We start from the raw sequence: 115,343 nt of genomic DNA on the forward strand, positions 1-115,343 counted from the left end.
GAAATGAACTCTTTTTTATGCTTTAATTTTATCATTTTTCTAACTGTTATTTTACGTTTCTACCTTACTTCTTTTATGCTTTTTTTTCATCATTATTATTTTTGATTATATAGTTTTGCTTACTCATAATTTGGAAGGGTTATGATTAGTAATTTAGATTAATGTAGAGCTCCTTCGGGGGCTTTACTTTTCTACTCTTTTTTCAACAGGTTAATTAATGTTTGTTTAACTTTCATTTTACTCCAAAACATTTTTTCATTTCTAATTTTGTCAAGCATTTAATAATCATCAAAAGAGATTTGAATTAGTTTTTAATTAGCCATGCTTGTAGTGTAGTATGGCTTTTTTGTTCTTTATAACTACAGGTTTTGTTATACATTGTTTTAATCATCAATTGAAACATCAGTTGGAATCCCACTGGAAATTTCGATAAACTCCCAATCTTTCCAATAAATCTCTTTGCCTGGTAATTCACATTTTATTTCTACAATTACTTTTAATTTGCAATCGTCAGAAACTAATTTATTTTCCATTTCAGTTCCATACCATCTGGCGTCTTCTTTGTCATACCAACCAATACTTGTGTTTTCATAAGAAACATCAACAGTATAGTTAACAGGAATTGTAAGTTCTACCTTAGCAACATTGTCAAATATTTGCAATACAGAGTGTGAATCTATAAATCCTTCAAATTTTTCAATGCCATTTGATTCGTATTCAAAACCTTGGCTATCATCAAACCCACTGTAAGGAAAGTCATATGCAAACTTATCCTCAATAGTTGAGATTATCTCAGCTTCCTTACTTTCAAGAATTTCATCTATTTTGGTAGAAATATTTTCGTCACTAAAAGTAAAACTTATTTGGTCTAAAAGTTTGTCGTATTCTTTTATTGGGATTAAATAATCTGATTCATAAGAATTCAAATCTTCATCTTCAGCTACAACATATATTTTTTCACTATTTTCTCTACACCAAGTTTCTAAGGAATTTAAAACAATTGCATCAGGAAATTCATTTTTCTTTTTTCCGTCTTTAAAGGGGGGGTTGAAGTCAAAATAATCTGCGACTATTTTTAATGTTTTACTAGGGTCAATATCAACTTCTTTAAAGTGGTCTGATTTTATCTTTTCAAATTTCTTATGTAATACATCTTTTTCTTTTTCGAATTCAAAAGAATTATGAAGATTAAATATTTCGTTTAAGGAGACAATATTCTTAAATGTTTTAGCCTTATTACTTAATTCTTTAAGTGTTTTCTTAAAAGTAGCATTTGAATTTATTAAAAACTTATTCAAATTTGAATGACATTCTTTTTTAGTGATTTCAGTAGTTAGTAATTCTATTTCAGACTCTTTTTCGTGTTTCAGAAAAGCTTTTAACTTATTTCCTGCGAAGAAATTCTCTTTAATAAATATGGAAGTATCTAAAAATATATAGTGTGTTTTTATTTCTTCTTTCATTTTCGTCTAATAATGTATAACAACGGAATATATGTACTGGTACATATATTTCCATTATATTTTTTTAACAAATTAAGTATTTTTTTATTGATTTAAAGCTTTTAAACACTTTAAATTTGTACAACTACTTTTGTCGTTACTTACGTACAAAAAAAAAGGTAAAACCGTAATTATGTTACGGTTTTTTGATTCTATTTTTATTTTTGATTAGCTACTTTTGGTTTAGGAAAAATGAAAAATAAAAGAAAATTATAATATATAAAAAATGCTAACAAATGAAGAAGTAAAATATCTTTTAAAATTAGACAAAACATTATCTGACCCAACGAAAGTGATTGATTTAAAAGATAAAAAAAACAGACTTGAATTAATTTCAAATCAAGATAATCAACACAAATTTTGGGTCGAAATAACTTCAAATAAAAAGATTTTACTAAAAACATCAGTTCATCATTTAGAAACTGGTTCTCATATAGGTTTATTAAGAATTGATTACCGAGGAGGTCATCATAATCCTGTAGATATTAAAGACACCTTACCTGATTATTTAAAAAAATATGCAGATAAATGGTTTAAAACCGATGAACCACATATGCATATATATGTAGAAGGGTACAAGCCTTTATCTTGGGCTATTCCTTTGACTGACACAAAATTCCCGATACAAGATATTACGGAAAGTGCAGACATTTCAGATTTAATAATTAACTTTGCAAAAGAGATAAATTTAAATTCTAAGTTGAACATACAATTATCAATAGATTGAGTTGGGTAAATACATATGTGGATGATTATTATAAATGGTTAAGAGAAAAAACTTCTATCCAAAAAGATAAACATACAGAATGGTTTGCTATCTCTACTCCTTTTATTGGTGCATTTAATGATACTATTGAAATTTATGCTCAAAAAAAAGACTCTAACTTAACTTTAAGTGATAATGGAGATACTTTATCTAATTTAGAATTACAAGGCTTACATATACAAGGTTCTAAAAAAAGGAAATACATATTAGAAACAATTTTACTTAATTATGGAGTAAAACTCATAAATAACGAATTATTTATTGAAACAGATATTAGTCGTTTTTCTCAGTCTAAACATAATATTTTATCTGCAATAATTGAAATAAATGATTTATATGTTCTTTCTCAACAAAATATATCTTCGATCTTCAAAGAAGATGTTAGGCTTTTCTTAGATGAAAAAGGATTAATATATACTCCTGATTTTATATCTAAAGGAATGACTGGTTTAGAATTTAACTTTGATTTTCAAATTGCAGGTAGAAATAAGGAAATTGTTTTAAAATCGTTTAACACAATTAACAGATCAAATATATCTTCATTTTTGTTTTCTTGGGAAGATATTAAACCTGTTAGAGAAAAAAGTACAAAGAAAGAAGTTAGTGCTGTTGCAATAATTAATGATATAGATAAAGAAATTAAAAATGAATTTCTAGAAGCTTTAAAAACTAAAAAAGCCGATTATATTATATGGTCAGACAGAAAATCTGAAGTAAATAATAATTTACTTGTCGCTTAAAAATCACTATTTTTTCTTATATTTTTTTTGTCCTATTATTTTTTTCATTAAATAAATACGTTTGTATCTAATTTAAAAACGTAAAATATGAATAGTATTAAAGAAAAATTAGTTTACAGCAGCATTGAGTCTAAATATTTGCATAACAGTGTTTATATGGGGATTGAAAAAGCTCTAAAAATAGAAAAGCTTTCAAAAAAAACTAAGGTACTTTCTAAAATTAACCTATTAAAGAAAGAACTAAAAGAAATCAAAGACCCAAGTGTATATTATGGTACACCGCCTCCTTTAGACTTTTTAAAACAAAATCAAATACATTTAATAGGTTTAGAAGTATTTGGTTTAATTGAGGATTATTTACCAAATTAAATATATATGTTTTCCCATTCCTAAAAAAAACGAGAAGATTTTTAAAAGAAAAAACCAACATATTAATGTTGGTTTTTTCTTTTACTCGTTACTTATATTAAGAACCGTATCAATAACCATTCTATGATAATTGTCTATTTTTTCCTGTGGGAATACATCTAAATAAATGTCGGTTGTAGATTTAGTTTTATGACCTAATAATTCTTGTAAATAAAGAAATGGCACTTCATTTAATTTTGCTAAATTTATAAAGGTGTACCTAGCAGACATGGAGGTTAAATTAAAATCAACATTTAAATCTTTTTTCCCTATGTTTCGTAAATTACTATTTATTACTGTAAGCTTATGTTTATAGGCTTTATAATCATTAATACTAGTATCTTTATTGTATCCGTTTTCAAGTAATGGAAAAATGTAATCGTTTCCTTTAACAAAATATTTTTTTATAATTTCTCTAGCTTCAGGGTAAATTTTAATTTTCTGTTTCGTAGAAATTTTTGTTTTCAATTTTTCTCTAGTAAAACTAAAATACTCTCCTTCTATATCTTTGGGTTTAATTAGTGCCATTTCAATAAAATTTATTCCTCTCATTAAAAAACAAAATTTCCAAAAGTCTAACGACATATCTTTATAAGACTTTCCCCAACCAGTGCCATAATTAAGTTTAAATAGTTCTTTTGTCTTAATTAAGTTTAAGTTTCTATTTATAGTTGTTGTAGTTATTTTTTTACTAAAGAGTGACGATTTAAACGGGTTTTTCTTAGGTACAAAATCATCTTGTTCTATAGCGTAGTTATATACTTGCCTAAGTATTGACAAATATCTAGTAGCACTTTTTAAACCTTCATCTTCTAAAAACTTCTTATATTTAGATAGTAATTGAAAATCTAGTTCGTTAAACGAAATATCTTTACCTCCTATAAAGTTTTTAAACTTTTTAAGTTTAGACGCATCTAGTAATTTTGTAGAAATACCAATTTTATTTTCAAAATTAATTTCAGTAGAATATTTAAAAAACATTATTTCTTTAGTATCCTTTCCAGCAAATATGCTTGCAATTTTTTTTGCTGACCAACCTTTATCAATTCCTTCAAACAGCAACTCTTCGCATTCTAAAAGTTTTTTTTGACATATTAATGAAAGCCTTCTATTTTTAGGAAGATTCGTTTTTATATCCCACTCTTCAATATGGCAATTAATATTTAGCGTTGTTATTGCTTTTTTTTTATCTTTAAGTATTTGAATTATTATAGGATGAGAACAATCTTTTAAAGTTTGTGAAGTTTTTAATTTTAATTTAGCTGAAGCCATAAAAGTGAAGTCGTAAAATATTTTAGGTGAACTATAAGTGAAATTAATTACGCTAAATATACATAAATATATTAAAAACTTCACTTTTAAAGTTCCTTAAAAACTAAACAAATACGACTACATAGCCTATACCCCTTATAAAACCAACATATTAAGTCCCTTTAATTGACTGCTCAAAAGGAATTCTATTAACAATACTCCTACCCAATGTAACCTCATCAGCATACTCTAGCTCATCACCAACCGAAATTCCACGAGCAATAGTAGATGTTGTAATATTAAACTTCTCTATTTGTTTATATATATAAAAGTTTGTAGTATCCCCCTCCATTGTAGAACTTAAAGCAAAAATTAATTCTTTCACTTCACCTTCTTTAACTTTGGTAACTAAAGAATCTATTTGTAAATTCTGTGGACCAATACCTTCAATAGGCGATATTTTCCCCCCTAACACATGATATACTCCTCTAAATTGTGCAGTATTTTCAATTGCCATTACATCACGAATATCTTCAACAACACAAACTATTTCGGTTTTCCTATTCGGATTATTACATATTTCACACAAAACAGTATCTGAAATATTATGGCATTTACTACACGAATTTACATCATTTCGTAAATGCGTTAACGCTTCAGTTAAAAACTTTGTATTCTCATTTGGTTGCTTTAACAAATGTAATACCAAACGAAGCGCAGTTCTTTTACCAATACCAGGTAATCTACTCACTTCATCTACTGCTCTTTCTAGTAATTTTGACGAAAAATCCATGGCGCGAATTTACAATTTTTCAATTAGCAAACAGCAATATACACCATATGAATTACCCTATAAAAAGCATCAGCTAATTAATCACTTTTTTGGCTATCGCCCTGCCATTAAAAAAAGTATCTTCGTACTTTAAATTTAAACAAACATTTTACAATGAATTCAGATATTAAAAACTTAGAACCGAAAGCTGTTTGGAAGAATTTTGCTGATTTGAACGCAGTACCTCGTCCTTCAAAAAAAGAAGAAAGAGTCATTCAATTTATGGTTGATTTTGGAAAAAAATTAAACCTTGAAACAATAGTTGATAAAGTTGGTAACGTTATTATTCGTAAACCAGCCTCTTCAGGAATGGAAGATCGTAAAATGATTGTAATGCAAAGTCATTTAGATATGGTGCACCAAAAAAACTCTGATACTGTTTTTGACTTTGATACAGAAGGAATTAAAATGTTTATTGATGGTGACTGGGTTAAAGCTGAAGGAACTACTTTAGGTGCCGATAATGGTTTAGGAGTAGCATCTATAATGGCTGTTTTAGAATCTACCGAAATTGTTCATCCTGCTATTGAAGCATTATTTACCATTGATGAAGAAACTGGTATGACTGGTGCAATGGGATTAGAAGGCGGTGTTTTGCAAGGTGAAATATTATTAAACCTAGATACTGAAGAAGATGATGAAATTGGTATGGGGTGTGCTGGTGGTGTAGATGTAACTGCTACTAGAACTTATAATGAAGAAAATACTCCCGAAAACACAACTGCTTTTTCTATTTCTATTACAGGTTTAAGCGGAGGACACTCTGGAATGGACATTATTAAAGGATTAGGAAATGCTAACAAAATAATGAATCGTTTATTATTTGACGGTTTTACAAACTTTGGATTACGTGTTTCTGAAATAAACGGAGGTAGTTTACGAAATGCAATACCACGTGAAAGTTTTTCATCAGTAGTTATTGATACAGTTTCTAAAGAGCCTTTCTTATTTGAAATTCACGAATTAATTAATAGCATTAAAGCTGAATTTTTATCACTAGAACCAAATTTATCTATTGAATTGAAAGAAATTGAATCTCCTAAAAAAGTAATGGATTTAGGAATTCAAGAAGGATTAATAAAAGCTACATATACTGCTTTGAACGGAGTATACCGTATGAGTCCAGACATTGAAGGATTGGTTGAAACTTCAAACAACATAGCTCGTGTTATTGTAAAAGAAGGAAAAATAAAAATAGGGTGCTTAACACGTTCTTCTTCTGAAACTAACAAATGGGATTTAGCTAATTCATTACGTGCTGCTTTTGAATTAGCAGGTTTTGATGTTGAATTTTCAGGGTCATATCCAGGTTGGTTACCTAACTTAGATTCTGAAATATTAAAAATAGTTGCAAAACTATATGAAGATTTACATCATGAAAAGCCAAATGTTGCGGCTTGTCATGCAGGTCTAGAATGCGGACTTTTAGGTCAGAATTACCCTGAGATGGATATGGTTTCTTTTGGACCTAATATTAGAGGCCCACACTCTCCTGATGAACGTGCTCAAATTTCATCTACACAAAAATATTGGAATTTTTTATTAGAAATTTTAAAGAGCATCCCTAGTAAAAACTAATATTAATATGTGACAGCATTAAATAGCGTTACAAAATTAATAATTTAAAGGTAGTAATTTTATATTACTACCTTTTATAGTTTTATATAATCCTCTTTTGATTTTATTTCATTTACGCATTTGATTAGGAATGAGCATATAATTAGATAAATGAGAGCTAATATTATTGTAAATTTCTACAGCATTTTTAACTAATTTTGTTTTAATTTTAAGATTAATATAATACTTATAAATATCAAATTATTTTTAATAGTCTTTGATATTCATTAGAACAATACTGCAAGCCTCTATCTGAATGATGAATTATTGGTTTATTTCAATAAGCTTTCTTTTTTAGCACCATTTATAAAGCGGTGGATTCAATTGATAAAAGAACCCTTTACATTTAAACAACTATTACTAACATTATAACCTATAACTTTTTTAGAATACACATCAGTAATTTTTCTTGTTCTAATTTGAGGCATTAAAAGGCATTTTGACTCTACTAAATTCATCACCCTAAAACTTAATTTTAACTTCTCTTTTATTGATATAATATTTCGATAACACATCTATCTATCAACCCTTAGTAATTACATGTAACTTTTACACTTTGTTTTTATTACTTAGGTTCTTACTTTTTTCTAATAGGAATATTAAACTCTTTTTCTGCAATATCAATCATCATATCAAATAAAATAACTTTTGATCTGCTCTATCCGCTAAACCTCCTTCCCTTTTCCCTCTACTTTTCAAGTAATTTACTCTACTGCTCTAACTATAGAATAGATTGCACTGGAGTTTTAGCCATATCTTAATTAATTGTATATTCAGAATCAAAAGTCATCATATTTTTCAATCCAATTAACAACGATTTTCCTACATTGAATACCACAAGTAGACAAACTCCCTAATTTAATATATTCAACAATCTGTAGTTTTAAATTTAAACTATAATCCTTTTATGTTCGAGTTTTGTAATTTGAACCTTGTTTTTCCCATAAATAAATAGAACTTAGTTTAACACTATTTCAGTACGAAATATGACAACAACTTAAAAACCACAACTAATCAATTGTAGTTTTTTTAATATCGAAAAAAACAGAAATAACACATATTAACATCTAACTTTTTTCATTTTAAAAAAAATGTAAAAAAATTAACATATATCCTAAAAAAAAAAATGTAGCTTTACATTGAAAAAGTTTTTAATTTAAATTGCTCTCTAAAATGAAAACACTGCTAATAGTATTACTCTTTTTGGTCACCCCTATTCTTTTCTCTCAAGAGAGTGAAATTTCTAAATCTTTTTATTCTTCATTTGACAAAACTATTGGTCTACAAAATACAGATTTAAGTTATGGTGTGATTTTTAAAGAAAATTACAGAAAATTAAAAGGTAATCATAATTTTTTTTTAAATGATCATTTTGAATCAGGAAACATTACATATAGTGGAGACTCTTATTTTAATGTAAAAATGAAATACGACCTAGTTGATGATGTTATTATACTAAACATAGCTAACAAAGACCAAAATATATCTTTGATCCCTGAAAAAGAGCTAATATCTAAATTTTCCTTTTATAATTTAAAATTTGTATACACAAAAGAACATGGATTTCTTGAAGAAAAAACTTCAAATGAAAACTTTTCTATATATACTAAGCATATTAAAAAAGCAAAAGAGAATAGAGATCGAAAGTATATATACTATACTTTTAAAGAACAGTATAAGAAATTATTGTTTTATAAAGATCAATATTATTTTATAAAATCTAAAAAAGATTTTATAACTATTTTTCCAAAAAATAAAAAAACTATTACAAAATTCTATAAAAAAAATAAATTTTTGTTGAAAAATAATTTTGATCATTTTATTGTAAAACTAATAAATGAACTTTTAATTGAATTGAAAAAGTAATAGAATCTCTCCCATGAAAAAAATTATAATTATCTCATTGCTACTTCATTTTTCTACTCTTTTATCTCAAAATAAATCTAATAAAATTTCTGTAACTTTTAAAGACCTTAATAAGAAAGGGATCATTAAATTAATAGAAAAAAAAACTGATTATCGTTTTTTTTACATTGATGAATGGATTGATAATAAAAAAATCACTAATACTCTTAATAACTTAAACATCCATGAAGTTTTAGATATCATTTTTAATGATACTTCTATCAACTATTTTGTTCTAAAAAAAAAAATAATACTTACCAATCGTAATTTAATAAAAAAAAGTTTTTATGATAATTATAATGAAGTTGATGATAACATTCCTTTTTTAATCAACACTAAAAAAAATGGACAAAAAATACTTAAAATAGGTAAGGAAAATAAAATCATAAAAAAGACATATTTACTTACCGGTTTCATTAAAAATAACAAAACAAAAAAACCTATTGAAGGTGTTACTATATTTGAAAGAAAAAAAAACATCCATACAACTACTGACAAAAATGGGTATTACTCATTAAATCTTCCTTATGGCAAGAATAATATTGAGACATTTTTTATTGATTTCAATAGTAAAAGTAAAGACCTTGTCATATATGATGATGGTTCTTTTAATATGTTTCTTGTTGAAGAGTCAGAGCAATTAGATGAAGTTATTATTAATGCCAATAGAAATAAAAATGTAAAACAAACTATAGCGGGTATTACACAAATTAAAGCTCAAGAAATAAAAAAAATACCTTTAGTTTTAGGAGAAAGAGATATTTTAAAAGTAGCTACAACATTACCTGGTATTACATCTGCCGGAGAAGGTTCTGAGGGTATAAATGTAAGAGGTGGTAAAATAGATCAAAATTTATTCTTATTAGAAAATGGTGCCATATATAACCCTACACATTTTTTAGGATTATTCTCCGCAATTAATCCATTTACTACAAATGATCTAAAAATATACAAAGGAAACATACCTGCTGAATATGGAGGTAGATTGTCCTCTGTTTTTGATATTAGTATTAAAAATCCTAGTACCAATAAGTTTCAAGGGGAAGCATCTATAGGACCTGTTACAGGAAATCTTAATATAGAAACACCTATAATAAAAGGTAAATCTGGAGTTATGCTTGGTCTTAGAAGTACTTATTCTGATTGGCTATTAAACTTAATAGATAATAAAAAATTAAAAAACAGTAGTGTGTCTTTTTTTGATGCAATAACTAAATATAAACACAAATTTAACGAAAATAATGATATTAGTTTTACTGCTTATTACAGTAAAGATCAATATCAAATTGCTTCTGACACTATTAATAAATATAGCAATAAAGTTACTTCTCTTAATTGGCATCATAAGTTTGATGATAAAAATAGTGGTAACTTAATTTTATCTAATAGTAACTATTCTTTTGATATAGGCTATGAAAAAAAAGATAATAATAAGGGATTTAACCTTAAGTACAGAATTAATGAAACTGATTTAAAACTTAAATTTAAATACATTCGTTCACAAAAACATAATATTGACTACGGTCTCGAATCTAAATTTTATAGCATATCCCCAGGAAATAAAACTCCTCAAGGAGATCTCTCTTCGGTAACACCACTTTCAATCCCTAATGAAAAAGCTCTTGAAAATAGCTTGTTTATTTCAGATGAAATTACCTTTAATAAAAAGGTTACTATAAATTTTGGACTCCGTTTATCTCAATATCTCGCTTTAGGTTCTTCTTCTCAAAGAATCTATCAAGAAGGATCCCCAATAAACTCTTCAACTTTAATTAACACAAAAGAATATAAGAATAATGAAATTTTTAAAACGTATGAAGGATTGAGTTATAGATTATCAGGAAGATATTCATTAACAAATGACTTTTCATTAAAAGCTAGTTTTAATAAATCTTTTCAATACATACATCGACTAAATAATAATACCACTGCTACCCCCGTAGATACCTGGAGACTTTCTAATACAAATATCAAGCCTCAAGAAGGCATACAAACATCTTTTGGTATTTTTAAAAATATAAACGGAAATAATTATGAAATTAGTTTAGAGGGATATTATAAGAAGTATAAAAACCTTTTAGATTATAAAGTAGGTGCTAATTTATTATTAAACGAGAATATAGAAACTGAGGTTTTACAAGGAGAAGGAAAATCTTATGGTGTTGAATTTTTAATAAAAAAAAATAAAGGAAAACTAAATGGATGGTTAGGATACAGCTATTCTAAATCTCAGATTCAACTAAACAGTAAATTCAATGAAGAAACTGTAAATGACGGGGAATTTTTTCCTACTAATTACGACAAGCCTCATGATTTTAGCGCTGTTTTAAATTATAAGCTAACTGAAAGATATAGCTTCTCTACTAATTTCACTTATCAAACAGGTAGGCCTATAACATACCCTACAGGTAAATACATATCTCAAGGTATCGAGTTTTTAACTTATAGCAATAGAAACCAATTCAGAATTCCTGATTATTACAGATTAGATATTGGGTTTAACATAGAAGGTAACCATAAAATTAAAAAATTTGCTCATAGTTTTTGGAGTATTTCTATTTATAATGTTTTAGGAAGAAACAACCCTTATTCAGTATATTTTGAAAATATAAACGGTAATGTAAATGGATATAAAAGCTCTATTTTTTCTACTCCCATACCAACAATTACTTATAATTTTAAATTTTAGATTATGCTATCAAATAAAAACTACTTTTATATAATAATGATATTTATGTCTTTCTCAAGTTGCATAGAACCACTTAAACTTGAAGACATTACATTTGAAAGCCACATCGTTATTAATACTACAATTACTGATGAGTTTAAAAATCATACAATAAACATTTCAAAAACTATTAGAATTGATTCTACTGGTATAGACCCCGAAGAAAATGCTTTGGTTTCAATAACCGATAGTAATAATGTAATCTACACTTTCAAAGATACAGGAAATGGTATTTATGAATCTATTAATAAATTCAAAGCAGAACCTAACAAAACTTATACTTTAGAAATTGAAACAAATAATGGCATAAAATACATTTCTACACCTGAAGAATTACCTTTAACTTCTGGAATAAAAGATATTTATATTGATGTTGAAAAAAGTGAATTAAATGAAATTAAAGCAGTAGTAAAAACAAATAGTATTGGTAACTCTAATATTGAAGGTAAATTCTACCGCTATGAATATGAGGAAACATTTAAAGTTAAAACTTCAGTATGGAATGATGAAAAAATAATTATTATTTCTGACACCCCTCCTTACAAATTTGAATTAGCACCTAAGACTATAGAAGATGGAATTGGTTTTTGTTATGGAACTAGAAAACCTAAAAGTATAATTTTAACAGAAACTAAAACATTATCACAAGACAAAGTATTAGGATTTCCTGTAAGATCGATTCCTTTAAATAATTACTTAATTGGTATTAGATATAGCATACTTTTAAAACAATATGTATTAAATAAAAAAACTTTTGATTATTATGAATTATTAAATAAATTTTCAAACCCTGACAATATCTTTTCACAAGTTCAGGTTGGTGAAATACTAAGTAATATTAGCTCGTTATCTGGAGATAAAGTTATTGGCTTCTTTGAAGTATCAACCGTTTCTAAAAAGAGAGTATTCTTTAACAGAAATGAAATAACTTCGAACAAATCATTTGTTAACTACAATAATACAAGTGGAAGTGTTTGCTCTAATTCTTTAATCCAGCCATTAATAACAGATACCTCTGGAAAATCTCCTATGTTAAATAGTTTACAAAACTATATCTTTCAGGGCCACCCAAATTTCCCCCCTATCCCTCCCCCAAACAAACCGTATATATTAATTTCAAAAATATGTGGCGATTGCACTCATATTGGACCTGCTACAAAACCTACTTTTTGGATCGATTAAAAAATAAACATGAAAAATAAAATATTCTCTATAATTACAATATTCTCTTGTATTTTAATTATAGCACAAGAGAAAAAGTCATCTCTTTTTAATAATTTAAATGATTTACCTAAAGAAAAAATTTTTGTTCATTCAAATTCTAACTTCTTACTTACCGGAGAAACTTTATATTATAAAATTTATTGTTTAGACCAAATTAAAAACTCTTTATCTACATATAGTAAAGTTGCATATATAGAATTAATAAACTCTGATAATAAAAGCATTGTAAAACAAAAAATTAATCTTATTAAAAGTTCTGGTTACGGTGATTTTTTTTTAAACACAACTATTAAAACTGGGGCGTATAAATTAATTTCTTATACTCAATGGATGAGAAATAAACAGTTGTTTTATGAAGAAGATATATTCATTGTAAATCCATTTTCACAAAAAATAAGAGAAGATAATAATATACATAAAACTTTTAAAAGTTTTAAAAAATTAGACTCCATTTCTTCTAAAAATAGTAAGACATATTCAAAAAGAGAAAAAGTATTATTAGACCTTCCTCTTGTTATTCAAAAAAATGTAAAAAACTTTTCTATTTCAATCAAAAAAAAGGAAAAATTAAATTTGCAAAGGAAAAATAACTATAGCTCAATCTTAACTAGCTTTGAGAAAGAACACAAGAGTAATTATTTTTATCTACCCGAATTAAGAGGATCACTTATAAAAGGAAAGATAGTTTCAAAAAACTTTAAAAACAATAAAGTTTCTAATATTAGATTAAGTTTATCTATAAAAAATGATAATAGCCTCCCAAAAACAGCTATAACAAATAAACTAGGTGAATTTTACTTTAATATTAAAAATATTAGAAATAGCACAATTGCAATTCAAATCTTAGATGATAATTTTGATGATTACCATCTCAATCTAGGTTTTAATAATTCTCTCGAAAAAAAATTCGTAAATTTTAAAGAAATATACTTAAACGATACTATTTCTAAAATTATTAGAGATAGAAGTTTAAATTTACAAATAGAGAACGCATATTATAGCATTAAAAAAGATTCTATTTATGGTGCTACAAGAAAAAAATCTATTTTTGATTATAATAAAATAGTATACAAATTAGATGAATATAAAAGGTTTAATTCAGTAAAAAAGACTTTTATCGAAATCATTAAAAAAGTTAATATTTCAAAAAAGAATAATAATTACCAAATACATGTATTTGGTATTTCTGATGATAAAAATTTAAGTTCTTTACCTTCATTACTTATCATAGATGGAAATATTATATATAATCATAATGATTTTATGGATTTTAATCCAAAAAGAATAAATACCATATCCATTATTAATAACAAATATTTTTATGGTAGTGGTATATATCAAGGAATTGTTATAATAGATACATATCAAAGAAGTTATTTACCTAACCAAAAACAATTAAAGGAATTTAACATACTAAAACCACAACCTAAAAAAAAATATTTCTTCCAAAAACATAAAAGAGAGAACGAAAGAATTCCTGATTATAGAACCCAATTATATTGGAACCCCAACATTGATTTATCTACGAAAGAAATTACTTTTTACACATCAGATGTTTCAGGAGAATTCGAAATAGAAATAGAAGGTTTTACTCAAAAAGGAAAGCCAATATCATTAAGAAAAACTTTTTTTGTAGATTAATAAAAACCACAACATATCAGTTGTGGTTTTTTGTTTACATTTATAAAATGAATTTTTTAGCACATTTATATCTTTCTGGTAATAATACAGATTTAATGATTGGTAATTTTATTGCTGACCATATACGAGGTAATAAGTTTTCTCATTACAAAGAAGAAATACAAAAAGGTATTTTTTTACACCGAGAAATAGATACTTTTACAGATACTCATGATATTGTTAGAAAAAGCAAACGTAGATTACATGAACGTTATGGCCATTATGACGGAGTAATAATCGATATTTTTTATGATCATTTTTTAGCCAGAAACTGGAATACCTACTCACAAATACCGTTAAACACTTACGTTAAATCTGTTTATAAGTTATTACAAGACAACTACAACATTCTTCCTGAAAAAACACAAGAAATACTTCCTTTTTTAACAAAATACAACTGGCTCTATAATTATCAATTTGCTAATGGAATTCAAGAAGTATTAAACGGAATGAATAAACGCACTAAAGGAAAATCACAAATGAATTTAGCTTCTGAAGACCTATTAGTTCACTATCAATTACTTGAAAATGATTTCACACTTTTTTTTGAGGACTTACGTAAATTTTGTGACTCTAAAATAAATCTAACAACTTAAAACCATGAAAAAAGGCTTTTTTTTTACTTTTCTACTTATTAATTTATTAAGCTGTAAAACAGCTATAAAAAAAGAAAAAACAACTGGATTAATTACAAGTAAAGCCATGGTTGTTTCTGCTCGTAAAGAAGCTTCTAAGATAGGAAATGATATTCTTAAAAAAGGAGGAAATGCTTTTGACGCAATGGCTGCTACAGAACTTGCGCTTGCTGTAGCCTACCCGTATGCAGGCAATATTGGCGGAGGGGGCTTTATGGTATACAGAAATAAAAACGGAGAAATTGGCGCTTTAGACTATCGTGAAAAAGCACCTATTGCCGCTACAAAAAAAATGTATTTAGACACTAATGGCAATGTTATAAAACACAAAAGTACACTTGGTGCAATGGCCGTAGGTGTACCAGGAACAATTGCTGGAGTTTTTGCCACTCATAAAAAATTTGGATCACTACCTATTTCTGATATTTTAACACCTGTAATTGCATTAGCAAAAAAAGGTGTTATTGTAACAAAAAAACAAGCCTACAAAATAAAAAAACATCAACCATCTTTTCTTAAAGCAAATAAAGACTCTATCCTTTTTTCTAAAAATTGGAAAGAAAATGATACTATAAAATACAATGCTTTAGCTAATACCTTAACTCGTATTTTAGAAAATGGACGTGATGAGTTTTACAAAGGAGATACGGCAAAACGTCTTGTAAAATTTATGCAAGAAAATGGGGGGATAATAACCGAAGAAGATTTAGCTAAATATGAAGTAAAATGGAGAACACCTATTACTTTTAAATATGATGACTTACGTATTATATCTATGTCACCTCCTTCTAGTGGAGGTATTTGTTTAGCTCAAATTATGAATGCTATTGAACCTTACAACTTAGATAAATTCGGACACAACACAACAAAAACAATACAAGTTGTTACAGAAGCTGAAAGACGTGCTTATGCAGATAGAAGTCATTTTTTAGGAGATCCTGATTTTGTAAAAATTCCTTTAAAAACTTTAACAAGTAAAGAATACATAAAAGAAAGAATGAATAACTTTTCTTTTAATAAAGCAACCTCTTCTAAAGATGTTTCTTATGGAAGTGTAGAAATGGTTGAAAGTAACGAAACCACTCACTACTCTATTGTAGATCAATTCGGTAATGCTGTATCAGCAACAACTACTATAAACGCGGCATTTGGCTCAAAATTATACTGTGAAGATTTAGGCTTCTTTTTAAATAATGAAATGGATGATTTTAGTAGTAAAGCTGGTACACCTAATATGTTTGGTTTAATTGGAGCTAAAGCAAACGAAATTGCACCTGAAAAACGAATGTTAAGCTCAATGACTCCTACTATTGTCGAAAAAAACGGAAAATTATGGATGGTTGTAGGAACACCTGGTGGCTCAACAATTATCACTTCTGTTTTACAAACCATTTTAAACGTACATGAATTTAAAATGGGAATGCAAGAAGCTGTTAACCAACCACGATTTCACCACCAATGGTTACCTGATGTTATTATGATGGAACCTAATAAATTTAACAACACGGTTAAACAAAACTTACAAAAAACTGGTTATATTTTAAACGAAGAAGACTCACCTGTAATCGGAAAGGTTGCAGCCATTTTAATATTACCTAATGGAAAACTAGAAGGTGGAGCCGATCCTAGAGGAGATGACAAAGCACTTGGTTTCTAATTATTAAAAAAAACACTAAAACAGTTTGATTTTTATCAAGATTACAAAAAATAAAACTGTCTTTAAACCAAAAATAATATGTAAAAGTTATTTTTATTTGATACTGCTATTTTTAATAAATATTTTAAATTCTTCTAAACTACCATTAAACATGTCTAAATCATCAGTTACACCATCAAGCTTATAGCTATCAGACCTCTGCCATATTAACCATCCTTTTTCTTTCCAAGTATTAGGTAAATCAGGAGATTTTTCTCCATTATAATTAGCTATCCATAATTTATAATTTGCAAAAAAAGAATCATTCAAGTACTTATTTCCTGTAAAAACACTTGTATATATTATAGGTTTACGATCTAGTGTTTTCTCTAATTGGTTAATAAATATTTTTAATGTATGTTGAACTTCTTCTACAGATTGTGATACATCAATTCCCCCTGCTTCAAAATCTATTATTGGAGGAATATCTGATTTTTTAATACTTCCAATAGTATTTGTAAAATGATTGGCCTGAGCTATAGGATCATCATCACTTCTATAAAAATGATAAACTCCTCTTATAAATGATTTTTCTTTAATCATTTTCCAATTATAACTAAACTTCGGATCAGTATACGTAATTCCTTCAGTAGCTTTACAAATGATAAAACTTAAACTATCTTTTTGTTTACTTAACTCAGTAATTTCATCACCTTGATACTTAGAAATATCAATACCATAAACAAATAACGGAACATCACTTGTTACTTTTACTTCTTTTTTTGGCTGACTATAACTAAAGAATGAGATTGTTAAAAGAATAAATATTGATATCTGTTTTTTCATTATTAACGATATTTGGTTCGTTTTTATAAAATAGTTTTTCTTGATTTAAAAATACATTTTTTATCTTCACTATAATCCAACTTTATACCTATTAATTTTTCGTAATTATCTACAAAATAATTTTTGGTCGGTACAGAAGCGTCTTTAAAACTAATAAAAGAACCATTAGTTTCATTTATTATATAATCACGACACTCTTCCATCCAATCTAAAGCCCTGTTAGAATAAAATCGTGTTGGAATTACTTTATCGATTGTATTTTCATCCATTTTACATTTACAATCACTTTCAGTCTGAGTAGGCATATCCCACCATGTTTGGTATTGAATTGTAAAGGCTCTCTCCTGAAACGGAAAAGCACATTTTAAAGCAGATTTTTCTCTAGCATTTTTAGTAGCATAAAAGTCTCCCTGAATAGCTCCTAAAGTAATATATGATGAGATATTCGTTTCTTCAATTCCTTTTAATAACGTTGATTGTAACGAACAAACTAACTGTTCCCTACTTTTGTCATCCCAACTATTTGTTGGCATTCTCGATGTAATTTTATGAGGAGCAGGACAATCAGTTTCTAAACTCAACCCATTTTCTTTTGCAGTAACAGAATACCTATCCCACGACTCAAAAGTATATGGATATCCATTAGTAGCTCCTTTAGTAAAAGTTGAAATATGTGTATCATTAGTTAATTCATCAAACTTAATTTTTAATCCTTCAATAACAGCAGTTATCATCTCTGCCTTTTCTTCTTTATTAAAATCAGGATCATTTTCTATCAATTTAACCAAATAACTACCCCATTCAATCATCATCGTTTTCAACTCTTCACGAGTTCCTCCAAAATGTCCATTTAGTGTCCAGTCTAAAACGGCATTTTCAGACACTTCCTTTTTACTGGCTACCTGTTTTGCTACAACTTTTAAGTTAGTTCCTATAAGTTGATTATTTTTTCCTGGTGCTGTTATACTTTCCCATGCTTCAATAACTGCTGTCGCTTTTATTTTTTTGAATACAGGAAGCATATTATAAGAAATATGAAAACTAGAAGCTATCTCTGGCAATTCAAAAGGTTCATAGAAAAACTCAGTTACAATACCATAACTTAATCCTCCTCCTCCACGGATTGCCCATAATAATTTACTTTCAGCACCTTCAATATTCCCATTATTAGCTTTTTCTTTATTATAAAAAGCACTAGACCCTAAGTATTTTACCGTTCCATTTCCTAAAACTATGGTTGCCCCCATTAATCGTTCGCAGCCCATTCCATACTTACGAGTCCAAGGCCCCCAGCCTCCTCCCATCGTATATCCTGCGATGGCAACACTTTGACATGTTCCGTGTGGAATACCTAAATGTTCTTTATCTAATACTTCTTTTATACTTTTAAATTTTGCACCAGGTTGAATACTTATTTGTTTAACCTCTCCTCTATCTATAGGGTATTTTTTTAAAGAAGCATCAGTTTTATTCATTAGAGCAAAGTCAATCAATACTTTTCCTGTAGCTACACATTCTCCTTCATGGTCATGGCCTCCAGATTTTACAGTAATTTGTATATTATTGTCCGTTGCATATTGAGTTGCTATAGCCACATGCTCTGTGTTATGCGGCTGTATAATTAAAGAAGGCATGAAGTCGAATCTTCTATTAAAAACTTTTCTTAATTCATTATATGAATCATCTCCTGAGGGTTGCCAAAAATTTGGTTTTATTATACAATCGCAAAAAGCTTTTTTAAAATTATCAATCGCTTCTTGGTCAATTTTAACTTTATACATATCGTTTTTCATAATTATAGGGGGAATAAATTTTATTCTGTATTATTAATTAATATTTATTTTTTTAAAGCAGCAAGGATTTTATCTTTCTCTTCTCCTTCAATTTTTTCTAAGAAATTAAAAAGCTTACTATGCTCTTCTTTTTTTATAGTCTCTTCTGTAACTTTAAGCAATTCACTTTCTACATCTTCTTTTAAAGTACCCAAACCGACTTTAAAAGGTGTTCCATCATAATATCTTGCTATTGTTCCTGGACCTTCTGGAGAACCATGGTCGGCATCAATAGATTCTCTCCACTTTCTTGCATGGCTTGCCCATTCGTCTTGATCAACTAACGCTGGTTGAGTAAACCAAACATTCCATGTGAGTATATTGTCTTTCTGCAACATATTACCAGACCCTAAATTAAAAACATCCATAATGAATTTGTTAAATTCATCTACTACTGGATATCCTGTTTTTTTAATAGCTCCAATTTGTACATTTAAATTACCTACAGTCCAGGCTTCTTCTTCATGTTTTGCAAAATCAGGGATAGGAAAACCACTACTCTGCCCTTTTTTTAAAGGAAATACTGGTTGTTCAGGATCTCCAACTAAACTTGTAAAAACAACTATTGCTTGTGATTTTTTTGAAGGAAAAGGCAAGTAACTTTTTTCAAAATGATCCCACAATTGCTTTACTATAAAATTTTGTTTTGCTCCTGGGCTAAACCATATTTTACCAACAACTCCCATATCGGCAGCCAATTCTTTATTATCTTCATTTACCCAACCTCTTGTACCTGTAACTGTAACCTCTACATTTAAGGTTCCCAAAGAAGGAGAACTAATACCTTGCTGTGGGCAAATAATAGAATATACCTTTCCTGTATCAGTATATCCAATTCTTGAAATATCTGGAGCAAACATTTGATAACATCTCCTTGGGTTTGGTTTTCCCATTTGTGTTTCCCAACTAAATTCCGGCCATTTCACCGCTTGTTGTCGTTGAAGTTTATCAATATTCAACATATTATCTGGCATTGGTAATGAACTAAGATCTGGATTTGGATATGCAAATTCAGGGTTTGACGTTGCAAATCCACCAATCCAACCTGCTGGTATTGCTGTTTCTAGTTTCGTTTTCATTTTATGTTTAGATTAGTTTAGTTTATTTCAGTTTTTTTTAAGCATCATTTTTAATAGACAACTATTTTTAAAAGCTTACGGGAGTTCCATTTACTTCTAATGCCGCACGAATTCCAGATTCTATAGCACCTTCTATCCAAGCATGTTTTAAAGAGGCATGTTCTCCTGCAAAATGCACTTTTCCATTCCACTCTGGTTTTTCAATGTCAGCCTGTAATAAATTCAATTGACCTGGTGAAAAGATAGCTGCCTCACCAAAAGCATATGGATTTTGCATCCAAGCCACAGTAGCTGCTCCTTTTATTTTATCTACATATCCTATTGCTTCTGGTGCTTCTGGATCAAACACTGATAGGTTTTTAATACGTTGCTGTTCCTTTAAATCATCTGGCGCATGCGCGACAGCGATATTATCTAATGCATAAATATATCGGTCCATATGACTCATAGAATCCCATTTTCTAGCGTCATCAGCCCAACAGTAACAAGCCAACATTAATCCATGACCTTTTCCATTTATATCCTGACTTGGATAGTATATAAAACGATTTGCTAAATCTGTAATAGTTCCTCCTCCAACAATATCATATGGAGCTTTTTCCCACCATCTTTCTTTGAATTCAATTAAAACCTTTGTTGCAGCATCATAATGAAGTTCTCGGATTGCTTTTCTTTTTCCCTGTGAAAACTCAGGCCAAATATGTACCATTCTTAATGCTGAAAAAGGGACGGTAACAATTGCTTCGTCAAATTCCATGTCAGAAACTGATACTTCTTGTTTCTTATATCCCCTTTTTTCATAATACGATGCTTCTCGTTTAATTTCAATTTCAGTAGAAATTTTCACTTTTCCATCTCTCAAATAAATATCAGTCATTCTAGTATCCAAATGAGTAATTTTTGCTAATTCATGCTTTGCGTAGAACTTTTCTGTAATTACATCTGTACCTCCAATTACCTGCCAAAAAACAGTATCGTTTTTAATAATATTAGATTCAATAAAACTTTGAATAAAATCATATGACATACGCGATTCTAAATTCTGAAGCACTCCTATCATTTCAATGGCATTCTCTGAGTAATTTGTGAATTCCTTTAAAAACCTACGCATCGAATATTCCCCTAGCTTCTCTATTAATTTTGGCCAATTCTCTATAGGATTAATCGCTATAAAATCTATAAGAGGCTGCATTGCATTGGTTAGCAAGTCACCCGCATTTTGATTTTCTCCTAAAACTGCTGGATCGACACTTTCTTGTAAATTATAATTTAATAACTCATTTATATTAGTACTTTTATTATAAACGTTTTGTCGTACCTGTTTATAATTAACAAATAAAAACGAGTTAAATGTTTTCTTAGGAAATGTTAAACTGAATTTTTTATAATTTTCATAAGCTTCTTCCTTGTTTTTAAGAGCTTCCTTTTTATCTACAGAAACATAATAAAACGGTTCTAAATCAACATCAAGCTGCTTACAATATTCCATTAACATATAATGAAAATCAGGTAAACGCATTGCTCCAGCTTCAGCATATAATGATGGATCTTCCCAATATTTTTTCTCTTCCGTATTTCTAAATGTTTTTATTCTTCCTCCAATTCGAGTATTCGCTTCTACTATGGTAACATTATGTCCTGATTTTTTTAAGATTGAAGCAGTTACCATACCTGCCATTCCAGCACCAACAACTAAAATATCTTTTTTATCTCCTTTTCTTTCTGGAAATCCGTTTTGAATATATTCTAAGTATTTTTTATCAATTGGATCTTCTTCTTCTTTTAATAGACTATGTAAATATGTTTTCATTATGTATTTTTTTAATATTTATTACTAATTTTCATATAGTATTAATGTATTTCACATCCTAAATTATTAATTAACTTCTTAAAATTTAAATAATTTTCTTTAAACGTATGTATAACAATCAAGAGTGTTTTATTTTTAATGATAAAGCTATTTTATCATTAAAAAACTAGAGACTAATTAAAACGGTTTGTTTAATTTTGACAGAGTAAACCATTCTTCATTTAAATTTTATTTTTTGAAAATTTCTGAATCACATAAAGTTCCTTTATTAGATAAAGCAATTCGACTACAAGAATATGGAGTTGGTATATTTAAAACTACGCCAACAAAATCAGGAATTAAAAAAGCTATTAAAAAAGATTTAGTTTATGTTAATGGTAAAATTGCAACTACTGCCCTGTTTATAAAAGGAGGTGAGAGTATACAATTATATAAAACAGAAGAAAGTGCTACTTTTAAACAATTTAATTTTCCTCTAGAAATACTTTTTGAGGATGATTATTTGGCTATAGTTTATAAACCTTCTGGAATTTTAGTTAGTGGTAATTCTTTTGCAACTATAGATAATGCTTTATTACAAAACTTAAGTAAAAGTAACTTACCTGATGCTGTACGCCCAAGACCTGTACATCGATTAGATTATCCAACAAGTGGACTTTTATTAATAGGAAAAACAAGTGCAAGCATTATTGCTTTAAATAAGTTGTTTGAAGATAAACAAATTGAAAAAACATATCACGCAATTACCATAGGTAAAATGAAAGATAACGGAGAAGTTAATTCTCCTATTGATTTTAAAAATGCGTTTACTTCTTATAAAGTTATAAAAACCGTATTCTCTGAACGTTTTAATTGTTTAAACTTAGTTAAACTAAAGCCTCTAACAGGTAGAAAACATCAACTAAGAAAACACATTCTTTATATAGGAAATGCCATACTAGGTGATAAAGAACATTATATTGATGGATTAATTTTAAAAGGAAAAGGCTTGTATTTACATGCAAGTACTTTAAAATTCACACATCCTTTTACAAAAGAGCAAGTTATCGCTACAAAGGAACTTCCTAGTAAATTCAAAAAAATATTTACATCTTAATATCCCATTAAAAAATATATCTTTGCGCACATGCGAATAGATATTATTACCCTAGCACCAGATTTATTAAAAAGCCCGTTTGAACACTCTATGATGAAACGTGCTATAGACAAAGGTTTAGCAGAAATTCATTTTCATAATTTACGTGATTACGGAATTGGTTCTTATAAAAAATTAGATGACACTCAATTTGGCGGTGGAGCTGGTATGGTTTTAATGATAGAACCTATTGATAAATGTATTTCTAAACTCCAAGCAGAAAGATCATACGATGAAATTATTTATATGACGCCTGATGCAAAGACTTTAAATCAATCTATTGCTAATACCCTTTCTCTGAAGGAAAACATAATTATTTTAACAGGACATTATAAAGGTGTTGACCAACGTGTTCGTGATAAATTTATTACAAGAGAAATTTCTATAGGTGATTATGTTTTAACAGGTGGTGAATTAGCAGCAGCCATTTTATGTGATGCGGTTGTTCGTTTAATTCCCGGTGTTTTAGGTGATGAACAATCTGCTTTAACAGACTCTTTTCAAGATAATTTATTATCTCCTCCTGTTTATACAAGACCCGCAGAATACGATGGCTTAAAAGTTCCTGATATACTACTTTCTGGTAACTTCCCTAAAATTGATGAATGGAGAAGTGAAAAAGCATATCAACATACTAAAAATATAAGACCTGATTTGTTAGATGACTAAACATAACATTTATTAAAAATAACAGCCTAAATAAAAACTATTACACTTTTCTTTAAATATTAAGAAACATGCAAGTTTTAAGTTTAGTACTGTACTAATTATCAGTATAAAAAATAAACAACTTTAATTTTTCATTCAAAAAAATAATCCTTAATTTTGCAGCCACAAATCAACCTCTGACGAAAATCGTGAATGTTGCTTTAAACAATCATATAAATATCATTACAATGGATTTAGTAAAATTTGTTCAAGACGAATTTGTAACAAGAAACGAATTACCAGAATTTGCAGCTGGAGACACTCTAACTGTGTATTATGAAATTAAAGAAGGTAGCAAAACTCGTACTCAGTTCTTTAGAGGAGTTGTAATCCAAAAAAGAGGTGTTGGTGCTTCTGAAACTTTTACTATTAGAAAAATGTCTGGTACTGTAGGTGTTGAACGTATCTTCCCTATTAATTTACCTGCTATTCAAAAAATAGAAGTAAACAAAAAAGGTAGTGTTCGTAGAGCTCGTATTTACTACTTTAGAGGTCTTACTGGTAAAAAAGCAAGAATTAAAGAAAAAAGAAACTAATATCTTTCTTCTTACTCAAGAAATTAAAAGCATCATAATTATTTATGATGCTTTTTTTTGTTACTATCAATAACTATTTACTACAATAACATTAACTATTTTAAATAAATACATAGTATCATCAATACTTACCACACATTGAAATCACAACAATTCTTATGTTTAAAACTCTATTTTAATACGATTACACCTTTAAATACTCTCTTTAAAAAGGCATTTAAACATTACAACACACAACAAACCTTCTACATACAATAACAAAAACTTAAAAAACGATTGTTTTTTTATCAAATCCTTAGTAAAACACATGAATTAATAACATTTTAGCATCAAAAAACTCATCCGTAATTCTTAAATTTGCAGTACTTCAATTTAATGATTACTGTGCGTATTTTAATTAATACCACTTTAAAACAACTAATAATATGAGCAAAACTGCTAAAATCATGTACACTAAAACGGATGAAGCTCCAGCGTTAGCTACTCGTTCGTTTTTACCTATTGTAAAAGCTTTTACAAAATCATCTAACATAGAAATTGTAACTAAAGATATCTCCCTTGCAGGACGAATTCTAGCTAATTTTTCAGATTTTTTAACTAAAGAACAACAAGTCGAAGATGCTTTAGCTTTTTTAGGCGATTTAGCTAAAAAACCAGATGCTAATATTATTAAATTACCTAATATTTCTGCTTCAGTTCCCCAATTAAAAGCTGCTATTAAAGAATTACAAACTTTAGGATATGCTTTGCCTAATTTTCCTGAAGAAGCAAATACTGAAGAAGAAAAAGCTATTTTAGCTCGTTATAATAAAATTAAAGGTTCAGCTGTAAACCCTGTTTTACGTGAAGGTAATTCAGATCGTAGAGCTCCAAAAGCAGTAAAAAATTACGCAAAAAAGAATCCACACTCAATGGGTGATTGGAGTTCTGATTCTAAAACTCATGTTTCAACTATGAGTGATGGTGATTTTGCACATACCGAAAAATCTACCACAATAAGCAACGCTACTGATGTAAAAATTGTACATATTGATACTAACGGTAATTCAACGACTTTAAAAGAAAAAGTTTCTTTATTAGCTGGTGAAGTAATTGACGGTTCTGTTATGAATAAAAAAGCTTTATTAGCTTTCTTAGCAGAACAAATAACTGATACAAAAGAAAAAGATTTGTTACTTTCATTACACATGAAAGCAACAATGATGAAAGTTTCTGATCCAATTATTTTTGGTCATGCTGTTCGTGTTTTCTTTAAAGACTTATTTACTAAACACAATGCTACTTTCGAAGAAATTGGTGTTGATGTAAACAACGGTTTTGGAAACTTACTAAACAATCTTGATGAGTTAGCTGCTGATAAAAAAGCAGAAATACTAGCTGATATCGAAGCTATTTATGCTAATAACCCTGATGTTGCTATGGTTAATTCTGATAAAGGGATTACCAATTTACACGTTCCTTCAGATGTTATTATTGATGCTTCTATGCCTGCAATGATTCGTACTTCTGGACAGATGTGGAACAAAGAAGGAAAACAACAAGATACGAAAGCTATAATTCCTGATAGTTCTTATGCAGGTTTATATCAAGAAACAATCGATTTTTGTAAAAAGAATGGCGCTTTCGACCCAACAACAATGGGAACTGTTCCTAATGTTGGTTTAATGGCTCAAAAAGCTGAAGAATATGGTTCTCACGATAAAACTTTTGAAGTAGCCTCTAATGGTACTGTGAATGTTATCGATTCTAACGGAACTACTTTAATTTCTCACGAAGTTGAAGAAGGTGATATTTGGAGAATGTGTCAAACAAAAGATGCTCCTGTTCAAGACTGGGTAAAACTAGCCGTAACAAGAGCAAGAGCTTCTAAAACTCCAGCTATTTTCTGGTTAGGAAAAGAAAGAGCACACGATGCTGAAATCATCAAAAAAGTAGAAAAATATTTACTAGATCATGATACTACAGGTTTAGATATTCAAATTTTATCTCAAGTTGATGCTACTAAATACACATTAGAAAGAGTTAAAGAAGGAAAAGATACTATTTCTGTTACAGGTAATGTTTTACGTGATTATTTAACTGATTTATTTCCTATTTTAGAATTAGGTACTTCTGCAAAAATGTTATCTATCGTTCCTTTAATGAATGGTGGTGGATTATTTGAAACAGGTGCTGGTGGTTCTGCTCCAAAACATGTACAACAATTAACCGAAGAAAATCACTTACGTTGGGATTCTTTAGGTGAATTTTTAGCATTAGCAGTTTCTTTAGAGCATTTAGGAGAAACAAATAACAATAACAAAGCTAAAGTATTAGCAGAAGCCTTAGATGATGCAACTGATAAATTATTAGACAACAAAAAAGGACCATCAAGAAGAACTGGTGAACTAGATAATAGAGGTTCTCATTTCTATTTAGCAATGTATTGGGCGCAAGCTTTAGCTTCACAAGATAAAGAAGCTGACTTAAAAACTCAATTTGCTCCTATTGCTGAAAAACTGAAGGCTGATGAAACTTTAATTGTTTCTGAGTTAAACAAAGTTCAAGGACAAGAAGCTAAAATTGGAGGATACTATGAACCTACTGATAATTTAGCTGATTTAATAATGAAACCAAGTACTACTTTAAATGCTATTTTAGAACGTATTTAATAGTAGACTACACTTATTATAAAAGCAGGTGATAAATCACCTGCTTTTTTTATGCTATGCTATATTATATTTATTAAATTTGATACATGAGCTTTATAAAAACTACAGAACAATCTTCAAAATACAATCATTTAGAAAAAATGAGTATTTCTGAATTATTATTAAATATAAATAACGAAGATAAAACAGTACCTATCGCTGTAGAAAAAGCGTTACCGCAAATAAATAAATTAACTGAAGAAATAGTTTTTAAACTAAAAGAAGGTGGTCGATTATTTTATATTGGTGCTGGTACTAGTGGTCGATTAGGAATTTTAGATGCTAGTGAATGCCCCCCTACTTTTGGTGTTCCTCATGAATTAGTAATCGGACTCATTGCCGGTGGAGATATAGCCATAAGAAAAGCTGTAGAAAATGCAGAAGATTCAATAGAACAAGGTTGGTTAGATTTACAAAAGCATAACATTTCAAATAAAGATGTTGTTATTGGTATTGCAGCATCAGGCACAACCCCATATGTAATTACAGCGTTAGAAAAGTGCAACCAGAATAACATTGTTACTGGCTGTATTACTTGTAACAAAAACAGCCCTTTAAGTTTAACAGCTAAATTCCCTATAGAAGTTGTAGTTGGCCCTGAATTTGTAACGGGTAGTTCTCGTATGAAAGCAGGAACAGCTCAAAAACTAGTATTGAACATGCTTTCAACAGCTACAATGATTCAATTAGGTAAAATAAAAGGCAATAAAATGGTTGATATGCAACTTTCGAACAGTAAACTTGTAGATAGAGGTGAAAAAATGTTAGTTTCAGAATTAAATATCGACAAAGAGACTGCGAGTCAATTATTAAGGCAATACGGAAGCGTACGAAAAGTAATTAAAAACTATAATAATGGGTAAATCAGATACTTTTGATAAAGTTGTAAAAAAGTTCTTAATACTATTAGGACTTTTAATTGCTTCACCAATTATATTAAGTTTTGGCTTTAAAGCTTTAAAAATATATACACAAAGCCCTAAAATTTATATAGCCTATACTTTTTTAACGATAGGTATACTTTTAATTTTATTTACGGTATACTTCGGATTTAAAACAATAAAAGCTTTTTTAGACAACTTATTTCAACAATAATTTGAGAAAAAACAATACCATAGAAAAACTTACAAATTGGGAGCATTGGCCAACAGCTATGTTTTACGTTCCAAATTTGCCTTATGCTTTTTACTTAGCATTTAAAGCAAAACACCTTGCTTTTTTTAGTGCAGCAAATCCATGTATAAAAAGCTCTGGAAATGGTACAGAAAGTAAATACGAAACGATTATGTTGGTTCCTAAAGAATACAGACCCAAATCAATACTCGTAAAACCTAATACTGATTTTCATAATGTTCTAATTAATATTCAAGAACAAAAAATTACATTCCCTTTAATCGCTAAACCAGATATTGGATTCAGAGGTTTATTGGTAAAGAAAATAAACTCTGAAATAGCTTTAAAGAATTACCTAAAAAAATACCCTATTGATATTATCGTACAAGAGTTTCTTGATTATGAGAATGAATGTGGTATTTTTTATCATCGTAATCCTGAAAATGAAACAGGAAAAATCACCTCCATAACTCTAAAACGTTTTTTATTCGTTATCGGAAATGGAAAAGATACTTTAAAAGAATTAATATTAAAAGACAATAGAGCTCGTTTATATCTTGAATTGTTTTCTGAAATTCATCAAAAACAATTAAATAACATTCCTAAAGAAAACGAAAAAGTAAAACTTACAGCAATAGGAAATCACTCAAAAGGAACTCAATTCATTAATGGTAATCACTTAATTAGTGACACTTTAATTAAAACTTTTGATAAACTTAATAAAGCTATTCCAGGATGGTTTTACGGTAGGATTGATTTAAAATACAATTCATTCTCTACTTTAGAAAATGGCCTTGATTTCAAAATCCTTGAAATTAATGGTATCTTAGCAGAACCCACACACATATACGACTCTGAAAACTATACCTATTTTAAAGCGCTAAAATCGATAAGAAATCATTGGCGAAATGTGTATGAAATAGCCATTGTAAATAATAAAAAATTTAAAACACCATATAAAAGCCCTAAATTATTCACTTCTGAAATGATAGAATTGAAAAGACATGTTAAAAACATAAAAAAAATATGTTAAAATAGTATATGTGACTTTTAATAAAAACATGTGTCACATTAATGTAAATAAAATTACTATTATTTTTTTTATAACAAAAAAAAAGTTATTATTGTAGTTAATATACAGCCCCAAGTATGAAAATAAAATATCTATTCTTCTTTTTTATTTTATTGAACACTTCTCTTTACGCTCAAGTAAAGATAGGAGATAATCCTTCTGCGATACATTCAAACTCTATATTAGAACTAGAAAGTATTGACAAAGCTTTAGTTATAAGTCGTATGTCTGATCTTCAGATGAATGCCATTATCCCTTTAAGAGGAGCTTTAATCTTTAATACTGATCAAAATTGTGTTTTTATATATGATGGAACTTCTTGGAGAAGTTTATGTAATACAGGTGCAGGTATAAACGTTACTACTTCATCAACAGCTCCAACATCTAATAATTTAGGCGATTTTTGGATTAACGATACATTAAACAACTCTACAAGTATTTGGGACGGTGCTAGTTGGATATCAATAGATAACAACCCAAGAAGAGGTAATGGAATACCTGACGCAACAACAGCTCCAAATGCAATTGCTGGTGATGTATATATAGATAGTACCACAGGGATTATTTACGCATATGATGGTATTGGTTGGGTTAGTTCTAATGCAACTCCATCTGCCAACAATGGACTTTTAGTTGATGTTACAAATACCATTCAACTAGGTGGTGTCTTAATTAAGCCTACAACAATAGAAACAGATGTTACAAATACACTTGCCATTACCGGTTTACAAAATGGTGATGTTACGCAAGATGATATCGTAACAGTAAATAGAACCACAGGTCAATTACGAAAAATAAGTGCTTCTAATTTATTTAGAGAAGAAGTAGCTGAAATAATTGCCACGAATGGTCAAGTACAATTTACACCTCCATTAGTTATTACAGACTCTAAGAAAGTAAATATCTATAGAAATGGTGTACGAGTAGATTTTACTGTAGTTAATACAACTACAATAGAAATAGAACCTGAAGCAGTTTGCTATTCAGGTGATCAAATAAGAATAGTTCAATTTTACTAAATAAACCCCAATTATAAACTTTAAAACAATCATTTTTTATGAGAACAATTACAAACAAATTTAAAATAGCACTAGTTGCCGTTGGTCTTTTAACTATCGGAACTGTTAGTGCACAGACAACAACTGGTGATCTTACAGTACAAACAGCTACTACTTTAGGTAATGCTGGTGGTGTTGTAAAATTAGTAGATAACAAAGGTACAATTAAGTACTTACAAGCTGAAAATGGTTTAACTTCTTTTACAAATACAACTCCATCTGGTGGTGTAGTTACTACTTGGCAATTAGGTGGTACTTTAACAGAGAATACTTATATTACAGCTGTTGGAGAATCTGCTCCTGCCGCTGGAGATCAAAAAGAATTTGCTTTAGATGGTTTAGAATTAGTAACTGCTGGTACAGCATCTATAAATGCTGTTGACCGTGAAGCTCATGGTAATGTAGGTACAGGGTTCACTGTATTAATTAGAGATGAAGCAACTGGTGCTGTTCAAAAAATACAACTTTCTGATTTATTTGAAGTTACAGCTATCAGAAGAGAAGCTACTCCTGCAACTAACACTACTCCAGGTGTACAAAACATCGTTATCGCTGGTTTACCAGTTATTAATGCTGCAAACGAAGCTAAGTTGTTTGTGTTCAGAAATGGTGTGAAATTACGTTGGACTACTGATTTTACAGGAGCTACTGCTGGATCTATTGACATAAACATATCTGCTGATTTACCTCTATACGCAGGTGATGTAATTGAAATACACTATATAAACTAATCATTTTTGATTAATTTAATAGTCAAATTATTATAAACTTCTACATTGGTTCTACCAATAAATAGAACCAATGTAGATATTAACACACAAAAGAACTCTATTAGAACTGTTAATAACATTAAATTAGATGATCCTAGTATATTAAAAACTTCACTTATAGCTTTACTTATTCACTAATTATTAGTGTTTTAAAGTTATAAATAAAAAATTACATACTAAATAAAGACAGAAGAACTACTTCTCGAATTACAAGTTTAGTTTTATAGTAAAAAATGAAAAAAAACAATAAACATATAGTTATATTAGTTTTAATATTGATATTTATCTCTTTAAATATCAATGCACAAGAAGTTAATGTTGTTGATAAGAAAGGAACTATTGTATCTGTAAACAATAATCAGGTAACTTCCAGTAATACGCAGCCAACTACTCCTCTACAAAGTGATATTTGGTTTGATACTTTAAATAGTGAAGTTAAAATTTACGATGATGCACCAATACCAACTGGTACTTGGAGAAGTCTTTCTGATTATTATAGCGACAATATTTACAATACTAATGGTACATTAACATCAAATAGAACTGTAAATGGTGGAGGAAATGAATTTTATTTTTCTAACCTCACTTGGTTTCAAATAAGTAACACTAACTTTATACGTATACAATCTGATGGTTTTTTAGATCTTGTAGCAGCATCTGCTATAAATCTTCAGACTAGTGATACACAACTTACAGGTAATATTTCTGTAGCTGGTGGATATAGAGATAGTACTCCTAGTTACGGTACTGCTGGTCAAATATTATCATCAACAGTTACTGGTACTGATTGGGTTGATAATCCTGCTGTAACTTCAGGTGATATTAAAAATGGAGTTCAAGCTGCTGATCATGCTGGCTGGTATATTTTAGATGGTAGAGCTACTAGTAGTTTATCTGCAACTGCACAAGCTGCTGCAAACGCTCTAGGTTTCCCAACAAATTTACCTGATGCAGCCAATCGTGTATTAAAGCACCCTAATGGAGGAGAAACTATTGGAGCAACCGGAGGTCAAGTAAATACTACATTAGTTCAAGCAAATTTACCTAACATCAATTTTCCAACAGCAACAACAACTACTAATGGAAATCATAACCATACAATTCCTAGAACAGCTGCTGCTCGACCGGTAAGACATAATTTTGATGGAAATTTAACTTTTTATGCTGGTGGTGGTAATACCAACACTTCTACTACTGGGAATCATAATCATACTGTAACTGTTAGTAGTGGTGGTAGTGATCAATCTTTTGAACGTTACCAACCTTATTTAGTAGTAAATACCTTTATTTATTTAGGCTTATGAGAAACTTAGCCTTTATATTATTTTCATCTTATTTATCTGCACAAACAGCCTTTTTTAATTCAGGAAATGTGCAATTACATGATGGAGCCAAAATTGGCTTCCACACAGATGTTGTAAATAACGGTGTCTTAAATAATTATATTGGTTTTGCTGGATTTTATGCCAATACTGAAACTAGAATTATTTCTGGTAGTAATAGAGTAGCATTTTTTGATGTTGAGATTGATGCTTCAAATAACCTAGAACTTCAAAATTCTTTGGGTGTAAGAAATCAATTAGACTTTATAAATGGTACTGTGGTTACGCCAAGAAATAATCCAAACATTTCTCTTGATTTTATTAATTACGATAGCTATGCAGGAGAAGATGATGTAAGACATGTTGATGGTTACTCTTCAATAAGAGGTGGTGATCCTAGTTTTACTTTTCCAATTGGTGATGGTACTTTGCTACGACCAATGAGAATACCAAATAAAAATCAATACGATTTATTTAAAGGAGCTTATTTTTATGAAGATCCTAACTCACCTATTACTTTTTCTACAAACTTTTTAACAGATCAAAAACAAGTAATGCTTGAGAATATTAGTAATCTTGAGTTCTGGGATTTAGATGGAAGTAAAGAAACTAGAATTACATTAACTTGGGATGCTAGAAGTGATATTTCAGCTATTTCTGATCAGGTTTCATTACTAACCGTAGTTGGTTGGAGTATTGCCGAAAACAGATGGGAAAACTTAAATGTTTTAAATGTTACTGGTGATTTAACTAGTGGTGAAATTACATCTGCTGTATTTGTGCCCGATAATTATGAAGTAATTACAATTGGTTCAATTGTAAAAGATGTTATTGAAACAGATAGTAATAATATATTAATATCACCAAATGGTGACAATCTTAATGATTTTTTAGTTTTTGATGAAGTAGCCCAATATTCAAACAATAACCTTGTTATTTTTAATCGTTGGGGTAACATAGTGTACCAAACTGATGAATATAAAAATAATTGGAATGGTATTTCATCAGGTAGAGCTACCTTTAAAAAAACAGATAAGTTGCCAGATGGAACGTATTTTTATGTTTTAAAATTAGGAGATACACCTGCTTCTTTAATTACAGAAAAAAAAGGATGGGTTTATATTCATAGATAATAAACTTCGTATTTTAAACAATACATTTATAATTTTCACAATCTCTTTTATTAGTTAATTTTATATAAACAATAAAAAGACAACTTACCTCCTACTTCTTCAACTCAATTCCACCTCTTCCAATAAGATAACTTTTATTTTTTCTTCTTATAGCATATCATATTTGTTATACTTTAAGTAATTACTCCCATTTCTATCTCCTAGTACCAATCACTTTTAAAATTTAAAGAATAAACGCTACACCTTATATCTAACTTAACATTTTATAACAATTAGAAAAATCTAATTAACGTATATTGCACTCCTATTAAACGGTTAAAAATATAAGTAAATAAAATGCAAAATTATATTAAAGAAGTATTAAAAAATATGCCAGCTGGTTGGCTGAGTACAACAACTCATCGGTTAGATATTTATGATGAAAAATTAGCTAAAACTCAATTTTTAGAACAGTTTGAAAACTTATTTAATAGTAATAATTTTGAAGCATCAGTATTAAACCAACTGCCTACTGCTTATGACTATATTCGATTAGGTCATCCATTATCTTGTGTACTAGAATGGAGTATTGCTAATTTAAATGCTATAAATGCGGCAAACGTAATTAGTTTTTCTTCTAAGACCATTCCTGTTTTATCAATTCTTAGAAAAAATTTATTAGAAAATAAAAATACCCAAATTATTTATAGAGATAAATTACCTAAAACTCTAAATACAGAAATACTACGTAATGTTTATGGTTATAATTTTGAATTAAAAAAAATTCAGAAAACAGAAGATATTACTACTTTTAATGGCAGTGTAATTTTTATTTCACAACAAGAAGAGATTTGTAATTTTAATTTAACCTCAAAAGTTGATTTTTTTATAAATACTCATAATGATTTAGGTAGTATTTTAGTTATAAATGGTGATAAAAACAAAAATTACATTTCAGACATACAACATGTTAGGAGAAGAGAAACTATCGCTATGACTCCCATTAATAGCTTTACTGCTTTAAAAACAATATTAAAAGAGTCTTCTTTTAATATTAACAAGAATAATGTTGAAACAGATAAAACAACTGTTGTAGATTCAATTCAAAAAGTTACTGGTACAAATACAAAACCATTAGTAGCTTCTAGTGGCCTATCTATTCAATATGCTATTTTAATGGGCCTAATACATGATGCCCTTGAAAATCATAAAGGAAAAGCTATTAAAATAGTTGTTCCTCCGAATTGCTATGGTGGAACAAACGATCAGGCAAGACGTATTGCTGCTTGTATTGATAATGTTGATGTTGTTGATTTACCTGTTGATGGAGGAAATGACATGAATAAGAGTATTGATCTTGTTTTAGCAAAAATAGCAACCGAAGATGCTGTTCCGTACATAATTGCTGAAATTCCTACAAACCCAAGAGTTGAAGTTCCAGATCTTATTATTTTAAAAGAAGTTTTAGGAAAAGAACGTAAAACAGCTACAGGAAAAATAGCTATTGATCCTGTTTTTATTTTAGATCAAACATTTTGTCCTAATGTTCACTTTTTAGGTGAAGGTGAAATACTATCAACAGTTCGTACTATTTCTTTTGCTAGTGGTTCTAAATTTCCAAGCGGAGGTAAATGTACTGCCGGTTACTGTATAGGTAATAAGAAAACAGATAGTTTAATTGAAAAAATTGAATTGCATCTTACTCTTTGTGACAATGAAGCTACATCTCATCAATATGAAATATTAGCACAGCAATTGCCATCAATGAATCAAAGAATTGATGCTGCTTACAAAAACACTCGTGAGTTTGTAAATTATATTAATGATATTTTACCAGAAGCTAAAATAAATTTTGTTTCAGAAGAGTTAGCTGAAAAGGGGTTTACTCCTTCTGTATTTTCTTTAGATCTTCCTACAAAAGGAAATACTGATGAAGAGAGAGAAACTTATAAAAGAGCATTAAATTTAAAATTAATTAATTTAATGATTAATCAAATTCCGAACGAAAGTAAGTATTGCGTTAGTTACGGTCAATTAAAAGGATGTTACTGGACAATACCTGCTACATCTACTCAAGGAACAACGAAAGAAGGTGATAAAGACTATATTGCTCGTGTAGCCCTTTCTGCAAATATGAACATTGAACTTCATAAAAAAATATTTTTGGACTTTGTAAAAAGTATTTAATAAATTAGGGAGGTAATAACATTACCTCCCTAATTATTTTTACACAACTAATATTACCTCTTTACTAAAACAGCCTACTTACTTGTTATCAAAAAACTTGATAAACTTCTCTTCTTTCTTTTAAAATTATACCAAAAACAATTACAATTCTCCTAAAAAGGTTTGATTAAAATATAAATTAAACCCTATAAAATACTATCTAAATAATGTTAATTCAACATTCAATTATTTTATAATAAAATATATTACATCTATTATTTAGTCATCCCCCTTAAAAACAAAAAACTGCAATTTTGTTAAATAATTAAATTTTTAGTATTTTTTTTATTAATTTTTAGAGAAAACAATACTTAATACCTATATTCGCCAATAATTTAATCAACCATAACATTCATAACCCTTCCAAAAATGAAAAAAATTATTAAATTAATGACGTTAGCTATTTTAGTTTCGTTACAAAGTTGTGACAAACAAGAAATAGAAAAAGATTTAGACTTAAACGCTAATTCACCAGAAACAGGTCTTTTGCCTAGTGAAATAAATAATCACAATGCAATGCACAACTGTGCTACTGTATCTCAATTTGGGCCTAATTCTTATTGGGCTAATACTATAGTAAATGCTAGTGAAACAAATTTCTTAAAGCAACAAAATAACAAAGCATCAAGTCTTTTTGGTATATCTAATGTACCTCTTTATTTTGCAGGAGGAGACGGTACATTTAATGCATTATCTTATTCAGCAGGTTATATTATCTGGGGAGAACAAATGTTGAGTGGAGCTTTAAACTACGGAAGATCTGCTGTAGCATATATTGTAGCACACGAAGTTGCGCATCAAATACAATTTAGACAAGGATATCCTTCAGTAACTGGAGCATCTAATACAGAATTAGAAGCAGATGGATTTGCTGGATATTTCTTAAGAAGAAGTTATACTACTAACTGGTCTGATGTAATTCCTGCATACAACTTTGCACAATCTATAGCTGGTTCTAATGGATCATCTCACGGAACTGCTGCACAAAGACGTTCTTCTGTAAGATTAGGATGGTTATTAGCAAATAACGGTGCTTTATCTAACGCAGACCTTGATTACAACTTTTTTTACTACTATAATAGCTATATTCTTCCTGGTAAATTAAAATCAAGTAATCTTGAAAAGCCTAAAAAGATAAATGACGAGTTACATAAATTTATGTTAACTAAAATAGAAGAGTTAAACGATATTCATACAGGAAAAATTTCTGAAGAAGAATACGCTAACTTAGGTAATAACTAAAAATAATATTAAATAACGGTTGATTATTTTATAAAGAGAGAGATTTAAAAATCTCTCTCTTTTATTATTTATATACTTCATCTTTTCAATTACATTATCAACTCCTTTTTATATACTATATTTTCAATTCTTTAATTTTCTTTTATTATAACAATATTTAAATCATGATTTTTATCATACTTTAAAGATATATATATACAGAAATTTGCTAATAAATTCTAAAATAGAAGATTATGAAAATAAATAAAATTTTTAGTATAATATTAATTCTAATGACATCATTAGCATATTCTCAATTTAAAATTGATGCAGAAATACGACCACGTGCAGAATATAGACATGGTTTTAAAACTTTATTTCCTGATAACGCTAGTGCTGCCTTATTTACCTCACAAAGAACTCGATTAAACTTTACACAATCAATTAATAAATTAAACTTCTATGTAAGTGTACAAGATGTTAGAGTTTGGGGAGACGTACCTCAATTAAATAGTGCCGATAATAATGGTTTAAGTTTACACCAAGCTTGGGCTGAAGTACTTTTAGATACTAATTTTTCTTTAAAATTAGGTCGTCAAGAAGTTGTTTATGATGATAGTAGAATTTTTGGTAATGTAGGTTGGGCACAACAAGCACGTAGTCATGATATGGCATTAATCAAGTACAAAAAAGGTAGCTTTAAATTAGATGTTGGTTTAGCTTTTAACCAATCTAAAGAAAACTTAATAGGAACAAATTTAACTACTCCAAGAACATATAAATCCTTACAATATGCTTGGCTACATAAAGATTGGAATAATTTCTCTGGTAGTTTTTTATTCTTAAATAATGGATTACAGTCTTCTGATGGCATTAAATACAGCCAAACAGTAGGTACTCATTTAAAAGCAAAAAAGAATAATTTAAATCTAGCAGCAAATTTATATTATCAATTTGGAAACGATATTGCTAATAATGATTTAAGTGCTTATTTATTAGGATTAGAAGCTAATTATAAGCTAACGGATAAAACAAAAATTGGTTTAGGTGTTGAGTTACAAAGTGGTAATGATTATAATAATACGACTAGTAAAAACAATGCTTTTACCCCTTTTTATGGTACAAACCACAAATTTAATGGTTTCATGGATTATTTCTATGTAGGCAACCATGCTAATAATGTTGGTTTATTAGATATCTATGCTAAAGCTAATTTTAAATTAAATTCAAAATCTAGTTTAACTGCATTTGTGCATAGTTTTTCTGCAGCAGCTGATATTAATGCTTCTGTTTCTAAACAATTGGGTACAGAAATAGATTTAGTTTATGGATATAAGTTTACCAAGGAAATAGGAGTTAAAGCAGGATATTCTCAAATGTTAGCTTCAAAAGGAATGGAAGCTTTAAAAATGAATACTGATAATAACACAAATAACTGGGGATGGGTAATGGTTACCATTAAACCAACTTTATTTTCATCAAAAAAATAAACAGATGAAAATAAAAGAAAAAACTGTAGCAGATTATGTTACCGAAAATATTAAAACTGCACATATATTTAAAAAACATGGTATCGATTTTTGTTGTGGAGGAGCTATTTCGGTAAAAGAAGCCTGCGCTAAAAATAATGTTGATTCAAAAGTTTTAGAAAATGAACTTTTAAAAGTAGATGCTGTTAAAGATGTTATAGAAGACTACAATAAATGGGAATTAGATTTCTTAATGATTTATATTGAAAATGTACATCATACTTACGTAAAAGAAAGCTTACCCTTAATTTCTGAGTACGCTAACAAAGTTGCCAAAGTTCATGGTAATCATTATACAGAAGTTGTAAAAGTAAATGAACTTTTTCATACAGTTGCAAATGAATTAATTTCTCACATGCAAAAGGAAGAGCAAATATTATTTCCTTTTATTAAGAAATTAGTAGATGCAAAAAAAACTGAGAAAAAAAATGTTATTGCACCATTTGGGACAGTGAAAAACCCTATACAAATGATGGAGCATGAGCATGAAAATGCTGGTGATCTTTTTAAAAACATCGCAGAATTAACAAATAACTATACTCCTCCTAAAGAAGCATGTAATACATTTAAAGCTTTATATGCTAAATTAGATGAGTTTGAAAAAGACTTACATCAACACATTCATTTAGAAAACAATATACTTCACCCGAAAGCTATTGCTTTAGAAAAAAAATTAATGTAATTTATTTTTTAAACGGTAAAGAGAAGATTCTAAAATATTTTTTTAATTTAACCTTAAAAGCAATTAAGCGTAACACACTACCCTTAATTGCTTTTAAGGTTTTTTGTATTAAGTATTTTAAAATATAAACTAAATAACCTTAAATATCCCCCTCTTCTCCCCTGTAATATTACATTAACTTTCTAAAAAATATAATAGTACTATGAGTATGTTTATTAACTTAAAACTATAATTTTCTTATTTAACACTTTTTTATTTTTTTTTTGAGGGTAAACAAAAACTAAGCTGTTATATTTATTGTAATTAATTCTATCTTTTAGAAAACCTTCAAGTAATTACACTAAGATTGCTTCTTCGGAAGCTTTCTTTTTTTTTGCTTTATAAATTGGCACAACTATTGCAATAATATATTTTTTTTATATTGATTATGTCGGGGGACTTAATTTCAAGAAAGGAACCATAATGGTTCCTTTCTTTTCTTTTATGAATATATTATTTAATGATATCGTATTTTTAAAAAATTAACTTACCAATATCTAAAACATCATCAGCCTTTACTAACCTAACAAGTTGTGTACTTTTTTGTTCATTCTTATATCCGTAGTTTTTAAATGTAGTTATTTTTAAAAATGTAGGCCCTGATATTTTTTGCTGACCACTTGCATAATACTTAACATTAATTTTATAAGAACCTTTAATTGTTTTCTTTAAAACAAATTGCTCTGGACCAAAACCTTGGGTCATATCATTAGACATTAAACCTCCTATTTTAGTTTTTTTGTGACTATAATAGCATTTTTCTCCATTTGGATCAGTAACCCATAAATCTATATCAGTATCGTTATGATTCCAATCTATTAAAACTCTAATGCTCGTTTTCGTATCATTTATGTAACTTTTATCTATATGAGAAATTGTTAATTGGTTATTATAAAGAGAAATAATTCTATTTAATTCATTTAATGCAATTACCTCAATACCTGAAAATCTTCTATTTTCATCTTTCTCTAATAATTCTCCATTAACAATTTTATATAATAAATCTACAGATTCTTGATATTTACCTACATATTCATAAACCAATGCTAAATCTCTATAAGATTGTATGTCTTCTGGTCTTAACTTTAAAATTTCTTTATAAATATATACAGCATATTTATATAATTTATACTCTTCAAACTTATAAGCCAATGCTTTTAACAATTCGTAATTATCTAAATCTATTTCTGCAACATTTGTTAAAATTTGAATTGCTAATTCTTCTGCTTTTCTACTTTTAAAAAAGTCGGCTACATCAACATAAAAAGACGGAGATTTACCATATTTCTCTCTTAATTCTATATATTTTAAATAAGCTAACTTATTGTCTTTAATTTCTTTTAATACTTTTAAATAAGGAGTATCAGGGTTCCAACCTTTTAATTCTACCTTTTCTTTTATCAAATTTTCAAAATCTTTAATTTCCTTTAAATCATTATCAAATCCGTTTTTAGTTACAATAACTACAATGCCATTTTTAGCTTTACTACCATAAATACTTTCCCCTTGTTTTTTTGTTAAAGTATAAATAGATTGAATCTCATTTGGTTTTAAATTAGGGTTTTTACTTACTACGCTACCATCAACTACAAATAAAGGATTAGAAGCTGAAACTGAACTTGCCCCTCTTATTTTAACCCCTGCTACTTTTTTTTGTAAAGTACTAGAAATATTTTCTGAACTAACAACAGATACTGCAGCATTTAAAGTTCTAACTTCTTTAGCAACCCCGAATGCTGTAACAACTATTTCGTCCAAAATGTTGTCATTTTCCATTAACACATTAACATTTGTATTATCATTCATTACCTTCTCTACTGTTCTCATCCCTACAAATGAAAAGGTTAACACATCAGTCTTTTTTACTTTTATTTTATATTTCCCATCAAAATCTGTTTCAACTCCATTTGTAGTACCTTTTACCGTTATTGTAACACCTGGCAAAGCACCACTATCATCTGCTACTATTCCTGAAATAAAAAACTCATTATTATCTATGATTGTATCAGGTATAACTTCTGATACTTCTCTTTGAATATTTCTTACAATTGAATCTTTTTTTAATCTTTTACTTTTATCAATATCAATGCCTGTATAATCTTTATTATACCAGCCAAAAAAATCTTTATAATTATCAAACAAGTTCTTTCTTAATCTTTCAAGTCTTTCTTTTTTATTATTAATTTTCTTCGCAATTAATTCATCATACTTACTTCTTAATTCTTTTGGGGGCTCAATATTATGAGTTACATAATCTTCAACACGATCTAAAATTAACATTGAAGTAAATGGGCTTATTATTTGATATTTTTTACTTAGTTTAATAATTTCATCTTTATTTTCTGTAGAATTTATTATTAAGTTTTCTAATTTTTTTTGAGCCCATATTTTTGTAACAATAGGAATATCTATTTTATTTCTCTTAACAAAAAATGAAACTGTTTTAATGGTATCATTTCCAAATCCGAAGTAAAGTTTAATTTTCTTTTTTACATAATTTCCTTTTCCTGTAATTGAAAAATTAGTTGTTACTACACTTCCCTTTTTCGGGTAAACCTCTAGCTCTTCTTCTAAAAAATTAGTTCCTAAAAATTGAAGTTGCTTTTTTGAAATTTTATCAACAGCATTCGTTATTGATATTTGTTGAAGATTAATATATTTTCCACCTGAAGCAGTTGCTGTATTTTTTAAAATAACATGATTTGCAGATACTGAACTATTAATTATATGTGTTTTATTATTTAAATATATACTAGAATTACTTAATGTATTTAACCCATCTGTAAATAACAAACCTAATTTAGAGCTGTCTTTATATTTCTTAAAAAAAGCAAATGAAGAAGCTCCGTCATAAATAATAGTTTCTATTTTATCTTTTAAAAGAGCCCAATTTCCATTTTTTACATGGTATTCCTTTTTAGATTTAATTTTTGTGCTAAAAAGCACCAAGTTTACTTTACAATTTTTTACTTTATTAAAATAAGCATTCAAGAAAGCTATTTCTGTGTCTCTCTTTTTATTTTTTTGTGATAATGATATATCCCAAAAAATAGTAATATCCCTTTTTAAAGTAACCTTTCTTTCTTTTATATTTAATTGTTTATTAAAATAAAAGCAGTTTTCATTTACTAAGACTTTCTCCTTATTAACATTTAAGGGTATTTTAATTAAAACTGGTTTTATAACGCTTGTTTTTCTTTTATTTATTCTAGCATAATACCTTTCATTTTTACTATCATATAAAAATTCTTTTATCATACCTTTAGTAAAAACAGGTTTGTTGTTTTGATTAAAAATATCAAATGAAAGTGAAAATTCTTCTAATTTATTTTTAAAATTAAAAGGCAATTTATAATAATAAGACTCATTATTTAATACTAGTTTTTGTTTAAAAGCTACCACTACTCTTTTATATCCTCTTGCTGGTATTGGATAAATTCTTGCTTTATAATTATTTCCTTTTGTTTGCTCTAATAAAGCAGGATCAATTCTTTTTCTAACCGTACTTTCAAAAGCAACTCTAGCTTTTTCTTTTTCAACAACAACAGCCTCTCTTAAATTACCATTTATATCTAATGCAAAACGAGTTACTGATTGATTTTCTCCTAAAGGAAAAGAAAGTTCACCTTCTAAAATTCTATTTTTAGGATTGTAGAATTCCATGTCATAAGTTGTAATTGCAATATCTCCAACTACAGAAACCTTAACTTTTAATTTTTTTATTGAAATTGTTTTTTTTCCAACATTTATAATAGGTATTTCTTGTGAAAAAGAACTTAACGCAAATAATAATAGTAGGTAAATTAGTTTAGTTTTCATAATTATTGATTTTACTATAAAAGTAAGCGCTATTAACAGCTAATAAAATAGTAAATGAGTAAACACTACTTTTAAACACGTAAACCAACTTATCTAATTAGTATAAGTTTTATTGGATTTCCTTTTCTAATAATATTTAATATATTTACTTAAATTAAAAAAGTTAACTATGATTATTTACGGGACAAAAGGTTCACACTTAAAAAGTAAAAATATAAATGCTATTAAATGTGATAGATGCCAACAATCAGAAACACATACTATGAGTATTTATGGTAAATATGCCTATATATATTGGATACCCGTTTTTCCTTTATCTAAAAAGGGTTTTTCTGAATGTCAAAATTGTAAATCTACTCTAGAACCTCAAGAAATGAACCCTCAATTACGCAATAGATTTAATGAGTTTCATGAAAGTGTTAAAACACCTGTTACTTATTGGTCTGGTTTAATAATTATTGGTTTGTTTATGCTTTATGTATTTTCAATTGGTTTATTTAGATAAACATCACTAATTTTTAAAGTACATATTCAGTACCAACATATATCTTATTAAATCCAATGTAAAAACATTGGATTTTTTGTTTCAATCTCTATAAACTCAGACGAAAGATAAATTTTATTGGTACTTAAAATTTAGATAGTGATAGTTTTTCTTCTATTTCTACCAAAAGTACAAGCTAATTATAATAGTTTATACTTCATCACCCCTTTTACTAACGCTACTTCTAATAAAACTTAAAAACTAATAATCAATACATTAAAATTAAACACCGTTTCACATTACAAATCAAGACACCTTTTTTAGTCTGATATTATAGGGAAATACCGTTTTGCTTTTTTACTAACATAAGTTTGCTTTAGAATTTTGAATGAGGATTCAATTTTTAAATAAACAATTAGAATTATTAAAAATGAAAAAAAGTAAAAACAGTTTAAAACAAAGAACTATGAATTTATTAAAAAAAGGAGTCTTAGTATTATCACTACTATTTATAGGAAATACTACGATTAATGCGCAATCAGATAATACTACTATTTTTGGGATAAAAGGTGGAGTAAATTTATCAAAAATTAATAATGGTAAAAATAAACTTGGAATGGCTATAGGCGTTTTTGCTGAGTTTAAAATGTCAGATAAATTTTCTATTCAACCAGAATTACTTTACTCTAAACAAGGCGCTAAATTTGGCTCAAACAAGTTAAAATTAAATTATATAAATATGCCTGTTTTAGCAAAGTTCTCTCTAATTAACAAAATTAGTATTGAAGCTGGTCCGCAAGTAGGTTATTTATTAAGTAAATCTGGAGGAACTCTAGCTAAGAGTAATTACAAAAAACTAGATTTATCAGCAGTAATCGGACTTAACTATCAAATAAGTAAAACTATTGGTATTGGAGCGCGTTATAACTTAGGTTTAAAAGATATCACAAAAGCACCAGGTAAGCATAAAAATAAAGTATTTCAATTTTTGTTATCTTATAGATTTTAATAATTAATTAGAATCACATCTAAGGATTTACAGGGGGAAAAGTAACGTATTTAAGGTTGCTTTTTTTCCTGATTTATTATTATCAAAATACTATTTTTGTTAGATGAATGTATTAGACATCACACCTTTATTAAGCCAAATAATAGGCTTTTTATTATTGATTTTTATTTTATTTAAAAAATCAGGTTTAGGAAAAAATAAAAAGATTAGAATCGTTTTAGCAATGATTGTTTTAATCTATACATTTACTGCATTCGATTACTACATTATAATAAATAATAAAGGCAATACATCTTATTTTGGTGTCTCATATTTATTTACTCACTTATTAGGTTTTCTTCTCTATTATTTCGTTGTTTTATTTACAAACACAACAGTCAATCAAAAAAAGGGAATCTTAATTGTTGTTGGGTATACCATTTTTCGTTGGGCTTTCTTTTTTCCCCTTTTTGAATATAATTCATTACAAGAATTCATGGAGTTTGTATCTAAATCTAATTATAATGAATGGTTAGAATTAGAATATATTACAACAAGCTTTATTAATATTTTGTTATTTGCACTAGCGTTTTTAAGGCTATACAAATCACCTTTTATTGTAGATTTAAATGAAAGTGAGGTATTTAAATATAAATGGATAAAATTAGTACTAATTGCATTTGTATTATTGCAATTAGGCACTTTTATAAGTGAAATTGTAGGAAGCTTTAGAATAAACAATCCAAAAGTATTTGAAAGCTATGTTGCTTATATGAAATTTGAAACATTGCTTATTTCTATTTTCTTTTTCGTTTTTACTTTTTCTATTATGCACTTTCCTGTATTTGCTTTTACTGGTAATTTTGAAGATTTACCAAAAGCTACTAAAAATAAATATACCAAATCATCATTAATAGATTCTTCAGAGCTTTTTAATGAAATTAATTATTTAGTGAAAAATGAAAAATTGTATTTAGAGTTTGATCTAAAACTGAATATATTATCAGAAAAAACAGGAAAATCAATTCATCATATTTCTCAAGCTATAAATCAAAACGCTCAAATGAGTTTTCCTGATTTTATTAATAGTTTTAGAATTGAAGAAGCGAAAAAAAAGCTGCTTCAACCAAAACCAGATACCATTTTTGCAATTTCTTTAGATGTAGGTTTTAATAGTAAAGCTGCATTTTATTCAGCATTTAAAAAAAACACTTCACTAACCCCCACAGCGTTTAAAAAGGCACATAATTCTATCTAAAATTTGTCTTTTGCCGTTATAATAAGACTTTCTTTTATGTTTGGTATTATAGGGAAACGCACTTTTTAAAAATCCTCCCAATACTTTTGTGTTGTTAAATTAACAACAATTTAAAATGAACACAATAAAAAAAACAGTAACAATTTTAGTACTACTAATAGCAACAACAGTACTTAAAGCTCAAACTAATGACGTACTAACAGGTAAATGGGAAACTAATTATAAAGATAATAATGAGAACGTTTATATTACATATCAATTTAAATATGTGAAAGAAAAACTAAAATGTTATTCCGTATTTATTAAAGATGATAACGGAAAAAAAGGTAAATATGAATCTTTAGTTATGAAAAATATAACTTTAAATAACGGAAATGGAAAAGCAATCTATATATATAATGATAATGGTTTAGATTATGAATTTAAAGCCAATCTACTTCTTAAAAACGAAAACACTTTAAATGTTAGTTATTCCGTTTTGGGGTATTCAGATACAGAAATATGGAAACGTTTAAAATAAATTATTCATATTAAATATATACCCATTATGAGTTTCTCAAAACTAATATCTCTTTTCGAAGCCTCTGAAATAATGACATTTGTAGTTTACTTTTTTTTATTTAATCTAGGATTGATAATTTTGGAAGTTTTACTTGATTTTTTTTCATCTAAAGAACGACGATGGAAAGATTCTGGAGCAAACTTTATTATTTTTTTAATAAACCAACTACTAGAAAAAACAATTATAGGTTCGGTAGGTGTTATTTGTTTAATGTTATTTCATTGGATAACTCCACTAAACATCCCTATGAATGTTTTTACATGGATAATTGCATTTTTTGTAGCTGATTTTACTTATTATTGGATGCATCGTTTAGAACACGAACATCGTATTTTGTGGGCAAGCCATAGTGTACATCATTCATCAGAAGATTATAATTTAACAGTATCTTTTAGGCTTAGTATTGTTGAAGGCCTTTTTGAATGGATTTTCTTAATTCCAATGATATTAATTGGTTTTTCTCCTTTTCAGGCTATTGTAAGTTTAATTTTAGTAGCACAATTTCAAACATGGATTCATACCGAACGTATTGGTAAATTGGGTTGGTTAGATGAAATATTTAATACTCCTTCTGTACACCGTGTGCATCATGGTTCTAATAATAAATATCTAGATAAAAATTATGGTGGGTTTTTAATTATTTGGGATAAATTATTTGGAACTTTTCAAAGAGAGGAAGAAAAAGTTGTGTATGGACTTACGAAGAATATCAAAACAAATAATCCAATAATGATAAATTTTATTGAGTACAAAAATATTTGGAAAGATGTTAAAATCTGTAGAACTAAAAAAGATAAATTAAAAATTATTTTTGGAAATCTGATTTGGAAGCCTGATTATTTTAAAGACAAAACTTAATATTTTTAAGTTTTAACCTCCTATAATTTAGTAAAAAACAGAATATCTAATTATGTGCGTTGCAAATAGACTCCCCCGCTTCAAAGGTGCGGGGATTTTAAAATATAGATAAAAGTTTTAATGTTTTTTTTCGTTGTATTTTTTTTGTTGCTGTTTCTATAAATTTATCTAAAAAATAAATCTTTTTTGGAATTTCATATTTAGTTAAATTACTAAGTAAGCTATAATCAATTGTTCCCTTTGTTCCTTCTACAATTAAAATTAATTTTTCTCCTAAAATAGTATCAGGAACACCGATAACAAAAAAACGCTTTGTTATTATTTGTGATAATTTTTCTTCTATTTTTTCAGGATGCAGTTTCACTCCTCCAGAGTTTATTACGTTATCATAACGACCTAACCATTCAAATTTAGTCTCAGAAATTATTTTAACTACATCATTCGTACTAATTATTTCTGATGATACTTTTGGTGCTTCAATAATTAAACAACTTCTAGCATCTACATCAATTTTCACATTAGGTAAGGTTTCATAAAAAGATTGCTGTTTCGTTTCTCCTTTTAATGACGTAAAATTATTTAATTTTTTTACAGCGATATGAGTAATGGTCTCAGTCATACCATAAGTTGCAAATACTTTTGTTGAAATATTTTGAATAGCATCAATTAAATCGTTAGACACTACGCCTCCACCAACAATCAATTTATTTACTCTATGTAATTCGTTTAGTGAGTTTCGTAATTGTAACGGAACCATTGCCGAAAAATCATATTGCTTCTTTACTTCTTTTAAAGGGCTTGCTTCTGTTGTTATAATATCTAACTGCCAACCTAAAGTTAATGCACGAACTAACATCATTTTACCTGCAATATAATCGGTAGATAAGCACAACAACGCTGTTGTATTTTCTTTTAAATTAAAAAATGCTCCAGTAGCTAAAGCAGAGTTTTTCATAAACTCTTTTTTTAAAGCAATTGGTTTGGGTTTTCCGGTAGATCCTGAGGTTTGCACAATTACAAAATCATTATCATTAAACCAATCAGTTAAAAAAGTAACTACAGAGTTTGAAATAGTTTTAGAAAAATCAATTAACTCATCTTCTGATAAAAATGATTTTCCGTTTAAGTTAAAATTTTTATGAATCTGATTTTTCATTCTCCGATTTTAAATAAAATAAAGTAATTAACTAATTAAAAACCACTTCATTCTTAGATCTCATAATAACCCTTAGGCTGGTTTTTCTATGCTGCCAAATAACTTTTCTTTCCAGTTTTTCCAGCCATATTTTTTAGAAAATAAAAACAACATTAGTGGATAAATTACAAATACTAAAGAAAACATTTCTACTTCTACCGATGGTTCTGAAATATCTATAAACAATGCATCTGTTTGAAAAACAGTCCAATTTGTAGTTACTAAAAATGCCGCTATAATGTTATTTACTGCATGTAAGCCTAAAGCTAACTCTGTTCCTTCATCCATTAAAGTTGCAATACCAAAAAAGAATCCTGTTCCTATATAAAATACCATAGAAATATATCCTAATTTTTCAACTTCTGGATTTGCTCCATGCAATAAACCAAATGCTACTGATGTTATAATTAATGGTACCCACCTGTTTTTAAACCAAGTTCCTAACCCTTGCATAAAATATCCTCTAAACAGTAATTCTTCGAAACTTGTTTGCAATGGTAAAAATAAAAATGAAATTGCTACTAAGGTAAAAAACGGAACGGGTTTAAAATTCCACGTATAATTTTCTGGTGATAAGAATATACCTAAAAATGTTACTATTAAGGCTACGATTCCGAAAGTTATAAACCCAAACCAAAATCGTTTCCAATCAATAACAGCTCTACTTGTTATCAATGTTTTTATAGCTCTTTTATGAATATATTTTATTGTTAAAAATAAAAAAAGTAATCCAACAGCAAACATTAGTATCATTACGAACAAGAATAAGTTTTTATTTATTCCTAACCCCATAAAGCTATCATTAGCTGCACGAGTAAACTCTCCAATATCTGATGAGTGTAATGCTGCTGTAACTGTTAAAGGAATTATTCCTACAAATTGCCAACCGAATATGACTACCAAAATACCTCCCAAATAATACGGCCAACTATTTCTTCCTTTATATGCTTGTTGTATAAAATTCATATGTTATTTATAATGTATGATAAGATTCTTAAAGAAATTCAAAATCATGTTAATCTAAATTAAACTCCCACTCTTTTTGTTTATTATAGCCCAAACTACCATTTGAGACTTCTAACGGACTACTAAAATTATTAGTAAATAAACCTCCTGTTCCTAACCCTTGCGGCAAAGGATTATTTAATATGTGTGTAAATTGTGCTATTGCATTTAATCCTACATTGCTTTCTAATGCTGATGTTATCCAATTATCTGCTTTGTAATTTTTTGCTATTGAAATCCACTCTTTACTCCCTTTAAAACCACCAACTAAGCTTGGTTTTAAAATAATATACTGGGGTTTAATTGTTTGAATACACTTTTCTTTTTCTTCGGATGTAAAAACACCTATCAACTCTTCATCTAAAGCTATTGGTAGTGGTGTTTTTTCACACAAACTTGCCATTTCTTGCCATTGCCCTTGTTTTATAGGTTGTTCGATTGAGTGTATTTCTAATTCAGACAATCGTTTTAACTTTTCTAAGGCATCGTTTGGTGTAAATCCTCCGTTTGCATCTACTCGTAAGGTTATTTCTTCTGCGGAAAACTGATTTCTAATAGATTTTAATAGATTTATTTCTGTATCAAAATCTATTGCTCCAATTTTCATTTTAATCGTTGAAAAACCTTGTGCTAGCTTATCTTTTATTTGCTGCTGCATAAAAGACTTATCTCCCATCCAAATTAATCCGTTAATCGGAATATTTTGTTTTCCCTTTGTAAAGTCTGAAGGAAATAGCTCGAACGGATTATCTGCTTGTAAAGATAAAAAAGCTTGCTCTAATCCGAATTGAATAGACGGAAAGTGAGTAGTTTCTAACAATAATATTTCTAACCCTTGATTAATATTTTTACAAACCCATTTTAGTTTTTCTTCGTAATTTGGTGTATCATCAATACTCAAACCTCTAAACAATCCGCATTCTCCAAAACCTTGCTTGTTATCTTTTGATAGTTTTATAAACCAAGTTTCTTTAGTTCTTAAAATTCCGCGAGATGTTCCGCTTGCTTGCTTAAATTTAAGAAGATGTTTATGATAGGTTGCTTTTATCATCGTTGATTATTGTTGGTTTGCGTTAGGGATTGCAATGAAAATCCTTTTGTGAGGTACGAACAAAAGATTGTAATGTAAAGCCCGCTCGAACGCCAAAATGTTTATTTTTCTACTTCTTCTTTAAATCGTTTCATATAACTTAAACTTAAGTTTTTAAAAGTTCCTTTAAAGTAAGGAAATAAGCATGCTGTTATATATGATTTGCTGTTTACACTGCAATTTTGTATCATTTTTGTTTTATTACCATTTGCTATAAAATTATAGTCATCAATTTTAGTCATTTGGTCAGAATCAAACTGAAATGTCATTTTTTCATTAGGTATATATGCTGTTATTTTTTCAACCATTTTCATTTCTTGTCCTTGGTTAATAACAGTCATTGTATAAGTACTACCTACTACTCCCACTTTTTCTTCAATTGGTTCTATCGATTTAACTTCTGGCAACCATTTTTTCATGAAGTCAACATTTTCGAAATTTTTAAAAACCTCGTTTATAGGTTTGTTTATTTCTATTTCAGCGGTATACTTAACTTCTGTAACAATTACTCCTGTTAAAAGAAATACCAGTACCAATGCGGTTACAATTCCTAAAACTATTTTTACTGCTTTCATTTTTATTCTATAAAATTAAATATATTTATTTCTTTTTTTTAAGTCTTCTTTTTACAAAAATAAATGCACCAATACCTAAAAGGATAAATGGCCAAATATTTACTAATCCTAAAAAGAAATCTTTAATATTATCTACTCCATTTAAAAATGCATTCCCTAATTTATTTCCAAAACTTCTGGTTGGTGACTTGCTTATCTCTTTTTTGTAAAAATGGATGTGAAGTGTTGAAAATGATGTTTGATTTTGTAAATACTTTAAACGTCCTTCGATTGATTCTACTTCTGATCTAACAGTACTTAATTCTCTTTCTACTTCTAAAATTTCTTTTACCGATTTTGTTTTCGATAATAATTGAGTATAACGTTCTTCTAGTTTTTTCTTTACTTTTAAACGTGATTGCACATCTAAAAACTGTTCAGTTACATCGCTTGTTGTAATGTTTTTACTATCAAAATTTTTTACTTTTGATGATACGTCTGCTAAAAATTGATCGAATTTATTAATAGGTATTCTTACAGTAATGTTTGTATTTATTTTATTGTAAGATTTGTTTTCACTGTCTTCAGAAATATATCCTTTGTATATTTTTGTTACTTTTAGTATGTGCTTTCTGGTTTTTACTAAACTATCTGTTTCAAAAGAGATCGTTCCTTTTTTTATAAGCTTTCGTTCTACTACTTCGGTTATATTTTTTTTATTTGTAGGTTCAATAAAATTTTCTATTAATTCTTCTGTTCCAAAATTACTATGTGTTACTTTCCCTTCGTTACTACAGCTTATAAAAAGTAAAAATACTAGCGCAATTTTTAATAAATTTTTCATGTTTTTTATTTTATTGGGAATTTACAAAATGTTCCCTATACCAAAAAGTATTGCAAACAAAAAGGTACTTAATGCTACTTTTTTTAATTCACCGTCTAATAGTACTTCTTCTTTATTTTTATAAACAAATATTAGGTGTTTTAATATTGGTAAATAAGCTATTATAAATAAAAACTGCATTGGTGAATGAAATGTAATGATAACATATGCTACTGCAAACAAAAAGGAAGCTAGTATTAAAGCGTAGTGGTAATACTTAGCAAACTTGGCTCCAATTTTAACTACTAATGTATTTTTATTAACTTTTGCATCATTTACTCTATCTCTCATGTTATTTAAGTTAAGTACTGCGGTACTTAATAACCCAACTGTTATTGCTGGTAAGAAAATAATAAAATTTAAATTTTTGGTATATAAAAAATAAGTACCAACTACGGCTAATAATCCAAAGAACACGAATACAAATACATCTCCGAACCCGCTGTAACCATAAGCTGATTTACCTACTGTATATTTAATTGCTGCAACAATAGATGTAACTCCTAGCCCAAAGAAAATTACTGAATATAAAAAATTATCTTTTCCGAAAGAAACATAAATAAGTAATAGTGCTACGACTAAAGTTATAGCACCTGTAATTATCATTGCCATTTTCATTTGTTTTGGAGTAATAGCACCTGATGAGACCATTCGTGCTTCTCCTTCTCTATTATCATCAGTACCTTTTATACCATCGCCATAATCATTTGCAAAGTTTGACAATACTTGAAACCCTATAGTTGTTAAGATAGCTAACCAGAAAATTGGTGTTTCAAATAATGTCTTTGTACTATCAGCATACATTACGTTATTAAAACCTAATGTACTTCCAACAATAATTCCTGATATTGATAGTGGTAAAGTTCGTAAACGTGCTGCTTTTATGTAGTTTTTCATTTATTGTAAATAATATTTTTAAATAATTAAAACACAAAAGGAAAGATTAAAACCTTTCCTTTTACATTTATGTATACTTAAAGTATCTTAGTTTTCTAATAATTTTAAAGCGTTTCTTAATGATATTTTTTTTCCTTCATGTAAAGCGATTACTGATACATCATTTACACCTATTTTTTTAATTTTATCTCTAAGTGTTTTAGCTTTATTATAGGTATAAAACTCTCCAGCAACATATGCATTTGAATTAATTTCAGCATCACTAGATAGTTTTCTTATTTTACCTGGTTTTATAGCGTTTTCTTCTGTTATATTATAATCTTTAAGGCTTTCTATTTGAACAGCAAAAAAAACTTTATCTGTCGTTAAAAATTCTTCTTTTACTACTTCTTTACTTGTATTGTTTAATAAGTTTTCTAACTTATATTTTTGTTTATTAACAGCTGTATATTTAATATGCTTGTTATATAAATATGCTAATAGTAATAAAAAAGTTGTTATCAAAAGAAGCATAATTATGCTTCTTTTTTTATTATGGTTGTTAATTTTAGTATTTTCTAACTTTAAATCTATATATCCTTTTTTTAAATCTTTTTCATTTTCTTTTAACCTGTCTAATTCATTACACATTTCAAGAAATTCATCATTATCTATTAAAGGCATCTTTATATTTTTTAAGCTATAAATTATTTGCCTCTGCAATTAACTCCGCAATATCTTTTACAACAACTTGATCTTCTTTGAGCTTAAACTTTATTCCGTCTGTCATCATTGTATTACAGTACGGACACCCAGTTGCTATAATTTGTGGGTTTGTTTCTAAAGCATCTTCTGTTCGTAAAACATTAATTTCTTTTGTTCCTTTTTCAGCGTCTTTAAACATTTGTGCTCCTCCTGCTCCACAACATAATGCTGTAGATTTATGACGTTTCATCTCTGTCATTTTTACTCCTAAACGACGAATTAAGTCTCTCGGACTTTCATATACATCATTTGCACGACCTAAATAACATGGATCATGGTATGTTACTCTTTTTCCTTTTAAATTAGTGTCTTCTATTGATAAACGACCTTCACTTATTAATTTACTAATAAATTGTGTATGATGATATACTTCATATTTCCCTCCTAATTCTGGGTATTCATTTTTTAGAGTATTAAATGAATGTGGATCACAAGTAACAATTGTTTTTATTTCATATCCGTTTAAAACTTCAATATTCATCATTGCTTGCATTTGAAACAAAAATTCGTTTCCTGAACGCTTAGCTGCATCACCTGTTGAGCTTTCTTCGGTTCCTAACACAGCAAAATCAACACCTGCCATGTTTAATATTTTCACAAACGATTTGGTTATTTTTTTGGCTCTATCATCATAACTTCCTGCTGCTCCTACCCAAAACAACACTTCTGGTTGTTTTCCTTGAGCCATCATATCTGCCATTGTTGGTACGTTCATAATTTTATATTTTTTAATTGATATGCTTCTTTTTTATTCTTTTGGTTTGAAAAACAGTTTTATTCGTCTTTCCAGTTTAATCTATCTTGTTGACTATACTGCCAAGGCGCTCCGTTGTTTTCAATATTGGTCATCATTGCATTTAATTCTTGTGGTGCTGCAGATTCTTCCATTACCAAATAACGACGCATTTCCATAATAATAGATAAAGGATCAATACCTATAGGACATTCCTGTACACATGCATTACAACTTGTACATGCCCATAATTCTTCTGGTGAAATATAATCGTTTAATAGCTGCTTTCCATCATCTTTAAAAGTACCGTTGTTTGCATCTATATTTTTTCCTACTTCTTCTATACGATCACGGGTATCCATCATAATTTTACGAGGAGACAACTCTTTTCCTGTTAAATTTGCAGGACATGATGATGTACAACGCCCACATTCGGTACATGTATACGCGTTCATTAACTGTACCCAATTTAAATCGGTAACATCAGATGCTCCAAATTTTGCTGGTTCTTCTTCTTCTGCTCCTTCTTCTGGCATTGCATATGGATCGGCACTTGGATCCATCATCATTTTCACTTCTTTAGTAACCGCCTCTAAGTTATTAAACTGTCCTTTTGGTTTTAAATTAGCAAAAAATGTATTTGGAAATGCTAACAAAATATGTAAATGTTTAGAGTAATATAAATAATTTAAGAAAATTAAAATACCTATTATATGTACCCACCAAGATGCTTTTTCTATTATGTGTAGTTCTTCATGTGAAAAACTTTGAAACCAAGGTGCTATAAATTGAGAAACTACATTACCTACTCCTGCCTTTTGAAAGTTAACGTCAGTAGCATTCATTATTAAAAATAATGACATTAGTACCATTTCGAAATATAAAATAATGTTTCCATCATTCTTAGGCCATCCAGTCATTTCTTTACTCCAAAAACGCTTTACCTTTTCAATATTTCTTCTAAACCAAAAAATAACAACTGCTACAAAAACTAAAGCAGCCAAAACTTCAAAATTTCCGATTAAAAAACCATAAATAGTATCTCCTATTATTGGTTGAAAAACACGATGTGTACCAAATAAACCATCTATAACAATTTCTAGCATTTCGATATTAATCAAAATAAATCCTACATATACGACTATATGTAAAATACCAGAAACAGGGCGACGAACCATTTTATATTGGCCTAAGGCTATTTTAGCCATATTTTTCCAACGCTCAGGTTTTCTATCAGTCCTATCGACGTCTTTTCCTAGTTTAATGTTTCTCACTAATTTTCGAACATTCATTACAAAGTACCCAAGACCTGCGATTAAAATGATTGCAAAAAAGATGTTTGGTAAAATTTTCTCCATCGTTCTTTAATTATTAAGTTTATTTTAAGATTAATATGTAAGCTTACTTAGTACTTACATTTTTGGTACTATTTTTATCATTAAATGGTTTTGCTTTCTTTCCAAATAATGAAAAATGAACAAATCGTTTTGGATTTAACTTCATTTCTCGTAACAACTCTTCCATTTCTTTAGAGGCATTGGTTAAGTTTGTATACATTTTTTCGTCTGTCATTAACTTACCCAAAGTTCCTTTACCTGACTTAATATTAGCTATTAAACCATTTACATTTGTTAATGTATTTTCTAGTTTTTTAACTGTTGCGCCTATATTAGATTTTGCTAAATCATCAGATACTTTAGAGAAATTATCTGTTATTTTTTTAGCATTTTTAAAAGTCGAATCTAAATTACCTTTATTGTCAACTAATAATTTATTTACTGATGTTAGTGTTTTTCTAACTCCATAAATGGTACCTTCTAAACCTAGAATACTTCTATTTAAGCTTCTACGTGATTTTTCATCTAGTACCTGATTTATTCCTAATAACAGAGAATCGGCTCCTACCAATACATTTTGTAGTTTTGATTGAATAGGGTTTAATTTTTCTCCTACTGAAGAAAAAAGATCTGATTCTACTTCTCCTTGTAAATAATCACCAGAAACAGCAACTTCCCCATCATATTTCGGAACTATCGCTAAATTTTGCCCTCCCATTAAACTGGCTGAATAAATTTTAGCAATACTATTTTTAGAAAAATTAAATTCATTTTCTAAAGAAATCTTAACTAATAAAAGTCCTTTTTTCTCAGCTGTTGAATTGAAAGATATATTATCTACCTTTCCTACCTTTAAACCGTTTATTGTTACTAAACTAGCTTCGTTTAATCCATTAATATTTTTATATTCAACAAAGAAATGTCTACTACTTCCGTTGAACAAATCTTGACCTTTTAAAAAGTTATATCCCCAAATAAATAAAGCTATAATTACTACAGCAACTATACCTGTTTTAAGTTCTTTTGACATCATAGAAAAATTATAGCACGAAAATACTAATAATTTTGTGAGTATAAATATAGAATTTCTCTAAATTAAAGGTTTTTAAGGGCTTCCTTTATCGAAATTTTTTGATCATCTTTAAAAGCAACTACCCAAGCATCTTTATAACCAACTTTTTTTGCTTCTATCAATACTTTTTTAATTTCTGTATAAACAGCCGTACTACCGTAATAATATTTATAATAATTATCTATAAACATTAACTCTACATTTTTTAAACCTTTAAAATTATAACTAGCTTCTTTTATGTATTTTCTTGAAGCTGCTATTTGTACTTTAAATCGTATTCCTGATGCTATTTTTTTAGCAACAACTTTTTCTACTGGCTTTTTTACAACTTTCTTTGCAACAACCTTCTTCGTTGTATTCTTTTTCTTTACAACGGTATTTTTCTTTGGTTTTACAACTACTTTAAGAGGTGTTCTTTTCTTTTCTGTTTTTGCTATGTAATTATCTTGAACCTTATTTAACTTTAATCTATTTATATACTTTTTTATCGCTTTCGCAATAGCCTTAGCCATTCTAATTTGTCCTGTTCTTGAGTTTAAAAACTTTCCCTCTGTTTTATTTGATAAAAAACCTAATTCAATTAATACACTTGGCATTACGGTTTCTCTTAACACTAAAAAATTAGCTTGTTTTACTTTACGATTATAACGCTTTAAGCTCTTAAAGTTTGTTTGTACTAAACCACCAAACCCTAAACTTAGATCTAAATTCTCTTCTTGTAAAACAGACAAACCTATTAATGACTCAGGTGAATTAGGATCATAATCATAATTTTGTTTATAATTATCTTCTAATAAAATTACCGCGTTTTCTTTTCTAGAAATCTCAAGGTTTTCTTTATTTCCGTTTAAACCGAGCACATAAGTTTCTGCTCCATGTGGTTTACTTGAGTTATTCGCATTACAATGTATTGATACAAATAAGTCTGCTTTTTTTGTATTTGCAATTTTAGCTCTATTATGTAATTCAATAAAATTATCAGTTTTTCGAGTATAAATTACCTTTATATCTTTAGCTGTTAACAACTCTTTACCCAAATCTAACACTACTTGTAATGCTATTTTCTTTTCTTTATAATTACCTCTAGAAGCGCCACTATCTTTACCTCCGTGACCAGCATCTAAGACAACAGTATATTTTTTTTGCGCAGAAACTGTAGTTGAAAACCCCAACAAAAAGAAGATTGAGGTTAAAAATAAAAAAAATATTTTCACAAGATTATATTTACTTAATTTTAAGAATTCCATCAATAAAATTTAACTATTTTTGAATTTTACTTTAAGGCATTCAAATAGTACGCCAAAGTTTTTAATTTAACACAAAAATAGTATTTATAAAATTGCGAACAAATCTAACTTACATACTTTTAATTATATCTCTTTTTTACTTTCAATTAAGTATAGCTCAAGATATTAAAAAAGCAAGTGTTTCTAAGCAAAAACCTAAGACACAGCCTGCATTAAATATATCTAAAGACACTTTAATCGATTTAAAAAAAGAAAGTATTTTAAACTTAAAAAAAGATTCTATAGCTAACGATTCTATAAAACCTAAAGAGGTTATTGATGGAATTATAACTCATAACGCTAAAGATTATACAATACAAAATGCAAAAAACAAAACTGTTACCTTATATAATGAAGCACAAGTAATTTATACTGATATTGATTTAAAGGCTGGTATAATTGTTCTTGATTATAAAAACAACACTGTTTCTGCTAAAGGTATTAAAGATAGTTTAGGATACCATCAACGTCCAGTATTTAAACAATCAGACCAAGAATCGGAACAAGATTCTATCTTATTTAACTTTAAAACAAAAAAAGCATTAGTTTACGGTGTAAAAACAGATCAGAGTGGAATTATAACGTATGCAAAAAAAACAAAACGTGTAAATGATTCTACTATATATATGCGTCAGTTACGTTTTACAACTTCAAAAAAGAAAATACCAGATTATTATATTCAAACAAATAAAGCAAAATTAGTTCCGGGTAAAAAAATAATTATTGGCGGTAGTAACTTGGTAATAGCAGATGTACCTACACCTGTATTTTTACCATTTGCTTATTTTCCTATGTCTGATAAAAGAACTTCTGGTTTTCTTATTCCATCTTGGGGAGATAGCAACAATCAAGGTTTCTTTTTACAAAATGGAGGATACTATTTTGCCTTAAGTGATTATTTTGATTTAAGTGTTTTAGGAGACATATATACTAACGGAAGTTGGGGATTAAGAGCAGATTCAAACTATTATGTTCGTTATAAATTTAGCGGTAGCTTTAGTACGCGTTTTGAAAATGTGATACAAGGTATTCGTGGTTTAAGTAATTATAGTAAATCTTCAAACTTTAATATTCGTTGGAGTCATAGTCAAGATACTAAATCTAGTCCAAATTCAAGGTTTTCGGCTTCTGTAAACTTAGGTAGTAGTACCTATTACAGGCAATCTTTAAATGAACTTAACAGTTCTCAGTTTTTAACCAACACCTTAAGTTCTTCTATCTCTTATTACAAAAAGTTTGTAGGTACACCATTTAACATGAATGTTACTGCAACACATTCACAAAACACCAATACGCAAGCCATTACAATGACATTGCCTTCATTGCAATTAAATATGGATCGTATTTATCCGTTTACAGGTAAAGGAGGCGTAAAGAAAAATCCTATTCAAAAAATGGGATTAAACTATAGTATGCAAGGAGATTATAGAATTACCACAACTGATGATGAATTCTTTACTTCTAAAATGTTTAAAACTGCTAAAAAAGGGATTCAACATAATTTAAGTACAAACACTAATTTAAAAGCTTTTAAATATTTTACTTTATCACCAAGTGTTAGTTATAAAGATGTTTGGTATTTTGATAAAATTAATAAAAGTTACGATCCTAACGCTATAGATGCTAAAGGTAATTTTGGTGCTGTTGTTAATGATACAATAAGTGGTTTTAATCGTTTTCATGAATATAATTTTGGAGTATCCTTATCAACCAACATTTATGGAACTTTTAACTTTAAAAAAGGTCGTTTAAAAGCTATTAGACACACTATTAGACCTACTATTTCTTATGGATATAGGCCTAACTTTGCTGAAAATTACAATTTACAAACACAGCAGAATGCAGACCCTAATGATTTATTAACTTATTCTCCTTTTGAAGGAGGAATATACGGAGTACCTGGTAGTGGCGTAAGTAACTCTATTAATATTTCTGTTAACAATGTTTTAGAGGCTAAAGTAGCCCCTAAAGACCCTGATAGTGATGAGGAAGATAAAAAAATAACTCTTTTAAATAATTTAAACTTTAGTACGAGTTATGATATCACCAAAGATAGTTTACGTTGGAGCCCGTTAAATGCAAATGCAGGAACTCGTTTATTTAAAGATAAATTGGCTTTAAATGTAACTGCTCGTTTTGATCCTTACCAAATAGATAGTAAAGGAAATTACATTAACAAATTTAACCCAAGTATATTAAGATTAACCAATGTAGGAGTTACCGCTAACTACTCTTTATCTAGCAAAGATTTTGAGAAGAAAAAAGATGGAGAGAAGAAAGATACTTCTAAAAAAAGTGGTAATGGAGCGCAAGACACACCTGATGTATTTGGGCAAAACACACCTGCTACAAACGATTTTTCTAATAATTCTGAAACTAAAACTAAAAAAACTCAACTGTATAAGGCTAAAATCCCTTGGAAATTAAACTTAGCCTACGCAATGAATTACACCAATAACGGTCTTATCAGTAGTGTTGCAACAAACTCTTTAATGTTTAGTGGAGATGTTGAACTGTCTCCTAAATGGAAAGTTGGTTTTTCTTCTGGTTACGATATTAAAGATAATGCTTTTACCTATACTCGACTTTCTTTCTCAAGAGATTTAGATAGCTGGCGTTTAAATTTTAATTGGACTCCTTTCGGTATAAACTCTTCATATAATTTCTTTATTGGGGTAAAATCATCTGTCTTAAGCGATTTAAAATGGGATAAAAATAAGCCACCAGATAGAGTATTATTCTAATAACAAACAAACACAACTTTAATATTTTACATAATGAAAAAAATTATAACTACAAGTAAAGCTCCTGCTCCTATCGGACCATACAATCAAGCTGTATTAAGCGGAAATACTTTATATACTTCTGGTCAAATTGCTTTAAACCCAGAAACAGGAGAATTAGTGATGGATTCTATTGAAATAGAAACAAAACAAGTAATGGAGAACATGAAAGAAGTTTTAGCTGCCGCTGAAATGACTTTTGAAAATGTTGTAAAATCATCTATTTTCATTTCAGATATGAATAACTTCACTAAAATAAATAGTGTTTATGCTAACTATTTTAATGAGGAGACAGCACCTGCGAGAGAAACTGTTGAAGTTGCTAACTTACCTAAGTTTGTTAATGTAGAAATAAGTATGATCGCCATTAAATAACCGTTAAAATTTAAGGTTAACTCTTAACTTTTCAGATAAATTTCAATAATATTGAATATAATTCATTGGAGTAGAAAAGTTTAAAAAAAAGAATAAATCAGTAATATTGATTGAATTGGATTTAGTAGTGTTTTTCAAATACTACTAGCATACATATTAAATATTATTAGCAAACTAAATAATAACTATTTAACTTTTATACTATTAAATCTAATCGGAGCGATTATGACTTATTTAGCTTCAGTGCTTATTAAATACATACCCTTTATTATACAGGAAGGTATATGAACAATTGTATATTTAATTTCACTAATAAAATATAAAAAAGCAAATTAAATGACAGGAGAAACAAACATATCAGAATTAATAAAAGGAATGACTCCTAAGCTTAATGAAGGAGAATATGTATTTACTACTGTAACAGATTTAAGTAAAATTAACCGAAAAGATCCCATTTATGAATTTAAAGAAAAGGAAGGAACAACAATTGTCATTGATATAAAAAAAGCCGATGAATTGAACCTTAAATATGAATATGTTGCATCTTGGATTACTCTAATGATTCATTCTTCTTTGGAAGCAGTTGGTTTAACTGCTTTATTTTCGAATGAACTAGCTAAAAATAATATCAGCTGTAATGTTATTGCTGGGTATTACCACGACCATATTTTTGTAGACAAAAAAGATTCTAGTAAAGCTATTCAAGTTTTAACACAATTATCTAAAAGTTATAAATAAAAAACAGTTACTAACAACTCTTATAAAATAATTTGGCTTTCAGTTTCAATATTCAGTCCAAATATTTCTGTAAGTTTACATATTCTATAAATCTTTTTGTTTGGTGTTAAACAGCAAAAGTTCATGACTTGTCTAAATACGAAAATTAAAAAAAAGATCATAAAAAACCGAAACAATTTGTTTCGGTTTTCTTGTATAAGTATAGATTATTCTAAATAGCTTTCATTAATAATTCAGCTGTTGCAGGATTTGTAGCTAGCGGAACATTATGTACATCACACAAACGTAACAACATCGTAATATCTGGTTCGTGCGGATGTTTTTCATGAGGATCTCTAAAAAATAATACCATGTTACATTTACCTTCTGCTACTCTACTTGCTATTTGAGCATCACCTCCGTAAGGTCCAGATAAAAATTTAGTTACATTAAACCCTGCTTTTTCTGCTTTAGTACCTGTTGTTCCTGTTGAAATTAATTCTATATTTTTTTGAAGTAAAACAGATTTCTGTTCATTTAAAAACTGAACCATTTCTGCTTTCATTCCGTCATGTGCAATAATTGCTATTTCCATAGTTTTAAAATTAACTAAAAATTCCCGCTAATAGCGGGAATCTATATTAAATTAAGCTCAATATATTATAAAGAAGCCGAATACTCTAATAAATCAACAATTTTAGTAGCATATCCAAATTCGTTATCATACCAAGAAATTACTTTAAAAAAGTTTTCATTTAGTTCTAAACTAGCATCTGCATCAACGACCGATGTTCTTGTTTCAGATACAAAATCTTGAGAAACAACGGCATCTTCAGTGTACCCAACAATTCCTTTAAATTCATTTTCTGAAGCCTCTTTAAAAGTTGCCATAATTTCTTTTAACGACGTTGCTTTTGCCGTTTTAAATGTTAAATCTACTAAAGAAACATCAGCTACAGGAACTCTAACTGCCATACCTGTTAATTTACCTAACATTTCTGGAATCACTTTAGTCACTGCTTTTGCAGCTCCTGTAGAAGTAGGTATAATATTATTTATTACAGAACGTCCTCTCCTCCATTTTTTATTTGGTCCATCAACTGTACTTTGCGTAGATGTTGCTGCATGAACAGTTGTCATTAAACCTTCTGTCATACCATAAGCATCATTAATAATTTTCACTAATGGTGCTAAACAATTGGTTGTACATGAAGCATTAGAAATGATATTTTCTCCCACCTTCATGTCTTCATGGTTCACGCCCATAACGTACATCTTAGCATCTTTTGATGGTGCAGAAATAATTACTTTTTTTGCGCCTCCTTTTATATGTAATGCTGCTTTATCTTTATCTGTAAAAAAGCCTGTTGATTCTATAATATATTCAGCCGCAACTTCGTTCCATTTTAAATCCTCAGGATTTCTATTTGCTGTAACCCTAATTTCTTTTCCGTTTACAACTAAATTACCATCTTTAACTTCTACATCTCCTTTAAAACGTCCATGAACAGAATCATATTTTAATAAATAAGCTAAATAATTTACGTCTAATAAATCATTAATCCCTACAATTTCTATATTCTCTCTATTAATTGCTGATCGAAAAGCCAGTCTTCCTATTCTTCCAAAACCGTTAATTCCTATTTTAATCATTTCTTTATTTTTATATTCTAATTGTCGTTTTAACTTAAAAAAAACGACATTTCTTATCTAACACCAATTCTGACATAATATAATTGGTAAAATAAGTTTACTTTTCTACTATTATTCGTTATCAAATTTAAATATAGCTAAGACTATATTTAAATTTTAAGCCTTGGAATAGCCAAAATTAAAGCATATTTATTTACAACCATTTTATATCCGAATTGGTATAAATTATATAAACAAAGATAAAAACTTCTTTTCATAAAAAAACCTGTTAGTTATAATAACTAACAGGTTTTTAATCTAAATGAATAATTACTTTATAAAGACGCCGAATATTCTAGCAAATCAACAATTTTAGTTGCATAACCAAACTCATTATCATACCAAGAGATTACTTTGTAAAAAGTACTGTTTAATTCTAAACAAGCATCTCCATCAACAATTGATGTTCTTGTTTCTGACACAAAATCTTGTGATACAACTTTTTCTTCTGTATACCCCAACACTCCTTTTAATTCTCCTTCAGAAGCTTCTTTTAAAGCTGCTTTAATTTCTGCTAATGACGTTGATTTTTTGGTTTTAAAAGTTAAATCTACTAAAGAAACATCTGCTACAGGAACTCTTACTGCCATTCCTGTTAATTTCCCTTCTAAAGCTGGTATTACTTTTGTAACTGCTTTTGCTGCTCCTGTTGATGCAGGTATTAAGTTGTTTAAAACCGATCTACCTCTTCTTCTATCTCTATTCGGGCTATCTACTACTCCTTGACCAGATGTTGCAGCGTGTATGGTAGTCATTAATCCTTCTACTATTCCAAATTTCTCATTTAAAACCTTAGCTAAAGGTGCCAAACAATTTGTTGTACAAGAAGCATTAGACATAATTGTATCTTCCTTGGTCATTTCGGCATGATTAACCCCCATTACAAACATTTTTGCATCTTTAGATGGTGCAGATATAAATACTTTTTTCGCACCTCCTTTTATATGTAAATTTGCTGTTTCTTCTGTTAAAAAGAAACCTGTAGATTCAATTATATATTCTGCCCCTACTTCACTCCAGTTTAAATTTTCAGGATTTCTTTCAGATGTAACTCTAATTTCTTTTCCGTTTACAACTAACTTCCCTTCTTTTACAGATATCTCTCCATCAAAGCGTCCATGAACAGAATCGTACTTTAATAAATATGCTAAATAATCTACATCTAGTAAATCGTTAATCGCGACAACCTCAACATTGCTTCTGTTAATTGCTGCTCTAAAAGCGATTCTACCTATTCTTCCAAATCCATTAATTCCTATTTTAATCATATTTATTATTTTTATTATAATTTTTATGTTGTCATGATATCGGAGACTCTTAATAACTCCATATCAATACTATCTTCTCCTTTAATTGCTTTTTCTAAATCAGTCGCAACAATTTTATTATTTTGTAAACCAACCATTAAATTTGTTTGGTTATCAAGTAAAAGCTCAACTGCTTTAACTCCTAACCTACTGGCTAAAACTCTATCAAAACAAGTAGGTGAACCACCTCTTTGCATGTGTCCTAAAACCGAAACTCTTACTTCGTATTCTGGTAAATTCGCTTCTACATAATCAGCTAATTCAAAAACATTTTTACCTGTTTTATCTCCTTCTGAAACGACAACTATACTAGATGACTTTCCTGTTCTTCTACTTTTCTTTAAAGACTCTAGCATTCTTTCGACTCCTAAATTCTCTTCTGGTATTAGTATTTCTTCTGCTCCAGCTCCTACTCCTGCATTTAAAGCTATAAAACCTGCATCTCTTCCCATTACTTCCACAAAAAACAATCTATTGTGAGATGAGGCTGTATCTCTAATTTTATCAATAGCTTCAACTGCTGTATTTAAAGCTGTATCATACCCAATTGTATGCGTGGTTCCAGAAATGTCATTATCTATTGTTCCTGGTATACCTATGATAGGAAAACTGAACTCTTTGTTAAAAACTACGCCTCCTGTAAACGAACCATCTCCGCCAATTACAACCAAAGCATCAACATTATTCTCTTTAAGGTTTTCGTATGCTTTTAATCTACCTTCTTTAGTTCTGAAATCTTTTGATCTTGCTGATTTTAATATCGTTCCTCCTTTATTAATAATATTATTAACGCTACGCGCTGTAAAAGGAACTAGATCTCCTTCTATTAATCCTTGATAACCTCTGTAAATTCCCATGCATTCAGTACGATAATAAGCACATGTTCTTACTACCGATCTAATTGCCGCATTCATACCAGGAGAATCCCCTCCTGAAGTCATGACTGCTATTTTTTTTATTTTTTCCATAAGATGAATATCAAATTTACTCATTTTAAATACAAAGTCTATCAATCAAAGTTTTATTAACTACTCTAATTTTTTTAAAAATAATTCGTCTTCTTTTATAGATTGAATAAAAGCTGTTAATGGTCTTCTAATAAATTTTTTAGGTATATTTATATTTCTTTTACCTAACTCTTCCTTAATTATTCCTCTTGCATGATAACCTACAGATCCTATAAAATAGAGAGGGACTTCTTTTAATTCTGACTCATACTTAAGCAACTGACTATCTATAAATTTTGATATACAACAGGTTATAATATTTTTAGCATATGGATGTTCTATATTTTCAAATAAAAATCGAGCATATTTAGCTAAATATTTATTAGGCATTTTTGATCCATAAAGCTTAGATATTACTTTATCACTATTTAAGTTAAACTCTTTTTCTAAAGAAAATTTTAAATCTTCAGGAAGCTCTTTGTGATAATAACTCCTTAAAACTTCTTTTCCTAAATGGTTACCACTTCCTTCATCCATTAAAATATAGCCCATTGATTTTACTCTCTGTTCAATTATTTTTCCATTAAAAAAACAACAATTAGAACCTGTTCCTAAAATACATACTACTGATGGGTTTTGAGATGCAGACAAAACCGCCAACATTAAATCTTCTTTTATTACTATTCTTGATAAAATAGGAAAAAAACTACCAAAAGTATCTTTTACCTTTTTCTCTCCTTTTCTATTATTGCATCCCGCACCAAAAAAAAATATAGCTTCTATTATATTTTTATAATTGGTTAACTCTTTACTATTATTAAGAATATCATTAATATGCTTTTTCTTTAAAACTGAAGGGTTTATTCCTTCTGTTCGCAACCTAGTAACTACCTTATTACTTTTAAGTTCATACAAAAACCAATCACACTTTGTAGAACCACTGTCAGCTATTAAAATCATCCTAAGAAGCTTTTAATTGTATATTATTCTGCTTTATTCGAACGATTAAATCGTTTACTAATGTTTTCCCATATTTAACAGCATATTCTTTTGCTTTTTCAGTCATAATATTCTCTTTATTTTTTTTATTTACAATAGTAAATGGTGTGTTTTTTTGTGAAAAATTAAAATAATTTTTATTGTCATCTAAATATTTCTCTGAATAAAAACTAGTACATACAATTAATCCATCTATTATATCTTCAGATAATAAATTAATATAATTAATTTCTTTTCTTGGGCTATTACAAGTTTGGTAAACCATAACTCTATGACTATTATCACTAGTCTCTTCTGTTATTCCATTTACTAAATTGTAAAAAAATTCATTTTTAAAATCAGGTATAATTACACCGATTATAAAGTTTTTTTTACTCTTTAGGTTTCGTGCAAAAAAATTAGGTATATAGTTTAACGACGAGGCAATTTTTCTTATTTTCTCTTTAGTTATATTACTAATTTCATGACTATCGTTTAAAGCTTTTGAGACAGTAGATATCGAATATCCTGCTTCTACAGCAATGTTTTTTAAGGTTATTGTATTTTGCATATTTAAAAAGATTTTCCGCTGATTTGAGTATAAAAAGATTCAAAACATCCCCTATCAGCCATTGTTACAAAACATTGTTTTTTTTCTAATCCTCCAAAAGTTATATTGGTAGGTTTTTTTCCTTTTAATGATACTTCTTGTAGTAATGCTGCCTTAGGTGATAATATAGCTACAGTACCTTTGTCATATCTACAAACATATAAATTACCCAACTTGTCACAACGCATACCGTCTAAACCAAAATCAATAAAACTTTTAAATAATTTTTTATTTATAACGCTACCATCTTCGTTAAGATCATATACCCAAATTTTCTTTTGATGAGATTCATTTACGTATAATTTTGTTCCTAACGGATTAACTGCTATACCATTTGTTGTTCCCATATTTTCTTCAAGTAATACTATTTTGTTATTCTTTAACATCCATAAATTACCTGTATTATTAGACCAATTCGGATCACTTAAATATATAATACCTGAAGGCGATATAACCAAATCATTAGGTTGATTCATATCTTTATTATGAGCATAAACACTTGGTTTTATTGAATCTTTTTTAACAATTAATACATTATGATTAACATAATCTGCTATATACATATTGTCTTCCTTATCAAATCGAATTCCATTACCAATACTTCCTTTTGAAAGCGTAGTATATAAGCTTGAATTACCTTTTTTATCCACTTTTCCAATAGTACCTTCTTTATCAAAATTTACAGCATAAAGGTTTCCTTTACTATCTACCGCGGGTCCTTCAATACCTTTAGTAAACAAATATTCTTTTGTAAAATCAAACGCTATATAACAATTCTCCTTTTTACATGAACTAAATAAAAGTATAAGACAACTTAAATAATAAAATATTTTCTTCTGTTTACTTTTCATTTTACTCATTTAAACTAATATTTTTTATTAGTTTTTCTAATGATAAATGAATCATAAGTTCAGTGTCTTCCATAGGTTTTTTCAAATTAGCAACACTCTTTTTAATTAAACGTTGCTCTTTTAAACTAGGAGTTTTTTTATCTCTTAATACTTTTAAAAGAAATATAGATACAGTGTTTAAATCTCTATAAGGTTCTTTTATATTTTTTAATAATGGATTCATTTCTAACTTTAAAAAGTCATTGTAATTATTACTCCATTTATTTAATAAAAAAACAATTTTATCTTTATTTTCTTTTGAATATTTTCTTAAAAAACTTTCTGTTGCTTTATTAAAAGTTATTGCATCATCTGCATCTACAGAACAAGCATCTGCAAAAAGGGTAAAAGGTGAAAATGATTTATATTCTGTGCCTCCTTTATTTCTTGAATATACTTTTAAAGGTTCGTATATTCTTGATAAAACTTTTAAAGATTTTATATCCTGATTCTTAGTAAGATTCCTTAAAATAACAGCTTTATTCTTTATATGAGTAATACCTAATTCTTCTAATTGATTGTTTACAACTTTCAATCGTTTTCTCATATTATCAACATCTTTCACTTCTTTAGAAGACCAAAATCTTTCTGCAATTGCCGCTGTTCTTGGCCAAACTCTAGAATCAATTGTAAGTGGTGTTACTAATTCACTCCACATGGTTGCTTCAGCTCCTAAAACTCTTTTTAATTCTTCTTTCGTTAATATTTCGTTACCTATTGGATCTACTAAATAATGATGTTTTACAGATAACATTCTATCTATATAATATCCGTTAGAAAGCACAGCTTGATACCCTTTTTTTGCTGCTTCAATTAAAGTACTTTGTTTTAAACCTTCATGTTTACCTCTCCAAGAATGAATAACTGCTGTCGTTGGAAGTGATGGTGTTAAAATCTCATCCCATCCCATTAGCTTTTTATCTAATTTTTTTAATATTTTTTCTAATTTAATATTAAAAAAAGTTTGTAGATCGTGGTTTGTTTTTAAGTTATGTTTTCTTTTAAATGCTTTGATTTCAACATTTTTATTCCAATGTTTACCTTCATTTTCATCTCCTCCAATATGAAAATATTCATCTGGAAATAACGGAGCTATCTCTCTAAACAAAGTCTCTAAAAAAAGATAAGTAACTTCTTTTGCTGGATTTAAAGTCGGGTCAAAAACACCTGCAAATCGCTCAACCTCATAGTTATAACCTTCCTTACTTCCTAACTCTGGGTATGCTGCTAATATTGCAGATGCGTGACCAGGAACATCAAACTCAGGAACAACTCTAATTCCTAAATCAGAAGCAAAAGCAACGACATCTTTTATTTGATCTTGAGTATAAAATAATCCGTCAGCCGCAATTTCTTGCAATCTTGGATAGACTTTAGACTCTACCCTAAACCCTTGATCATCTGTTAAATGCCAATGAAAAACATTTAATTTCACAGATGCCATTGCTTTTAGGTTTCTTTTTATGACATCAATTGGTTGAAAATGTCTTGCAACATCAATCATTAATCCTCTCCATACAAAGCGTGGTGAATCCTTTATAGTTACACCTTCAAAAAAATGATTGTCTTTATTAAAATTAATCAACTGTAAAAGAGTCTCTAACCCTCTAATAGCTCCAACATCAGTTTTTGCATTAATTTTAACCTTATTACTATTAATTTCTAAAGAATATGATTCATCACTTTCTATATTTAAATTAGATACAGTTTCGAAATTAATCTCTATTGTTCCGTTTTTTGTTTTTACAGGAAAACCTGTATTAATAAAAACACCTGTTCTATTAGAAAGCCTTCTTAAAAAACTTACTGATGCTTTATGAACTCTCTTTTTTAAATCAGTTCCTAAAACACTAATTGTTAGTTTTTCATTTATAATAAGATGAGTACTATTATCTTCTATTTCTTGTGGCCAAGGCATTAAATTATACTTTTCTGATAATGCTTTTTGAGAAAAAGAATGTTCTATAAAAATACCTAGAATTATAATTAAAATTATTTTCTTCATTTATTCAATTTTATATATTTTTCAATAATAAATCTATTTATACCTGCTGCTTTAACCTTTTCTATTCCTGATTGAATTAAAGTATCACCTTTTATTATAACCTTGAATGAAAACTGATGATCTTTAATAGCTTCTATTGTTGTAAAAGCTAATGTTTCTGTATATTTTTCTCCTTCTAAAACATAAGATCCAGCTCCACTATAAAAATTTTTATTTCCTTTAATTTCTTGATTAAAGAATGAAAAATGTGTCTTATTTATAATTTTTATAAACGTCGTATTTGATAAATCCTTTAATTTAACAGAATCGTTTTCTACAATTTCAGCGTAAATCATTTTCCAAGTACCTTCTATATTTTTGGGACTTTTTAATGTGCTTTTTTTACCACAAGAGAAAATGAAAAACAGAAATAGTAAATAATATATTGTTCCTTTCATTTATTAAAAATGATATCGTTTAAACGCCTCTATTGCTGCATAATTTGCCATACCTAAATCATGATATTTTTCTGCAGTTAATCTGTTTCTATCTTCTGCTCTTACCCAAAACTCTCTAGCATCATCTCCTTGAAACATAACTCCATCTTTTTGAGATTGATGATAAAAAATGGCATGACGTTTTTTTATTACTTGGTCAGGACTCATAGGTACTGCCATTTCAATTTCATACGATTCCCATTCATACCAAGCTCCTCTATATAACCAAACCCAGCAATCATTCATATATGCTTTAGTCTTAAGAATTTCTAATGATTCAAATAAAGCATCTAAACATACTTTATGAGTTCCATGAGGATCTGCTAAATCTCCTGCTGCATAAATTTGATGCGGTTTAATTTCTTCTATTAATTCGCACATTATATCTAAATCATCTTCAGATAAACTATTTTTTTTCACCTTCCCTGTTTCGTAAAAAGGAAGATTTAAAAAGTGAACATTACTATCTTCAAGGCTTAAATATCTTGTTGCTGCTAGTGATTCTGCTCTTCTAATACTTCCTTTTAATTTTCTAACCTCAAGAGAATCTATATTATTAAGCCTTTTAGATTTTATACTTTTTACTATTTCATCTAATCCTTCTTGATTAAGAGATAAAGTTTTAGCAACCTCAACAAATTTTAAAGCATCACTATCTGCTACAGCAATATTACCTGATGTTTGATAAGCAATATGTACTTCATGACCTTGTTCTACCAATCTATCAAATGTTCCTCCCATAGAAATTACATCATCATCTGGATGCGGACTAAAAATAAGTACACGTTTTTTAGATGGTTGAGCTCTCTCTGGTCTATTACTCCCCTCTGCATTAGGCTTTCCTCCTGGCCAACCAGTAATTGTATGTTGTAACTTATTAAAAATTTTTATATTTAAATCATAAGCACTTCCTTCTTCTGATAATAACCCAGACATTCCGTGTTGATTATAATCTTTATCGGTAAGTTTTAAAATTGGCTTTTGAACTTCTTGGCTTAACCAAAAAACAGCCTTCTTTTTTAGCTCATCAGTCCACACGCACGATGCAACTAACCAAGGCGTTTTAATTCTTGTTAATTCCGTAGAAGCTTCTACATCTATAATAAAGGTAGTATTCTTATGATTTTGTAAATAACTTGCTGGTATTTGCGATGTTATTTCTCCTTCTATTGTTTCTTTAATAACTTTAGCTTTATTAATACCCCAAGCTAGCAATACAATTCGTTTTGCATTTCTTATCGTATTAATTCCCATTGTTATTGCTTTTCGGGGAACATTATCTATTCCTAAAAAACTTGAAGCGGCATCTTGTCTTGTTATGTGATCTAATGTTATGCTTCTTGTTCCTGAATTATAATGAGATCCTGGTTCATTAAAACCAACATGACCTGTTCTACCGATACCTAAAAGCTGAAAATCTAAACCTCCTGCTTCCTTTATTTTTAATTCATAGTCAATACAATATTGATGAATTTCGTTTGCATTGATGGTACCATCTGGAACATTTACATTTTCTGGTAATATATCTATATAATTAAATAAATGCTCATGCATAAAATAATGATAACTCTGAACATCATCTGGTTGCATTGCCCAGTATTCATCTAAATTAAATGTAACTACATTCGTAAAGCTTAATCCTTCCTCATTATGTAAACGAACCAATTCTTCATATACTTTTATTGGTGATGATCCTGTAGCTAAACCTAAAATACATTTTTTATTTTCTTTTTGCTTTTGCTTAATCAGATCAGCTATTTCATTTGCTACAATTTTTGAAGCTTCAAGAGAGTTATTAAAAATTATGTTATGATTCTTTTCATAACGTGTTTCTTCAAATTGTCCAGCAGGTTTATATGCTATATTTTTAGGGGTGTCTATTTGTAAGTATCCAACCATCTTTTTGTTTTTAGTAAATTTAGTAGCTATCTCTTTTTTTTGCTAATTTTTTCGACTAAACGCTAAAAAAAAGACATAAAAAACAACCAGAAATACATTACATACTTCTGGTTATTTCATTCAAATAAAAATTAACGTATTTATTAAAAGTTTGACATCCCTGTATCCCACCAAAGTCTTGTTCCTCCAGTATCTGGTCCATTTAGATAACCTACTGCAATTGTTACGTTTGCTGCATTCGTGTTCTTCTCACTATCTACAAAATTAATTCTTCGTACTTGAGTATTTGTATCAATATCTCCTCCACTATTATTTACAACAACTGGAAATACTCTAGGGTATCCTGTTCTTCTGAATTCTGACCAAGCTTCTTGACCGTCAGGAAACATTGCAATCCATTTTTGAGTAATTATTTGTTCTAATTGCTCTTCTTGTGTTGCTGCATTATCATATGCTATTTTAACATCGCTAGCATAAGCTATATCATTTGCTGTATTTAATGCATCTACAAAATCTGCAGGTGTACTTGTATTATCTGCTAAATAAGCTTCTACATCTGAAGCTCCATGCTGAGAAAAAGATGCTCTCACTCCTTCTTCATAATTCATCTTAGCATTTCCTGCTCCTGACCAACCTCTTAATGCTGCTTCTGCCTTTAAAAAATGTACTTCTGCATTTGTCATCCACACTTTATGTGTAGCATTTTCAACTACATTTCCTAATAAAGAATGACTACCATATTGAGATTTTGCGTTAATTTCAATTCCCTGACGAACACCTTTATGAGTTCCTAAAGCTACATCAGCAGGTGCATTAAAATATTCAGCGATTCTTACATCATTAAAACCTTTTAAAATAGCTTCCATCTCTGCACTCATACAAATATCTCCCCATGTTCCACTAATAGTTGCCAATGGATGCGAAAAACCTCCCATATCAACTGTCATTGCTCCTGTAATAAAGCTAGCATCACTAGCTAATGCTTTTTCTCCTTCAATTTTTGCTAATGCTTGATCTACTTTAGATACTCTAATTGCTAAACGTAATCTTAATGAATTTGCAAAAGCTCTCCATGAGGCAATATCACCTTCTAAACTAGACTCATCAAAAGGATCAAATTGAACATTCCCTTCATATTGCTTTAACCCTACTATAGCTTCATCTAATTCCATAAAGAAGGCCTTATAAGCGTTCTCTTGAGAATCATATTCTCCCGTAGTATTATAATCATCGTACTTTGAATATCGTATCGGACCAAAAACATCAGAAACTCTATGCATTCCCATTACTTTAATAATGTTTGCTAAAAACACAAATTTTTCTCCTCCTTCTGAATTTGTCAATTCAACTTGCTCTTTAATACCTCTAGCATATGGCATTACTCCATTACCAATGTTTGCATTGTAAGCATCGCTCCATATAAAACCATTCCAACCATTAACTAAAGCATATGTTTGGTTATTTATATTTCCTGCAAAAGGTGTAGGTGAAGTCATATAACCAGAAAAAACATCTGCATTTAAATTATGTTGTAATTGATAATTCCACGCTGGTTCAACACGAATTACATTCGAAAACATTGGTGAAAATCTAGAACCTATATGATTATTTCGTTGAGTTAAACTTTCGTTAGATATTTTATTAGGATCGGTATTAATTCCTGCAAAATCATTGGTACATGCATTAATAATTACTAAAATTATTAATAACTGTATATATTTTATCGTTCGTTTCATTTTTTTAAAAGTTTATATTAAGATTAACCCCTATACTTCTTGTTGATGGTTGGCTATAAATATCAACTCCCTGTAAACCAATACCTGTACTTGCAGCTATGTTTGGATCAAATGGAGCTTCTTTATAGAAAAAGAATAAATTATTTCCTATTAAAGACAATCTTACACTTTTAAAGAAATCATCTTTTATTGGTAATTTATATCCAATAGATAACTCTCTTAAACTCACATTAGTTGCATCATATACATATTCTCCTAGCATACCATCTCTACCTCCAATTGCATTATAGTACTCTTGTGCAGTAATTTGAGATCCAACACCTGTTTCATTTACCACATTTATCATTCCTCCATTTGTATTTCTAGCATCAGCGGTTGCCTGTGAAACACCATATTTATCATTTACAGCTTCTGTAACACTTACTACGTCTCCTCCAAATTTCCCATCAATTAAAAAACCAAAAGAGAAATTCTTGTAATCAAAAGTGTTATTCCATCCTAAAGTAAAATCAGGCTGTGCATGTGCTACAGTTTTAAAATCTGTAGCTACTAAAGCTCCTGATGAATTAATTATTGGTGTACCATTTTGGTCTCTTTCCAATGATCTCGCTTTAATACTTCCAAAATCTTCTCCTTCAATTAACGAAAATTCATATCCATTAACACCTCTTGCTGTAATTATAGCTTCACCATCCTGTAATGATGGATGTACTGATACTACTTCATTTTTATTTTGCGCAAAATTTAATGCCGTATTCCATGTAAAATTCTCATTTCTTACTGGTTTACCATTTAAAACTAATTCAATACCTTTATTAGATATTTCTCCTGCATTCACAATATTTTGTGAATATCCATTTGGGTTAGGTGCTGCTTGAATAAAGAATATCTGGTTTTCTGTTTTTGTATTATAATACGTTAATTCAAAACCTAAACGATTATTTAAAAACCTCCATTCTGTACCTATTTCAAATGATTTTTGTCTCTCTGGCATTAATGTCTCACCTTCAATAGGTGCAAAAGCAGCTGAACCTACAGATGGATTTGTTAGGTTTATTGAATTTAAAGGTATCGTAGCGTATACAGGAATATCTTTACCTACCTCAGCATAAGAAACTCTAAGTTTTGCAAAATTAATTGCTTCTGGCATATTAAACATCTCTGAAAAGACACCTGTTAAACCTACAGATGGGTAAAAAAATGAAGTTGAGTTTGTATTTACTAACGTAGATGACCAATCAGTTCTACCAGTTATATCTAAATATATCATTTTCTTATACCCTAAGTTAACTGATCCAAACACAGATTGAACTTCTCTATTTCCTACTGATTGCCTAATATTATTAGTTGTTGCAAAATTAGCTATCGTAAATATATTTGGAAAGTTTAACCCCATTCCATCTCTTCCTGAGTCTAATAAAATTTGATCTCCTATAGCATACTTAGTTAAACTAGTTCCTAATAACCCTGTAAAACTTAAATCTTCTGAGAAATCTTTAGTGTAATTAGCTATTAAATCAACATACTGCTGTGTGTTTTCTGTTTTCTCTAAAATATACCTTCCATTACCTCCTGAATTTACAGGATCTGTACCTGCATACTGTCTTTTATCAAATGTAAAAAATGACTTATCATAACTTACTCTTGACTGTAATGAGAAGCTATCAGTTATTTGATATTTAGCTGACACATTTGCTAAAACCCTCTGTACAACATCTTTACTAGGACTTCTATTAATTAACCAATATGGGTTTTGCTGAATATTTTCATCAAATGATGTAGCGTATTGATCCATCATATTCGTTACTTGATTAAAATACTCAAATTTATTTTTGTAAGTATCTCTATCAATACCTACTGGATGTAAATAAACCCCTGTTAAAGCATTTGAATACAATCCGTTTGTAGGTCTATTATTAATTCTTTGATCTGATAAATTAATACTAGCAGAGATATCTATCTTATCATTTAAAAACTTAGCAGTTTCTCTTAACGTTACATTATTTTTTATTAACTTATTTTGAGGAACAACCCCTTCTGCTAAAGTATTAGCATATGAAAAATATGTTTGCATCTTAGCATTACCCGATGTTAAAGCTATTGAATTTATTGATGTATATCCTGTATTAAAAAAACTTTTAGCGTCATTCGATAAACCAGAAATTTTTGCTCCCCAAGATTTTGCATCAGTAACATTACCTCTTAATATAAGCTCAGGATTCGTTTGCGGGTTTACAACAGATGCAGATTGGTATTCAGATTGTAATTTTGGTAATGACATTACATTATCTACAGTAAAACTAGATGATACATTTACAGATAACCTACCTTCTTTTCCTTTTTTTGTAGTAACTAAAATTACACCATTAGCTCCTTGACTTCCATATAAAGCTGATGCCGATGCTCCTTTTAAAACTGTAATTGATGCTATATCATCAGGATTAATTAAAGACATTGCGTCTCCTCCATCCCTGTTTCCAGTTTGACTTCCAAAAATATCTGTACCCGGCTCTGAACCATTAGATCCGTTTCCGCTATTTAACATTGGTATCCCGTCAATTACATATAATGGATCATTATTAGTTGTTGAAGAGTTACCCCTTAATACAACCTTTGCTGTTCCTCCTAAACCAGAAGAACTTCTTGATATAGTTATTCCTGCTGATTTTCCAGACAAACTATTAATAGGATTTGTCTGCTTTACTTTTGTTAACTCATCTCCACTAACTTCTTGAGCAGAATACGTTAAACTTTTTCGTTCTTTTTTAATCCCTAAAGCTGTTACGACAACCTCTTTTAATAAAGTTCCTTCACTTAACTGAACATTTATTACTGATTTATTACCTACAAGAACTGAAGAACTCTCCATTCCAACAAAAGAGAACATCAAAACATCTGTCGATGAAGCATTAATTTTGTACTTACCGTCAAAATCGGTTTCAACCCCCTTAACTGTACCTTTTACTATTATGTTAACTCCAGGTAATGGCAATCCATCAGCTTTAGATGAGATTACTCCCGTTATAGTTTTTTCTTGAGCTACTGATACTTGGATCATTAACAAGAAAAAACAAAAACACAATAAGATTTTATTTTTTTTCATATTAAGTAAAAATTTAGAAATAGTTTTGAGATAAAAATATGTATAAACCAACTGTTTAATTAAAAAAAATATACGAACGACTCGAAAATGGCAACAAACAACATCTTTTAAAAAAAAATCATAATTCAATGAAAATTAACAGTGTTTTTTGCTAAAAAAAAATTAATTTCCTACTTTTTTAACATATTAAAAACAAATGATCAATAACTTATTTTCTATCAAAAAAAATAATAGGACTATTTCACGAAAGTACCATATTATCTTTTGGTTAATTTATTTTATATTTAATGTAATACGATGGGGTAGTTATTTTGACGACTATTGGTACTCTATAAAATCTAATTTAGTAGAATTCCCCTTACATATAATATTAGTTTACACAAATGTGTATTATTTTATTCCTAAATTTTTAATAACTAAAAAATACAAAACGTATGTTACCTTATTATTTTTAGCCTTAGGATTACTTTATACCATTCGTACAGGTTTAAATTACATTCTTGTTACAAAAGATATATGGCCCGAAACAGATGCTTATCAACAAGCTTTTACTTTTAATCATATTGTCGCTGTTACTATAGGAGAACTATATGTACTTGCTTTAGCTACTGCAATAAAATTAACTATAGATTGGGTTAATCAAAAAGACAGAATAGAGACCCTAAGAAAAGAACATTTAAAAAGTGAATTAAATTTTTTAAAATCTCAAATTCAACCTCATTTTTTTTTTAATACATTAAATAACTTATATGCTTTAACATTAGAAAAATCGGATATAGCTCCGGATGTAGTTTTAAAACTATCAGATATAATGCAATATGTTATATATGATGTAAAAAAAAGTAAAGTAAATCTTTTAAATGAAATTGAGTATATCCAAAATTACGCTGATTTAGAACTTTTACGCTGTCATAAAAACGCTCAAATAAATATTAACTTAAAAGGGAATATTAGTAATGCAAAAATACCTCCATTAGTTTTTCTTTCTTTTATTGAAAATTGCTTTAAACATGGTAATAAAAACAATAGCGATTTTTATATTTGTATTGATATAGAAAAAAAGGAAAATAATTCTCTTATTTTAAACATTGAAAACTCTTTTGAGCCAACTAACTCTTTTGCTAAAAAAAGATTGAAAAGTGGTATTGGTAATTCTAATACCAAAAGAAGGTTAGATTTAATTTATAAAGATCAGTACAGTTTAAAAATTATGGAAACAAAAAAAGTATTTACAATAAACCTTCAAATTCCTTTAACTTAAAAACAAACAAGTGAAAATAAACTGTGTAATTATAGACGACGAACCATTAGCCATAAATGTTATTAAAAATCATTTACAAGAATTTAAAAACATTGTAATTGTTGATACTTTTAATAACCCTATAGAAGCAATTAACACAATTGAAAGTGAAAAAATAGATGTTCTTTTTTTAGACATTAATATGCCTAAAATGAATGGGCTAGATTTTTTAAGAAACACAAAAATAAAACCTTATGTTATAATTACAACGGCCTATAGAGAGTTTGCTATTGAAGGCTATGATTTAGATGTGTTAGACTATTTAGTTAAACCAATTCCTTTTCCTAGATTTTTAAAGACTATTAACAAATTAACACAACGTATACATAATAACAATACTGACTTAGAAATAACAAAAAACTCTCATGTATTTTTAAAAGTTGATAAAAAGCTTGTAAAGGTAAAACATGATGATATTTTATATATCGAAAGTTTGAAAGATTATATAAGAGTTTCTACAACCCTTAATAATTATATTGTTCATAAATCTTTAACTAGTATGACAGAAGAACTACCTAGCAAAAGCTTCTTAAGAATACATAGATCTTATACAATTGCCTTTGACAAAGTAAATTATGTTGAAGGAAATTCATTAAATATAAATAACAAAAGAATACCTATTGGAAGAAAATACTTAAACAACACTAAGCAAATTATTTTAAAAAACAAAGATATTTAACCTCTCTTACTTTTTTAATCATTTACACACCTCTTTTTTTTACTCCATTGGTAGTAAAAAAAACGTTCCTTGTAGAAAAAAAAGAGTTTTTTAGCTTTTTATAGCTTTCTTGACGAGATTAAAAAATTAATAATATAAACACTTATATGGAAACTACATCTACTAATTCTAAACAGAATTTTACAATTCCTATCATTATCATAGCAGGATTATTTTTTATTTTTGGCTTTGTTACTTGGGTAAACGGAGCATTGATTCCTTTTATGAAAACCATTAATGAACTTACAGAGTCTCAAGCTTACTTAGTAGCCTCAGCTTCTTATATTTCCTTCGTTATTATGGCACTACCTGCATCCTATATTATTAAAAAAACAGGATATAAAAACGGAATGTCTTTAGGACTTATAGTAATGGCTATTGGAGCCTTAGTTTTTATTCCAGCTGCAAATGCTAGAACTTACTGGATGTTTTTATTAGCTATTTTTATTCAAGGATTAGGAATGACCTTATTACAAACTTCCTCTAATCCATATATCACAATTTTAGGCCCTATTGAAAGTGCTGCTAAAAGAATTTCTATTATGGGAATTGCTAATAAAATAGCAGGTGCTTTAGGTTCTTTAATTTTCGGAGCTATATTATTAAAAGGAATTGATGGTATTAATGATAAATTACAAACCTTAGATACTGCAGAGAAAAACACTGTTTTAAATGAAATGGCAAACAGTGTAGTAGCACCTTATATTATAATGGCAATAGTACTTGTTATTTTAGGGCTGCTAATTCGTTTAGCTCCATTACCTCATGTTGAAGCTGAACCTATTGAAGATACACAAGATGGAGTGACAACTAAAACAAGTGTGTTTCAATTTCCTCATTTATGGTTAGGTGTATTAACTTTATTTTTCTACGTAGGAGTAGAAGTTATTGCTGGAGATACCATTATTAATTATGGTATTTCACTAGGCATACCAGTTGCTGAAGCTAAATATTTTACTACCTATACTTTAATGGCTATGGTTTCAATGTACTTATTAGGAGCTTTATTAATTCCTAAATATTTAAAACAAGACTTAGCTTTAAAAATAAGTGCTATCTCTGGTATTATCTTATCTTTATGTATTATTTTCACTTCAGGATTCACCTCTGTCTTATTTGTTGCTTTATTAGGTTTAGCAAATGCTTTGGTATGGCCTGCTATATGGCCACTTACCTTAAAAGGACTAGGAAAGTTTACTAAAACAGCATCTGCATTACTAATTATGGCTATTTCAGGAGGAGCAGTAATACCACCTTTATATGGTAAGCTAGTTGATATGAAAAAAGAAACTTTAATACACCAAGGAATCGAAGAATCTATAGCATTAGCTGATGCGGCTACTGGTAGCTATTGGATCTTAATCCCTTGTTATATTTTCATATTATTCTACGCTCTAATTGGACATAAAATGGGTTTAAAAAAGAATTAGCAAACAAGTAAAAACAACATTTGAAGAAAAAACACAAAGGGATTGAGTTTCGAAAAAACTCAATCCCTTTTATGAATAGCACTCTTAAAATCAGACGAGAGTTTAAAATCGAGTTTTTGTAAACAAAAAATAAACACTCACAACAAAGGACAAAATAGGAATGAAAAACAAAAAACCTGTATATATTATAGTACTAAAAATACTCTTGCATGTTTTAATTTTTAGTTTCCTAACTATAGTTACTCAAATTGGTGGTATTGTGTATTTAATTGCTGTTTTATCTACTAAAAATAAAATAAAACGAACTACTATTTTCACAATATTATATCTTTTTGCAACCTTTTTAATTATCCCTTATTTAGCTCCTTTTTGGGGTAGAGAAAAAATTAAAGAAACTAGTTTTTTAAAAGCACATTCTTTTTTTTATAAACTAGCTAATAGAAACTATGTTAAACCAAAATTAAACAAAGTAATAAGTAAAATAGCTACTGATTTTGAAAATAAGAATAAAGGTATTAGAATGGTATATTTAGATGCTAATTTTCCTTTTATTGATAAGTTTCCCCTACTCCCCCATTTAAGCCATAACGACGGAAAGAAAATTGACGTATCACTTATTTATGTAAATAAAAATAAACAACTAACCAATAAAAAACCCTCTATAAGTGGTTATGGTGTTTATGAAGAACCTACTCGTAATGAATACAATCAAAATAAAATTTGCAAAAAGCGAGGAAATTGGCAATACGATTTCCCTAAATACTTAACATTAGGTAAAATTAATAACGATATTAAGTTTTCTAAAAAAGGAACACGAGATTTAGTCAAACTTATTTTAAAAGAAAAAAGTACTGAAAAATTATTTATTGAACCTCACTTAAAAAAAAGAATGAGGTTAACAAATAGTAAAATACGATTTCAAGGTTGTAACGCTGTTAGACATGATGACCACATACATTTTCAACTAAAATAATTAATACAGTTTATCAAAAAACTTTAATTTAAGGCTTTTTTATAACTTGATAATATATCCTGAACCTTCTTATTTTCAAAAACCGTAGGGTACAACTCTTTTACAATTAAATGATATTCGTAATTTATTGCTAAAGCATTTTTTAAATGTGTTAATCCATACTCTTCCTTATCTAAAATCATAAATAGACCACATAAACGAAACTCTATTTCAGCAAATTCTCTGTAGTTTTTTTTTGCTTTTATAACTATTTTTAAAGCTTCATTAAATTCTCCTAAAAAAAACAATATATCTGCTAGAGCTATATAAATTTCTATTTCTTCGTCTCCCAGTTCAATACAAGTATAAAATGCCTTTACTGCTTCTTCATAAAAATTTAACTTCAGATTAATATCTCCATAAATCCTCCAATAAAAAGCATTTCCTTCATCAATTTGTATTGCTTCTTTTACATAATATAATGCTTTTTGAAAATCGTTATCTTTATAACAAGCATTTGTTAGCAATATCCAAACTTTATCTAATAAAGGGTCTTCATGAACTGCTTTTTTATAAAAATGTATAGCCGTATGAATGTTATCTAACTTCTCATAACATTCTCCTATTCTCTTATATGCAAAGGCAGTTGGATCATCTAATTCTAAGGTTATTAAATAATTTTTAATAGCTTCTTCATAGCTACCTAATTCTTCTAAAGCTTTTGCTTTTTCTAAATATCCCCCAATAAAACTTTCATCAATTAACACTGAATAATCAAACGAAGTAAGCGCTTCTTTATGCCTACCTAATTCTGAATATTGCTTACCTAATTGATGCCATGCTATTTCACAATACGGATTCTTATCTACATATGAATTTAAATAAACTATTGCCTCTTCATGCTTCTCTTCCATATCAAAACAATATACAATATTGTATAAAGATGAATAGTCTTCAAGCTCTTCTGCTACACATTTTTCAAAATTTAAACGTGCGTTCTCAAAATCATCTAAATATAAATACTCCATTCCCATCATTGACCAAATATCAGATGGATCTTCAATGTATTCTAACGAATCTTTTAAAATTACAATAGCTTCTACATGTTGTTTCTTTTTAGATAAAATTAATGCTTTTTGAATAAATACTTCATCATTATGAGGCTCTACAGCTTCAATATTTTTAAGCATTTTAGTTGCCTCTTGTAATTCATCTTCAAAAACCAAGATTTCAACCTTCATCAATTTTAACTGAATTGAAGTCGGATGTTGTTCTAAACCTAACTCCATCGCTTTTTTAGCTAAAGAATGTTTAGCTATATTTAAATAATGTTCTATAATAGTTTCAAACTCAACAGCATCAAAAAAATATACATCGTTGGTTTTCAACATAGATTCAAATTTCAATATCGACATAAGCTATATACTTGAATATAAATAAAGTTAATGTAATAATAGCATTTATTTACTTATAATTGTTTTTGTTTTCAACAATTTAATTAACAATATATGTCATAGCTATTTAATGAAATTAACTGCTTTCTCTTGTATGAAAAAACAGATTATTTTTCTATATTTGGAATGATCAAAATTTTAACACAAAATTAATAGTTAATTATAAATAAAAAAATCATGAGTAAATTTGACGAAAAAGTAGAGTTATATAAAAAGTTTATGGACGATAGAAACCTTCGCTCTAACACAGATTTATTAAAAGCCGTTACTAAAGGTTTAGGACCATCGATATATAAAAAAGATGCTGAAACTGTATCTGGTAGCGACCCTAAAGAACTAGAGACTGTTAAGAAAAACTTCTTAATAAAAAAATTAGGTTTAGCTGATAGCCCTGAGTTAGATAAAGCTATTGACGAAGTAATGGAGAAGATAGGAAGATCTGAAAGAAACAAGTATCGTGCTGTAGTTTATTACATGTTAGCTAAGAAATTTGATAAAGAAGCGGTTTACGGAATGTAGAATTCGTAATTTATATAAAAAAAAAGTCCTGTATTCATTTTAATACAGGACTTTTTTTATTTTAGCCCCCAACAAACAAACTATATATATGTCGCAATTCATTAGTGTTTTTGATATGTTAAAAATCGGCGTTGGCCCCTCTAGTTCCCACACATTAGGTCCTTGGAGAGCTGCCCAACAATGGATTGAAAATTTAAAAGAAACAGCTCTTTTTAATACTATTGACGGTATTAAAATAGATTTATATGGTTCTTTATCTTTAACAGGAAAAGGTCATGCTACCGATTTAGCAGTTTTATTAGGTTTAAGTGGTACTGATCCTGAATATATTCCTGTAAATGATATTGATACTATTATTGATAGAATAAAAGAAACAAATACCCTAGATTTTAATGCTGAAAAATCAATTATATTTTCAATTGAAAATATTGTTTTTAATAAAGATTTTTTACCTTTTCATTCTAACGGATTAACTTTTAAAGGTTTTTCTAAAGGAAAAGAAGTTTCTTCAGAAACTTATTATTCTATTGGTGGTGGTTTTGTTATACAAGAAGAAACAAAAACAACATCTAGTACACAAATAAATAAAAGTAATTTTCCTTTTCCTATAAATAGAGCTACCGAATTAGAAGCATATTGCGAAAAAGAACTTAAAAACATTTCTGATATTGTTTATCAGAATGAGCTAATTTTAAAATCTTCTGATGAGATAGATTCTGAATTAAAACGTGTTTGGGATACCATGTTAGAATGCATGTACATTGGCTGTCATACTGAAGGTATTTTACCTGGTGGGTTAAACGTAAAACGTAGAGCATATGGTACTCATACGAAATTAATTAAAGATGCTAAATACGCTAATGAACAAGAATGGATTACTGCTATTAGAAGTACCGAAGTAAAGTTTCGTGAAATATTAAAATGGGTAAGTTGTTTAGCGTTATCTGTAAACGAAGTAAATGCTTCTTTAGGTAGAGTTGTTACCGCTCCAACAAACGGAAGTGCAGGAGTAATTCCTGCTGTACTAATGTATTATCTAGTTATCGAAAATCACGAAGCTGATTTTGAACATATTAAAAAATTCTTATTAGTTGCAGGAGAAATCGGGAGTATCTTTAAAAAGAATGCAACAATATCTGCAGCAATGGGTGGATGTCAGGCTGAAATTGGTGTTTCATCTGCAATGGCTGCAGGTGCTCTTACCGAACTTTTAGGAGGAAGCCCTGGGCAATGTTTAGTTGCTGCCGAAATAGCTATGGAACACCACTTAGGTTTAACTTGTGACCCTATTGGTGGTTTAGTTCAAATACCATGTATTGAACGTAATGCAATGGGAGCAATTAAAGCGATTAATGCTGCTGAGTTAGCTTTAGAAACAAATCCAAAAGAGTCTTTAGTTCCACTAGATAAGGTTATTGATACAATGTGGGAAACTGCAAAAGATATGCACAAAAACTATAAAGAAACCTCTGAAGGTGGTTTAGCAATTACTGTTGGTTTAGCTGCTTGTTAGGTTATTTCTATTCAAATTTAAAAGAAATTTAAAAGCCATTGAAATTATTTTAATCTCAATGGCTTTTGTAAGTATTTAATTTTCTACTTAAATTTATTTAACAATTAGTTTTCCATCAAATGTTGTATTATCGTTTTTTAAAACTTTTATAAAATTAATTCCTTCTATAAAATTTTCATCAATTATAAAACGTATTGTTTCTTTATCTATTTTTTTAAACCTTACTTCTTTACTACTTCTTCCTAATGAATTACTAACAAGAATAGCTTTTAAATTTTCTGTATTAACTTTTAACTCACAATATTTCCCTGCTTCAATTGGATTAGGATACAATACATTTTGTTGTTCTTCAACCGACAGACTAATATTACCTTCTTCTCTTACTTCAATAAGATACTTTGGTTTATCACTTAAAGATTTTTCTAAGTAAACTCGAAATACTTTTCTTGTTTCCCTCCACTCTATACAATCATTTGTTATACCATGTTTTATAAAATACCATGTATTTACTTGTAAATTTTGATTAAACGACACTGATGCTCCACAACATTGACTAGGACTATTAAGTACAGGAATGTCAGTTATATTAGAATTTCCGTTAGGTGCGTATGAAATAGACCAATGATTATTTACATATATTAGATTATTATGTGCAGTAACTGTTACAGAGATGGAACTACCGTTACTTATAATATTTGTAAAATCGAAATTAGTAGTAATATTATCCCATGGTATTTGTCCTGAAAAAGCCTTTCTTTCCTCAACCCAACCTATACAACTACTATCACCATCAAAAACACCATGTTTTATATAATATTTTTTGTTTTTTGACAAGCCTGTAAACAAAGCTGTCATACCTCCTTTAATAGCAGTTACTGTTCCTATAGTATTTACATCTGATGTCGATCCGGAAACTGAAGTTTCAAATATTCTCCACCAATGTGCCCCTCCATAAACATTACTAACTCCTGTAACCTCTACACTTATTGTTCCATCGGCTGCACAAAAAGTATTAAATGTAAAATCTGTTGAGGCTATAGGCTTAGGTATCGTGAACGTATGTTTTGTTTCTTCCCAATCTACACATGGCGGATTTGCTGTTGCTAATTTAATTTGATATTCATACCCAGATTCAAATTCATAATTTTGATTCGCAAAAATTTGTGTTAAATTAAGAACTCCTACTTGTCCCATTGTCCATCCATCTGTACCTAGCCTTTGTTTCCAAGTAAAAGGAACTGAATTCCCTACATCCCTTCTCCAAACATCAATATAATATTGACTCTCACCTAAAGAAGCATTTCCATTTAAATAAATATCTTCATTACATAAAAAACTGTTTTTAACCTGCCCGTTTGGGTCTTGAAAATGAAACTCAGAAGTTACTATTACTTTTTTAGTAATACTCAGATCATCAATTTCAAGATTAACTTGTCTTCCATTAGCTGAATTTTGAGGATATATCCATAATTGTGAATTATTTGCTGTTGCTGTAAAATTAAAAGATACAGTTTTTTCTCCAGCATTTAAATGAGTTGTCATTAAACTAGAATACACGACTTCACTTCCTGAAGGCATAGAAGGAAAAGTAGTACTAGCACTTGGATTAAGCCCAGTAACAGCTCTAAATATCGCTCTACTATTTGGAATTATTGTGAATGCTGACGTTTTCTTTATTTTAAATTTAACTTCATACGTTTCTCCTGAAATAAAATTATAGTCTGTATAAATTCCTTCACCTCTACCATAATTACCCCACATCCAAGCTCTTGTAGTCGTACCAGTTCCAAAAACAGAAGGAGTTCCATGGCTTGCATTCCAACCTTGTACACATCCTAAAGTAAAAGCATCGTCCGCATCTGCACAAGGGCCCATTTCAAAGGCCCCATTAGATACGTCATCACATTGAGCTTGAATAAAAAAGCTACTTAGAAGTAGTATTAAAGTTATAAAATAGTTTTTTCTCATTTTTTCTAAAATTTTTAATTAGATAAGTTAGTTTGGTCTATGTATTTTTTTATAAGTCCAAAAATATTTTAACATTTAATTAAAAGTGTTTTAATCTTTCCCTAAAACAAAAAAAACTTTCCGAATGGAAAGTTTAATTATAATTAGATGATAATTAAATTATTTATCTTGTAAAAAACAATTCAGTTTTAGTTGACATTTCTTCAGAAAAACGATAATCGTTAACATTAAAACCTTTTAAGCCTTCTATTGTTTTAATATCATTTTCAATAATATAACGAACCATTAAACCACGCGCTTTTTTAGCAAAAGTCATAATTGTTTTATATTCACCGTTTTTTAAATCCTTAAAAACAGGTGTTATCATTGGTACTTTTAACACTTTCTTAGGCAATGCTTTAAAATACTCTGAGCTTGCTAAATTAACTAACAGTTCATCGTTATCTAATTCACTATTTAAAGAATCAGCCAATTCATTACCCCAAAATTTATATAAGTTTTCTGTGCGACCTACTTTTAATCTGGTTCCCATTTCTAAACGATATGGTTGAATTAAATCTAACGGTTTTAATAAACCGTATAACCCTGATAAAATTCGTAAATTATCTTGCATTGTAGGCAATTTACCCTCAGGTATTGTATTTACATCAATACCTCTAAAAACTTCACCTGTAAAAGAAAAAATAGCTTGTTTAGCATTATCTAATTCAAATGGTGTTTGCCAATTTTGATTTCTTTCGTAATTTAAACTAGCCAAATCATCAGAAATTTTCATTAATTCACTTAACTTCTTTCTTGATAAAGTTTTTAATTTTTTATTCAGTTTTATTGACTGTTCTAAAAATCTTGGTTGTGTATATAAGCTTGTTGTTGCTTTACTTTCAAAATCTAATGACTTTGCCGGAGATATAATAATTTTCATTCAACTAATATTTAATGTAAAAATACGGAGCTCTTTTAAAACTTCAAATTATTCATGGTAATTTCAATCAATAGTGCTATAAATAATAGTAATAACTTAAAAGTAATATTAGTACTTCTTAAACTTTTAAGCCATCATAAGCCAAAAAAACATTTTCAGGTAACTCTTTTTCAACTTCTGCATGTAAACCTAATAACTCACTTATATGCGTTAAATATACCTGTTTAGGTTTAATTTCTGCAATAAAAGCTAAAGCTTCATCAAGATTAAAGTGTGTCGCATGAAGTTCTTTTCTTAAGCCTGTTACTATTAATGTATCTAAATTAGATAATTTATTTTTTTCTTCTTCTGATATTGTTTTAATATCTGTTATATATGCGATATCATTAAAACGGTACCCCAATATGGGTAACCTTCCATGCATAACCTCTATTGGAGTAATCTTTACACCATCTAAACAGAAACTTTTATGATGGGAAATTATATTAGTTGCTACCTCTGGTGCACTAGGATACCTGTTTTCTGTTTTAAAAATATAATCATATCTTTTTTTCAAAACATCCAAAACCCTTTCAGTTACATAAATCGGTACAGCCCCCATTTGAAAACAATAAGGTCTAATTTCATCCAATCCAGCAATATGATCAGCATGTTCATGCGTAAATAAAATTCCATTTATAGATGCTACTTCTTCACGCATCATTTGCTGACGGAAATCTGGACCACAATCAATAACATAATTAATATCATCCCAAGAAACAATAATTGAAGAACGCAATCTTTTATCACGAAAATCTTTAGATAGCGCTACAGGATGCTTACTAGTAAGCATCGGAACTCCAGTGGAAGTCCCTGTTCCTAAAAAAGTTACTTTTAATTGTTTTTTTTCTTTCATACTTTAAGACAAAAGTACAACAAAAATTGTCTGGTAATTTCTATTTTCAGTACATTTGTTGATCGTAACAAAAAACAACAAAATGGCAATTACGCTAAAAGGAGATCAGAAAATAAGTATCGTACCTACTACTAATAGTAAAGCTTTAAAAGTGAACTTAAATGCTCACATTTATGGAACATTTGCAGAAATTGGTGCAGGGCAGGAAACCGTTCGTAATTTTTTCAGAGCAGGAGGAGCTTCTGGTACTATTGCAAAAGCAATGAGTGCTTATGATAAAGACTTTTCTGATGCCATTTATGGAATTGAAAACGATAATCGATATGTTACTGAAGATCGTTTAAAAAAAATGCTAAAGCATGAAATGGATTTAATTGAAGATCGTCTTGATCGTCAAAAACATCCTGATAAATTGTTTTTTAGTTACGCCAATACTGTAGCTACTATTAATTTTACAAAAAAATTTAAAGGTCATGGTTGGATTGGTATTCGTTTTCAACTAGATCCTCTTGAAGATTATAATGAAATTATTTTACACCTTCGTTTTAAAGAAACTGATGCACGCCAACAACAAGAAACTTTAGGGGTTTTAGGGGTTAATTTAGTTTATGGAGCGTATTATTTAAATGATAACCCAAAAGAACTATTAAAATCTTTTTACGATAATATTGATAGTGATCGTTTAGAAATTGATATGGTTAATTTCTCTGGTCCACGTTTCATGTATGTTGACAACCGTTTAATGAGTTTACAATTAGTAAAAAACGGAATGACAAATGCTGTAATGTTCGGCCCTGATGGAAACAACTTACTTCCTGCTCAAGTATTATATAAAAAGAATATTTTAGCGTTACGTGGGAGTTATCGCCCTGTTACGAAAGTAAATATGGATATGTTTGAAAGGTCTAAAGAATTATTCTTAGCCGAGAAGAAAGTTAATCCTGAAAAAACACAAGTTATTTTTGAAATCACCCTAAGTAACCTTCGTGCAGAAGGAGAAATAAATGAACGTGATTTCTTAGATAGAGCCGAATTACTTTGTGCACTTGGACAAAATGTAATGATAACGAACTATCAAGAATACTTTAGATTAGTTGATTACTTTAGTGAATTCACAAAAGAAAGACTAGGTCTTGCTATGGGAGTTAATAACTTAATTCAAATTTTTGATGAAAAATACTATCGTGATTTAAGTGGTGGTATTTTGGAAGCTTTTGGTAAACTTTTTTACAAAGATTTAAAAGTATATATGTACCCTTATAAAGATGAAGAAACTGGAGAGTTTATTACCAGTGAAAATTTAAAGGTACACCCTAGAATGAAAGAATTATATAAATTCTTTAAAAATAATGGTAGACTTATCGATATTAAAAATCTTGACCAAGATAGTTTACATATTTTCTCTCGAAAAGTATTGAAAATGATTAAAAATAATGAAGAAGGTTGGGAAGCAATGTTACCTAAAGGTGTTTCTGAAACTATTAAAGAAAAACGTTTATTTGGTTGTTCGAGAAAACGAATTTAAAAATATAGTTTATTATTTAAACCTTTTAGTATCTTTAAAGTCTAACAGCTAAACAATTTTAGTTGACCGACGAAATTATACTTATAACACAGTTACAAAACCAAAAAACAAAGGAAGTAGCTTTTAAACAATTATTATCGTTATATAAAGAACGACTGTATTGGCATATACGAAAGATTGTAGTATCTCACGATGATGCTGATGATGTTTTACAAAATACTTTCATTAAAATTTTTAAAAATATTGATCGTTTTAAAAATAATAGCAAACTCTATTCTTGGATGTACCGAATTGCAACTAATGAAGCTATAACATTCATTAATAAAAGAGCAAAAGAACGAAATGTAGATATAACAGAGTACCAACAACAGCTAATATCAACACTAGATAGTGACCACTGGTTTACTGGAGATGAAATTCAACTCATCTTACAAAAAGCAATTGCAACTTTACCTCAAAAACAACAATTAGTTTTTAACATGAAGTATTTTGATGAAATGAAATACAGTCAAATATCTGAAATATTAGAAACATCAATAGGTGCTTTAAAGGCATCTTATCATATTGCTGTAAAAAAAATTGAGCAATTTATTAAAGACTACAATTAAACCTTTTAATAAAATTAAAGTCTTAAAGTAGAGATGAATAAAACCACAAAAAATAGCATAGATTATATAAATAAAAAAACAGGTAAGAAAACTGGTTTTTCTACTCCTGACAATTATTTTAATAAGGTAGATGATGGTATTATATCAATGATAAACCCCACATATCTACCTAAGAAGAATAACACCTTTTCAACACCTGATAATTATTTTACTACTGTTGAAAATGATATTTTCGAAAAATTAAATATAGAAAAAATTAAAGAGGTAAAAGTTATCTCTTTACGTAAAAAGATATTACAATTTGTTCCTCTTGTAGCAGCTGCATCTGTTTTATTATTTATAAGTTTAAATTACTTTAATACTAGTGTAACATACGAATTTGATGATATAACTGAAGCTGATATAACATTTTGGTATGAAAATGGATACGGAAGTACAGATAGCAATGAGTTAGCTACTGTTATAGATAATTCTGATTTTGATGAAGATTTCTTATCTACAATAAATGATGACAACATAGAGAGTTACCTAAATACAATTGATAACTCAATACTTATAAATGAAATTCAATAATAATGAAAAAAAATATACTATTACTATTATTCATAGCTTTCTTAAGCAACCTACCTGGTCAAGCTCAAGTAAGAAAGCGTAGTCATGAAAAAATTCGCGCTTATAAAATTGCTTACCTAACAGATAAGTTAAATTTAACAGAAAATGAAGCTCAAAAATTTTGGCCTTTTTACAATAAGTACAGTAAAAAAATGATGCAACTCCATAGAGAAGAACATTTTAATATTAAAAAGACAATATCAGAAAATGGAGGTATTGATAGTTTGTCTGAAAAAAAATCAAAAGAAATTTTAAAAAGAATTCAGTTAATTAAACAGCAACAGTACGAGACCAAAACTTCTTTTCATAAAAAAATTTCTAAAATACTATCTTTTAATAAAATTCTAAAATTAGAAATTTCTGAGCATGAGTTTAATCGTAAGCTTATGAAAAAACACAGAGGTAAAAGAAGTAAATATAAAAAAAGAAGCTAAAAAGCTTCTTTTTTTTATTATTATCTCTTAACGAGTCTTAAGCAAACATATAAATCTGGTTTATTTGCTGTAAATTGTCTTAACCAAATAGCTAATTCGTCTATTTCATAAGGTAACAACCTATTTAATGCTTTTTCTAGTTCTTTTTTAAATAAATCTGTATTAAAACTCACTTTCTTTAATACAGTTTTAGTGTATTCGTACATTGCTCTCGCCATACTCTTAAGGGGAATTTAATCGTTCATATAAACTGAACGTAATTTACGAATTATTATTCCTTAGTGTATGTTAAATTTTCATAAAAAAAAACCGGCACTAAATCTAGTGTCGGTTTTTTACATTTTACTTATAATATTATTATAAGCTATTTACTTTATTTATTAAAGCAGTTGCATTAGTTTCTAACTCAGTACTAATAGCTTTGTAATGAGCTTTTTTATTCTCAACTCCTTTAGCATTAACTTTTTCTAATAAATTATCAAAAACTGTAATAGCTTCATCAATAACAGCTTCAGATTTTGCAGTATCTTCTTTAGAGTTTAACAACTCCCACATGTAACACTCTTCAATAATATCACCTAATGTATAATTGATATCTTTTTTTAAATTTTTTATGCTTGCCATAATTATAATTTTGATGCAAAATTAATTTATTTTATCTAATTCAGCTTCAATTTTCTAATAAAATTATTTAGCATGAAATCAACCAACAAATACTTTGCTATATTTAGCAGAATTGATATTAAGCTTCTATTATTCCACCTTCTAATTTTTTACAAAAAAGTCAATATTTCTGTAATACTCGATACTGTACTATACGAATTTGTTTTTTGCTCTTCACTTACTTCTTCATGAGCCCAAGTTGTATGAAATGGAACATGAATTGCAGAAGCCCCTATTTCAACCAATGGTAAAATATCTGATTTTAATGAATTACCAATCATTAATAGTTCTGATGCATCAATATCTAAGTGCTTAATCAATTTTAAATAATCAACTTCTTTTTTATCACTCATCACTTCCGTGTGATGAAAATACTTTAAAATACCTGATTTTTCTAATTTCCTTTCCTGATCTAACAAGTCTCCCTTAGTTGCTACAATTAATTTATAATTACCTTGTAGTTTTTTCAATACCTCTTCTACTCCATCTAGTAAATTAATAGGCTTTTCAAGCATTTCTTTTCCTATCTCTAAAATTCTATCTATCGTTTTTTGATTAATTTTATAATTAGATAACTCTAAAGCACATTCAACCATAGACAATACAAAACCTTTTACACCATAACCGTAAATTTTAAGATTATCTATTTCTTTTTTATATAACTCTTGATGAATTTTGTTTTCTGTTTCATAACCTGACAAGAGTTTTGCAAACTCATTTTCAGCATCTCTAAAATAAGTTTCATTTACCCAAAGCGTATCATCGGCATCAAAAGCAATTACTTTAATATTATTCATTTCCTATTATTTTTTTTGCTTTTTCTAAATCTTCAGGAGTATCAATACCAATACTTTCGACTGAAGTTTCTATCATTTTTATTTTTTTACCAACCTCTAAATATCGTATACACTCTATCTTTTCTGCTGCTTCAATCGGTGTCATTGGTGTATGATAAAAATCGATTAATGCTTTCTTTCTAAAAGCATACACACCTTTGTGCTTATAATAAGTAACACTCAATTCTTTATCTCTATGAAAAGGAATCACACTTCTCGAAAAATAAATTGCAAAATCATTCGTATCTGTAATTACTTTTACATTATTAGGGTTTTCAATATCTTTTATATTCGTCATTGGGACTTTTAAAGATGCTAAATCTATTTCTTTATTTACATCACTCTTAAAAGCTTCAATTAATTTAGATAATGAAACTGTATCTATAAATGGTTCATCCCCTTGTACATTTACAACGATATCTACATCTAAACCTTCTACCGCCTCTGCAATCCTATCAGAACCACACTCATGCTCTTTAACACTTTTTATAACCTTACCTCCTTCAGCGGTTATTGTTTTGTAAATAACATCAGAATCTGTTACAACGTAAACTTCATCAAATAAATTAGCATCAACAGCTGCTTTATAAGTTCTTAAAATTACTGGTTTACCCCCTAAATCTTTCATCAATTTCCCTGGGAAACGAGACGCTTCATAACGCGCAGGAATCATTGCTATTATCTTCATAAATTTATAGTTATTTACTCTCTCCAAAGATACATATTTAAACAGTTTATTAAAATTACCCTAAAGCTTCTTTTTAATAATTAAATATTAATAGCTACTACTTTAGCTCTCTTTATTATTTTTTAATTACTTTTGGTTCTTTATGAAAGTACTTTTAAAAACATATACGGTTATTTTAAACACAGCAGGCATTATTATGTATAATATTTGCATGCGTAAAAAATATTCATATGTAATAGAAAGCTCTCAAAAAAATAAGTTTAAACAACGGTTTTAAAACCAACATTTAATACAAACTATAAAAGGTGCTTTTTTTACAAAAAGCACCTTTTTTTTATTCAATAACTTTTAATTTCAATAACAATGAACACATTAAGAAACACTAAGCAAATTTGTATGTACGTAACAAAAACAATCTATTTCGTTAAAAATATCTTTTTTAGAAAATTTACACCACCTTCTATAACACCTTAACATCATGAAAACTCAAATAATTTCTCAAAATAATTCATCACAATTTACCGTTAACAAAAAACAAGTTAGCAAAAATAAAACATTAAAAACTTCAGTTTTATACAGTAAGGTTGAGTTTAGTGTAAATTATTCTATCAACCTTTACAAATACTCTAATTTTCACTTCAAGAGTATTGAATTCGATATTTTAAAAAAAGCTTACTTAAATGATAATATTATCATTAAAAATAATATTAAAAAATTGAGTAGTACTGAAATTGTTTTAAACGTAACAGTATCTGTAAAAAAAGAAACTATTTGTAATGCTATTTTTAGTTACAACTTACAATAGTTTTAAATTTAATACAGGTTTTGTTTTTATTAATTAAACCTGTATTATTTTATATAAACTTCTAAAATCTTAGCATTTACAACAATAACATCTACCTTTTTTATACATGCAGGAATTAAAATAGTTTCTCCCATTTCTAACTTTTCTTGCTGGTTCTCATACTTAAATATTGCTGTTCCTTCTACACACATATAAATAACAAAACTATCTTTATCAAAATGTTCTATTGTATAGTTCTTTGTTAAGTGTAAGAAATTAGTTGTAAAATATTTACAATCTACAATATTCGACGGGTTATTTTTTTTCTTTTGATATTCAGCTTTATAATTTGATTTTGCAGAATAATCAATAGCATCTAATGCTAGATCTAAATGTAAATCTCTCTCTTTTCCATTTATATCTTTTCTATTCCAGTCAGATATTCGATAAGTAACATCAGAAGTTTCTTGTATTTCTGCTAATAAAATACCTTTTCCTATCGCATGTATTCTTCCTGCTGGCACTAAAAAAGTATCTCCTTTTTTTACATAGTCAATATTAAGTAACTCTAACTCATTACCTGAATTTATAGTTTCTAAAAAGGATTTTTTATCAGTTTCTTCAGAAAAACCAACAATCATTTTTGATTTTTTTTCTGAATTAACAATATACCACATTTCGGTTTTACCTAAAGAATTATGTCTTCTTTGCGCTAAAACATCATTTGGGTGTACTTGTAAGCTTAATTTTTTCTTAGCATCAATAAACTTAATTAATAACGGGAATTTTTCTTGAAATATATGATAAACTTTTTCTCCTAAAACATCTTGTTTAAATTCCTTTATAAGATCTTTTAAACTTATTCCTTTTAAACTACCATTACTAATTATAGAAACATCTCCATCTACATCAGAAATTTCCCAGCTTTCACCAATATCTTTTTTATCAGATTTTTTATTCAGTAAAGTTTGTAATTTCTCTCCTCCCCAAATTTTAGATTTCAAAATTGGTTCAAATCTTAGTAGTTGGTTTATCATACTATTATGTTCCGTTATAAGTTACGTAATTTCGTGGTGTTTCATATAATGTAATTTCTAAGTCTAAATTTTCAGGAATACTTACACGTAATTTGTTAAATATTACTACTGATATATTTTCGGCTGTAGGATTTAAGTTTTTAAAATCCTCAACTTCAATATTTAAGTTTTTATGATCTAAAACATTTTCTACTTTTGTTTTAATCAACTCCCTTAACTTTCCTAAATCATAAACAAACCCAGTTTCTTTATCAATTTCTCCTCTTAAAGAAACAATTAATTCATAATTATGACCATGATAATTAGGGTTACTACATTTACCAAAAACTTCAAAGTTTTTTTCATCAGACCATTTTGGGTTAAATAGTCTATGTGCTGCGTTAAAATGCGCTTTTCTATGTACTGTTACTTTAGGCATTTATTAATTTATCGTAAGATTCTTTAAATATAATTTTAAACCAAGCTGTATATAATTCAGGAGTATCTTCAATGTCTTTTTTTACAGCTTGTAAAGTCATCCATTTATAAGACTCAGCTTCTTCTCTATTTATATTAGGTTCGTCATTAAAACTTCCAATCATAACATGATCTAATTCATGCTCTGTTAATCCATTATCAAAAGGAGCTTTATAAATAAAAGAAAAAACTTCGGTTAACTCACTAACAAATCCCATTTCTTCTTGAAGCCTTCTTTTTCCAGCTTCCAGATTTGTTTCTCCATCTCTTTGATGAGAACAACAAGTATTTGTCCATAGTAAAGGAGAGTGGTATTTATCTGCCGCTCGTTGTTGCAACATTAATTCTTTCTTATCATTAAATATAAAAACAGAAAATGCTCTATGCAACAATGCTTTTTCATGCGCTTCAATCTTCTCCATTAATCCAATCGGATTATCTTGTTCATCAACTAAAATTACTTGTTCTATCATCTTAAAAATATACTTAAAGCAAACTTACAAAAATGATATCAGTTCAACAATTAAACCTTTGAACAGTTAAGCATTTAACCTTATCTTTGCTGCCTTAAAATTTATAGATGAGTTTTTTAGAAGAAATACAAAAAAGACGTACATTCGGAATTATATCACACCCCGATGCTGGTAAAACTACTTTAACAGAAAAATTATTATTATTTGGTGGAGCCATTCAGGAAGCTGGTGCCGTAAAAAATAATAAGATAAAAAAGGGTGCTACTTCCGATTTTATGGAGATAGAACGTCAGCGTGGTATTTCTGTAGCTACTTCTGTATTAGCCTTCATTTATAAAGATAAAAAAATAAATATTTTAGATACTCCTGGTCACAAGGATTTTGCTGAAGACACATTTAGAACTCTAACTGCTGTAGATAGTGTTATTGTTGTAATTGATGTTGCAAAAGGTGTTGAACCTCAAACCGAAAAACTGGTTGAAGTTTGTAGAATGCGTAAAATACCAATGTTAGTATTCATTAATAAATTAGATCGTGAAGGTAAAGATGCTTTTGATTTATTAGATGAAGTTGAACAAAAACTAGGATTACGCGTTACACCTATGAGTTTTCCTATTGGAATGGGATATGATTTTAAAGGGATTTATAATATTTGGGAAAAGAAATTAAACCTTTTTTCTGGAGATAATAAAACAAAAATATCAGAAGCTCTTGAATTTGATGACCTTTCTAATCCACAATTAGATGAAATTATTGGTGAAACTGCTGCTGAAACTTTACGAGAAGAATCAGAATTAGTATACGAAGTATATCCTGAATTTAATCAACAAGAATATTTAGCTGGAGATTTACAACCTGTTTTCTTTGGTTCTGCTTTAAATAATTTTGGTGTAAAAGAATTATTAGATGCTTTTATTGAAATTGCACCTGAACCACAACCTAAAAAGGCGGAAGAACGTTTAGTAGATTCGAAAGAAGAAAAACTAACCGGTTTTGTTTTTAAGATTCATGCCAATATGGATCCTAAACACAGAGATAGACTTGCTTTTATTAAAATTGTATCTGGAACATTTAAAAGAAACTCTCCTTACCTACACGTTCGTAACGGCAAGAAAATGAAATTTTCTAGTCCGAATGCTTTTTTCGCTGAAAAAAAACAAATTGTTGATGAATCATTTCCTGGTGACATTGTTGGAGTACATGATACAGGAAACTTTAAAATTGGTGATACTTTAACTGAAGGAGAAAAATTAAACTTTAAAGGAATACCTAGTTTCTCTCCAGAACATTTCCGTTATGTAAACAATGCTGACCCTATGAAATCTAAACAATTGTATAAAGGTTTAGATCAATTAATGGATGAAGGTGTAGCGCAATTATTTACTATGGATATAAATGGTCGTAAAATTGTAGGTACCGTTGGTGCTTTACAATACGAAGTAATTCAATATCGTTTAGAGCATGAATACGGAGCTAAATGTACTTATGAAAACATTTCTGTACATAAAGCTTGCTGGGTAGAAGCTGAAGACGAAAAAAATGACGAATTCAAAGAATTTAAGCGCGTTAAGCAACGTTATTTAGCAAAGGATAAAGAAGGTAAAATGGTGTTTCTAGCAGATTCTTCTTTTACGCTGCAAATGACACAAAGTAAATATCCTACAGTAAAACTACATTTAACGAGTGAGTTTGAATAACCAATAATTGGTATTTAATAATTTTTAGAAAATGAAAACAAAAAAACAGCGTATCATTGTTAGAAATAAAGCAATCTTATTAAATGGATTACTTCAATACGTTCGTAATGATGTATTTCTCGTTTTTCTCTTTTCGTTTTTCTCTTTTATAACTTTTAGTCAAGAAAACTTATCAAAATTAAAAGGAAAAGAATTGCAAAATAAAGTTCGTTTGAACTTTATTCCTGTAAAAATGCCTACCGATAAATTCCCTAACTTAAAATCGACAATGGGTTTAGCTGGTTTGCATTATCAAATACCTATTAACGATTGGTTATACGGAGGAGCTGCATTTCATTTTGCAACTACAGGAGATCAAGGTGGTTTATTTACATTAGGTGCGGAAATAGGTGTAAATAAAAAATTATACAAAAACATTTATTTTGATGCTAACTTCCATTTTGGTGGTGGTGGTGGATATAGAAACCTTGTAAACGATGGTGGATTTATAAATCCGAATATAGGCTTACAATATAAAAAGTATAATTACTCCTTTGGAGTTCAATACAGTCATTTAAATTTTTATTCAGGAGAAATAAAAAGTAATTCTGTTTCATTCTTTGTAGAAATACCAAGTATTTTACGCTTTACTAATTATAACAAGGCACATCAAAATTTTGTAGCGAACAATATTTCTCCAGATAGTTTTTGGAGTAAACCAACTGTAAAGAATGCACAACAAGTTCGTTTTGACTTTTTTAAACCTATAGGTAATTCAAGAAAAGATAATGGTACTACTTTAAATGAAACCTTATATGTTATTGGTTTTGAATATCAAAAATATCTAAATGAAAATACTTTCTTATTTGCACATACCGATGCTATATACAAAGGTTTACGTGCTGGTTTTATGGATTTGTTTTTTGGTGCTGGTTACCACCCATATCAATCAAAATATATTAATATTTTTACAAAATTAGGAATCGGTGCTGCTGGTGGTCGTGTAGCCCCTGAAGGTGGATTAATGATTTATCCTTCTGCGGGAATCGATTTAAAACTATCAGATAAGTTAGCTTTAAGTGGCCATGGTGGTTACTACCGTGCTATTGCTGGAGATTTAGAAGCCTACACTGTTGGTTTCGGATTGAAATATTTCGGTTTAAATGGAGGAACAAAATCCAAAGAAAAAAATTATACCAACTTTTACACACAAGGATTACGTATTGAAATTCAAAATCAAACATATTTTGATGTTGCTAAAACAGATGATAAATTTAAAGCTAAAGAAATCGATTTACAACTTCTTGCCTTAAAAGTAAACTACGACCTTAACAAATGGCTATACGTTGCAGGTGAAGCTAGTTTTGCTTACGGAGGTCGTTCTGGTGGTTATGCTCATGGATTAGTTGGAGGAGGAATATATTCTCCTCGTTTTTTAAACGATAAAGCTCGCGGATTTATTGAATTAATGGCAGGTGCTGGTGGTGGAGCTGGTGTAGATACTGATGAAGGTATTATACTACGTCCTACACTAGGTTTAAGCTACAATATAACCGATGGAATTGCAATTCTTGCTTCTGGTGGTAAATACTACTCCCCTTTCGGGAACGTAAAATCTAATAATATTAACATAGGTTTAAGTTTTAACCTTTCAACTTTATCAGTAAAAAACTAATTTTGCATTTAATATAAATTATATAACAATAGAAACCTTTTCATTTCTCTAGAAATGAAGATACTATAAATAAAAACAGAATACAATGAATAACGGAATTTACGCAAAGTTTACTACGCCTAAAGGCGATATCTTAGTTAATTTAGAATTTGAAAAAACTCCTGGAACTGTAGGTAACTTTGTTGCTTTAGCAGAAGGAAATTTAGAAAATGAAGCAAAACCACAAGGAACACCTTATTATAATGGATTAAAGTTTCACCGTGTAATTGGTGATTTTATGATTCAAGGTGGTTGTCCACAAGGAACTGGAACAGGAAACCCTGGTTATAAGTTTGATGATGAATTTCATCCTGATTTAAAACATGATGCTCCGGGTAAATTATCTATGGCTAATGCAGGACCTGGTACTAACGGATCTCAGTTTTTCATCACACACGTAGCAACACCACATTTAGATGGTAACCATACTGTTTTTGGTAGTGTTACTGAAGGCCAAAGTGTTGTTGATGCCGTAGCACAAGGAGATAGTATGGATGTTGAAATTATTCGTGTAGGTGAAACTGCTGAAAAATTTAATGCTGTTGAAGCTTTTAGATCTTTTGAAGGATCTCGTGAAAAACGTGAGGTTGAAGAAAAAGCAAAGCAAAAAGAATTATTAGATTCTGTTGCTAAAGGTTATGATGAAACTCCATCTGGTTTACGTTATAAAATTTTACAAAACGGTGATGGCAAACAAGCCACTAAAGGAGCAAACGTTTCTGTACACTATAAAGGACAATTATTAGACGGTACTGTATTTGATTCTTCATACAAACGTAAGCAACCTATCGATTTTGCTATTGGTATGGGACAAGTTATTGCTGGTTGGGATGAAGGAATACAATTATTAAAAGTTGGAGACAAGGCAAGATTTGTAATTCCTTCAAACTTAGCTTATGGATCTGCTGGCGCAGGAGGAGTAATTCCACCAAATGCAACTTTAATATTTGATGTTGAATTAATGGATGTAAAATAACCCTCAATATTTAAAATATTTAAAAACTCTCTATCTAAAAATAGAGAGTTTTTTTTATTTACGCTAAATTAACCTTCATAACCTTTATTAAATAATAAGTTAAACTACATATGACAATCACTTAAAACGTAAATGATTTTTCTTTTTGATCTTTGAAATGTGATAAACAATTATATAAAGATGAAAAAGCTCTCCTTACTTATAGTATTATTAAACTTAAATTTATTTACCATTTATTCACAAGCATCAGTTTGTGAATCACCAGAAGAAACCATTGATGATATAAATACCATATCTATCAAAAAATGTGAAATATCCGAAAATAAAAAAAAGGCTAGAAAAATAATAAAAACCAAAACTGTCAGAAAAAGAGTTATTAGTAAGTCTACTAAAAGATCTCCAAACCTATCTAAAAAATTATTATTTACATTAGTTCAAGAAATTCCAATGTTCGAGTCTTGTGTAAAATCAAATCGGAAAAATGATGTTAAATGTTTCAAAGCGAAAGTAAATGAACATTTTTCTAAAAAATTTAATGCCGATAAATTTATTAATCAAGACATTGATAAAAAAATATATATGCAATTTAGTATTGACCTTCGCGGAAGAGTAATTGACACAAAAATAAAGAGCAAAAAAATAAATACTTTATTACATAAAGAGTTAAATAAAATCATGAATGAATTACCTAGATTTACTCCTGGAAGAGAAAAAGGTTTACCAGTTATTGTTACATATTCCTTTCCCCTTAACTTAACTTTTAATTAATTTTTTGAATAAAAAGAGCTCTACAAAAGAGACTCTATAATAATCTCTTTAATAGCAAAAAAATCACTTATTCTATTCAAAAAACATTAAACACTACAATACCAGTACTTTAATGAAACAAATAAAACGCAAACATATTTGCATAGATATATTTTTTTATGTAGTTTTACAGCATAAATATGTTAACTACTCTTGTTAACTCCATAAAATAGAAAGAGATTATGATGAAATTCCCCATACTAGTAGCAGCTATGTTTGTATCGATGATAGCTGTTGCACAACAAGAAGTTTGTGAAAACCCTGATGAATCTATTGCTGACCCTAACAGTATTACTAAATGTGCTATTAAGGATGGTAAAGATGGAGGAAAAAAACAATTATCAATCGAGGTCTCTACAAGAAGACGTGTCGTTCGTAAAAAGAATGAAACTGTTTCTGCTATTGGAGGAACAAGTACTTCACAAAAAGTTGCCAACATTAAGAAAAATACTTTATTAGTTGGTAAGCTTGAATTAGAAGATAACTCTGAAACTATTGAAAGGATTCCATTTAACCTTGTTGAAGAAATTCCTTTATTTAAAAAATGTAACAATGTTCCATTAATAAAACAAGCAAAATGTTTTGAGAATCAAATGTCAAAACATATTATGCGTAACTTTAGATATCCTCAAGATGCTATTGATGCAGGTGTACAAGGTAGAATATTAGTTCAGTTTACGATAAATGAAGAAGGAAATGTAGATGGTATTCAAATGAGAGGTCCTAAAGACGGTGCTTCTTTAGAGAAAGAAGCTAGTAGAATTGTAAGTAAATTACCTAAATTTATTCCTGGTAAACATAACGGTAAATCTGTAAAAGTTAAATATGGTATTCCAATTACTTTTAGACACCCTGATGCTTCTAAAGTGGCAAAGAGAACAGCGGTAAAAAAAGTAGTAAAAAAACAACCTGTAAAGAAAGTTGTTAAATCAGAAAAATTAATTACTGATTTTATAAAATTTGACGAAGTACAAAGTATACCTCAGTTTAAAGCATGTTTAAACGTTTCTGATGTACAAAAAGTTAATTGTTTTAACGAAAGAATGGTTAGCCATATTCAAAGAAACTTTAATTACCCAGAAGCTGCAGCAGTACAAAACATCGAAGGAAAAGTTTGGGTTCGTTTTATTATACAAAAAGATGGTAAAGTAAGTAATATAAGAATGAGAGGCCCTAAAAATGGTCAATTATTAGAACAAGAAGCAAAAAGAATGGTTTCTAAACTTTCTAAATTCGTTCCAGGTAAACAAAACGGAGAGCTTGCTAATGTTGAATACTATATACCTATAAATTTCACATTACAATCTGAGGCAAATAATTAATCTTCTTTTTATATTAAAATAAAATTAAACAATCTTTCTATAAATAAATAAACCAGAGAAATAAATTCTCTGGTTTATTTATTTATAGAAAGTAATAAAGTAGTATAATATTTTATAACTGAAAAGTATTCATAACACAAATTATTACTGCAGTTAATATTTTGATAATGATTTTTTATTATCTTTCAAATAGCCTCATTGCCACATTATTGTTCACACATTTATCTATAAAATGTGAATAGTTTCATTGCAGTACTCACATATATATAATTACTTAGTTATTCTTAGGTCCTATAAATTAATTTTACCGAGTTATTTTATTTTTCTAATAGTGTATTTACATGTATATCTCAAGTATCATACAATCATCATTTAAAAATCACCTTGCATGGTCTCTTCGCCTCAATTCAGCCCTTTAAAACCTAATCTTATTATTTTCATCCTTTACCTTGTAACTAAAAAAATCATTAATAAATACAATTGTATTTATTAATGATTTTTTTCTTCGTCTACCCTTATATTTTCTACACATAACATATAAAATCAGAAACTCTTAGAAACCTTACATATATATATTTTATTTATGTATTTAAACTCATCTTCATGTTAATTCAATTATTATAAGAGTATATAAAAATTGAATTAACATGAAGTATCTGCTATTATTCTCCATTTACCTTTTATCTTTTTGAAGATAATCATAAACACCCCATTTGCATCACCAACCTTGCGTGTTAAATGATATGCCCCCATAACAAAATAAGCATCTTCATTTATTTTAGAAATATCATTTATTTTAAATTTTAATACACCTGAGTGATCTTTAGTTGGGTATCCTTTTTTATAATTTGCTAAAGTCTTTTTCCAACCATACGTTAATCCATTACTCCCATAAAATTTCAATGAATCACTTTTCCAATACCCTTGCATAAAACCTTCTAAGTTGTGATTTGACCAAGCTTTTTCTTGTTTTTGCATTATTGATAAAATTTCTTTTTTATCATTAGCCTCATTATTTTTTTGTGCAAAACAATTTAATGACAACATTACAAATATTATACATACATATATTTTATTCATCTTTTTATTTTTAATTAAAATCTTTTTTAACTTTATTTCTTAATTATCCAAAACATTCTTTTAATTATTAAATTGTACCATAAAATCTTCTTTAATTATTTTTCTTAAATAAAATAATAACTCATTTGCATTTTCTTTAGAAAATATAATAGGTGGTTTTATTTTTAATACATTATTATCAGGCCCATCAGTACTCATTAATATTTTATGAGCCTTCATTCTATTTGCCAAATAAGAAGCATGTTCTGATAACGGTTTTTTATCAACATCCACCAATTCAAAACCTAAAAACAAACCTTTACCTCTAACATCACCTATTATTGGGTAATCGTTTGCTAATTTTTGTAATTCTCTTTTTAAATAATTACCAACATCTAAAGCATTTTTTTGTAATTTCTCTCTTTTAACCGTTTGTATTACAGCGGTACCAATAGCACAAGAAACAGGGTTTCCTCCAAACGTATTAAAATATTCCATTCCGTTTGCAAATTTATTTGCTACTTCTTGAGTACAAGCAACCGCAGCTAAAGGATGTCCGTTTCCTAACGGTTTACCAATAGTTACAATATCAGGTACTACATCATGTAATTCAAATCCCCAAAACGTTTCACCCATACGCCCACAGCCAGTTTGCACTTCATCAGAAATACACAAACCTCCATCATTACGAATATAATCATAAACCTTTACTAAAAATCCCTTAGGCAACTCAACCTGACCTCCACAAGATATAATAGGTTCTATAATAAAAGCTCCAACATTTCTTCCTTTTTCTTTAATAGAAACAATTTGTTTTAATACCTCTTTAGCATATTTAGTTACTGCATCATCATCGGTATACTTTCCTCTAAACGTATCTGGTAATGGAATAATGTGTGTATGTTCAGGGGTTCCTTTCCCTCCTTTTCCATCAAACTTATAAGAGGAGATATCTATACACATATTAGAATTACCATGATATCCAACTTCTGAAGCTATAATATCTCTTTGTCCTGTATTAGCTTTTACCATTCGTATTGCCAACTCATTTGCTTCAGAACCTGAGTTTACAAAATGTATTACATTTAATTCTGGTGGTAATGTAGTTATTAACTCTTTTGCTAACTCGTTAATGTTTTCATGTAAATAACGAGAATTAGTATTTAAAACTGCCATTTGATGTTGTCCTGCTTTTACAACTGCTGGATGTTCATGTCCTACATGCGCTACATTATTTACTGTATCAATATATTTATTTCCGTACTGATCTATCAAATAAACACCATTACCTCTTACCATTTTTACAGGCACTTTATACTGTAAACTTAAACTTTTACCTAAGTGTTCTCTTCTATAAGTTATTAATTCATCATTGGTCTGTTTTGTCTGTTGGTTTAATATTTTTGATTTGAAAAGTAAATTAGGGTTAGGACAAATACTTTTCCAAACATCTATTTCAGAATAATAAGCAACTCCTGGAAAATCATTTTTAAAATTTAACATAGACAACATTACTTGAAAGTGTAAATGTGGTGCCCAACTACCATTTTCATTTGAATTACCTAAATATCCTATGCAATCTCCTTTAGAAATAGCATCTCCTACTTTTTTATTTTCTAAACTTTCTTTTGATAAATGTCCGTAAAGAGTATAAAACTCTAAAGTATTAATTTTATGCTTTAAAATTATAAGCCCTCCATATTCTTTAAATTTATCATTATTAGTTACTGTTGTAATGATTCCGCTAAACGGACTATGTACAGGTGTTTCAGCAGGAAACCAAAAATCAATACCTAAATGTGTAGTTCTGCTTTCTTTTCCGTTATTACCCAAACGATCATAATCACTAGATGTATATAACGATCTTGCTTCTAAATATCCTCCAGCTATTATTTTTGTAGTATGTTCTTTTTGTAACTGATTTAGTTTAAATTGAAATAATTCTAAATCGTTAAATTCGGATGTATTTCCTAACCATAAACTAGCTACACTTAAATCTAATGGATAAATTACTTCTTTTTTTATTGATGGAAATAATGCCGAAAATGATACATTTTGTTCAGAAGCCCATTCTTTAAATTCTTCTTCTTTTGAATGTGCTGAATAACCACATGCTTTTCTGAATGAGTATTCTGCAAATTCAGATGATACTTCTATCCATTTTTTTAGAACCTCCCATGCTGGTTTTTCAGAAATTAATAAATATGTATTATCTGGTTCTTTTTGCTTATTAATTGCCGATTTTGTAACAGAAATCACCAAACGCATAGCAATTGCTGCATACAAATGCTTTAATTCTTCTTCATTTAAAGAAAACGAAGCATGATATCCTTTAATTATTGATAAAGCTGCTTCTAATGGATTATTATGATGCATTATTGCATACGCACAAGTAATAGCTACATCATTAATTATTTGTGTATAAATGGCATCGCCATAATCTATAGCTGCCTTTACATTTGGGGTAACAAGATTATTTGATACTATAACATTGTTATCATTAGCATCATTATGAACTACTGCTTTTCTTAATGTTTCATAAGAATTTGATTCTTTTTTAAATTTATCTTGAAAATATTCAAGTATTTTTTTTTCTTCTTTATCAAATAAGTGAATATACTTAGTAGTCCAAAGTGCTTGTGCTACATCCCATTCAAAATTTCTTTTTGCTTCTATATGTTCAAAACCTTCTAGCGCTTTTGTTAACCTACCACATTGTTCACCTAAACTATACCTTAACTGGTTTAATTGCGGATTTACACTACTCCAAACTCTTCCAGAAATCCAAGTTAATAAACGAACCTTACGTTCATTTCCAAAATCATCCGTTATATTAGATATTGTTTTCCCCTTTTTGTTTTTAATTACTTTTGGAGCTAGTAAGTCTTTTCCATTACTTTCAACTTGTTGTAATATTTTTTGTTGAAAGTCTAAATAGCTTTCATTTTCATTTGGGCGAGAAATCTTTAATATAAATTGATTTTCTTCTTGAACTTTAATTCTAAAATTAAAATCAACTTCACCAGGTAATTCTTTTGCAGTTCCATTTATATTAAATTCTTGTAATAATATATTCTCTGCTTGTTCAGCTGTTATTTTTATTTTATCGTAGTTCATTTTTTATTGTAATAGTTTTTCAAATGCTAATCTACTAGCGCCACTGGTTACAGTAATAACACCACAGTATGTATAATTTAACTTATTTAAAACATGCTGCATTCCTAAATTATCATTATGTGTATCTATTCTCATTGCAATAATTTCTTGCTTTTTTAAACTCGTTTCACAATATGAAATAATATGTTTCGCAATACCTTTATTCACTGTTTTTTGAGCAACAGCAACTCTATGAATAACACCATATTTTGTTACTTCATTAGTAAGCCATTGACCATCTATAGTATTATAATTTGGTTCTTTATCTGTCGTAAACATAAAAGTTGCTATAATTTGCTCTTCTTTATTAAATACAACATAACTTTCATTATTTTTAATATCATTTAAAATTTGAGTTTCATTTGGGTATCCGTCTTGCCATTGATCAATATTTAATGAAGCCAAAAGTTTTTGAGCTCCATTAATAATTTTCATGATACTTTCTAAATCATTTATAACCGATAATCTAATTTTCATCTTAATTATTTTGTAATAACATAATTATACGTGTCGTACTCTAACTAAAGTTCTTTGCATTTAAACCTTCATCTGTTATAGCGTAGTAATTTCTTCATATATATATTCCTCTGCTATAAGGCACGTTTTACTCCTTTTATTATTTGAATAACAGCTTTATTTTTATCTATTGCTAAAGCTAATGTATTTAAATATAATTTTTCAGCAAATAAATATGAGTTTAAATCTATCTATTCTTAATTTATTGAATAGATCCCTCCTACTTTTTAAAATTTTCACAGAAAACATAACTTCTTGATTAAAAATTTTATGATTAAAAAACACATTTAAATTAATAAAACTATCAACTATATTAGAAATTTTATTCCTAACACTAAATGTATTGAATTCTTAAAAACTATATTCAATACCATCAACCTATAGAGTAAAATAATACCTATTATAATTAAAATAATATCACATAATATTTTCAACAACGAATTTATTTAACTCCAAAATGACTAACTAATAGTATTCTATATCTTTTTATAATTACCACTCTAAATTAGCAACCTCTAATAAGACATCTCTTTATACTTCATACAAAGTATATACTACTTATATTTTGTACTATAATAATTTATTAAAATATGAAAGCCTAAAAAAAACGTAAGCACCTAAAAATAAAAACAATACCAATAATAAATACATACTTTTACAGTATTTTGATTCTTTAAAAATATTTTATGGCACGTTCTTTGAAATTAAGAGTATAACGCGGTAGCCGAAAAGCATATAGAGTAGGTATAACCCTAAAATTATCAATTATGAGAAAAGGGATACTTTTATTATTAGCAATCATGTCATTAGCCACTGTAAACGCAAATAACATAAACAAATCAATTAGTGAAATTGGGGTTACAAATCGTTACGACGACGCTGTTACCTTTATTGAAAGAAATGTTCAATTTCATGTGTACTTAAATGGAGATTTTGATTACAACACTCATTATAAAAACACTAGGTATACAGATTACTATGGGAAACGTATTAAATCTAATCATGGAGTACGAATTGAACGTGATTATAAAGGTAGAGTAAGACGTGTAGGAAGTACATTTATAAATTACGATATTAGAGGAAATGTAAAGAGAATTGGTCGTATTTATATAGATTATAGGTTTGGAAAACTTTCAAAAGTTGGAAATTTAAAAGTTAGATATGATCGTTGGGGAAATCCTAGATTCTATGGAAATGTAAAGTATAACGACTATTGTAGTAGTGATGACGACGATGATTATGATTACCATGGTAATGATGACAGAAATATAGATATCGACATTAATATTGGTAATGTTTTTGATTATGATGATGTTTACTTTTACAAAAGAGGTTTTAGAAACAACTACCGTAAATACAAAGAAGACAATAACTTTTTTTATTACAGAGCGATACCTAATGCAAAAACAGGAAAACGTGGTAAGCTTTTAAAAAGACGTAAAAATAAAAATTACTTTAAGAAACAATACTCTAAGAGAACAACTCCTGAACAAAAAGGAAAATCTAGAAGAAATAGATAAACAAAAAAGCCTCATCAAAAATGATGAGGCTTTTTTAATATTCTTTACTATATAATTACTTAGCTACATTCACAGCTCTTGTTTCTCGAATTACTGTAACTTTTACTTGTCCTGGATAGGTCATGTCATTTTGTATTTTCTGAGAAATATTAAATGATAACTCAGCTGCTTTTGTATCATTTACTTTAGCACTCTCAACCATTACTCTTAACTCACGCCCTGCTTGAATAGCATATGCTTTTTGAACACCATTAAATCCAAAAGCGATATCTTCTAAGTCTTTTAATCGTTGAATATAAGAATCTAATACCTGACGACGAGCACCTGGTCTTGCTCCTGAAATAGCATCACAAACTTGTACTATTGGCGATAATAAACTTTTCATTTCGATCTCATCATGATGGGCTCCAATTGCATTACATACATCTGGTTTTTCTCCAAATTTCTCTGCCCACTGCATTCCTAATAAAGCATGCGGTAATTCACTTTCAGTTTCTGGAACCTTACCAATATCATGTAATAAACCAGCACGTTTAGCTGCTTTAGCATTTAAGCCCATTTCAGACGCCATAATACCACATAAATTTGCTACTTCACGCGAGTGTTGTAATAAATTTTGACCATATGATGAACGGTACTTCATACGTCCAACTATTTTAATTAATTCAGGGTGTAAACCATGAATACCTAATTCAATAACTGTACGCTTACCAACTTCTATAATTTCTTGGCCAATTTGTTTTTCTGTTTTCTTTACTACTTCTTCAATTCTTGCTGGGTGAATTCTTCCGTCTGTTACTAATTTATGCATTGATAAACGAGCAATTTCTCTACGAACAGGATCAAAACATGATAAAATAATTGCTTCAGGAGTATCATCAACAATAATCTCAACACCCGTAGCCGCTTCTAAAGCACGTATATTACGCCCTTCACGACCAATAATTCTACCTTTAACATCATCAGATTCTAAATTAAAAACTGATACACAGTTTTCTACAGCTTGTTCTACTCCTACTCTTTGAATTGTATTTAATACAATTTTACGAGCATCTTGTTGTGCTGTCATTTTAGCTTCTTCAACAGCATTTTGTACAAACGACATTGCATCTGCCTTTGCTTCATCTTTTAATGATGCAACTAACTCGGTTTTTGCATCTTCTGCTGATAAACCAGAAATTTGCTCTAGCATATCTACATGATGCTTGTGCATTTTATCTAACTCTGATTCTTTTTTATCTAAAAACTCTAATTTATAGTCAAAATCTGCTCCTTTTTTCTCAACAGACTTGTTTAATTTTTTATTTTTATCTAATTCTGAAGAAACTTGACTTTCTTTATCTCTAGTTCTTTTCTCTACATCAGAAATCTTTTTTTCTCTAGAAAAAATTACTTTTTCGTGTTCTGATTTTAATTCAATAAACTTTTCTTTGGCTTGTAAAATTTTATCTTTCTTTATTGCATCTGCCTCTACTTTCGCTTCTTTTACAATATTCCTAGCCTCTTTTTTTGTTTCTTGTATTAACTTATTAGCATTCGATTTTTCTAACATTTTAGCTATAAAAAAACCTATCGCTAATCCTATAATTCCTGCTAATACAGGAAATAATATTCCATCCATAATTTTAATTTGATTGTATAAAAAAAGCCTACATTAATATGGGTTTTATAAACTCCAGAAAACAGGTTTAGGACTAACTGGTTTATCAAGGATCCGAGATAAATCGGCATGCTTTACCAACCAAGACTCATCCTTTCTAAATAAATAGTGTTGAGTTTAACAAACAATGTACTAATGTAGGCAGTATATTAATAATTATTATTTTAAAGAACGTTACAAATGTTTATCTAACAAGTTAGTTAAATCATTTATTTTATTTACTATTTCAATTGTATCTTTAGTGTTGGTTAAAGATTCTATTTCAAATTTAGATGCAAATTGCAATGCGCACATTGCCAATACATCTTGTTTATCTGCTACCGCATAATTTTGTTCAAACTTAGCTATAAGATTGTTAATACTTTTTGCCGCCATACGCATCCCCTGTTCTTCATTGGTGTCTTTAACACTTAACGGATACGTTCTTCCTGCAATAACTACATTAACTTTAATCTTTGCCATGTAAAGAACTTTTTATGAATTCAAAAGAGTAATGCATTTATCAATCTCTCGAACTAAGGTATTTATTTTGAGTTTTGTTTCTCTTGTATTTTCGTTACTGCCTTCTATAGTTTTAGCAATTTTCAGCAATCTATATTCCTCCTGCCCTCTTTTTAATTGCTCTTCTTTTTCTTGTATTAAAATATGTAACTTTGCATTATTTTGAAGCAATACCTGGTTTTCTTCTTTTAAAAAATCATACTTATAAAGTATTTTTTTTATCTTATCTTCCAGTAAATGAATTGCTTCTAAATGGTTACTCATTTATTTTTGAGAATAAAACTATATCTACAAAGTTATTATTTTAGATTTTAAATAGCAACTATTTCATTGTTTTTTACCAAAACACTGATTATAAGCGACCTAAGTGTTTCGCATAAATTTAGTATTTTTGTTAAAAACTACTGTGATTTGAAATTATATTTTACTACTTTTTTTCTGCTTTTTTTTTATTTTGGTAATGCTCAAAAGCAATATCCAACAGACTACTTTTCTCCTCCTTTAAAAATACCAATCATATTATCTGGTACTTTTGGAGAGCTAAGAAGTAACCACTTTCATTCAGGAATAGATATTAAAACTCAAGGAAAACAAGGTATTCCTATTTACGCTCCTGCAAACGGTTTTGTTTCTCGTATAAAAGTATCGCAATATGGTTTTGGAAAAGCTTTATATATAGAACATCCAAATGGTTATACAACTGTATATGCGCATATCAAAAAATTTGCTCCTACTATTCAACGATATATAAAAGGTATTCAATACAAAAAAGAAAATTATCAAACTGGTAACCTATTCCCAAAACCAGATAAATTCCCTCTAAAAAAAGGTGAAATTATTGCGTATACTGGTGACACTGGTAGTTCAGGTGGTCCGCATTTGCATTATGAAATTAGAGACACTAAAACCGAGCATATTATAAACCCATTACTTTTTGGTATTGATCCTAAAGATGATAAATCTCCAACATTTCAAAAACTAATTGCATATCCTTTAAATGAGCAATCGAGGGTAAATAACTCTAGCTTAAAGTCTGTTATTTCATTTAAAAAAGTAAAAGATAATAATTACATAAGTGAAAGTATTACTGCTAGTGGAGTTATTGGTTTTGGTATTAGTGTTTTTGATAGATTAAGTGAAGCCTTAAATAAAAATGGTATTTATAGCCTAGAAATGAGAGTAAATGGTAGTACCGTTTATTACCATGATGTTGAAACTTTTTCTTTTGCTGAAAGTAAATATATTAATTTACTAATTGACTATAAGCATTACAAAACTTATAAAGATAAAGTTCAAAAAACTCATAAGGTAAATGCAAATCGTTTAAATTTATATGAGGGTTTAGTTAATAATGGTAAAATTACAATTAACAATGGCGAAAATTATAATGTTGATATTATTGCTAAAGATTTAAAAAATAACGTATCATCAGTTAGAATACCTATTAGAGGTGTTGAAAGTAATTTAGTTTTCAAACAAAAAGATACCACCAATTATAAAATTATTGCTAAAAATTTTCATAAATTTAATTTAAACAATGTTACGATTGCTTTTCCTAAAAACACTTTTTATGAAGATTGCTTTATAGATTTTTCTATTACAAATGGTGTTGCTAAAATTCATAATCCAACGATGCCATTAGATAAAAGATACACATTAACATTTAACACTTCTTTTTTAAATGAAAAACAAAAACAGCAAGTGTACATTGCTAATGTTACGAATCCTAAATATCCTTGGTATGCTTCTACTAAAAAGAAAATTGATAAAGTATATACCACTACAAAAAATTTAGGTAATTATACGTTACTTTATGATACTACAAAGCCTACAATTAAGTTATATAACTTTAAAAATGGTCAATGGATTTCAAAAAATAAAACTTTAAAAGTAAAGATTAAAGATAGTAAGTCTGGTATTAAAAATTACAGAGCTTCTATTGATGGAAAATGGATTTTAATGGAATTAAATCATAAAAAAGGAATACTTACCTACGATTTTACTGATAAAAAACTAGTAGGTAGTAAACATCTTTTTAAACTTGTAGTATCAGATAATGTTGGAAACATAAAAAAACTTTCTGCTACCTTCTTTAAAAAATAAATTATAAAAAAATTGAAAAAACTACTTCTTTTACTAATATTCCCTTCACTTGTTTTTGCTCAAAAAACAGTAATTATAAAAGGAACAATAACAAACAAATTTAATACACCAATTGAAGGTGTTGCTATATCCTATTTATCTGAAGGTACAACAACTAATACTAATGGTAATTATAGTTTTAGCATTCCTATGCGTAAAACGGTTACAGTAGTTTTTAGCCACGTTTCTTATAAAACAATTACAAAAAAATTTACTTCTCGCGGAAAAAAAACAATTCGCTTCTCTCCTACCTTTAAGTTTAAATCGCAAGAATTAGAAACCGTTGTTCTTAAGAACACAAAAAAAGAAGCTGCCGGAATTATAAAAATATCGACCAATAAAGTTAAAAATATTTTAGGTGTTAATGCTGGTGTCGAAAATATTTTAATGACTTTACCTGGTGTTAGTAATAATAACGAGCTAAGTACACAATATAATGTACGTGGTGGTAATTTTGATGAAAATTTAGTTTATGTTAATGGCATTGAAGTATACCGACCTTTTTTAATTCGTTCTGGTC

At 28.6% G+C, this 115,343-nt stretch carries 101 protein-coding genes and 1 other RNA gene (1 of these 102 cut by a window edge); 53 read left to right on the forward strand and 49 right to left on the reverse strand.

From position 1 onward, the window contains the following. Positions 1-383: 383 nt before the first annotated feature. Positions 384-1,463: a PIN domain-containing protein gene (locus tag H518_RS0112685; protein ID WP_028889409.1), complete on the reverse strand. Its 1,080-nt coding sequence runs from the start codon at positions 1,461-1,463 to the stop codon at positions 384-386. Between the two features lie 265 nt (positions 1,464-1,728). On the opposite strand from H518_RS0112685, the gene H518_RS0112690 reads away from it, so the two are divergent. From H518_RS0112690 to H518_RS0112700, 3 genes are all read left to right on the forward strand, one after another. Further along, positions 1,729-2,229: a DUF6978 family protein gene (locus H518_RS0112690; protein WP_028889410.1), complete on the forward strand. Its 501-nt coding sequence runs from the start codon at positions 1,729-1,731 to the stop codon at positions 2,227-2,229. After that, on the forward strand, positions 2,226-3,008 hold the full coding sequence (locus H518_RS0112695) for a DUF1828 domain-containing protein (RefSeq protein ID WP_028889411.1): 783 nt from the start codon (positions 2,226-2,228) through the stop codon (positions 3,006-3,008). Before H518_RS0112690 ends, H518_RS0112695 begins: the two co-directional genes overlap by 4 nt. A gap of 87 nt (positions 3,009-3,095) precedes the next feature. Continuing rightward, entirely contained in the window at positions 3,096-3,377 is a 282-nt protein-coding gene (locus tag H518_RS0112700) for a hypothetical protein (protein WP_028889412.1), read from the forward strand. A gap of 81 nt (positions 3,378-3,458) precedes the next feature. Here H518_RS0112700 and H518_RS0112705 read toward each other — a convergent pair whose 3' ends face one another. Beyond that, positions 3,459-4,688, reverse strand: a complete 1,230-nt coding sequence (locus tag H518_RS0112705; protein WP_028889413.1) for a phage integrase SAM-like domain-containing protein — start codon at positions 4,686-4,688, stop codon at positions 3,459-3,461. 151 nt (positions 4,689-4,839) lie between these two features. After that, positions 4,840-5,460 (reverse strand): recombination mediator RecR, encoded by a 621-nt coding sequence (gene recR, locus H518_RS0112710; protein ID WP_028889414.1) that lies wholly within the window; start codon positions 5,458-5,460, stop codon positions 4,840-4,842. Between the two features lie 153 nt (positions 5,461-5,613). Here recR and H518_RS0112715 point away from each other — a divergent pair, with 153 nt between their 5' ends. The 7 genes from H518_RS0112715 to ggt all read left to right on the forward strand — a co-directional run bounded on the left by H518_RS0112715 (position 5,614) and on the right by ggt (position 16,945). Continuing rightward, entirely contained in the window at positions 5,614-7,077 is a 1,464-nt protein-coding gene (locus H518_RS0112715; RefSeq protein WP_028889415.1) for an aminoacyl-histidine dipeptidase, read from the forward strand. 1,212 nt (positions 7,078-8,289) lie between these two features. Next, a complete protein-coding gene (locus H518_RS0112725) occupies positions 8,290-8,982 on the forward strand; it encodes a hypothetical protein (RefSeq protein WP_028889416.1) in 693 nt (230 codons plus the stop codon). A 13-nt stretch (positions 8,983-8,995) separates the two neighbouring features. After that, positions 8,996-11,710, forward strand: a complete 2,715-nt coding sequence (locus H518_RS0112730) for a TonB-dependent receptor (RefSeq protein ID WP_028889417.1) — start codon at positions 8,996-8,998, stop codon at positions 11,708-11,710. Between the two features lie 45 nt (positions 11,711-11,755). Further along, entirely contained in the window at positions 11,756-12,931 is a 1,176-nt protein-coding gene (locus tag H518_RS0112735; RefSeq protein ID WP_028889418.1) for a DUF4249 domain-containing protein, read from the forward strand. 9 nt (positions 12,932-12,940) lie between these two features. Beyond that, on the forward strand, positions 12,941-14,614 hold the full coding sequence (locus tag H518_RS0112740; RefSeq protein WP_028889419.1) for a hypothetical protein: 1,674 nt from the start codon (positions 12,941-12,943) through the stop codon (positions 14,612-14,614). A 47-nt stretch (positions 14,615-14,661) separates the two neighbouring features. After that, the gene (locus H518_RS0112745) at positions 14,662-15,249 is read left to right on the forward strand and encodes an acyl carrier protein phosphodiesterase (protein ID WP_043706904.1); all 588 of its coding nucleotides are present in this window, start codon (positions 14,662-14,664) and stop codon (positions 15,247-15,249) included. Positions 15,250-15,253: 4 nt separating this feature from the next. Continuing rightward, a complete protein-coding gene (ggt, locus tag H518_RS0112750; protein WP_028889421.1) occupies positions 15,254-16,945 on the forward strand; it encodes a gamma-glutamyltransferase in 1,692 nt (563 codons plus the stop codon). Between the two features lie 93 nt (positions 16,946-17,038). On the opposite strand, the gene H518_RS0112755 is transcribed toward ggt, so the two are convergent. The 4 genes from H518_RS0112755 to H518_RS0112770 all read right to left on the reverse strand — a co-directional run bounded on the left by H518_RS0112755 (position 17,039) and on the right by H518_RS0112770 (position 22,491). After that, positions 17,039-17,770, reverse strand: a complete 732-nt coding sequence (locus H518_RS0112755; protein WP_028889422.1) for a GH25 family lysozyme — start codon at positions 17,768-17,770, stop codon at positions 17,039-17,041. A 23-nt stretch (positions 17,771-17,793) separates the two neighbouring features. Then, positions 17,794-19,563 (reverse strand): FAD-binding oxidoreductase, encoded by a 1,770-nt coding sequence (locus H518_RS0112760; RefSeq protein WP_028889423.1) that lies wholly within the window; start codon positions 19,561-19,563, stop codon positions 17,794-17,796. A 44-nt stretch (positions 19,564-19,607) separates the two neighbouring features. Beyond that, positions 19,608-20,681: a hypothetical protein gene (locus tag H518_RS0112765; protein ID WP_028889424.1), complete on the reverse strand. Its 1,074-nt coding sequence runs from the start codon at positions 20,679-20,681 to the stop codon at positions 19,608-19,610. Positions 20,682-20,748: 67 nt separating this feature from the next. Next, positions 20,749-22,491 carry a flavin monoamine oxidase family protein gene (locus H518_RS0112770; RefSeq protein WP_028889425.1) on the reverse strand — a complete coding sequence of 581 codons (1,743 nt, stop codon included), beginning with the start codon at positions 22,489-22,491 and terminating at the stop codon, positions 20,749-20,751. Between the two features lie 235 nt (positions 22,492-22,726). Between H518_RS0112770 and H518_RS0112775 the strand changes: the two genes are divergently transcribed. The 15 genes from H518_RS0112775 (at position 22,727) to ric (ending at position 39,665) form a co-directional block, all read left to right on the forward strand. Then, a complete protein-coding gene (locus H518_RS0112775) occupies positions 22,727-23,587 on the forward strand; it encodes an RluA family pseudouridine synthase (RefSeq protein WP_028889426.1) in 861 nt (286 codons plus the stop codon). Positions 23,588-23,617: 30 nt separating this feature from the next. Next, positions 23,618-24,295 (forward strand): tRNA (guanosine(37)-N1)-methyltransferase TrmD, encoded by a 678-nt coding sequence (gene trmD / locus H518_RS0112780; RefSeq protein ID WP_028889427.1) that lies wholly within the window; start codon positions 23,618-23,620, stop codon positions 24,293-24,295. Between the two features lie 227 nt (positions 24,296-24,522). After that, positions 24,523-24,870, forward strand: coding sequence for a 50S ribosomal protein L19 (gene rplS / locus H518_RS0112785; protein WP_028889428.1), 348 nt, complete (start codon positions 24,523-24,525; stop codon positions 24,868-24,870). Between the two features lie 425 nt (positions 24,871-25,295). Continuing rightward, the gene (locus H518_RS0112790; protein ID WP_028889429.1) at positions 25,296-27,521 is read left to right on the forward strand and encodes an NADP-dependent isocitrate dehydrogenase; all 2,226 of its coding nucleotides are present in this window, start codon (positions 25,296-25,298) and stop codon (positions 27,519-27,521) included. An 86-nt stretch (positions 27,522-27,607) separates the two neighbouring features. Then, a complete protein-coding gene (murQ, locus tag H518_RS0112795) occupies positions 27,608-28,423 on the forward strand; it encodes an N-acetylmuramic acid 6-phosphate etherase (protein WP_028889430.1) in 816 nt (271 codons plus the stop codon). Next, positions 28,416-28,655, forward strand: coding sequence for a DUF6095 family protein (locus H518_RS19815; protein ID WP_051263762.1), 240 nt, complete (start codon positions 28,416-28,418; stop codon positions 28,653-28,655). Before murQ ends, H518_RS19815 begins: the two co-directional genes overlap by 8 nt. Position 28,656: 1 nt before the next feature. Then, on the forward strand, positions 28,657-29,706 hold the full coding sequence (locus tag H518_RS19820) for an ATP-grasp domain-containing protein (RefSeq protein WP_051263763.1): 1,050 nt from the start codon (positions 28,657-28,659) through the stop codon (positions 29,704-29,706). Positions 29,707-29,822: 116 nt separating this feature from the next. Further along, positions 29,823-30,764: a hypothetical protein gene (locus tag H518_RS0112810; protein ID WP_155995224.1), complete on the forward strand. Its 942-nt coding sequence runs from the start codon at positions 29,823-29,825 to the stop codon at positions 30,762-30,764. A gap of 38 nt (positions 30,765-30,802) precedes the next feature. Further along, the gene (locus H518_RS0112815; protein WP_028889432.1) at positions 30,803-31,534 is read left to right on the forward strand and encodes a hypothetical protein; all 732 of its coding nucleotides are present in this window, start codon (positions 30,803-30,805) and stop codon (positions 31,532-31,534) included. A 272-nt stretch (positions 31,535-31,806) separates the two neighbouring features. Continuing rightward, on the forward strand, positions 31,807-32,877 hold the full coding sequence (locus H518_RS0112820) for a hypothetical protein (protein ID WP_028889433.1): 1,071 nt from the start codon (positions 31,807-31,809) through the stop codon (positions 32,875-32,877). Continuing rightward, positions 32,874-34,028, forward strand: coding sequence for a gliding motility-associated C-terminal domain-containing protein (locus H518_RS0112825; RefSeq protein WP_028889434.1), 1,155 nt, complete (start codon positions 32,874-32,876; stop codon positions 34,026-34,028). Before H518_RS0112820 ends, H518_RS0112825 begins: the two co-directional genes overlap by 4 nt. A gap of 336 nt (positions 34,029-34,364) precedes the next feature. Next, positions 34,365-36,194, forward strand: coding sequence for a PLP-dependent aminotransferase family protein (locus H518_RS0112830; protein WP_028889435.1), 1,830 nt, complete (start codon positions 34,365-34,367; stop codon positions 36,192-36,194). Positions 36,195-36,602: 408 nt separating this feature from the next. After that, positions 36,603-37,475 carry a neutral zinc metallopeptidase gene (locus H518_RS19825; RefSeq protein WP_051263764.1) on the forward strand — a complete coding sequence of 291 codons (873 nt, stop codon included), beginning with the start codon at positions 36,603-36,605 and terminating at the stop codon, positions 37,473-37,475. 233 nt (positions 37,476-37,708) lie between these two features. Then, positions 37,709-38,944, forward strand: a complete 1,236-nt coding sequence (locus tag H518_RS0112840) for an alginate export family protein (protein ID WP_043706905.1) — start codon at positions 37,709-37,711, stop codon at positions 38,942-38,944. A gap of 4 nt (positions 38,945-38,948) precedes the next feature. Then, a complete protein-coding gene (ric, locus tag H518_RS0112845; protein WP_028889437.1) occupies positions 38,949-39,665 on the forward strand; it encodes an iron-sulfur cluster repair di-iron protein in 717 nt (238 codons plus the stop codon). A gap of 513 nt (positions 39,666-40,178) precedes the next feature. Here ric and H518_RS0112850 read toward each other — a convergent pair. Continuing rightward, positions 40,179-43,523 carry a VIT domain-containing protein gene (locus H518_RS0112850; protein ID WP_028889438.1) on the reverse strand — a complete coding sequence of 1,115 codons (3,345 nt, stop codon included), beginning with the start codon at positions 43,521-43,523 and terminating at the stop codon, positions 40,179-40,181. 169 nt (positions 43,524-43,692) lie between these two features. Between H518_RS0112850 and H518_RS0112855 the strand changes: the two genes are divergently transcribed. The 5 genes from H518_RS0112855 (at position 43,693) to H518_RS19830 (ending at position 47,673) form a co-directional block, all read left to right on the forward strand. Continuing rightward, on the forward strand, positions 43,693-44,028 hold the full coding sequence (locus tag H518_RS0112855; protein ID WP_028889439.1) for a zinc-ribbon domain-containing protein: 336 nt from the start codon (positions 43,693-43,695) through the stop codon (positions 44,026-44,028). 445 nt (positions 44,029-44,473) lie between these two features. Continuing rightward, entirely contained in the window at positions 44,474-45,016 is a 543-nt protein-coding gene (locus tag H518_RS0112860) for a porin family protein (protein ID WP_028889440.1), read from the forward strand. Positions 45,017-45,119: 103 nt separating this feature from the next. Beyond that, on the forward strand, positions 45,120-46,253 hold the full coding sequence (locus H518_RS0112865) for a helix-turn-helix domain-containing protein (RefSeq protein WP_028889441.1): 1,134 nt from the start codon (positions 45,120-45,122) through the stop codon (positions 46,251-46,253). A 115-nt stretch (positions 46,254-46,368) separates the two neighbouring features. Beyond that, the gene (locus H518_RS0112870) at positions 46,369-46,773 is read left to right on the forward strand and encodes a hypothetical protein (RefSeq protein ID WP_028889442.1); all 405 of its coding nucleotides are present in this window, start codon (positions 46,369-46,371) and stop codon (positions 46,771-46,773) included. 27 nt (positions 46,774-46,800) lie between these two features. After that, on the forward strand, positions 46,801-47,673 hold the full coding sequence (locus H518_RS19830; RefSeq protein WP_043706906.1) for a sterol desaturase family protein: 873 nt from the start codon (positions 46,801-46,803) through the stop codon (positions 47,671-47,673). 97 nt (positions 47,674-47,770) lie between these two features. On the opposite strand, the gene H518_RS0112880 is transcribed toward H518_RS19830, so the two are convergent. The 11 genes from H518_RS0112880 to H518_RS0112930 all read right to left on the reverse strand — a co-directional run bounded on the left by H518_RS0112880 (position 47,771) and on the right by H518_RS0112930 (position 58,397). Beyond that, positions 47,771-48,829 carry an AMP-binding protein gene (locus tag H518_RS0112880; RefSeq protein WP_028889443.1) on the reverse strand — a complete coding sequence of 353 codons (1,059 nt, stop codon included), beginning with the start codon at positions 48,827-48,829 and terminating at the stop codon, positions 47,771-47,773. A gap of 72 nt (positions 48,830-48,901) precedes the next feature. Continuing rightward, positions 48,902-49,834, reverse strand: a complete 933-nt coding sequence (locus tag H518_RS0112885) for a CPBP family intramembrane glutamic endopeptidase (protein ID WP_028889444.1) — start codon at positions 49,832-49,834, stop codon at positions 48,902-48,904. Between the two features lie 49 nt (positions 49,835-49,883). Continuing rightward, a complete protein-coding gene (locus H518_RS0112890; protein WP_028889445.1) occupies positions 49,884-50,924 on the reverse strand; it encodes an o-succinylbenzoate synthase in 1,041 nt (346 codons plus the stop codon). 101 nt (positions 50,925-51,025) lie between these two features. Continuing rightward, on the reverse strand, positions 51,026-51,538 hold the full coding sequence (locus tag H518_RS0112895; protein WP_028889446.1) for an SRPBCC family protein: 513 nt from the start codon (positions 51,536-51,538) through the stop codon (positions 51,026-51,028). Positions 51,539-51,563: 25 nt separating this feature from the next. Continuing rightward, complete coding sequence (locus H518_RS0112900) at positions 51,564-52,361, reverse strand: DUF4349 domain-containing protein (RefSeq protein WP_028889447.1); 798 nt, start codon at positions 52,359-52,361, stop codon at positions 51,564-51,566. Positions 52,362-52,382: 21 nt separating this feature from the next. Next, complete coding sequence (gene menA, locus H518_RS0112905) at positions 52,383-53,297, reverse strand: 1,4-dihydroxy-2-naphthoate octaprenyltransferase (protein WP_028889448.1); 915 nt, start codon at positions 53,295-53,297, stop codon at positions 52,383-52,385. An 87-nt stretch (positions 53,298-53,384) separates the two neighbouring features. Beyond that, the gene (locus tag H518_RS0112910) at positions 53,385-53,960 is read right to left on the reverse strand and encodes a hypothetical protein (protein ID WP_028889449.1); all 576 of its coding nucleotides are present in this window, start codon (positions 53,958-53,960) and stop codon (positions 53,385-53,387) included. 16 nt (positions 53,961-53,976) lie between these two features. Next, positions 53,977-54,756 (reverse strand): (Fe-S)-binding protein, encoded by a 780-nt coding sequence (locus H518_RS0112915; RefSeq protein WP_028889450.1) that lies wholly within the window; start codon positions 54,754-54,756, stop codon positions 53,977-53,979. Positions 54,757-54,815: 59 nt separating this feature from the next. Then, on the reverse strand, positions 54,816-56,132 hold the full coding sequence (locus H518_RS0112920; RefSeq protein WP_028889451.1) for a (Fe-S)-binding protein: 1,317 nt from the start codon (positions 56,130-56,132) through the stop codon (positions 54,816-54,818). A 43-nt stretch (positions 56,133-56,175) separates the two neighbouring features. After that, positions 56,176-57,141 (reverse strand): MlaD family protein, encoded by a 966-nt coding sequence (locus tag H518_RS0112925; protein WP_028889452.1) that lies wholly within the window; start codon positions 57,139-57,141, stop codon positions 56,176-56,178. A 65-nt stretch (positions 57,142-57,206) separates the two neighbouring features. Beyond that, positions 57,207-58,397, reverse strand: coding sequence for an N-acetylmuramoyl-L-alanine amidase family protein (locus tag H518_RS0112930; RefSeq protein WP_028889453.1), 1,191 nt, complete (start codon positions 58,395-58,397; stop codon positions 57,207-57,209). A 125-nt stretch (positions 58,398-58,522) separates the two neighbouring features. Between H518_RS0112930 and H518_RS0112935 the strand changes: the two genes are divergently transcribed. From H518_RS0112935 to H518_RS0112945, 4 genes are all read left to right on the forward strand, one after another. Continuing rightward, complete coding sequence (locus H518_RS0112935) at positions 58,523-61,213, forward strand: putative LPS assembly protein LptD (RefSeq protein WP_028889454.1); 2,691 nt, start codon at positions 58,523-58,525, stop codon at positions 61,211-61,213. A gap of 33 nt (positions 61,214-61,246) precedes the next feature. Then, positions 61,247-61,627 carry a Rid family detoxifying hydrolase gene (locus H518_RS0112940; RefSeq protein ID WP_028889455.1) on the forward strand — a complete coding sequence of 127 codons (381 nt, stop codon included), beginning with the start codon at positions 61,247-61,249 and terminating at the stop codon, positions 61,625-61,627. A 114-nt stretch (positions 61,628-61,741) separates the two neighbouring features. After that, a complete protein-coding gene (locus H518_RS21605; protein ID WP_455569306.1) occupies positions 61,742-61,915 on the forward strand; it encodes a CBU_0592 family membrane protein in 174 nt (57 codons plus the stop codon). A gap of 48 nt (positions 61,916-61,963) precedes the next feature. Continuing rightward, positions 61,964-62,365, forward strand: coding sequence for an ACT domain-containing protein (locus H518_RS0112945; protein ID WP_028889456.1), 402 nt, complete (start codon positions 61,964-61,966; stop codon positions 62,363-62,365). Positions 62,366-62,576: 211 nt separating this feature from the next. Here H518_RS0112945 and H518_RS0112950 read toward each other — a convergent pair whose 3' ends face one another. The 12 genes from H518_RS0112950 to H518_RS0113005 form a co-directional block, all read right to left on the reverse strand. Next, positions 62,577-62,939 (reverse strand): methylglyoxal synthase, encoded by a 363-nt coding sequence (locus tag H518_RS0112950; protein ID WP_028889457.1) that lies wholly within the window; start codon positions 62,937-62,939, stop codon positions 62,577-62,579. 65 nt (positions 62,940-63,004) lie between these two features. Beyond that, positions 63,005-63,997 carry a type I glyceraldehyde-3-phosphate dehydrogenase gene (gap, locus tag H518_RS0112955; RefSeq protein ID WP_028889458.1) on the reverse strand — a complete coding sequence of 331 codons (993 nt, stop codon included), beginning with the start codon at positions 63,995-63,997 and terminating at the stop codon, positions 63,005-63,007. Positions 63,998-64,311: 314 nt separating this feature from the next. Further along, on the reverse strand, positions 64,312-65,304 hold the full coding sequence (gene gap, locus H518_RS0112960; RefSeq protein ID WP_043706910.1) for a type I glyceraldehyde-3-phosphate dehydrogenase: 993 nt from the start codon (positions 65,302-65,304) through the stop codon (positions 64,312-64,314). 23 nt (positions 65,305-65,327) lie between these two features. Next, positions 65,328-66,311: a 6-phosphofructokinase gene (gene pfkA / locus H518_RS0112965; protein ID WP_028889460.1), complete on the reverse strand. Its 984-nt coding sequence runs from the start codon at positions 66,309-66,311 to the stop codon at positions 65,328-65,330. A 60-nt stretch (positions 66,312-66,371) separates the two neighbouring features. Continuing rightward, positions 66,372-67,250 (reverse strand): N-acetylglucosamine kinase, encoded by an 879-nt coding sequence (locus tag H518_RS19835; RefSeq protein ID WP_051263767.1) that lies wholly within the window; start codon positions 67,248-67,250, stop codon positions 66,372-66,374. Position 67,251: 1 nt separating this feature from the next. Beyond that, a complete protein-coding gene (locus H518_RS20565) occupies positions 67,252-67,839 on the reverse strand; it encodes a LacI family DNA-binding transcriptional regulator (protein ID WP_051263768.1) in 588 nt (195 codons plus the stop codon). Positions 67,840-67,841: 2 nt separating this feature from the next. Beyond that, on the reverse strand, positions 67,842-68,729 hold the full coding sequence (locus H518_RS0112980) for an SMP-30/gluconolactonase/LRE family protein (protein ID WP_028889461.1): 888 nt from the start codon (positions 68,727-68,729) through the stop codon (positions 67,842-67,844). Between the two features lies 1 nt (position 68,730). Continuing rightward, positions 68,731-70,773 carry a beta-N-acetylhexosaminidase gene (locus tag H518_RS0112985; protein ID WP_028889462.1) on the reverse strand — a complete coding sequence of 681 codons (2,043 nt, stop codon included), beginning with the start codon at positions 70,771-70,773 and terminating at the stop codon, positions 68,731-68,733. Continuing rightward, positions 70,770-71,210 (reverse strand): hypothetical protein, encoded by a 441-nt coding sequence (locus H518_RS0112990; RefSeq protein WP_028889463.1) that lies wholly within the window; start codon positions 71,208-71,210, stop codon positions 70,770-70,772. Before H518_RS0112990 ends, H518_RS0112985 begins: the two co-directional genes overlap by 4 nt. 3 nt (positions 71,211-71,213) lie before the next feature. Then, complete coding sequence (gene nagB / locus H518_RS0112995) at positions 71,214-73,148, reverse strand: glucosamine-6-phosphate deaminase (protein ID WP_043706912.1); 1,935 nt, start codon at positions 73,146-73,148, stop codon at positions 71,214-71,216. A 143-nt stretch (positions 73,149-73,291) separates the two neighbouring features. Next, on the reverse strand, positions 73,292-74,884 hold the full coding sequence (locus H518_RS0113000) for a SusD/RagB family nutrient-binding outer membrane lipoprotein (protein ID WP_028889465.1): 1,593 nt from the start codon (positions 74,882-74,884) through the stop codon (positions 73,292-73,294). Positions 74,885-74,888: 4 nt separating this feature from the next. Next, positions 74,889-77,987 (reverse strand): SusC/RagA family TonB-linked outer membrane protein, encoded by a 3,099-nt coding sequence (locus tag H518_RS0113005; protein ID WP_028889466.1) that lies wholly within the window; start codon positions 77,985-77,987, stop codon positions 74,889-74,891. 196 nt (positions 77,988-78,183) lie between these two features. Between H518_RS0113005 and H518_RS0113010 the strand changes: the two genes are divergently transcribed. The 4 genes from H518_RS0113010 (at position 78,184) to H518_RS0113025 (ending at position 82,408) form a co-directional block, all read left to right on the forward strand. Beyond that, positions 78,184-79,248, forward strand: coding sequence for a sensor histidine kinase (locus H518_RS0113010; RefSeq protein WP_043706913.1), 1,065 nt, complete (start codon positions 78,184-78,186; stop codon positions 79,246-79,248). 10 nt (positions 79,249-79,258) lie between these two features. Beyond that, on the forward strand, positions 79,259-79,966 hold the full coding sequence (locus H518_RS0113015) for a LytR/AlgR family response regulator transcription factor (protein ID WP_028889468.1): 708 nt from the start codon (positions 79,259-79,261) through the stop codon (positions 79,964-79,966). 146 nt (positions 79,967-80,112) lie between these two features. Beyond that, positions 80,113-81,435, forward strand: a complete 1,323-nt coding sequence (locus tag H518_RS0113020; protein WP_028889469.1) for a sugar MFS transporter — start codon at positions 80,113-80,115, stop codon at positions 81,433-81,435. Between the two features lie 160 nt (positions 81,436-81,595). Next, positions 81,596-82,408 (forward strand): hypothetical protein, encoded by an 813-nt coding sequence (locus tag H518_RS0113025; RefSeq protein ID WP_043706915.1) that lies wholly within the window; start codon positions 81,596-81,598, stop codon positions 82,406-82,408. A gap of 23 nt (positions 82,409-82,431) precedes the next feature. Here H518_RS0113025 and H518_RS0113030 read toward each other — a convergent pair whose 3' ends face one another. Further along, complete coding sequence (locus H518_RS0113030; RefSeq protein ID WP_231891951.1) at positions 82,432-83,778, reverse strand: tetratricopeptide repeat protein; 1,347 nt, start codon at positions 83,776-83,778, stop codon at positions 82,432-82,434. A gap of 240 nt (positions 83,779-84,018) precedes the next feature. Here H518_RS0113030 and H518_RS0113035 point away from each other — a divergent pair, with 240 nt between their 5' ends. Next, positions 84,019-84,360, forward strand: a complete 342-nt coding sequence (locus tag H518_RS0113035) for a DUF2853 family protein (protein ID WP_028889472.1) — start codon at positions 84,019-84,021, stop codon at positions 84,358-84,360. An 88-nt stretch (positions 84,361-84,448) separates the two neighbouring features. Continuing rightward, complete coding sequence (locus H518_RS0113040) at positions 84,449-85,873, forward strand: L-serine ammonia-lyase (protein ID WP_028889473.1); 1,425 nt, start codon at positions 84,449-84,451, stop codon at positions 85,871-85,873. Positions 85,874-85,966: 93 nt separating this feature from the next. On the opposite strand, the gene H518_RS0113045 is transcribed toward H518_RS0113040, so the two are convergent. The 3 genes from H518_RS0113045 to H518_RS0113055 all read right to left on the reverse strand — a co-directional run bounded on the left by H518_RS0113045 (position 85,967) and on the right by H518_RS0113055 (position 89,658). Further along, positions 85,967-87,841, reverse strand: a complete 1,875-nt coding sequence (locus H518_RS0113045; RefSeq protein ID WP_028889474.1) for a hypothetical protein — start codon at positions 87,839-87,841, stop codon at positions 85,967-85,969. Between the two features lie 163 nt (positions 87,842-88,004). Further along, entirely contained in the window at positions 88,005-88,763 is a 759-nt protein-coding gene (yaaA, locus tag H518_RS0113050) for a peroxide stress protein YaaA (RefSeq protein WP_028889475.1), read from the reverse strand. Between the two features lie 118 nt (positions 88,764-88,881). Further along, complete coding sequence (locus H518_RS0113055) at positions 88,882-89,658, reverse strand: MBL fold metallo-hydrolase (protein WP_028889476.1); 777 nt, start codon at positions 89,656-89,658, stop codon at positions 88,882-88,884. A gap of 82 nt (positions 89,659-89,740) precedes the next feature. On the opposite strand from H518_RS0113055, the gene H518_RS0113060 reads away from it, so the two are divergent. From H518_RS0113060 to H518_RS0113075, 4 genes are all read left to right on the forward strand, one after another. Beyond that, positions 89,741-91,183 (forward strand): hypothetical protein, encoded by a 1,443-nt coding sequence (locus H518_RS0113060; RefSeq protein WP_028889477.1) that lies wholly within the window; start codon positions 89,741-89,743, stop codon positions 91,181-91,183. A gap of 62 nt (positions 91,184-91,245) precedes the next feature. Then, positions 91,246-91,791, forward strand: a complete 546-nt coding sequence (locus H518_RS0113065; RefSeq protein WP_028889478.1) for an RNA polymerase sigma factor — start codon at positions 91,246-91,248, stop codon at positions 91,789-91,791. A gap of 33 nt (positions 91,792-91,824) precedes the next feature. Further along, complete coding sequence (locus H518_RS0113070; protein ID WP_028889479.1) at positions 91,825-92,364, forward strand: hypothetical protein; 540 nt, start codon at positions 91,825-91,827, stop codon at positions 92,362-92,364. 2 nt (positions 92,365-92,366) lie between these two features. Further along, positions 92,367-92,837 carry a hypothetical protein gene (locus H518_RS0113075; RefSeq protein ID WP_028889480.1) on the forward strand — a complete coding sequence of 157 codons (471 nt, stop codon included), beginning with the start codon at positions 92,367-92,369 and terminating at the stop codon, positions 92,835-92,837. Between the two features lie 20 nt (positions 92,838-92,857). Here H518_RS0113075 and H518_RS0113080 read toward each other — a convergent pair whose 3' ends face one another. The 4 genes from H518_RS0113080 to kdsB form a co-directional block, all read right to left on the reverse strand. Further along, on the reverse strand, positions 92,858-93,055 hold the full coding sequence (locus H518_RS0113080) for a hypothetical protein (protein WP_028889481.1): 198 nt from the start codon (positions 93,053-93,055) through the stop codon (positions 92,858-92,860). A 139-nt stretch (positions 93,056-93,194) separates the two neighbouring features. Further along, positions 93,195-93,461 (reverse strand): hypothetical protein, encoded by a 267-nt coding sequence (locus tag H518_RS0113085; RefSeq protein ID WP_028889482.1) that lies wholly within the window; start codon positions 93,459-93,461, stop codon positions 93,195-93,197. 149 nt (positions 93,462-93,610) lie between these two features. Then, complete coding sequence (locus H518_RS0113090) at positions 93,611-94,297, reverse strand: HAD family hydrolase (protein ID WP_028889483.1); 687 nt, start codon at positions 94,295-94,297, stop codon at positions 93,611-93,613. Beyond that, positions 94,290-95,024, reverse strand: a complete 735-nt coding sequence (gene kdsB / locus H518_RS0113095; protein ID WP_028889484.1) for a 3-deoxy-manno-octulosonate cytidylyltransferase — start codon at positions 95,022-95,024, stop codon at positions 94,290-94,292. Before kdsB ends, H518_RS0113090 begins: the two co-directional genes overlap by 8 nt. 478 nt (positions 95,025-95,502) lie before the next feature. Between kdsB and H518_RS0113100 the strand changes: the two genes are divergently transcribed. Continuing rightward, a complete protein-coding gene (locus tag H518_RS0113100) occupies positions 95,503-95,829 on the forward strand; it encodes a hypothetical protein (RefSeq protein WP_028889485.1) in 327 nt (108 codons plus the stop codon). Positions 95,830-95,873: 44 nt separating this feature from the next. Here H518_RS0113100 and H518_RS0113105 read toward each other — a convergent pair whose 3' ends face one another. Genes H518_RS0113105 through idi form a run of 3 tightly spaced genes read right to left on the reverse strand, consistent with a single transcriptional unit; the run spans position 95,874 to position 97,774 of the window. Then, the gene (locus H518_RS0113105) at positions 95,874-96,845 is read right to left on the reverse strand and encodes a type I phosphomannose isomerase catalytic subunit (RefSeq protein WP_028889486.1); all 972 of its coding nucleotides are present in this window, start codon (positions 96,843-96,845) and stop codon (positions 95,874-95,876) included. A gap of 4 nt (positions 96,846-96,849) precedes the next feature. Beyond that, positions 96,850-97,263 carry a 6-pyruvoyl trahydropterin synthase family protein gene (locus tag H518_RS0113110; RefSeq protein WP_028889487.1) on the reverse strand — a complete coding sequence of 138 codons (414 nt, stop codon included), beginning with the start codon at positions 97,261-97,263 and terminating at the stop codon, positions 96,850-96,852. After that, positions 97,256-97,774: an isopentenyl-diphosphate Delta-isomerase gene (gene idi, locus H518_RS0113115; RefSeq protein WP_028889488.1), complete on the reverse strand. Its 519-nt coding sequence runs from the start codon at positions 97,772-97,774 to the stop codon at positions 97,256-97,258. Before idi ends, H518_RS0113110 begins: the two co-directional genes overlap by 8 nt. A gap of 107 nt (positions 97,775-97,881) precedes the next feature. Here idi and H518_RS0113120 point away from each other — a divergent pair, with 107 nt between their 5' ends. From H518_RS0113120 to H518_RS20570, 5 genes are all read left to right on the forward strand, one after another. Further along, the gene (locus H518_RS0113120) at positions 97,882-99,471 is read left to right on the forward strand and encodes a peptide chain release factor 3 (RefSeq protein ID WP_028889489.1); all 1,590 of its coding nucleotides are present in this window, start codon (positions 97,882-97,884) and stop codon (positions 99,469-99,471) included. A 31-nt stretch (positions 99,472-99,502) separates the two neighbouring features. Next, positions 99,503-101,125, forward strand: a complete 1,623-nt coding sequence (locus H518_RS0113125) for a hypothetical protein (protein WP_240472518.1) — start codon at positions 99,503-99,505, stop codon at positions 101,123-101,125. A gap of 85 nt (positions 101,126-101,210) precedes the next feature. Further along, entirely contained in the window at positions 101,211-102,140 is a 930-nt protein-coding gene (locus H518_RS0113130) for a peptidylprolyl isomerase (RefSeq protein ID WP_028889491.1), read from the forward strand. A 180-nt stretch (positions 102,141-102,320) separates the two neighbouring features. After that, the gene (locus tag H518_RS0113135; RefSeq protein WP_028889492.1) at positions 102,321-102,908 is read left to right on the forward strand and encodes a hypothetical protein; all 588 of its coding nucleotides are present in this window, start codon (positions 102,321-102,323) and stop codon (positions 102,906-102,908) included. Between the two features lie 221 nt (positions 102,909-103,129). After that, positions 103,130-104,269: an energy transducer TonB gene (locus H518_RS20570; RefSeq protein ID WP_081411189.1), complete on the forward strand. Its 1,140-nt coding sequence runs from the start codon at positions 103,130-103,132 to the stop codon at positions 104,267-104,269. A 642-nt stretch (positions 104,270-104,911) separates the two neighbouring features. Here H518_RS20570 and H518_RS0113145 read toward each other — a convergent pair. From H518_RS0113145 to H518_RS0113155, 3 genes are read right to left on the reverse strand one after another with little or no spacing between them, the layout of a single operon-like run. Then, positions 104,912-105,349: a YybH family protein gene (locus tag H518_RS0113145; protein ID WP_028889493.1), complete on the reverse strand. Its 438-nt coding sequence runs from the start codon at positions 105,347-105,349 to the stop codon at positions 104,912-104,914. A gap of 60 nt (positions 105,350-105,409) precedes the next feature. Then, on the reverse strand, positions 105,410-108,445 hold the full coding sequence (locus H518_RS0113150; RefSeq protein ID WP_028889494.1) for an aminotransferase class III-fold pyridoxal phosphate-dependent enzyme: 3,036 nt from the start codon (positions 108,443-108,445) through the stop codon (positions 105,410-105,412). A gap of 3 nt (positions 108,446-108,448) precedes the next feature. Beyond that, positions 108,449-108,961, reverse strand: coding sequence for a GNAT family N-acetyltransferase (locus H518_RS0113155; RefSeq protein ID WP_028889495.1), 513 nt, complete (start codon positions 108,959-108,961; stop codon positions 108,449-108,451). 806 nt (positions 108,962-109,767) lie between these two features. On the opposite strand from H518_RS0113155, the gene H518_RS19855 reads away from it, so the two are divergent. Then, positions 109,768-110,520: a hypothetical protein gene (locus tag H518_RS19855; RefSeq protein WP_155995225.1), complete on the forward strand. Its 753-nt coding sequence runs from the start codon at positions 109,768-109,770 to the stop codon at positions 110,518-110,520. Between the two features lie 55 nt (positions 110,521-110,575). Here the strand turns inward: H518_RS19855 and rny are convergent, their stop codons facing one another. The 4 genes from rny to H518_RS0113175 form a co-directional block, all read right to left on the reverse strand. After that, positions 110,576-112,141, reverse strand: coding sequence for a ribonuclease Y (gene rny / locus H518_RS0113165; RefSeq protein ID WP_028889496.1), 1,566 nt, complete (start codon positions 112,139-112,141; stop codon positions 110,576-110,578). A 49-nt stretch (positions 112,142-112,190) separates the two neighbouring features. Further along, positions 112,191-112,297: non-coding RNA, 6S RNA (ssrS, locus tag H518_RS20885), on the reverse strand. A gap of 57 nt (positions 112,298-112,354) precedes the next feature. Further along, a complete protein-coding gene (locus H518_RS0113170) occupies positions 112,355-112,642 on the reverse strand; it encodes a cell division protein ZapA (RefSeq protein ID WP_028889497.1) in 288 nt (95 codons plus the stop codon). Positions 112,643-112,654: 12 nt separating this feature from the next. Further along, complete coding sequence (locus H518_RS0113175) at positions 112,655-112,945, reverse strand: hypothetical protein (RefSeq protein ID WP_028889498.1); 291 nt, start codon at positions 112,943-112,945, stop codon at positions 112,655-112,657. Positions 112,946-113,092: 147 nt separating this feature from the next. Between H518_RS0113175 and H518_RS0113180 the strand changes: the two genes are divergently transcribed. Continuing rightward, entirely contained in the window at positions 113,093-114,784 is a 1,692-nt protein-coding gene (locus H518_RS0113180; protein WP_205618013.1) for a M23 family metallopeptidase, read from the forward strand. A 12-nt stretch (positions 114,785-114,796) separates the two neighbouring features. Then, a protein-coding gene (locus H518_RS0113185) for a TonB-dependent receptor (protein ID WP_028889500.1) crosses the window boundary here: on the forward strand, positions 114,797-115,343 show its 5' portion. 1,898 nt of this gene lie beyond the right edge of the window; the window shows 547 of its 2,445 coding nt (coding positions 1-547); its start codon is at positions 114,797-114,799; its stop codon lies beyond the right edge, outside the window.

Source organism: Tenacibaculum ovolyticum DSM 18103 (assembly GCF_000430545.1).
GTDB classification, from domain to species: domain Bacteria; phylum Bacteroidota; class Bacteroidia; order Flavobacteriales; family Flavobacteriaceae; genus Polaribacter; species Polaribacter ovolyticus.

What these genes read in the sequence shown, in the direction of transcription:
- H518_RS0113010 (WP_043706913.1), top strand. Translation starts at nt 78,184, where the DNA reads ATGATCAATAACTTATTTTCTATCAAAAAAAATAATAGGACTATTTCA.
- H518_RS0113035 (WP_028889472.1), top strand. Translation starts at nt 84,019, where the DNA reads ATGAGTAAATTTGACGAAAAAGTAGAGTTATATAAAAAGTTTATGGAC.
- H518_RS0112840 (WP_043706905.1), top strand. Translation starts at nt 37,709, where the DNA reads ATGAAAATAAATAAAATTTTTAGTATAATATTAATTCTAATGACATCA.
- H518_RS0112910 (WP_028889449.1), bottom strand. Translation starts at nt 53,960, where the DNA reads ATGCCTTTAATAGATAATGATGAATTTCTTGAAATGTGTAATGAATTA.
- H518_RS0113175 (WP_028889498.1), bottom strand. Translation starts at nt 112,945, where the DNA reads ATGAGTAACCATTTAGAAGCAATTCATTTACTGGAAGATAAGATAAAA.
- H518_RS0112730 (WP_028889417.1), top strand. Translation starts at nt 8,996, where the DNA reads ATGAAAAAAATTATAATTATCTCATTGCTACTTCATTTTTCTACTCTT.
- H518_RS0113090 (WP_028889483.1), bottom strand. Translation starts at nt 94,297, where the DNA reads ATGAATAATATTAAAGTAATTGCTTTTGATGCCGATGATACGCTTTGG.
- H518_RS0113145 (WP_028889493.1), bottom strand. Translation starts at nt 105,349, where the DNA reads ATGAATAAAATATATGTATGTATAATATTTGTAATGTTGTCATTAAAT.
- H518_RS20565 (WP_051263768.1), bottom strand. Translation starts at nt 67,839, where the DNA reads ATGCAAAATACAATAACCTTAAAAAACATTGCTGTAGAAGCAGGATAT.
- H518_RS0113080 (WP_028889481.1), bottom strand. Translation starts at nt 93,055, where the DNA reads ATGGCGAGAGCAATGTACGAATACACTAAAACTGTATTAAAGAAAGTG.
- H518_RS0112880 (WP_028889443.1), bottom strand. Translation starts at nt 48,829, where the DNA reads ATGAAAAATCAGATTCATAAAAATTTTAACTTAAACGGAAAATCATTT.
- H518_RS0112735 (WP_028889418.1), top strand. Translation starts at nt 11,756, where the DNA reads ATGTCTTTCTCAAGTTGCATAGAACCACTTAAACTTGAAGACATTACA.
- trmD (WP_028889427.1), top strand. Translation starts at nt 23,618, where the DNA reads ATGCGAATAGATATTATTACCCTAGCACCAGATTTATTAAAAAGCCCG.
- H518_RS0113020 (WP_028889469.1), top strand. Translation starts at nt 80,113, where the DNA reads ATGGAAACTACATCTACTAATTCTAAACAGAATTTTACAATTCCTATC.
- H518_RS0112885 (WP_028889444.1), bottom strand. Translation starts at nt 49,834, where the DNA reads ATGAATTTTATACAACAAGCATATAAAGGAAGAAATAGTTGGCCGTAT.
- H518_RS0113060 (WP_028889477.1), top strand. Translation starts at nt 89,741, where the DNA reads ATGGCAATTACGCTAAAAGGAGATCAGAAAATAAGTATCGTACCTACT.
- H518_RS0113135 (WP_028889492.1), top strand. Translation starts at nt 102,321, where the DNA reads ATGAAAAAGCTCTCCTTACTTATAGTATTATTAAACTTAAATTTATTT.
- H518_RS0112865 (WP_028889441.1), top strand. Translation starts at nt 45,120, where the DNA reads ATGAATGTATTAGACATCACACCTTTATTAAGCCAAATAATAGGCTTT.
- H518_RS0112725 (WP_028889416.1), top strand. Translation starts at nt 8,290, where the DNA reads ATGAAAACACTGCTAATAGTATTACTCTTTTTGGTCACCCCTATTCTT.
- H518_RS0112900 (WP_028889447.1), bottom strand. Translation starts at nt 52,361, where the DNA reads ATGAAAAATTTATTAAAAATTGCGCTAGTATTTTTACTTTTTATAAGC.
- gap (WP_043706910.1), bottom strand. Translation starts at nt 65,304, where the DNA reads ATGATTAAAATAGGAATTAATGGATTTGGAAGAATAGGTAGAATCGCT.
- H518_RS0112990 (WP_028889463.1), bottom strand. Translation starts at nt 71,210, where the DNA reads ATGAAAGGAACAATATATTATTTACTATTTCTGTTTTTCATTTTCTCT.
- H518_RS0113070 (WP_028889479.1), top strand. Translation starts at nt 91,825, where the DNA reads ATGAATAAAACCACAAAAAATAGCATAGATTATATAAATAAAAAAACA.
- rplS (WP_028889428.1), top strand. Translation starts at nt 24,523, where the DNA reads ATGGATTTAGTAAAATTTGTTCAAGACGAATTTGTAACAAGAAACGAA.
- H518_RS0112980 (WP_028889461.1), bottom strand. Translation starts at nt 68,729, where the DNA reads ATGAAAAGTAAACAGAAGAAAATATTTTATTATTTAAGTTGTCTTATA.
- H518_RS0112850 (WP_028889438.1), bottom strand. Translation starts at nt 43,523, where the DNA reads ATGAAAACTAAACTAATTTACCTACTATTATTATTTGCGTTAAGTTCT.
- recR (WP_028889414.1), bottom strand. Translation starts at nt 5,460, where the DNA reads ATGGATTTTTCGTCAAAATTACTAGAAAGAGCAGTAGATGAAGTGAGT.
- H518_RS0112985 (WP_028889462.1), bottom strand. Translation starts at nt 70,773, where the DNA reads ATGAAGAAAATAATTTTAATTATAATTCTAGGTATTTTTATAGAACAT.
- H518_RS0113105 (WP_028889486.1), bottom strand. Translation starts at nt 96,845, where the DNA reads ATGATAAACCAACTACTAAGATTTGAACCAATTTTGAAATCTAAAATT.
- kdsB (WP_028889484.1), bottom strand. Translation starts at nt 95,024, where the DNA reads ATGAAGATAATAGCAATGATTCCTGCGCGTTATGAAGCGTCTCGTTTC.
- H518_RS0112940 (WP_028889455.1), top strand. Translation starts at nt 61,247, where the DNA reads ATGAAAAAAATTATAACTACAAGTAAAGCTCCTGCTCCTATCGGACCA.
- H518_RS0112820 (WP_028889433.1), top strand. Translation starts at nt 31,807, where the DNA reads ATGAAAAAAAACAATAAACATATAGTTATATTAGTTTTAATATTGATA.
- yaaA (WP_028889475.1), bottom strand. Translation starts at nt 88,763, where the DNA reads ATGAAAATTATTATATCTCCGGCAAAGTCATTAGATTTTGAAAGTAAA.
- idi (WP_028889488.1), bottom strand. Translation starts at nt 97,774, where the DNA reads ATGATAGAACAAGTAATTTTAGTTGATGAACAAGATAATCCGATTGGA.
- H518_RS0112825 (WP_028889434.1), top strand. Translation starts at nt 32,874, where the DNA reads ATGAGAAACTTAGCCTTTATATTATTTTCATCTTATTTATCTGCACAA.
- H518_RS0112920 (WP_028889451.1), bottom strand. Translation starts at nt 56,132, where the DNA reads ATGGAGAAAATTTTACCAAACATCTTTTTTGCAATCATTTTAATCGCA.
- H518_RS0113005 (WP_028889466.1), bottom strand. Translation starts at nt 77,987, where the DNA reads ATGAAAAAAAATAAAATCTTATTGTGTTTTTGTTTTTTCTTGTTAATG.
- H518_RS0113120 (WP_028889489.1), top strand. Translation starts at nt 97,882, where the DNA reads ATGAGTTTTTTAGAAGAAATACAAAAAAGACGTACATTCGGAATTATA.
- H518_RS19835 (WP_051263767.1), bottom strand. Translation starts at nt 67,250, where the DNA reads ATGATTTTAATAGCTGACAGTGGTTCTACAAAGTGTGATTGGTTTTTG.
- pfkA (WP_028889460.1), bottom strand. Translation starts at nt 66,311, where the DNA reads ATGGAAAAAATAAAAAAAATAGCAGTCATGACTTCAGGAGGGGATTCT.
- H518_RS0112755 (WP_028889422.1), bottom strand. Translation starts at nt 17,770, where the DNA reads ATGAAAAAACAGATATCAATATTTATTCTTTTAACAATCTCATTCTTT.
- H518_RS0112895 (WP_028889446.1), bottom strand. Translation starts at nt 51,538, where the DNA reads ATGAAAGCAGTAAAAATAGTTTTAGGAATTGTAACCGCATTGGTACTG.
- H518_RS19825 (WP_051263764.1), top strand. Translation starts at nt 36,603, where the DNA reads ATGAAAAAAATTATTAAATTAATGACGTTAGCTATTTTAGTTTCGTTA.
- H518_RS0112765 (WP_028889424.1), bottom strand. Translation starts at nt 20,681, where the DNA reads ATGAAAACGAAACTAGAAACAGCAATACCAGCAGGTTGGATTGGTGGA.
- H518_RS0113075 (WP_028889480.1), top strand. Translation starts at nt 92,367, where the DNA reads ATGAAAAAAAATATACTATTACTATTATTCATAGCTTTCTTAAGCAAC.
- H518_RS0112860 (WP_028889440.1), top strand. Translation starts at nt 44,474, where the DNA reads ATGAATTTATTAAAAAAAGGAGTCTTAGTATTATCACTACTATTTATA.
- H518_RS0112890 (WP_028889445.1), bottom strand. Translation starts at nt 50,924, where the DNA reads ATGATAAAAGCAACCTATCATAAACATCTTCTTAAATTTAAGCAAGCA.
- H518_RS0113130 (WP_028889491.1), top strand. Translation starts at nt 101,211, where the DNA reads ATGAATAACGGAATTTACGCAAAGTTTACTACGCCTAAAGGCGATATC.
- H518_RS0112815 (WP_028889432.1), top strand. Translation starts at nt 30,803, where the DNA reads ATGAGAACAATTACAAACAAATTTAAAATAGCACTAGTTGCCGTTGGT.
- H518_RS0113000 (WP_028889465.1), bottom strand. Translation starts at nt 74,884, where the DNA reads ATGAAACGAACGATAAAATATATACAGTTATTAATAATTTTAGTAATT.
- H518_RS19815 (WP_051263762.1), top strand. Translation starts at nt 28,416, where the DNA reads ATGGGTAAATCAGATACTTTTGATAAAGTTGTAAAAAAGTTCTTAATA.
- H518_RS0112745 (WP_043706904.1), top strand. Translation starts at nt 14,662, where the DNA reads ATGAATTTTTTAGCACATTTATATCTTTCTGGTAATAATACAGATTTA.
- H518_RS0112760 (WP_028889423.1), bottom strand. Translation starts at nt 19,563, where the DNA reads ATGAAAAACGATATGTATAAAGTTAAAATTGACCAAGAAGCGATTGAT.
- H518_RS0112690 (WP_028889410.1), top strand. Translation starts at nt 1,729, where the DNA reads ATGCTAACAAATGAAGAAGTAAAATATCTTTTAAAATTAGACAAAACA.
- H518_RS0112945 (WP_028889456.1), top strand. Translation starts at nt 61,964, where the DNA reads ATGACAGGAGAAACAAACATATCAGAATTAATAAAAGGAATGACTCCT.
- gap (WP_028889458.1), bottom strand. Translation starts at nt 63,997, where the DNA reads ATGATTAAAATAGGAATTAACGGTTTTGGAAGAATAGGAAGACTGGCT.
- H518_RS0112770 (WP_028889425.1), bottom strand. Translation starts at nt 22,491, where the DNA reads ATGAAAACATATTTACATAGTCTATTAAAAGAAGAAGAAGATCCAATT.
- H518_RS0112715 (WP_028889415.1), top strand. Translation starts at nt 5,614, where the DNA reads ATGAATTCAGATATTAAAAACTTAGAACCGAAAGCTGTTTGGAAGAAT.
- nagB (WP_043706912.1), bottom strand. Translation starts at nt 73,148, where the DNA reads ATGGTTGGATACTTACAAATAGACACCCCTAAAAATATAGCATATAAA.
- H518_RS19830 (WP_043706906.1), top strand. Translation starts at nt 46,801, where the DNA reads ATGAGTTTCTCAAAACTAATATCTCTTTTCGAAGCCTCTGAAATAATG.
- H518_RS0112700 (WP_028889412.1), top strand. Translation starts at nt 3,096, where the DNA reads ATGAATAGTATTAAAGAAAAATTAGTTTACAGCAGCATTGAGTCTAAA.
- murQ (WP_028889430.1), top strand. Translation starts at nt 27,608, where the DNA reads ATGAGCTTTATAAAAACTACAGAACAATCTTCAAAATACAATCATTTA.
- H518_RS0113030 (WP_231891951.1), bottom strand. Translation starts at nt 83,778, where the DNA reads ATGTTGAAAACCAACGATGTATATTTTTTTGATGCTGTTGAGTTTGAA.
- H518_RS0113055 (WP_028889476.1), bottom strand. Translation starts at nt 89,658, where the DNA reads ATGAAAGAAAAAAAACAATTAAAAGTAACTTTTTTAGGAACAGGGACT.
- H518_RS20570 (WP_081411189.1), top strand. Translation starts at nt 103,130, where the DNA reads ATGATGAAATTCCCCATACTAGTAGCAGCTATGTTTGTATCGATGATA.
- H518_RS0113025 (WP_043706915.1), top strand. Translation starts at nt 81,596, where the DNA reads ATGAAAAACAAAAAACCTGTATATATTATAGTACTAAAAATACTCTTG.
- H518_RS0113040 (WP_028889473.1), top strand. Translation starts at nt 84,449, where the DNA reads ATGTCGCAATTCATTAGTGTTTTTGATATGTTAAAAATCGGCGTTGGC.
- H518_RS0112855 (WP_028889439.1), top strand. Translation starts at nt 43,693, where the DNA reads ATGATTATTTACGGGACAAAAGGTTCACACTTAAAAAGTAAAAATATA.
- H518_RS0113045 (WP_028889474.1), bottom strand. Translation starts at nt 87,841, where the DNA reads ATGAGAAAAAACTATTTTATAACTTTAATACTACTTCTAAGTAGCTTT.
- H518_RS0112870 (WP_028889442.1), top strand. Translation starts at nt 46,369, where the DNA reads ATGAACACAATAAAAAAAACAGTAACAATTTTAGTACTACTAATAGCA.
- H518_RS0112685 (WP_028889409.1), bottom strand. Translation starts at nt 1,463, where the DNA reads ATGAAAGAAGAAATAAAAACACACTATATATTTTTAGATACTTCCATA.
- menA (WP_028889448.1), bottom strand. Translation starts at nt 53,297, where the DNA reads ATGAAAAACTACATAAAAGCAGCACGTTTACGAACTTTACCACTATCA.
- H518_RS0113170 (WP_028889497.1), bottom strand. Translation starts at nt 112,642, where the DNA reads ATGGCAAAGATTAAAGTTAATGTAGTTATTGCAGGAAGAACGTATCCG.
- H518_RS0112810 (WP_155995224.1), top strand. Translation starts at nt 29,823, where the DNA reads ATGAAAATAAAATATCTATTCTTCTTTTTTATTTTATTGAACACTTCT.
- H518_RS0113125 (WP_240472518.1), top strand. Translation starts at nt 99,503, where the DNA reads ATGAAAACAAAAAAACAGCGTATCATTGTTAGAAATAAAGCAATCTTA.
- H518_RS0112790 (WP_028889429.1), top strand. Translation starts at nt 25,296, where the DNA reads ATGAGCAAAACTGCTAAAATCATGTACACTAAAACGGATGAAGCTCCA.
- H518_RS0112925 (WP_028889452.1), bottom strand. Translation starts at nt 57,141, where the DNA reads ATGTCAAAAGAACTTAAAACAGGTATAGTTGCTGTAGTAATTATAGCT.
- H518_RS0113155 (WP_028889495.1), bottom strand. Translation starts at nt 108,961, where the DNA reads ATGAAAATTAGATTATCGGTTATAAATGATTTAGAAAGTATCATGAAA.
- H518_RS0113085 (WP_028889482.1), bottom strand. Translation starts at nt 93,461, where the DNA reads ATGGCAAGCATAAAAAATTTAAAAAAAGATATCAATTATACATTAGGT.
- H518_RS0112915 (WP_028889450.1), bottom strand. Translation starts at nt 54,756, where the DNA reads ATGAACGTACCAACAATGGCAGATATGATGGCTCAAGGAAAACAACCA.
- H518_RS0112740 (WP_028889419.1), top strand. Translation starts at nt 12,941, where the DNA reads ATGAAAAATAAAATATTCTCTATAATTACAATATTCTCTTGTATTTTA.
- H518_RS0113100 (WP_028889485.1), top strand. Translation starts at nt 95,503, where the DNA reads ATGAAAACTCAAATAATTTCTCAAAATAATTCATCACAATTTACCGTT.
- H518_RS0113110 (WP_028889487.1), bottom strand. Translation starts at nt 97,263, where the DNA reads ATGCCTAAAGTAACAGTACATAGAAAAGCGCATTTTAACGCAGCACAT.
- ric (WP_028889437.1), top strand. Translation starts at nt 38,949, where the DNA reads ATGAAAATAAAAGAAAAAACTGTAGCAGATTATGTTACCGAAAATATT.
- H518_RS19855 (WP_155995225.1), top strand. Translation starts at nt 109,768, where the DNA reads ATGAGAAAAGGGATACTTTTATTATTAGCAATCATGTCATTAGCCACT.
- rny (WP_028889496.1), bottom strand. Translation starts at nt 112,141, where the DNA reads ATGGATGGAATATTATTTCCTGTATTAGCAGGAATTATAGGATTAGCG.
- H518_RS0112830 (WP_028889435.1), top strand. Translation starts at nt 34,365, where the DNA reads ATGCAAAATTATATTAAAGAAGTATTAAAAAATATGCCAGCTGGTTGG.
- H518_RS0113150 (WP_028889494.1), bottom strand. Translation starts at nt 108,445, where the DNA reads ATGAACTACGATAAAATAAAAATAACAGCTGAACAAGCAGAGAATATA.
- H518_RS0112705 (WP_028889413.1), bottom strand. Translation starts at nt 4,688, where the DNA reads ATGGCTTCAGCTAAATTAAAATTAAAAACTTCACAAACTTTAAAAGAT.
- H518_RS0112950 (WP_028889457.1), bottom strand. Translation starts at nt 62,939, where the DNA reads ATGGAAATAGCAATTATTGCACATGACGGAATGAAAGCAGAAATGGTT.
- ggt (WP_028889421.1), top strand. Translation starts at nt 15,254, where the DNA reads ATGAAAAAAGGCTTTTTTTTTACTTTTCTACTTATTAATTTATTAAGC.